The following is a 114,202-nucleotide window of genomic DNA, read 5'->3' as shown; positions in this document are numbered from 1 at the left end:
CCGCATGGCGATCGTGCTCGGCGATGGCCCGGCCACCAACCTGCTGCTGCGCCTTGCGCGCATCGGACTCGGCGGCCCTCAAATCGACGGTTGGTGGTTCGGCCACAACCGCTACCGCGGCATCGGGCCGACGCCCACGGGCAGCGGTCGCGCCGAAGGGCACAAGACCGGCGGACGCCAGAAGTTCAGCTGGATTCACCTCGACGATGTGGTCAGCGCGATCCGATTCCTGCGCGACACCGACACGATTGCCGGGCCCGTCAACCTCGCGAGCCCCCTCCCCTCCGACAACCGCACGCTCATGGGCATCCTGCGCTCAGCGGTCGGTGCACCGTTTGGCTTGCCCGCCTGGCGATGGATGCTCGAGCCCGCCATGGGGGTGCTCAGAACCGAACCCGAACTCATCCTCAAGAGCCGCTGGGTCGTGCCCGGAACTCTCACCGAGGCGGGCTTCACGTTCGAGCATCCGGATCTCGCTGACGCCATCGCCGACGTCTCCGGCCGCTAGCGCGCAGCCTTGCTGCTTCGCACGAGCACGGACGCTTAGTTGTTAAGCATCACAGCCGTCGAGTCTAGTAGTCGCTGAGCAGCTCAGTCGTTGAGCGGCACAACATCCCACTGGCCGAACAGGGTGAAGCCGGCAGCGAACGCCACCGCCGACGACCCATCATTGCCGAGTTGGCAGCGGTACTGCGGTTCGTAGCCGTCCGCGAGAGCACGTGCGCTGATGGCGCGGACGGTCCGGGTCGCGAATCCTTGACCTCGGTACTCGGGCAGGGTGATGATGCCGAGATCGGCCAGTTGCGAGCCGCGCCACGGGTACATGCTCGAGGCGGCGACGAGCCGATCATCCGCAAAGGTTCCATACACAAGCCAGTGATCGAGCTCGACGAACGCTTCGTCGAGTTCTTGCTCGGGGATCGCCGCCGTGAACTGTTCGAACGCTGCGGCATCCGCTTCGGTCAGTGGGCGCGTTGACTCCGGGGTGACTTCGGCGCGCAGCGTCTCTTGGGCGTGCCGCGGGAGGTAAAAGAGTCGGTCGGTGCCATTGAGGGCGACCCCGGCGGCGTCGAGTTCGGAGCGCAGCTGGTCGCTCGTAATCCGTTGCCCATCGGTGAAGTCGAGACGTTCCGCGAACGACGTCACGAGGCTGACGATGCTTGGCCCTTCGGCTACATCCAGCAGAGTTACGGCGGTGTTGGTGGGCAGCGAATCAGCGACCCGCACCACATACAGGGCGTCAAACGCGGGCTCGCGCTCGTAGGTCGGCAACCAGTAATCGAACACAATCGGTGAATACATTCGAACCCTCTCGGATGCCGTAGCCAGACTGCAGCACTGCCCCAGTGGCAGAGTCGCAGACTAGCAAATAGCACTCTGAACCGGCGCTACAGACGAATCGCGGCGGGGTTGAGTAATTCGACCCAACGAGCCTGGGGCCGCGCTGCATCGGTTGCAGGCTCGACGGGAGTGCGAGCATCCGCGCCGATGAGGGCGCCGAGATCGAGCCCAGTGACCTTGGCGATATCCGCGATGGGCACTTGGAAGGTGCGAAAGGGGCCGAGCGGCGGGGGAGCGTCGTTGGCGAGAGCCAGAGCGCGGGCCTCGTCGAGGTCAATGTCGGAGAGTTGCGGTCGTTGGTCGAGGAGGAACCCGGCGGCTCGAAGCTCAACACGGGCGTCACTCGCTTCGTCGGCTTCGTCAGTGTCATCAGCTTGGTCAGTGTCGCTCGCCGTTGCCCACGCCGCGATTTTCCAGAACAGTTGCGGGATGCCGACGCCCCGATAGAGCGGATCGTCGTCGCCCAGCACGGGTGCGGTGAAGACGCTGATGCGGTTCCGGTTCGCTCGCGCGTACTCCAGCACGTGATCTTCGAGCCCCAACCACAGTTCCTTCGATTGGTTGAATCCAGCGGCCTGCGGTGCGGCGTTTGTAAAGGCAAAGGTGTCGTAGTTGGCGCGAGCCGCCGTCGCCCCATCGCCCCACACCGGGTCGCGGCGGCGCACGAGGTGCCCGCGATCGAGGTCGTTGCGGGCGTACACCGCTTCGCCGGTTTGTTCGTGTTCCGGGATGCGCGGATCAAGGTGCCAGTCATTGCCGCGACCAACGTTCACCAGCTGGGCACCATCGATGTTCACACCGGTTGCGGTGGCGAGCCCGCGGGACGGATTCAAGCTCACCGAGAAGTGGGTGTACGCGAGTTCGCGATTCGGTACAGCAGCCGCAGCCGCAACCACAGCCGCCGGCGAAGGGAACGGAACAGCTACGCCGAGAAAGTCTGAGTCGTACCCGCCAGTGTCGTACCCGCCAGTGTCGTACCCGTCAGTGTCGAACGCTGCGTCATCCATGAGGGTAGTGAAGCAGTCGCGCCTGACAATTGAGGCGCTAGTCGTCGAGAACGACCGCGCGCACGGGGGCACCATCGGCATCGATCGCCAACGGGAAGAAGCCAATGCGCACTCGCTCAGGCAGCCCTTCAAGCCCAGTGATGTTCTCGACGATCAGGCCGTCGTTTCCCAAGACAATTTCGTGAACAGGAAAATCGGTGGAGCCTTCGCCGGTGGGGTCGGGGCTGAGAGTGTCGACGGCGAGCAATCGCATGCCACGACTCCAGAGCTCAGCCGCGGCATCCGGAGCTAGTGCAGGATGGTTCAAGGCTTCGTCGGAGCCGAAGTGCTGAGCCCAACCGGTGTTGATGATGACGATCGCGGGCACGGCGGCGGGAATCTCACCCAATGCTGCCGTGATCTCGGCGAGGCCATAGTTCGCGTGAGCGCTTTGCTCGGCGAGGTGCACGACAAGCGCATCGCCCACAAGTTCGTCGAGACTGATGGCTGCGGTCGTGCGGCCACCTGCGACGGTGTGCGAAGGGGCATCGAGGTGGGTGCCCGTGTGTGATCCCAGGTGGAGCAGGCTGACGTCGACGCCATCCTGCTCCACGCTGAGTGCGCTTTCGATTGAGACCGCAGGGTCACCGGGGTAAACCTGCATTCCACTGGTGATGGGGTGGCTCAATTCGCGCATGGGGTACCTGATTCCTGGTGAGGCTTAGTCCGAGTTAGGCGACGGTGCTGGCGGTGGCGTCCGCAGCATCGGCATCCGTAGTGTCGGCAAGGTGCTGGCTGCGAACGGCTTCGTGACGCTTTCGTTCAGGAAGCATGACTGCAAGATAAAGCACGAAGGTGAGAACGAACGCGGGGATCGTGGCACCGATCGGCAGCGGCCACACGTAGGCCCAGACGTACGACATGACGGCACCGATGACCCAGATGGCGACAGCAAACCAGTTGATGCCGGCCTTGTACCAGTAGCGACCGCCGCGGGCTTCGAGGATGTCCTTCGTGTAGGCGCCGCGCTTCACGATGTAGTAATCGACAATCATGATCGCGAACACCGGAACGAAGAACGCACCGATGACGACAAGGAAGTCGGTGAACTGGTTGAGCAACTGCAGCCACGTCGAGCCGATGATCGAGATGCCACCCAGGATGAGCGCGGTCGGCAAGAATTTCGCCTTGCTGTTGACCTTGGCGTTGACGACCGAAGTCACCATTCCGTAGACAACCATCGTGTTCGTGGCCATTACCGAGAGGAAGATGATGATGGCGAGCGGTGCACCGAAGGCACCGACAATCGTGGTGGGGTCGAACGCGGCCGCTTCGTCGCCCTTGAGAACCACGTAGACGAAAGCGGTGAGACCGAGCGTCATCGCGACAACGGTCGAGACGGTGTAGCCGATGCCCGAGCCGATCACGCCAGCCTTGGTGGTGCGAGCGAAGCGGTTGAAGTCGGCCGACAGCACCGTCCACGAGATGGCGGTGGCGATCACGATGTCGAGCACAATGATCGGCGTGAAGCCGAGGCTCTCGTCGGGAGCGACGGCCTGGAAGTCGTTGAGGTCGAATGCGGTGAACGCGGTAATGAAGACCCACGCGATGATGCCGAGGATGAGCACCGCGAACCACGGCTCAATCTTGGAAATGCCTTCGTGCCCCAGGATCGCGAGGATCACGACGATGCTTTGGCAGAGCACGGAGAACAGGATGGGGTTCGAGTACCCCGTCGCGTTCTCCACCAAGAAGTTGACGGTGACGCCGGCCAGCATCGCCTGCACCCAGCTCCAACCCATAAGCACGATCACGTTGGCGGTGACGGGCAGCAGGCTGCCGCGCGTTCCGAACGCGCCACGAGTAATGGCCATGGTCGGTAGCCCGGTGCGGGTTCCGATAGCGCCGATGGCGGTGAGCACGATGGCTCCGCCGAGGGTTCCCAGCACGATCATGAGGAACGCGGTCGCGAAGTCGACGCCAGGAACGAAGAGAGTTCCCGTGAGCAGCGTCGTGACGACGAGGTTGGCGGCGAGCCAGATCATTCCGATACGCAGCAGTGAGTAGGTGCCCTTGACGGGCTTGCCGCCATCGGACTGATCTTGGGTGTGTTTGCTTAGACGGGAATAGAGCGACATTGCTGCAGTCTCCTCAGTAGGGTGCGGTTTGGGGTGAGTGATCGGGTAGTCAGTGAACTATTCCGCGGCAGAGGCGGCGTCGTCGGGCACGGGCGACAAGTGCTCGTGCACGGCCACTAGCTGGTCGTTGTCGAGGCGGAACACGATGGTTTCGCGCTCGCGGTACGCATCTTCGCCATCGCCGGTGTCGACGCGAGTGAAAACGTTGTGGCTGAACACCGCGCCGCCGGGGAACGACTGCACTGCGGCATCCGATGATTCGCACTCGAGTACTTTCCAGCCGCCCTCAACCCAGCTGGCCCACAGGCGCTCGTATTCGGCGCGGTCGTTCAGGCGAGCGGGTTCGGTGTGAAAGATGAAGGTCGCGTCGGGCGCGAAGCCGCGAAAGTAGCGGTCGCCGTCGGTGGCTGCGAAGGCATCGACGATGGCGGATGCTGCGCTGAGCACGTCATCCTCGTGCGGTGTTGTCGTGCTCATGGTGTGCTCCTCTAGCTCTCGGGCTGTTCGGTCGAGTTCTTGGTATCGCGGGGAGCCATCGCGCTCAGCAGCTCGTAGGCGACGTGGCTCGCGGCCACAGCCGTGAGTTGCGCGTGGTCGTAGGCGGGGGCGACTTCGACAACGTCGGCGCCGACGATGTTCTTGTCGGCGAGGGCGCGAAGAATGCGCAGCAGTTCGCGGCTTGTGAGTCCGCCGGCTTCGGGGGTTCCGGTGCCGGGCGCGTGGGCTGGGTCGAGCACGTCGATGTCAATGGAGATGTAGAGCGGCTTGTCGCCGATGCGGTCGCGGATGCGTTCGATCGCGACGGCTACTCCGTCTTCTTCGATGTTCTCACTCGTGACGACCGCGAAGCCGAGGCGGCTGTCGTCGGTGAGGTCTTCGGCGCTGTAGAGCGGGCCGCGGGTGCCAACGTGCATGCTCGCGGTCAGGTCGATGAGACCCTCTTCGGATGCGCGGCGGAACGGTGTGCCGTGAGTGACCGGCGCCCCGAAGTAGGTGTCCCACGTGTCAAGGTGAGCGTCGAAGTGCAGCACCGCGACGGGGCCGTGCTTCTTGGTGACGGCACGCAAGAGGGGCAGTGCGATGGTGTGGTCGCCGCCGATCGTGAGGATGCGGTCAGCGCGGGTTGCGAGGTCGAGGGCGGCCGCTTCGATTTCGAGGATGGCGTCGTCGATGCTGAAGGGGTTCGCAGCAATGTCGCCCGCATCCGACACTTGCTGAGCGGCGAAGGGCGAGACGTCTTGCGCGGGGTTGTAAGGGCGCAGCAGGCGTGATGCTTCACGCACGTGGGCTGGGCCGAAGCGGGCGCCGGGGCGGTAGCTCACTCCGCTATCGAAAGGGATTCCGACGATTGCGATGTCGGTGTGCTCAACATCTTCGATGCGCGGCAGACGAGCGAATGTGGCGATACCGGCAAAGCGAGGGACAATACTTGCATCGACCGGGCCAACAATAGGTTTCGTCATAGTAAACTTTCGATAATCAGCAGTAAACGTGAACTCACAGTAAACCCCGAGGTGCGCGTCGACAACCCTGATTAGTGATGGAGTAGAGCCATGAGACCGTTGTCGCCCTCACCCAGTGCCGAAGCGCTCGCCATCGGAGCGCGCATCCGCAGTGCCCGCAAAGCGCAAGGCTTCACTCTCGAGCAGATCGCGACTTCTGCGGGGCTAACTAAGGGTTTTTTGAGCCGCCTCGAGCGCGACGAGACCTCGCCCAGCGTCGCCACTCTCGTGCAGCTCTGCCAAGTTCTGTCGCTCGAAATCGGGTCCCTGTTCGCTGAGCCCGAAGCGGTAAAAATTTCTTTAGCGGATGCCCCACACATCAATCTCGGCGGCCAAGGAGTGGATGAGCGGCTCATCTCGCCGCGCAACGAATCTCGTGTTCAAGTCATTCGCACCCACATGCAGCCCGGTGCCAACGGTGGCGACGCCTTCTACACAATCAGTTGCGAAGTCGAGGTGCTGCACGTGATCTCGGGTGCCGTCACCGCACGCTTCGTGGATCGAGAGATTCCCCTCGCCGCGGGTGACTCGCTCACGTTCCCCGGCCGCGAACCTCACAACTGGGAAGCGGATGCCGAACTCGGCGCCGAAGTGATCTGGACAATCGTGCCGGCAACCTGGCGCGGGGAGTAGCCGTACAGACTCTGCTGTTTAGCGGACCGCCGAGTCGCCGGAGTCGTCGGAATTACCGTAGGCATCGATGAGAGCGGGAGCGTCGCTGGTGCGCCACGCTCGAAGATGAATTCCCGCCACCGTGTCCGTCAACCGAGTCTGTACCTTGTCCGTTGGATCAGTCAACGATCTCAGTTTGAGTCGCGATGTAATCCCGCTCGTCGTCGCCGAGGCGTTGGGGTGCGTTTGCTGCATCGGTGTTCGTCAGCGTCGCGATCTCTTGGAGTACCGAGTCGTTGATCTCGCCGTGGAGATCTTCTTTCAGCGAATGCTTGGCTTCGATGCTCAGTTCTGGCCACCAGCGCTCAATGGGGGGAAGGGTATTGGTCGAATCCATGAGGTGCCTTTCCGCGATTGGTTGACCCATTGTGCACTACGCGACTGGATTTTTCACCGTGTTTGCGATGTTCCATCGAGGTGCTTCACCCGAGAAATGTCAGTGGCTGCGGGTAGTTTTAAAGAAAGTTGACCGACACGCCGAGACACTACATCTGGGGTAATGACATGGGTGTCATTACCCATATATAGTGAAATCTCCGACAAACCGTCGGCAAACTTCGAGAAGACTTTAAGGAGGATCGAATGGATAACGAAAACGACACTGTTGGCGGATACGCAATTCCCGTCGACCCAATGGATCTTCTGCAGTGCGACAGCTGCCAGTAAAAACTTACTGAGCTAACGCCTCACAAGATTCCTGAAGCCCCGGCAGACCTCACGGTCTCCCGGGGCTTCACTCTTTAACGTGCAGAACCCTCAACACTGCCTAAACTGGTAACCGTGCCAGTGAATCCAGAACTAGAAGGCCGGGTCTTCCCGCCCACCACCCCGTATCTCGTCGGGCGCGAAAAAGTACGCGAGTTCGCTCGCGCCGTCTTCGCCCAAAGCCCCCTCAACCACGACGCTGAAGCAGCGAAAGCAGCAGGCTACGCGGATGTCGTAGCACCGCCCACCTTCGCCGTCGTCATCCAAGAAGCAGGCCTCGCCCTACTCCTAGCCGCCCCCGACACCGGCATCGACTTCTCCCGCATCGTGCACGGAGAACAAAAGTTCCGCTACACGCGACCCATCGTCGCCGGCGACGAACTCACCGCCATCCTCACCGTCACGAGCATCAAGTCCCTCGGTGGCAACGACATGATCACCGCCGAAACCGCGATCAGCGATGCTGGCGGCAACCACGTCGTCACCGCAACCTCCGTACTCGTCATGAGAGGCACAGAATGAGCGACCTCACCGTCGGGCAAGAACTCATCACCGGCAAAGTCACCCTCACCCGCTTCTCCCTCGTGCGTTACGCCGGAGCATCCGGAGACTTCAACCCCATTCACTACCGTGACGACGTCGCCAAGTCAGTGGGCCTGCCCGGTGTACTCGCCCACGGCATGCTCACGATGGGACTCGCCGTTCAGCCCGTCATTGACTGGATGGATGGCCGCGGCGAAGTCGTCGAATACGGCGTGCGCTTCACGCGCCCCGTCGTCGTCGACGGCAACGGCGGAGTCACCGTCAACGTCACCGCCAAAGTCGGCGCGATCGAAGACGACGTTACGCGCATCGACCTCACGGTCAGCGCCGCGAACCAGACCGTGCTCGGCAAGTCACAAGTGAGGGTCAAACTCAACAAATGACCGACACCGCCCCCAGTGAAAGCACAGCGCCGCAACACAATGCGGAGCTCGCCGACCTCACCACCATTCGGGTAGGCGGGCCAGCACACACGCTGCTGCGCCCCGCCACCGAACAAGAACTGATCGCAACCATGCGAGACGTGTGGCAACGAGGCGACGAATGGCTGCTCATTGGGGGCGGCTCCAACATGGTCATCAGCGATGAAGGATTCGACGGAACTGTCATCCACATCGCGACCCGCGGCATCCAACTCGTCTCGCAAACCGACACCACCCTCAGCCTGCGGGTGCAAGCTGGCGAATCGTGGGATGGACTCGTCGCAAAGCTTGTCTCACGCGGCTGGGCCGGGCTCGAAGCGCTCAGCGGTATCCCCGGTTCAGTGGGCGCAGCCCCCATCCAGAACATCGGAGCGTACGGGCAAGAAGTCGCCAGCGTGCTCGACGGCATCGACTTTCTCGACTACGACAACAGCGAATTCGTGCACCTCACGACCGCCGAACTCGAACTGGGCTACCGCAACTCAGTGATCAAAGAGGGGCGCGCCGGCGTCGTTCTCGCCGTGTACCTCACGCTCACCGCCTCGCCCGAGAGCACCGTGAAGTACCAACAACTCGCGACCGCGCTAGGCGTGAACATCGGAGACGGCGTACCCGTGCAGCAGGTGCGCGACACCGTACTCGCGCTGCGGGCCTCCAAAGCAATGGTTCTCGACCCCAACGAACCCGACTCGGCCAGTTGCGGCTCGTTCTTCACCAACCCGATCGTGCCCGAACACATCGCCCGAGCTCTTCCCGCGGATGCCCCACGCTGGGTCGTCGACGATGAGCCGGTTGCCGATGTTGTGGTTCCACTCGGCGAAACTCCCGCACCGCCACCACCGCCCAAGCCTCGACTGGTGAAGCTCAGCGCCGCCTGGCTTATCGAGAATTCGGGAGTGAACAAGGGCTTCCGCCTTCCCGGATCGCGCGCTGCCGTCTCCACCAAGCACAGCCTGGCAATCGTCAACCGCACGGGAGCCGACGCCGCAGAGATCGCCGAACTTGCCCGCTACATCGGGGCGTGCGTGCTCAGCCGGTATGGCATCCACTTGCAGCCCGAGCCTGTAGCTGTCGGCGTCGAACTGGCCTAGCTGGTGCGGGGCAGCAGCCCCAGTTCCATCGCCTTCGTCACCGCACGAGTGCGATCCTTCACGTCGAGCTTCTCGAACACGTGGATGAGGTGCGTCTTCACCGTCGCCTCACTCACGAACAGGGCAGCGGCAATCTTTCGGTTGCTATTGCCCGCTGCGACGAGAGCCAGCACTTGAGTTTCGCGCGCGCTCAGTGTCACTTTCGCAGGTTCGCGCATGCGGTTCACGAGTAGTGCCGCAATTGACGGTGCCAGTGCGACCTCGCCGCGGGCCACCGAACGCAGCCCCGCCAGAATCTCCTCCTGGGGCGCGGCCTTCAGCAGGTAACCACTCGCACCTGCCTCAATCGCGGTCAGAATGTTTTCGTCGGACTCGTAGGTGGTGAGAATCAGCACGCGGACGTCGGGGCGCGCGGCCACGAGCTGCGCGGTTGCCTCGGCGCCTCCGAGGCCGGGCATGCGCAAATCCATGAGCACTACGTCGGGGGAGAGCTGCGTGGCCAGGGCGACCGCCTCGGTGCCGTCGCTGGCTTCGCCGATGACTTCGATGTCATCCGCCGAACTCAGCAGGCCAACGATTCCACTGCGGACGATGGGATGATCGTCGGCAACGACGACACGAATCATGCGAAAACTTCTTTCGGGATCGTGGCGCGCACGGTGGTGCCGGCGGCCGAACTATCAACATCGAGACGGCCGTTCACGAGGGCCAGCCGTTCGCTCATTCCTTCGAGCCCGAAGCCGGTGTGAGTGGTGGTCGGGTCGAAGCCGGTGCCATTGTCGGTCACAGCAATCGTTAGGCCGGCGTCGCCGACGGTTACCGTAATTGTGGCGCGAGTAGCGTTCGCGTGCTTGCGCACGTTGGCGAGAGCCTCTTGAGCGCAGCGCAGAACCGCCACCTCAGTTTCGCGGGCGATCGCGGGCAGGTGATCGGCGTTCACCGTCACCGTCAGTTGGGTTTCGCGGCTGTAGCGCTCGGCTAGTCGGGTCAGAGCGCTCCTGATGCCATCGCCCGTGAGACCTACCGGAGCGGATGCCGTAACCAGTGCGCGCGCCTCCGCGAGTGCTGCGCGGGCACTGTCTTCAATCAGCTCAAGCTGTTCGGCTGCGGCAGCAGCGTTGTTGTTATCCAGTTCGCGCTTCGCCCGTTGGGCAACGAGTACTAGCCCGGTGAGGTCTTGCGCGATGGTGTCGTGGATTTCGCGGGCGAGCCGCTCGCGTTCGCTGGAGACGCCGGCATACCGGCTGATGGCGGCGAGTTCGTCGCGCGTGGATTGTAGCTCGAGCACGAGGTCGTGGCGTTGGTCGCTAAGGCGAGAGATCTGGGTGATCCAGAGGCCGAGGGCGAGACTGAAGATCAGCGACAGGGCAACGATCGTGGTCGTGTAGAGCACGGCATCCGGGCTGAGGCCCATGTTGATGAGAAAGCCGACGCCAACGGAGAGGGCGAGCGCGACGTTGCTGATGATGGCGTTGCGTGTGCGTTCGGCGAGCACCCACACGAGCGGGTAGGCGAGCGATTGCAGGGTGGCCATCACGGGCATGAACGCGACGGCGGCGCCAACGGTGATCACGAGCACGCTCACGTAGGCGATGGCCATGACGGTGCTGTTGCGGGCGCGGATGCCGAGAGTGAACCAGGCGAGCGCGAAGGCCGCGAGTGCAATCCCGGCACCGATCTTGCTTCCGGAGCCGTAGCCGCCGGAGCCGACGATGAGCACTGCCATGACCGCCGTAGTGACGGTCACAGCAATGCTCATCCAGCGAACAAAACCCATTTAGCTATCCTTGCGGATCCAGCGGAAGGTGATGCGCGTCACGATGAGGCCGATAACCAACCAGAGGCCGGTGGCGATGGCCACTCCGGGCAGGTTCCAGCTTTCGGATTGCTCCATCACTTCGAAGCTGGCGGGCAGGAACACTTCGCGCATTCCCTGCGCCATCCACTTGAGCGGGAAGAAGCTGGCAAAGTTTTGCAACCACTCGGGCAGCATCGAGAAGCCGAGGTACACGCCGGAGATGAACTGCAATACGAGGGCGACAGGGATCACGACAGCAGTGGCGCTCTTTCCGCTGCGGGGGAGGCCACTCAGGGCAATTCCGAGCACGGCGGATGTCGTGACACCGAGCATGAAGACCCACGCGAAGGTCACCCATTTACTGGGTTCGCTCGGTAGCTCCACGTCGAAGGCGAGGCTCGCGACCAGAATCACGAGAGTGGCCTGCAGCACACCGGTCGTAAAGACTTGCCCGATCTTGCCGATGAAATAGCTCATCACCGGCAGGGGCGTTCCGGCCAGACGTTTGAGCGTTCCGTCGCTGCGTTCCATCGCAATGTCGATGGCCATATTCTGCAGACCGCTCAGCAGCAGACCCGCGGCAATCATTCCGGGCAGGTAGAAGGCGGCTGCGGTGAGCGGCTCTTCTTCGGTGCCGAAGTTCTGCTCGCTGAAGGCAACCGCAAAGATCGTGAGCATGACAACGGGGAACAAGAAGGTGAAGAAGACCGAGTCGCCCTGGCGGAAGTAACTGCGCACTTCGAGCTTGATGCGGCTGAAACCGAGTCGCAGACTGCGGCCGATTCCGAGGCCGAAGCTGGGGGCAGTTTCGATGGTGGTTGGTGCGGTGCTCATCGGGCGTTCTCCACTTCGCGTGCGTGTGCATGGTCGGAGACCAACTGCAGGTAAATGTCTTCGAGGCTGGGGCGAACGATCTCAAGTCCGGCCGGTTCTGCACCGGCAGCCATGAGGGATGCCACGACAGCGCCAGGAGTGTGGGTGCGCTCTTCGTGCTTGCCGGTGGCATCGCGCCACCGCACGAGCGGTATGCGCGCCTCTTCTCCACCGATCTCATCGATGGCACCGATGTCGATCATTTTTCCGCCCGCAATCACACCCGCTCGGTCGCCCAGTTGGGCTGCCTCATCGAGGTAGTGGGTGGTGAGGAGGATGCTCGTGCCGTCCGCCTTGAGCGAGCGAATCAGTTGCCAGAACTGCTGACGTGCCTCGGGGTCGAAGCCCGTGGTCGGTTCGTCGAGAAAGAGCAACTCGGGGTTGCCGATGATGCCGAGCGCGACATCCACTCGTCGACGTTGGCCTCCCGAAAGCTTGCGGATCAAGGTGCCCGCCTTTGCCTCGAGCCCTACGGATGCGATCACTTCGTCGACATTGCGCGGGTTGGGGTAGTAACCAGCAAAGTGGGTCAGTTGTTCGCGCACGGACACATTGCCGCTCTCGCCCGACGACTGCAACACGATACCGAGACGGGCCTTCCAGCTGAGGCCGCCTTTACCCGGGTCGACGCCCAACACCTTCACCGAGCCACCGGTTCGGTCACGGTACCCCTCGAGGATCTCGATCGTGGTCGACTTGCCGGCGCCATTCGGGCCGAGCAACGCGAAGGTTTCGCCGCGCTGAATCTCGAAACTGACCGAGTCGACAGCGGCAAAAGAGCCGTAGGTTTTGCGCAGATTCTCGACCTGCACGACGGGAGCAGTGGTGTTCATGCTTCTATCGTCGCTTGTCCGGGCCGGGCGCGACAGGTGCAGTCGGTTAGAGGTCTATCAACCGATCGGTTGATGCGGCGGCGTTGCGCGAGTATTCAGCCAGCGTCGCTACGGTCAGACCATGATCTCGCCGGCCCGCACTCGAACCACCGCTCTTGCCGCGCTCGCGCTCGCCGTTGCCTGTGCGGTTACCGGATGCTCGTCGCCGAGCACCTCGAACAATACTTCTGAACTCAGCACATCACCGCCAGCCAGCTCAAGCCCCGACGCGGCCACGTTCTTCCCCGATGTGGAGGAGGTGGGAGTCACCCCTTCTGGCACCAACCTCTTCGACTTCGCTGTCACCATTAGCTCTCCCTATGACACCCCCGAGCAGTATGCCGATGGCTGGCGGGTAGTCGCTCCCGATGGCACGGTATTGGGGGAGCACACGCTTTCGCACGATCATGCGAATGAGCAGCCGTTCACGCGCACGCAGGCGGGGGTCGAAATCCCGGAGGGCATCACGGAGGTCACCATCGAGGGCCGCGATCAGGCCAATGGCTACGGTGGAACGACGGTGTCTGTCGAGTTGCCAGGTCGCTAGGCCTACTCGCTGTCGTCGGACTCTCCGCTTTCGCCTGCTGCGGCATCCGCGAGCAGGAGGCGTAGCTCTGCATCGAAGAGCGCGGCTTCGTAGCCGTCGTCGGGGGATTCCCGCAGCAGCACCGTTGTCATAGCGTGCAGGCGTGCATCCGCGCTGCCGTTCTCAACAATCTCGTCGAGCAGCGTCGCGGCGTGATCGCCGAGCGTCACGAGTGACCGGCTGAGGCTCATCTTGGCGTCGCGCTTGCCGTGGCCGAGCTGGGACACGAGCAGTGCGGCCAATTCGGTTTCGCATCCCTCGGGAACGAGAACTGTTGCCACTCGCCAAGCGGTGCGCGCCACGGTCTCGTCAGAGTCGTTCAGAACCTCGGGTGTGATCGCTTCCCACCCGGCGGGGTCGCCAATCTTCGACAGTGTGTGCAGCGCTTGGCTTCGGGCCTGCGCGGTTCCCGAGCGCGTCTCGGCCACCAGCAGCGGTACCGTTACCGCCACCGGATGCCGCATCAACGCCCACGTGAGAGTCTCACGAACGTTGAGGTCAGGCTCGATCGCGCACCGCTCGAGTAGCACGTGCACGAATTCGTCGCGCGGGTGGGTGCCGGCCGACATCGCGGCTTGGAGCCGCTGTGACGGCAGGGCAGCGGTAAGTGCCGTGCTCAGTCGGTCAGCGGCATCCATAATTCCTCCACCGCACGGGTGGCGGTTGTTGTCTTAGCTAAAGAGCTTCTGTAGGCGCTGCACGCCTTCGAGAAGGGCGTCGTCGCCGAGGGCGTACGAGAGGCGCAGGTAGCCACTGGGGCCGAATGCTTCTCCGGGTACGACGGCAACTTCGGCCTGGTCGAGAATGAGGTCGGCGAGCTCGAGGCTCGTGGTCGGAGTGACTCCGCCCCATTCGCGGTTCAGCAAGCCCGTGACATCCGGGTACACGTAGAACGCACCCTGGGGAGTCGGACAGTTCAGTCCCTCGATCTTGTTGAGTTCCGAGACGATGAGTTTGCGGCGGCGGTCGAAGGCCAGGCGCATTTCTTCCACGGCATCCTGCGGGCCGGTGAGCGCTTCGATCGCGGCACGCTGGGAGATGTTGGAGACGTTGCTCGTGAGGTGCGACTGCAGGTTCGCAGCGCCCTTCATGGCGTCGACCGGGCCAACCATCCAGCCGAGGCGCCAGCCGGTCATCGAGTAGCTCTTGGCGACACCGTTCACGAGGATGGTGGTGTCGGCGAGCGCCGGAACAGCCTCCACGATCGAGACAGCACGCACTCCGTCGTAGACCAAGTTTTGGTAGATGTCATCACTGATCACCCAGATGCCGTGCTCGAGAGCCCACTCGCCGATGGCCTTGGTCTGCTCGGGCGAGTAGACGGCACCGGTGGGGTTGGAGGGCGACACGAAGAGCAGCACCTTGGTGTTCTCGGTGCGAGCGGCTTCAAGCTGCTCGACCGTGACGAGGTAACCCTGGTCGGCGCCAGCGAAGACCTCAACGGTGTTGCCGCCCGCAAGCTTGATGGCCTCGGGGTAGGTGGTCCAGTACGGGGTGGGAACGATGACGTCATCGCCCTCGTCAACGAGGGTCGCAAAGGCTTGGTAAACGGCTTGCTTGCCACCGTTGGTGACGACGACCTGATTGATGCCCACTTCGAGGCCGCTGTCGCGCAGCGTCTTGGCGGCGATCGCTTCGCGCAACTCAGGGAGACCGGCCGCGGGCGTGTAACGGTGGTTCTTAGGGTCGAGCACTGCCTTGGATGCCGCCTCCACGATGTTCGCGGGAGTCGCGAAGTCGGGCTCGCCCGCCGCATAGCTGATGATGGGCCGCCCGGCCGCAAGAAGCGACTTGGCTTTGGCATCCACCTTGAGGGTGGCTGACTCGGCGATGGCGGAAATTCTGGCTGAGAGGCGAGGTGAGGTCACCCCATAAGTCTATGGCTTCGGATGCGTGGATGCCCAGAGATTGCTGGCGGCGCACAGGCGCGCACCCAGAAGACTGGCCCTACCGCGAGAACGCGGTAGGGCCAGAGAGAAGCGGCCGGAGCTGTGATCCTGGGGGGACGATAAGCTCCGGCCGCTAGGGGTTACTTACGCAGTCCTAGAGCTCGGACTTGGGGTGTGTACGTAGGTAACCCTGACGCGCGAAGTAGGCACCCGCTGCCAACAACGCGACGATGAGGGCGATGAGAGTCGCAACACCGGCACCGGTGTACGCGAGCTGCCCATCGAGGGCATAGGTCGGAAGATCCAGGAGGCAGATTCCGACACAGGGGTCAGTGACTGGCCCACAGTTTTCGGTGCAGTTGGGATCTTCAGGGTCTGTCGGACCGCAGTTCTCCGTGCATCCGGGGTCAACCACGGTCTGAACGTTGGGGCCGACTACGGCGCGAGCCACGTTGAGGGTCGCGATGTCTCCACTGCCGACGGCTACCCGCACTGCAGTTTCGCTGAACATGTCGCCCTTGACGGCGCCCGTGGAGGTCCACTGTTCTTGCACGTTGACCTTGATCGAGACCAGATCGTGGAGCACCGTCGCGACGCCGGAGTCTCCGAGGAGGCCGGTTACTGCCGGGTTCACGAGGCCGGTGTTCAGGCTCTTGACGAGCGAGGTGACCACGCCGTCGTTGGAGAAGAGCGAGCTGTTGAGGCTCTTGCCGAGGCTGCCGATCAGGGTGTCGACGTTGAGGCCGGTCTTGACCGTTCCGCCAAGAAGCGAGATGTTCGCCTTCGCCGAGATCGCAGTTCCGTCGATCAGGTCATCCACGTTTCCTACGATGCTGACGTCAACGGTGCTGCGCAGGTCGGGGAGAACCGAACCAACCAGTTCACACACGGTGTCTGTCGTGTAGCCGATGATGCCTTGCGTTACGCCCTGAGTAACTCCTTCGGTGAGGCCGCCGGTCAGGCCGCCGAGCAGGCCACCAACGAGGCCACCGCTGGAGGAGCCACCGCCGAGAACCTCACCATCGAGAATGTCGCCGATGATCGGAACTTGGATGTCGCGGCACACCGTCTTCTGAGTGGACTTCTGAGCGGTTAGCAGGTTGAGCTTGGCGGAGACCTCGACGCGAGCATCCCGCAGCGCCAGCTCGACGCGTTCAACGATGTCGTCAGCGAGGTCGGCCACTGTTTCGGTGATGCCGTTGAGGATCTGGTTGACCACCGCATCCGTGAGCAGTTCGGTGTTCGGAGCCAGATTGTTGAGTTCGCCGCCTAAGAGAGCCTCGAGGTCAACCACTACGGCGCCCGTTTCGAGGTTGAAGCTCACGGCACCGTTTCCATACTTACCGTCGAGCAGGGTGCTCACTGCCTTCTGCAGGTCGGCGTCAACGATGACCTTCACATCAGCGGAGGAACCTACGACACCGAGAACGGGGTCGAGGACGCCATCGATCGAGTTGCCGAGAGCACCGTTGTCGCCGCCCAGGCTGATGAGCTGGCCGTCGACACCGTCGAGCGCCTTCGTGACCTTGCTCGTCAGCTTGCTGATGGCGGGGCTGGAGAAGCTCAGTGTTGCGTCAGCGAGCGTGTAATCGCCGGATGCCGATGTCATGTTTCCGTCTGCGCGAGCCGAGACTGCATCGAGGTCGAGTTTGAGGTCAGTGAGTACCGACGCGAACTCGTTGCTGAGGAGGCTGTCCAAGTCAACGGTGAGGTCGCCCGCCCGTCCAGACGAGGTGTTGCCTACGCCGATCGCGCCATCGTCCTGGATTGCTCCGGTGGAGGCGAACGAGACGCCGTTCTTGTCAGCTTCTGCGTACTGGCTGATTGCGCCGGCATCCACCACATCGAGGAGGGGAAGCTGCAAGCCGCCCGGTTGGTGGAGTACGGTCGCGCCAAGAACCTCAACGGTGAGCGGATCGCGGTGAACCTGTCGTGCCTGGTTGCCGTTGTTGCTGGCGACTACTTGGCCGAGGCCGGCGACATTGCCGAGGTCGGTTCCGAGCACATCCCCTGAAAGGAATTCTGCGTAGGCGTACGAGGCTCCGTTGGTCTCTTCTGCGTTAGCAGCAGCGGGTGCAATGAATGTGAAGCCCGATACGAGGGCCATGGTTCCGAGGGCCGCTCCGAAACGGACTCCTGCGGTGTGGTTGCTTTTCCCGACTGGCTTCCCAGTGCGCGGGATGTGTTGAGTGAACACGACTGGTACCTTCCTGATCCTGTGCGGATAAGGAAGCTGGTTCGACAATGACGCCAACTTGAGGGTTGTGTCACGAACTACTGCCTGATCTCAGCTTCGCTTGCCCATTTGGTGGTTGTGCTTTTTCAGTTGTGCAACGAGATGGTTAGCTCTCGTTTGGTTGGGCTGGTTGTGCCCGGGTGTTGCTGGTGGTGCCCGAAATAAGAAGGGTTGGTTTGCCCTGCTTGCATAGAGAGACTGCAACCCCCTTCGGTTATGACGCGGGTTTTCAAACTTTCTTGAAAACTTTTTTGAGGGGGTCGATGAACAGCCGTTTTCTGCGGGTTTTCTGTGTTGACCGCTCTAGAGGGGAGCGCGAACTGCGCGACGGCTCAGGATGACGTACACTTGTTCAGGTAGTTGATAACTGCCATACTTTCGCGCGCCTGCTCCTCACTTCTCAATGTGGATGTCGCGGTGTGTTTGTGCGAAGGTGTGAGTAAGAGATTTAGGTCTCTTGCAGAGGGTGGTGGCTCAATTGGTAGAGCAGCGGTCTCCAAAACCGCAGGTTGCAGGTTCGAGTCCTGTCCGCCCTGCAAGTCCCGGTCCGTCTAACGCGGAATGGGTCGAGCAAGCCGAAGTATCGGAAGGTATCTAAGAGTGGCCAAGAAAGTCGTAGACGAGCCCAGCGAGGACGTCGTCGCCAAAGCGAAGAAGGAAAGCGCGCAACGTCGTGGACCCTTCGGTCGCATGGCACTCTTCATCCGCCAAGTAATCAACGAACTCAAGAAGGTTGTGACCCCGACCCGCCGCGAGCTGGTCAGCTTCACTCTCGTCGTTCTTGTCTTCGTGATCATCATGATGGGTATCGTTTCCGGCCTCGACTTTGGGTTCAGCGCCTTGGTGAACTTCTTGTTCGGCGATCCCAACCTCGTGGTCTAGGCCCTTCACAAACCGCAGCGGCTACGGCCGCATTGCAGAGTAACGAAAAGAGATTTAGTGTCCGAGAACCACCGCGAAGACTCCGAGCTCGCTACGGCAGCAGAGCAGTCCTCCGAGGAGGATGAGGCGCAGACGGGTAACACCCTGGCTGAGGCAGAGCGTTCAGAAGACTCCGCCGAGCACCAGGCAATGCACGTCGAAGATGGTTCGACTGATGTTGACGCCGATCTTGCTGGGCTTCTTGAAGCTCTGGATGCTGCTGTCGACCCCGAAGCTGATGCTGAAGTGAACGACGCGCTCGACATTGATAACGCTGCGGAGGCTGACGCTTCTGTAGCTGCGACGGATGACGAAGCTGCCGACAAGGCTGAAAGCGCCGAAACAACTGACGCTGCCGCTGCATCCGAAGATGAGGCAGAGGTTGACCCCTACGCCGAGTTCCGCATGGACCTGCGTCTTCAGCCTGGCAAGTGGTACGTCATCCACTCCTACGCCGGCTTCGAAAAGCGCGTCAAGCACAACATCGAAAACCGCAAGGTTTCCATGGCGATGGAAGATTACGTCTTCCAGGTCGAGGTTCCGATGGAAGATGTTGTCGAGATCAAGAACGGCCAGCGCAAGCTCGTCAACCGTGTTCGTATCCCTGGTTACGTTTTGGTTCGCATGGACCTCAACGAAGACAGCTGGTCGGTCGTTCGTCACACTCCCGGTGTTACTGGCTTCGTGGGCAACGCCCACAACCCGGTACCCCTGCGGTTCGAAGAAGCATTCAACATGCTCAAGAGCCTCGTAGAAATCGTTGAAGCTCCTGTTGCTAAGGGTGCATCGCAGAAGAGCAAGACCGCTGCACGCGCCATTCCCGCAGAGGTCGACTTCGAAATCGGCGAGACGATCACCATCAAGGAAGGCTCGTTCGCGGGTCTGCCCGGTTCGATCAGCGAGATCAAGCCCGAGAGCGGCAAGCTCATCGTTCTGGTTTCGCTCTTCGAGCGCGAGACCCCGGTCGAGCTCAGCTTCGATCAGGTCACCAAGCTTTAAGGGCTCACGCCCCTAAAAAACCACCGCGCCCCGTTGGGGTGCGGGAGAGCTGGCCACACGGGTCAGTTCGTACCGAAAAGGAAACACAATGGCACCGAAAAAGAAGGTTACAGGTCTGATCAAGCTTCAGATCCAAGCCGGCGCCGCTAACCCCGCACCGCCCATCGGGCCTGCGCTGGGACAGCACGGCGTTAACATCATGGAGTTCTGCAAGGCGTACAACGCCGCAACCGAGGCACAGCGTGGAAACGTTATCCCGGTTGAGATCACCGTGTACGAGGACCGTTCGTTCACGTTCATCCTCAAGACCCCGCCTGCAGCAGAGCTCATCAAGAAGGCTGCTGGAGTTGCAAAGGGTTCGGGCACGCCGCACACCGTCAAGGTTGCGCAGCTCACTAAAGACCAGGTTCGTACGATCGCCGAGCAGAAGATGGCTGACCTCAACGCCAACGACATCGACGGCGCAATGAAGATCATCGTGGGCACTGCTCGCTCGATGGGAATCACGGTGGAGGCATAATGTCCAAGAATTCCAAGGCATACAAGGCCGCCGCTGAAAAGATCGAAGAGGGCAAGTTCTACACGCCCACCGAGGCTGTATCAGTTGCTCGCGAGACGGCTTCGAAGAAGTTCGACTCCACCGTTGAGGTTGCTCTTCGCTTGGGTGTAGACCCTCGCAAGGCTGACCAGATGGTTCGTGGCACCGTTATCCTGCCTCACGGTACGGGTAAGACTGCTCGCGTTATCGTTTTCGCAACCGGTCCCGCAGCAGATGCAGCTATCGCTGCTGGCGCTGACGAGGTCGGTGGCTCGGAGCTCATCGAGAAGGTAGCCGCTGGTTACACCAACTTCGACGCTGCAGTTTCGACCCCGGAGCTCATGGGCCAGGTTGGTCGCTTGGGTAAGGTTCTTGGTCCCCGTGGCCTCATGCCTAACCCGAAGACCGGAACGGTTACTCCTGACACCGCTAAGGCTGTTTCGGAGATCAAGGGCGGAAAGATTGAATTCCGCGTTGACAAGCACGCCAACGTTCACTTCATTGTGGGCAAGGCTGGCTTCACCGCTGAGCAGCTCGACGAGAACATCAAGGCAGCGCTCGAAGAGGTTCTTCGCGCCAAGCCCAGCTCCTCGAAGGGTCGCTACATCACGAAGGCTACGGTTTCGACCACCTTCGGTCCCGGCATTCCGGTCGACGTAAACTCGATCTAATACTGCTTCTCTCAACGGGGGTCGGCTTGTGCCGGCCCCCGTTTTGCATTCCCCGGCGGTTAAATAGTCGGGGTAGCGTGAGAGATGCACCGCTGTTGCATTCCGCTGAAGGAGATTCCGTGTCCACCACAGTTCGCCGCGCTGTTGAGTCGGATGCCGCGCTTCTTCACGATCTCGCTCGTCAGACTTTTCCGCTCGCGTGTCCGCCAGCGACAACTCAGGAGGCAATCGCCGCCTTCATCGGGGAACACCTGTCGGTCGAGTCCTTCGAGCGATACCTTGCCGATTCGACTCGCGAGATCCTCATTGCCGAAATCGAGGACGAGGCGGCTGGCTACGTGATGTTCTGCGCAGAAGAGCCCGCTGATCCGGATGTCGCTGCCGCGGTCATCGAGCACCCTACGGTCGAGCTCAGCAAGTGTTACGTTCTCGGCAGATTCCACGGAGCCGGCGTTGCGTCCACGCTCGTGAGCACGGGCATCCAGTGGGCTCGCACTCAGAATTTCGCCTCTGTGTGGCTCGGCGTGAACGAAGAAAACGCGCGCGCCAATCGCTTCCACGAGAAGATGGGTTTCGAGTTTCGGGGAACCAAGAAGTTCCTCGTGGGGCAGAAGTGGGAAGATGACTTCGTCCGCGAACTTTCGCTCAGTCGAGAGGCCGCATCGGCCTAGCTTCGGGGCGAGACTGGTGCTCTAAACTGTGGGGATGCCCGCACCATTGCCCTCGCCTTTCTCGACGATCGCGTGATGACGGCTATTGCGCCGCCGCGCGTATCGACACGAGCCGCAGAAGGCCTCGCCGCAGTAGGTGGCAGTGTGGCAGTGGGGATCGCGCTGATCCTGATCTGGGGATCGCGCTTGATGGTTCCGCGCGAGCTCTACGTGAGCGAGTTGGGTGCCGAGGGCGAACCGACAGCCGCGGCTTTCGAGATCGCTCTTCTGCTCATCGTTGCTGGTGGCTCAGCTGTCGCGTGGGCAGCCCGACGAGTGCGTGCTTGGCCTCGAGTGTTGTCGTGGGGGTCGCCCTCGATTTCGCTCTGGGTGGGCTGCGGATTCTTTTTGATCGCGTCGCAAGTGACCTGCACCTCCGGATGCCCTTTGCCGTACGGCCCGAGTTTCACGTGGCAAGACTTCACCCACACGCTTGCGGCAGTGCTCGCGTTTGCCGCTGCGTGCTGGGCAATGATCCAGACCTCCTTCGCTCGAGAGCACCGCGTACTCGCGCGCATGTCGATCGTGACCGCCATCGCTGTGGCAGTGATTGCGGGAACGGGCGGGCTCTTCTCGCTCTTCCGTTTTCAGGTCGTGCTGGGAAGCCAGCTTGAATTCGTGGCGACGACGATCGCCATTGCGTGGCTCATGATGCTCGGCACCGTGATCGCCGTGCGCGCACTGCGGCGGCCGCTGCCCGCGTAGCCGCGAACGGACGACGTTAGTTCGAGTGCTGGTTAGTTGGAGTGCTGTGTGTGGGGTGCACGCATGAGGTCGAGTAGCCGATCCGCTAATCCCACCAGTGCATGAATCTGATCTTCGTCGCGCTCGACCCATTGGCACTTCGGTGCCGAATGAGTGGGCACAAAATCGGTGTGCTGCTCCCAGACCACGAGGGTGCGGTCAGCACCCAGTACGTACTGCTGCCACCAGACCTGACGTAAGTAGGAACGTGGGATGCTCCGCCAGGCCTTCGCCGTGGTCTTGATCTCCGACAGCACGAGCGAGCCGTCGATCATCGATACTCCATCGGGCGTCGCCAAATGGAGTGGCTGGTCGTGCGCGTGATAGAGCGCCGAACTCGACTGGATGCCGTGCTCACCCAGTACCCAGCGTGCGATTTCCGGTTCCCGCGCGCGACCGTGGTCGGTGAACGCGTTACCCGAGAAGCCGGAGCCGAGAAGCTTGCTCTCCACGACGGCACGCAACGATTGCGCGGTGGCAAGTCGGGCGGCATCCGTAGCGGTGACTCCGCGGCTGCGGGCGCGCAACCAAGCGACGCGATCTTCAGAGTGAGCGACGATGCGGTCGCGATGATTGGGCGTGACCGGTTCCCAAAGATCGAGTTCGGGTTGCATGGTCACGCCTCTATTCTCCCTCTTTACCGCGAAGTGCGGGTGCCCTATGCGCTGCGTCGTCGATTCGCTGCCGCGAAGTGACTGTGCGTGACTCCGACGGCGGGAATTGCCGGTGCAAACTGGCAGACTAGGCTCATGCGAGCCCTGCCATCTTCATCAGCGTCTTCTCTCCGTTTCCGCCGCCGAGCGGCCGGAGTGGCTGCCGCGACGATTGTGGCGTTGATGACGCTCGTGCCCTCTGCAGCTGCGGTCGCGTCCACGGGCTCTGTTCCTCCCGACGTCAGCGCGTTCGCTGCCGACGATGACGGGCTGCTGTCGGAACTTGAAGAGTTCTTCGGGGTCGACCAGCGCGGCACCGGGCTCGATTTCAGAGACGGCATTGAACTCGGTGAAATCGACCGCGTATTCCTCTGGTCGAACGACTTCCACTCCGGAGTTCCGACAGACACTCCCGTGCAGTACGTGAACCGGTGGAAAGTGCCTGTTCTCATCGGCGAAGAGCCCGTCGGCGTAGCGCTCATCGGGTTTGACCCTGCAACCGTTGAACCTGAGATGATCGACTTTATTCGCAGCCCCGGCACGGCGCTGGCGCTTGACGATGTCGACAACGACGCGATTCTGGTGCACGAGCCTGAGACGGGTGCGTGGTTCGCCCTGATTGACGATGAACTCACCCCACTCGTCCGCGGCTCGAGTGAGGTTGCGGGGGATACAACGCTGGCGGCGTACCAGCCGATTGTGGCGACGCGATTGGTTGAAGTCGTTGAAGAGACCCCGCAACCCGATCAGGGCTCGGTGCAGTCGGTCGTGCTGATCGTCACCACGATCGGTGTCGTGTTGCTCGCACTGCTCATCCCCACAGTTCTGGGCAAGGTGCGTGAGCGTCGTGAACGTCGTGCAGAGGATTCGGTTGCTGCCGACAGCGATGTGGCCGACACCGATACCGACACCGATACTGACACCGACATCGAGCCGATCGATGGAGAGGCACACGCTGACACCGATGCTGCTGCGCTGGCATCGTCGACTGCGGACGCCGGTGCGGGTGCCGGTAGCAATGCCGAGGAGTCGCCCGCGGCTGTGCCGCCGGTGCCGACCGTTGCCAAACGCCCGTCGCGCACCAGCTCGTCTAGTGCGAAGACCTCGAAATCCGCGCCCGCGAAGACTGGCGCTTCTCGCAAGGCTCCAGCGGCTAAGGCGCCCGCCTCGAAGACTGCATCGGTGAAGGCTGCGCCCGCGAAAAAGTCAGCATCGAAGTCGACGGCGGCACAATCAACCGCCGCGAAGGCATCTGCACGTAAAGCTCCTGCTGGCACGGCAAGCGCGGTGGCAGCCAAGAAGTCTCCCGCCGCAGCGTCGGCCTCTCAGTCGCGCGCGTCAACGTCGACCGCAGCCAAAAAACCAGCGGCCAAGAAGCCAGCCGCCAAGACAGCAGCTCCTAAAGCGGCGACGGCAAAGAGTTCAGCCGCCGAGAAGCCCGCAGCCAAAACACCAGCGGCCAAGAAGCCCGCGACCGCGAAGCCCGCGGCCAAGGCACCTGCCGCCAAGAAACCGGCAGCGAAGAAACCTGCCGCCAAGAAACCCGCGACCAAGACGCCTTCATCGCCGGCAGCTGGCGCGACCGATGATTCGGCACCTCAGTAGGCCGTGGCACTCTTCCGTTCACCGCTCGATCGCGACATCCGCCGCCTCGCTGTTCCCGCACTCGGTGCGCTCGTCGCCGAGCCGATCTTTCTCCTCACCGACACCGCCCTCGTCGGGCACCTCGGGAGTGCACAACTGGGCGGGCTGAGCGTCGCGAGCGCCGTGCTGCAAACCGCAGTGGGGCTGCTCATCTTTTTGGCCTACTCCACCACGCCTGCCGTAGCGCGCTGGTTGGGCGTGGGCAATCGCGCGCGTGCTGTCGCTGCCGGCGTCGACGGAGTCTGGCTCGCCGTGGCGCTCGGCATCATCCTTGTCGCCGTGGGGATTCCGGCCACGCCCTGGTTGGTCAGTCTGTTCAACCCCGACGCCAGCATTGTCGGTTACGCCACCGAGTACCTAGCGATTTCGATGCTGGGCTTGCCGGCGATGCTCATTACCTTCGCCGCCTCGGGCCTACTGCGCGGGCTGCAAGACACAAGAACTCCGCTGATCGTCGCGGTCGCTGGGTTCATCTCCAACGCTCTCCTCAACACCCTGTTCATCTACGGCTTCGGTTGGGGTGTCGCGGGTTCCGCCATCGGCACGGTCGTCGCTAGCTGGGGGATGGCCGCCGCCTACCTCGTGATGCTCGTTACCCTCGCGCGCCGTGAAGGTGCACGCTTGCGACCACACGGCAGCGGGATGTTGCTCGCCGGGCATGCCGGCGCGTGGCTGCTGCTGCGTACGGCTTCGTTGCGGGCGGCGATGCTCGCGACGATCGCGGTCGCCACCAGCATTGGTGTTCCCGAGCTCGCGACCGTGCAGGTCACCTTGACCATCTTTGCGACGCTCGCTTTTGTCTTGGATGCGTTGGCAATCGCTGGCCAGGCCATGATCGGTAAAGAGCTGGGCGCGAGCGACCTCGTCAAGGCCCGCGCGATCACTCGCCGACTTGTCGAGCTCGGTATCGGCAGCGGTGTGGTGCTCGGCCTACTCATGCTCCTGGTGTCCCCGTGGGCCGGGATCGTGTTCAGCTCCGACCCCGTCGTTCGCAGCGGCTTGGCCGCACTGCTGCCGGTACTGGCCCTCGGTATCCCGATCGCAGGTTTCGTTTTCGTCCTTGACGGTGTGCTGATCGGCGCGGGGGACGCGCGCTACCTCGCTCTGACCGGGCTGATAAACCTTGCGGTGTATGCGCCGCTGCTGTGGTGGGTTTACTCCTCGAATCTCACCGGCACCGCCGCGATTGTTGCCCTCTGGTTTGCTTTCGGCCTCGGCTACATCGGGGCCCGTGCGGTCACTTTGGGCATTCGTGCCCGCGGTGACCAGTGGCTCATCCCGGGGGCGACGCGCTAAACCTTACGCGCCGCCCGCAGCGGGATGCCGTCGCGCTACTTCTTTTCGGTGACGGAACCGTGCTTCAAGTGCAACCGTCGCTCGGCACGCTTCGCGACCGCGGAGTCGTGGGTAACGATGATGAGCGTCAGCCCCTCATCCCGCCACAGTCCTTCGAGAAGGTCCATGATCTCGTCGCGAGTTTGCTCGTCAAGGTTTCCGGTCGGCTCGTCCGCCAACAGAACCTTGGGTTCCTTTACGAGGGCGCGAGCGATCGCGACACGTTGCTGTTGCCCGCCCGAAAGCTCGGCGGGGTAGTGAGTTAGGCGTTCGCCCAATCCCACCTTTTCTAGAGCCGCGCGAGCACGAAGGCGACGGTCGGAATTCGACAGTCCGAGAGGCGCGAGCGCAGTCTCCACATTTTCCTGCGCCGTGAGCGTCGGGATGAGGTTGAAGCCTTGGAAGACAAACCCAATAGTGCGGGCGCGAATTTCTGCCAGTCGTGAGTCTGGCATCGCGGAGAGCTCTTCGCCGCCAAGGGTGACGGTGCCGCTCGTGGGGCGCTCAAGAGCTCCGAGCATTTGCAGCAGGGTCGACTTGCCGCCTCCGGTTGGGCCCTGAATGGCGACCATTTGCCCGGTGGGGATGCTCAAGCTCACCTTGTTCAGGGCGCTAATCGGGCCGCGTTTTGTTTCGTATTTTTTGGTGAGTTCGCTGAGTTCATACATAGAAAATCTCCTTGAGGTCTGCGGGGTTCAGGGGTTAGGCGACGCTGCGGAGAGCTTCGGCGGGGCGAAGTCGTGCTGCACGCCAGCCGCCGAACGCACCGGCGATGAGCCCGCCGAGAATAGCGAGAGCGACGGCGATGCCGATGATGCCGAAAGTCACGGGAATCTGGAGCGCGATGTCGGTCGTCGCTGCAGCGGTAGTGGCAGCATCGCCAAAGCGGTTGCCTCCGCCTCCGCCGCCCGCGCCCTGGCCGGCGACTGCAGTTGCGGCGGCGCTCGCGCTGAGCACGGGAGCTGCAATATTGATGGCGAGGATGCCGAGCAGTCCGATCGCGACACCGACCACACCGCCGATGGCGCCTTGCACGAGCGATTCTCCAGCGACCTGACGTACGACAGCGCCGTTACTCCAGCCGATGGCCTTCAGGGTTCCGAACTCGCGGGTGCGGCGGGCAACACCAGAGGTGGTGAGCAGTACCGAGATGAGGAAGGCGGCAGCCAACACGATGATCGAGAGCCACGTACCGAGCTTTCCGACGAGGTCAGACGCGGTAGAAAGCGAACCCGAGACGCTCGAGGCGAGATCTTCCTGGGTCTTCACCGAAGCATCCGGCAGTTCCGTTTGCAGTGCCGTTTGAACGGCGGCGATGTCAGTGGAGCTTGCCGCCTGCACGTACACGGTCGAAATCTGGTTCTCCAAGTCGGCAACGCGCTGGGCGGTGTCGAGCGGAATGTAGGTGTTGGATGCCGTAGTCGCGTCAGCGGAGGTCGAAGTGACGGTTCCGATTACTTCGAACTCTTCGCCACCGATCTCCAGGCTGTCGCCGACGGTGAGTGAGCTCGTGGTGGCGTAGCTCGTGTCGAGGATCACGACGTTGGCGTCGCTGTCGCTCGACTCGAAGGCGCGGCCGTCTACGAGCTCGACGGAGGTGAGTGGGCCGACGCTTTCGCCCGCTACATCGATGCCGGTCACGGTGAAGGTGTCGACGTTGAAGGCGCTTCCGCCAGCTCCATCGGGACCGCCGCGGCCGCCCTGTTGGGCTCCGCCGCCGGGTGCGGTTTCGCCGGTGTCCGTTGTGGTGGGCGCAGCTACTTCACCGCTGAAACTCACGTTGGTGAGCGCGAGGGTGGCGGTGGCTGCGGCAACGGAGTCGAGGCCGAGGGCAGTGGTGAGAGCATCCGCGTCGAAAGTGGTGCTGGCGATGCCGCTCGTGAGACGTGATTGGCTGAGCGCTGTCGTGCCATCGGTGGTTTCGCCGTCTTCGGCTCCGAACTCAAAGCGTGGACGTTCTTGCTGCGCACCCTCTTCCCCCTCGGCGGGCTGAACGGGTTCCTGCGAAATGGTGATGTCGGTGCCGACACCGTATACCGAAGCGAGCACGGTCGCTTGGGCGTCGCGCACTCCGGCTGCGACGCCGTTAACGATCATGACGAGCGCAATCGCCAACGCCATTCCAGCGGCGATGATCGCTGTTTGTTTGCGTCGATTGCTGAGCTCTCGGTGCAGATACGTTCCGAACATGGTTCTCCTCGGGGATGCGCGGTGATGCAGGTGGTCGAGGTAAAGATAGGAACGGTGCCTATCAGCGCACTATGGCGATCCTGTGAGTCAGCTAGGAGTGCTCACTGTTCCTCTCCGACAGTGCCCCCAAGCATCCGCATTCAGAAATTTCATAGGAAACTCCGAATAACTAGACCCATGACCCAGTCACACCACCTCCCCGCGGTTCAGGCGCAACCGCGACTTAGCCGCGCCGATGGAACCGCTATTCGTGCGGTCGTGGTCGATGATGAGGATTCGCTCACCGACCTTCTCTCCATGGCGTTGCGCTACGAGGGGTGGGATGTCCGGCTCGCCTCCGACGGCCCCTCGGCTCTCTCGACGATCCGCGAATTCAAGCCAGACATCGTCGTGCTCGACATCATGTTGCCGGGGCTCGATGGGCTATCGGTGTTGTCGCGTTTGCGGGCAGACGGCATCCAAACCCCCATTCTTTTCTTGACCGCAAAAGACTCAGTAGACGACCGGATCGCGGGCCTCACTGTGGGCGGCGACGACTACGTCACGAAGCCTTTCAGCTTGGAAGAGCTCGTGGCTCGACTGCGAGCGCTCTTGCGTCGTTCAGCGCTCACCATCGCTGGGGAGTCGAATCCGATCATTGAGGTCGGCGACCTCATGCTCGACGAGAGCACCTACGAAGTGAGCCGTGCTGGCACTCCTGTTGAGCTCACCGCCACCGAGTTCGAACTCCTGCGCTACCTCATGCGTAACCCGCGCCGCGTTCTCAGTCGCGCCCAAATTCTTGACCGTGTGTGGAGCTACGACTTCGGCGGCAAGGCCAGTGTTGTAGAGATCTACATCTCCTACTTGCGTAAAAAGGTGGATGTTCTTGGCCCGCCCATGATCCAAACCGTGCGCGGTGTGGGTTACATGTTGCGAGCGCCCGAATGATTCGCCCGCGTGAAGTGAAGGCACCCGGCACCGGGCGGCCTCCCCTGAGCCTGCGCAAACGACTCGTTCTGGGCACTGCTGCGCTCATTGCGCTCGCCGCAATTCTTATTGGTGTCGTAAGCGTGCTCTCGTTGCAGGGCTTTCTCGTTGGTCGTCTCGATAACCAGTTGCTGTCGGCATCGAGTCGATCACAAGGCGCCCTCGAAGGCCGCCAATTCGACAGTGGCCAGCGGCCGCCCGCCCGCGATTTTCTGGCCCTTCCTGGCCAGAGCGCAGGAACTATTGCCGGGCTGGCGAGCAGTTCGGGGGAGATTGTCGCGGGAGTTCTGGGCGTCAAGGGTGGCGCATCGTCGCTCACCAGCGAACAGCTCGACACCCTTGCCGGCCTCGACCAGATCAACGAACCCATCACCGTCTCTTTAGGCGGTGACCTCGGCGACTACCGAATGATCGTCTCGAGCGATCCCGTGACGGGCGACTCTCTCATCGTGGGCCTCCCGCTCTCGGATGTTCAAGCGACTGTTCTCCAACTGACCATTCTCGTCGCGGGAATTGGCGTTCTCGCGATCGCTGTCGCGGCTATTGCCGGAGCGATCGCCGTCCGTTTCGCCCTGCGACCGCTTGAGCGCGTGGCGAGCACCGCAACACGGGTGTCTGAGCTCCAACTCGACCGGGGAGCCGTGGCGCTCGCCGAGCGAGTCTCGCTCGATGACGCCGACCCGCGCACGGAGGTCGGCCAGATGGGCTCGGCCCTCAACCGCTTGCTCGAGCACGTGGCATCCGCTCTCACCGCTCGTCAAGCAAGTGAAGACAAAGTGCGCTCCTTCGTTGCCGATGCCAGCCATGAACTTCGAACGCCCCTCGCCTCGATTCGTGGTTATGCCGAGCTGACAAGGCGCGGCGGGCATGAAATTCCCACCGACGTCGCGCACGCTATTGGGCGAATCGAGGCTGAATCCGTGCGGATGACGGGGTTGGTTGAAAGCCTTCTTCTTCTGGCGCGACTCGATGAGTCCGCTCCGTTCGAACACCGTGCCATAGATTTCTCCCAGCTGCTCATTGAGGCCGTGGGGGATGCTGCCGTCGCCGGCCCCGACCATGAGTGGGAGTTACAGCTTCCGGATGACGCGGTCGTCGTCACTGGCGATAGCGCCCGGCTCCACCAAGTGGTTGCTAACCTGCTCGCCAATGCGCGCATCCACACTCCTGCGGGCACGAGTGTGACCGCGAGCCTCTCCACGGAGGGCAGCCGCGCCATTATCGAGGTGCGAGACACGGGCCCCGGCATTGCGGCTGAGTTGCAAGCGAAAGTCTTCGAGCGCTTCGTGCGGGGAGACAGTTCTCGCTCGCGCGCCGCCGGTAGTACCGGGCTGGGGCTGGCCATTGTCGCGGCAGTTGTCGAGTCGCTGGGGGGAACGAGTTCTGTCTCGAGCGAGCCGGGTAACACCGTGTTCCGCGTCGAGCTTCCGACAGCAGCAACAGCTTAAGCGGATGCAGCGGGGCGGTCGCAGGAGCGCCCCGGCAGCCGAGTTGCAGCCTGGCCTTCGATCACGTACTCTTGCGGAAGCCAAAGACCGCAGGTCGTTTGCGTGCATGAAAGTGTATGCGATCGAAGTTCGTGAAAACGAAGGCCAGCGCAGGTGTATGAAGTAGTTTTCCGATCAGCTCTGGTCGCAACTCAGCTCCGTGCCTCTGCGTTAGTGCAGAAGGGCCGGAGCTTTTTCGTTTAAGAGCCCCGCGCTCCTCCGATATCTTTACGCGGTTCTGAGGCAGACACACATCAATCATTAGGGAGCACCATGGCGAACAAGGAAGCATCGGTCGCCGAGCTTACGGATCTTTTCCGCAACTCGACCGCCGTTCTGCTAACCGAGTATCGCGGACTCACTGTTGCCCAGCTCAAGACGCTGCGCAAGTCAATCAGTGAGCACGCAACATACGCCGTGGTGAAGAACACGCTGACAAAGATTGCAGCTAACGCCGCTGGCATTTCGTCGTTCGACGAAGAGCTCGTTGGTCCGTCTGCAATCGCATTCGTACACGGAGACCCTGTCACCGTTGCGAAGGCTATGCGTGACTTTGCCAAGGCAAACCCTCTTCTCGTAGTGAAGGGCGGTTACTTCGACGGTAACGCGCTCACTGCAGACGAGGTCAAGAAGCTGGCCGATCTGGAAAGCCGGGAGGTGCTCCTTGCGAAGTTTGCAGGAGCAGCCAAGGCTTCACTGTTCGGCGCCGCGTATCTGTTCAACGCACCGCTCGCTCAGGCCGTTCGCACGGTCGACGCGCTGCGCGAGAAGCAGGATTCCGCGCAGTAACGCGCGGGCTAGCTAGTTCAAGAAATATTAGGAGAAAATCATGGCGAAAATGTCAAGCGACGACCTCATCGAGGCGTTCAAGGAACTGACCCTTATCGAGCTCAGCGACTTCGTTAAGAAGTTCGAAGAGGTCTTCGAAGTTACCGCTGCTGCCCCGGTTGCTGTTGCAGCTGCTGGCGCGCCTGCTGGTGCCGCTGAGGAAGTTGAAGAGAAGGATTCCTTCGACGTCATCCTCGAAGCTGCTGGCGACAAGAAGATCCAGGTCATCAAGGAGGTGCGCGCACTCACGAGCCTCGGTCTCGGAGAGGCGAAGGCAGTCGTTGACGGCGCTCCCAAGGCTGTGCTCGAGGGCGCAAACAAGGAGACCGCGGAGAAGGCAAAGGCTGCTCTCGAAGAAGCCGGCGCAACCGTAACCCTTAAGTAGTCGATTCCTCTCACGAGGATCACGCCTCTCCGGAGGCATGCTTAGCCAGAAAGGCGTCACCCTTCGGGGTGGCGCCTTTCTGCGTTATCCGACATGCGCACCTGACGCGCGGCAGTGCATGGACTCTGCACCTCGCTAGCGCGCGGTGGTGTCTGTCGCGGGGAAATTGCTCTGGGGGCGCTTACGGGCGGTCTCAGGCGCGAGAGAAGCAGTTGCGAGCGGGGGTGCTCAAAAGCCCGCGCACAGAGCCCGCTGTGCAAACCGGGGGAAGTGTCTCGGGGGAGAGAGGGGGTGGGGCGCTTGGTAACCAGCCGAGCGCCCCACCAGCGTGCCGAATCCGTTGACACCAGGGATCAGGTTCCGGAGGCGGATATTTCGGCACGAGACCGCTAGGCGCGCAAGAATGCGGGGCTAACGGAAGTAGTCACACTAATGTACCGAGGCGACACCGGCGCAGCAACAGCCTCGAGGGTGAATGGAGGGTTAGTCGTGGGTGATATCCACTTGGAGCCCTAACTCGCGGGATTTATGGATGGCTTCTACACGCGAGGTCACCCCAAGTTTGCGATAAATGCTCTTGAGGTGAGACTTCACGGTGTTCACCGAAATGAACAATGTTTCCGCAATCTCGGCGGAATTACTTCCACGCACCAGTTCGCGAGCGATTGCACGCTCGCGATCACTGAGAGCTTGTGAGTCTCGCGTGGGAAGGAGAACGGTGAGGCCATCGAGCCGTTTAATGAGCGCTCCGACTTCAAGTGGCTGGCTGCGACCGGATGCGCGCGTGAGCATGTCTTGAACGACCTCGCTGGGTACCAACCGGAACGGGCTGTGCATTCGATTGCGGGCGGCGAAGCGCAGTGCGCGGTCGAAAGCGACGTCGGATTGTTCTTCGCTGCCCAGCGAGAGGTGGGCTGCGCCCTTGATGAGGAAGATGTCGGCCAGATTGCGGCTCGAGTGGGCGTCGCCCAATACTTCGCAGTCGCGGATGGCATCGAGGGCTCCGCGGGCGTCTCCCGTGACAAAACGCAGGTGGGCTACCAGTCGGCTGGGGCACACGGTGTGATGCTGCGTCGGTGTGAAGTCGGCGAGAATGTCCCAGGCAGCGCCGCTATCTCCCAGTTGAAGGAAAGCGGCGGCTCTCAAGCCGCGAATCTCGGCATCCACGAATCCGGCCGGCTGCCAGCCATCGAGGGCAAGCAGCGCGTGCCGCAAATGCTCGAGCCCCTCGTGAGGGCGGGCGTCGAAGAGCTCCACGAACGCGTGGGCGTAGAGGCCGAGGGGCTCCCAGTCGCTGTTCGCTGTTGCGTCCAGCATCCGTGTGACCAAAGGCCCACGCCCGTCACCGCCCCGCTGCATGATCGTGACGATGAGTTCGGTGATGAGCGCGGGGCTGTTGAATCGACTGTTGCGCAGCGCGGGGCTGGCTCCGGTTGATTCCGCGCGCGCTACATAACTCAGTGCGTGCTCGAAGTCACCCATAAGCAGTTGGATGAGCGCGAGACATCCGAAGACCTCAAGCTGGTTGGCAACGCTGAGGTTCGTTTCGGCCAGGGAGCCGGCAAGGCGGAAGTCAGCCTTGGCTCGATCGAAGTCTCCGCCGTGAAGTGCAATGGCGCCGCGGTGAAGCGCGATTTCTGCTGTGAGCGGGATGCGGCGCGCGAGCGGGATAACGTCGTGACTGTCGGCGATGGAACTCGCCACCGAAATCGCGGCGAGAGCATCGTTCAGTCGACCCAGTGAACGCAGTGCCGCGGCATATCGAACGTGGAGAGTGGCGCGCACGAAAGCGGGCGTTTCTGGCGTGATGAGCGCGAGAGCTGCTTCGAAGTAGGGGAGGGAAGCGGTGCGGCTCTCAGTATCCGCCGAGCGAAAACTTGAGGCGTAACACGTGATCAACCACGGGTCGTTGTGCCAGAGTTCAGCGGGGGTGGAATCGAGCATCGCGCGAAGAGGCGCGCCAAAAGTGCTGACGAGAAGGGGCCACCCTTCGCGAAGTTCGTCGACGGCGAGAGTGAAGTCTCCGGATGAGCGGGCAGCGTCGAAGGCGCGTTGCAGCGTACTCACGTCGGCTATCGCCATTGTTGGATTCCCCCCTTCGAAACGAATGTTTCGATGAGTTCGAAGTTCTCGCCTAGTCGGGTGGGTGACGCGAGAGTCATAGACTACTCCCTCCGCACGTCGGGCTTGCGTTCATTTGCCGAGACCCCCCATAATAGGCACGTCGCATTCTTGACCCCCGAACGTGTGACAACACCCGATAGAGCTACCCGGAATCCCCCGCCGGTCTAACGCGCCCCCCAGCGTTTTAGTTCGAATATTTCCAGGTTGCTCGCTACCCGAGAGCGAAACCCGAAGTGAATAACTTTTTGGTGCGTTTGCGCGCCGCAAATCGAAGCCCCCGATTCGATAAGTCCACTGGCCAGCAGAACAAGCGTTGGTCGCTAAAGAACCTGCGCGGCGTTTCCGCCCTGGTCGCACTTGCGCTGGTCGTCGGCTCCGGACTTGCCGTTGTTTCGGTGTCCTCCGCAGCTGAGGCACACACGCCGAGCATCGAAGTCTCGTGCGAAGGCGTTACGGTCACCGGCCGCTACTACGAGGCGAGTGGTTCGGGTGAAGGCCAGCAGAACCTCATCAAGTTCCAGCTTGAAGGCGGCGAAGAGCAGGTAATCCCGTTCAGCAAGAACGGTTCGCACTACTTCGCGTTCCCCAACTCCACCGAGGCTCACACGTTCACTGCGTCGGTAACTGCGTGGAACAACCCCACGCACTCAAGTTGGAACCGCACGTGGACGAAGACCTCGACCCCGTGTGCCACTCCTGTCATCACCGATGTCACTGCGACGAGTTGCGAAGTGCCTGGCGGATCGACAGATGTATCCGCGACTTTCAAGGGCCTTGTTGCGGACCGCAAGTACGAGTTGACACTCGAAGGTGGCGGAATGGCTCCTCAGACCGTGATCTACACCCCCAAGCAGAGCACGGGAAGCTACACGTGGAGCGACCTCGCCGCTGGTTCGACCTACAAAATGACAATTACCGACACGACGAATCGTGATCTGAGCGCGTGCAAAAGCGTCATCACGATTGCGTGCCCCGATGTCGTAGGAATTGCAATTCTTGCGAACGAGTGCACCGTTCCTGGCGAAGGCGCTTCGATCAAAGTGAAGGTGAGTGACCTCGCCGTAGGTCGCACTTACCGCATCGACATCGTCAACGCGAGCTCGAACGCAGTAGTTGATAGCCACACGTTCACGGCCAACTCGGCAACTGGCACGTACAACTCCCCGGCGACGCCGTCCGCTACCTACTACGCGACCGTCGTAGACACGAGCCAACCCAGCACAGAACCGCTGAAGAGCAGCACCCACACCTTCCTCCCGTGCCCTGGCGTCATTCCGGAGCCCGTATTGATGGCAACGCAGTGTGACGCAGTTTCATCAGACGCTGAAGGTGAAATTACCGTAGCTATCGAGGGCTTGGTTCCGGGCCGTACCTACAACATTGTCGTCATCGGCGCAGACAAGAAGCCTGTTCTTTCGGAGAACAACTACCTCGCCACCTCTGATCGCTTCGATGCGAACCTGACAGGCATGGCGCCGGGTAAGTACACCGCGACGGTTGCCGACGCGTCTCAGCCGGAGTACGCGAACAGCACCTCCGTAGTACTGATCCCGTGTGCCACGAGCGACACCACGGTGGAATTGACCGCTGAGCAGTGCACCGCTCCTGGCGAAGAGGGTTCGATCACTGCTGTGATCTCCAACTACGCTGTCGGTCGCGACTACAGCGTCGCTTTGATGCTCGACAACGTCGTTGTCGGTGAGGCTAAGAAGTTCAACTCGGCGCAGGGCGACGCTCAGAAGTTCACCTTCAAGGGCCTCGAGGTCGACAAGAACTACCGCGTAGTGGTTACCGATACCAAGTCCACGCCAACGGTGACAGCGGCAGCCGACATCTACCTCGCGCCGTGCCCTGAGCAGCCAATCTTGATGATCGCCCAAGCCGAGTGCAACGTGCTGGGAGCATCCGAAGTCGCTGTATCGGCTAAGGACCTCGCCGTAGGCCAGACCTACACGGTGAGCATCGTTGACAAGGCAACAGGTGCATCGCTCGACGCTGTTGCGCCGATCAGCTTCGAAGCTGAGCTGCCGACTCATGCTCTGACCTTCACTGAGGTGCCCAACGGGTCTACCTACACGGTTTCCATCGTGAACGCCGCGAAGACGCTGAGCGCGGAAGGAGATGTCACGCTCGAAGAGTGCGACCTCCCGACCTTCCCGCTTCCTCCCGAGGAGCCCCCCACAGAGGTTCCCCCGGTGACTGCTCCTCCCACAGTTGACCTGCCAACCCTCGGCTTGCCAACTCCTGGGCTGCCTACGTTGGCATACACAGGCTCGAGCACAATCGCTCCGACACTCGCTGGACTCGGGTTCCTGCAGCTCGGATTGGTGCTCGTAGGGTTCAGCGTTGCGCGACGACGTTCGGTAGTTCGCGGCAGCTGATCCTGACTGTTCGGTGGGTAACCCTAGTTGCCCACCGAACTCCCTTCTAAGGTTTCTCGCACAGCGCACTCGGGCGCTGTGCGATTGGCTGTTAAGGGCAGTTCGGCAAACTAGTCTCGAAGAATGAGCACAGCAGGTGGCGGCCCCCGACGCGGTGGCCGAGTGAGTGGCGGAGACTACTCCGCACAGAAGGCGGAGAACGCAGCCGCTCCCAAGATCCCCAACCTCCTTCGTCGTATCGCGACGCTCTTCGAACCGCATCGAGCGACGCTGATTCTCACCATCACGCTCGTACTTATCGGTGCCGCAATCAGCGTTCTTCCGCCCCTGCTAACTAAGCAAGCGTTCGACGAAGGTCTGTTCCCCGCATCCGGAACCCCCAACATCCCGGTGCTCACCCAACTCGTGCTCATCATGGTGGGCCTCTGGGTCGCCTCGGCGGCTCTCGGCGTCTGGCAGACCTACCTCACAGCGACAGTCGGCAATAAGGTCATGGGCGCGCTGCGCGTTCGACTCTTTGACCAATTGCAGCGCATGGAACTTGCCTTCTTCACGCGAACTAAAACGGGCGTCATCCAATCCCGCTTGCAGAACGACGTCGGTGGCGTGGCCGGTGTTCTCAACAACACGGTGTCGAGCGTCATCGGCAACACAGTGACCGTTATCGCCGCCTTCATCAGCATGCTCGTGTTGAGCTGGCAACTCACGATCGTGGCGATCATCGTGCTGCCGGGCATCGTGATCGCTCAGCGTCGCGTAGGCCAGATTCGCGCTCGCATCGCGACGAAGACGCAAGAGTCGCTGAGCAACATGACCGCGATCACCCAAGAATCACTGAGTGTGTCGGGCATCCTGCTGTCGAAGAGCTTCAACCAGCAAGAGGTCGAGACTCAGCGATACTCCGACGAGAACGAACAGCAGATCGATCTGCAGGTTCGCCAGCAGATGAGTGGCCAGTGGTTCTTCGCCACCGTCAACATCTTCCTTTCGGTCATCCCCGCGATCGTGTACATGGTCGCTGCGTACCTTATTACTGGGGGCGTCGATGTGACCGCCGGAACGATCGTGGCATTCACCACCGTTCAAGCGCGGCTGATGTTCCCGCTGCTCGGCCTGATGCGCGTGGCACTCGATCTTCAAACTTCATCGGCGCTCTTCGCGCGCATCTTCGAGTACCTCGACCTCACACCTGCGATCACCGATAAGCCCGACGCGCACACGGTACGGGAGGATGCGCTGGGGGCGGTGGAGTTCGACAACGTCACCTTCCGCTATCCGGATGCTGATGCATCCACCAGGGCGACGTTGGACTCCGTGAGCTTCAGCATCGAGCCAGGGCAGTACGCCGCATTCGTGGGGCCGTCGGGAGCCGGCAAGACTACGGTCTCCTACCTGATCCCGAGGTTGCACGAGACGAGCGGCGGCCGTGTGCTCTTCGCTGGCGACGACGTGCGGGACCTCACGCAGGACTCGCTGATTCGCAACATCGGCATTGTGAGCCAAGAGACCTACCTCTTTCACGCCACCATCGCCGAGAACCTGTCGTATGCGCGACCGGATGCCACGACAGAGCAAGTGGAAGCCGCGGCCCGTGCCGCCAACATCCACGACACCATCATGTCGTTCCCCGCGGGCTACGACACCGTCGTGGGGGAGCGCGGCTACCGGCTCTCAGGCGGCGAAAAGCAGCGCATCGCGATCGCGCGCGTGCTGCTCAAAGACCCCAGCGTTCTGATCCTTGACGAGGCGACGAGCGCGTTGGATTCCATTTCGGAACGCACCGTTCAAGGAGCGCTCGACACAGCATCCCGCGGCCGTACAACGATCGCGGTCGCGCATCGCTTGTCGACCGTGCGTTCGGCCGATGTGATTTTCGTGGTGGAGGGCGGCTCCATCGTGGAGCGGGGAACCCACAGCGAGCTCATTGCGAGCGGCGGCGTGTATTCGCGGCTGTATGCGGAGCAAAACCGCACCGACTAGCGCAGTGTCGGCGAGCGTTCGGCGGTCTCGTCGGCGCCCCGTCAGCGCGTCGAGACCACTCGCCGCCCGCGACACAGCGCAGGCCATGCAGGGGCTTAGGCTGGGGGAGTCCTCGGCGTTGCGGGCACTCTCTCTTTACCGCGCCCGCACAGGGCCTCTCTTATAGCTAGGAATCGCTTGACTACCGTTGTTCATCCGGGTGACTCTCTTTCTGCGCGCCAGCGTCTCGTCTACGTTCTGGTGCTCGGAGCGCTGACCGCGCTCGGGCCGTTCACCGTTGACCTCTATCTGCCGGCGTTCCCGCTGATCGAAGCTGATCTCGATACGACGGCGGCGATCGTTCAGCTCACGCTCACCGCGACCACACTGGGCTTCGCGCTGGGCCAGCTCATCGTCGGCCCGCTCAGCGACCGCCTCGGTCGTCGACTGCCGCTTATTGTCGCCACCTCGGTGCACCTCGTCGCAAGCCTCGGCGTAGCTGTCGCCGCCAACATTGAACTGCTCTTTGTCTTCCGCTTGATTCAGGGCATGGGCGCCGCGGCCGGTGCCGTCGTGGCAATGGCTGTCGTGCGCGACCTCTTTGGTGGTCTTCCTCTGGTGCGGATGCTCTCGAGGCTCGCCCTCGTGCAGGGGCTTGCCCCGATCCTCGCGCCGCTGATCGGTTCGCAGCTACTTCTTATTACGCCGTGGCGCGGAATGTTTGTCTTCCTCGCTATCTATGGCGGCCTAGTACTGCTCGCCGCCTGGTTCTTCATCGTGGAGACGCTGCCGCCCGCTCGCCGTCGTGATCTTGGTCATGCCACCGCGGGGCAGCGCTATAAGGCACTCTTCACCGACCGTGTCTTCGTGGGTACCGCGGTGATCGCCGGCATGACGTTCTCGGGCCTCTTCGCGTACCTCGCGTCATCCCCGTTCCTGCTGCAGAACGTCTACGGGCTCGACCCACAAGCATTTGGGCTTGTCTTCGCTGTCAACTCGATCGGTGTTGTGATCGGCGTGCAAACGAGTGCGTTCCTCATGCGCTTTATCGGGCCGCAGTGGATTCTTGCTGGCTCAGGCGTCATGTTGCTGCTCTCGGCATCCACCATTGTTTTCTTGGACATCGTGAACGGCGATCTAATCACCGTGCTTATTCCGCTCTTCGTCTTCGTGATGTCGTGTGGTTTCTCGTTCCCCTGCACCCAGGTGCTCGCGCTTGCCAACCACGGGGGAGAGGCTGCCACAGCTGCCTCTGTCTTGGGCGCCGTGAACTTCGGTCTTGCCGGCCTCACCTCGCCGATCGTCGGCGCGTTCGGAATCACCAACGCGATCCCCATGGGCATCGTGATGGGTTCGACGGCGATCGTCTCGATCATCGTCATGTGGACCGTGGTGCGCCCGCGCACCGTACCGGCGCTCTCACGCTAGGGGCGGCGAGCGGGCGCGCAGTGTCCGGGGAGTGGACAAGCAGTGCCCGAGAGCGGTCGGCTCTCCGCGTTCTCGGCAGTCGCTGAGGTCGAGCGACTAACGTGATGTTGTGAAAACTGAGATCTCGCAGGCGGAGGCGCGCCGCATCACCACCCGCTGGCCCCTCATTAGCGGGATCGGCGCAGTCGTCTTAGCAGTAACGCTCGGGCTAGTCATCGGTACGCGCAGCACGCCGTTCAGCCTCGACCAGCTCGTTCTCGACGACTTCCTCAGCATCCGTGCTGATGTGTTTACCGTGCCAGCGCTGGCCATGAATTTCTTGGGCGGTGGCTGGTTTGGGGTGTTCGTCGTTCCGCTGGGGGGAGCGCTCGCGTTCTTCCTGCTGAAGCAGCGCTGGGCTGCGTTGTACTTCCTACTGGCCTCTGCCGTGAGCGCGGGAGTCGTTCAGCTTCTGAAATCACTCTTTAGTCGAGCGCGCCCCGACGAGATTCTTGTCACCGCAGACTTCGGTTCATTCCCCTCGGGGCATGTAGCAAATGCCGCCACTCTCACGGTGGTGCTCATCCTGTTGCTGCAACGCCGGTGGATCATCATCGTCGGTGTCATATACACAATTCTCATGATCCTCAGCCGCACCTATCTTGGAGCGCACTGGCTCAGCGACACGATCGGTGGGGTACTGGTGGGCATCGGGGTTGCCGTCATCTTGTGGGCCCCGTTCGCGCGCAAGCTCGAGGCGGAGAAACCTCAGTAGTTCGCGCGCAGTTCGGTGAATCGATGGTCGTGACTGGCGCCACTCCGTAGGCTAGAAGCATGACGGATGCCGCAGCCCAAGTAGAAGCAGCCAAGAAGGCCCTAGCCGAGGCTCAGGCCGCACTCGCGGCTGCCGAACTCGCTTCGGCAGAAGCCGCGCTTGCCGCCGAGCAAGCAGCCGAGCAGGCAGCCGAGCAGGCAGCCGCTGCCGCAGACTCCGAGGGCGCAGCTGAGTCCGAGCCTGCAGCCGAGACCAGCGCGGACTCCGAGACCACCACGAGCAAGCCGAAAGCCGCTCCGGCATCCGCCCCCACGGGCGCACTAACCGAGACTGGCGACGGCCCGCTGTCCGCCGATGAAGTTGGCGCGGTTCGCGACGGCTACGCCTTTGAGGGCGAGGTGCTCGAGATGGGTGCCCTCGTGAACGGCGATGCGCTCGCCGGTGTGCCCGTACGCATCCCCGTTGCGATGCTCAACCGTCACGGTCTCGTGGCCGGCGCTACGGGTACCGGTAAGACAAAGACTTTGCAGGTGCTCGCCGAGCAGCTTTCCGCTGCGGGAGTTCCGGTGTTTGCGGCCGACATCAAGGGTGACCTTTCGGGCATCGCGACGGCAGGCACCTCGAGTGAGAAGCTGCTGGAGCGCACCGACTCGATCGGTCAAGATTGGCAGCCTGCGGCATCCCCCACCGAGTACTTCACGCTGGGCGGAATGGGCACGGGGGTTCCGATCAGGGCCACCGTATCGAGCTTTGGGCCACTGTTGTTGTCGAAGGTGTTGGGGCTCAACGACACTCAAGAATCAAGCCTGGGCCTGATCTTCCACTACGCCGATCAGGCCGGGCTTCCGCTGGTTGACCTGAGCGATCTGCGTGCCGTGGTGCAGTGGCTGCTCAGCGACGAGGGCAAGGCTGAGCTGAAGAACCTCGGAGGGCTTTCGTCGGCGACTGCTGGCGTGATCCTGCGTGAGCTGATCGGGTTCGCCAATGAGGGCGCCGATGATTTCTTCGGTGAGCCTGAGATCGACACCTCATTGTTCTTGCGCACGAACGCCGATGGAGCCGGAATCGTGAGCTTGCTCGAAATCCCGGGCGTCAGCGATAAGCCGGCGCTGTTCTCGACGTTCCTCATGTGGTTGCTGGCCGACCTCTTCAACGACCTGCCCGAAGTCGGCGACATCGATAAGCCCAAGCTCGTGTTCTTCTTCGACGAAGCTCACTTGCTGTTCAAGGATGCGTCAAAGGACTTCATTGCCTCGATTACGCAGACGGTGCGCTTGATCCGTTCGAAGGGTGTTGGTGTGGTCTTCGTCACGCAGACTCCCAAGGACGTTCCCAGTGATGTCCTGGCGCAGATCGGTTCACGATTCCAGCACCAGCTGCGAGCCCACACCCCGGATTCGGCTAAGGCTCTCAAGGCGACAGTCTCGACCTATCCCACCTCGGGTTACGACCTCGGCGAAGTGCTGACCACGCTCGCGACCGGTGAAGCGATCATCACGGTGATGAACGAGAAGGGTGCGCCAACGCCAGTGGCGTGGACTCGGCTTCGCGCGCCTCAAGGTTCGATGTCTCCGACCGATGCCGCGGTCATGGAAGCGGCTGTTGAGGCATCCCCGCTCATGGCGACGTACGGCACCGCTGTTGACCGCGAATCGGCCCGGGAGATTCTGGCCGTGAAGATGAATGCGGCGGCAGAAGCGGATGCCGCTGCCGAAGCGGCGGAGGCAGCGGAAGACGCTGCGAAGGAAGCCGAGAAGCTCGCCAAGGCCAAGGCCAAAGAGCAAGCGAAGGTGCAGGCTGAGTACGAACGCGCGCTGAAAGACATGAACAAAAAGTCGTCATCGTCGAGCTCTAGCCGCACCACCACGCGCACCTCGACGCGCAAGGATACGAACGTTTTGGGTGACGTCTTGGGTTCACGAACTGGACAAACTGTCGTTCGTGAAGTGCTGCGCGGAATTTTCTCCACGCTCAAACGGCGCTAACGGGGCGGGCACTCCAGGTGGCCTAGGCGCGAGAGAAACTGCGACGCAGGCCTCTACTTCCCAGTATTCATGGGCTTTTTACGTGCCTCACCTCGGGTAGGGGCGTCGGGGACAGCGCCGCCATCGCACCGCTGTTGCCAAATCGTAACCAACAAATTCTGAAGAATTCTGCTGCGTTCACTTGTCAAACCCAAGGGTGAGGCACTTTACTGATGTACGTCCGATTCACTTCTTGAACGGAACAGCACTCACTTTCCAATGGAGGAACACAGAATGCGTAAGCCACTTTCCATGATCGCAGGGGCGGTGGCCTTAGGCCTCGTTCTTGCAGGCTGCTCGAGCACCCCTAGCTCAGACCCCGACAACGCTGACCAGGTTGAGGTATTCACCTGGTGGGCTTCAGGTTCAGAGAAGGTCGGTCTCGACGCTCTCGTCGGCGTTTTCAACGAGCAGAACCCCGACATCGAGTTCATCAATGCGTCAGTAGCTGGCGGCGCCGGCTCCAACGCCAAGGCAGCTCTTGCGTCACGTCTCGAGTCGAATGACCCGCCGGACACGTTCCAGGCTCACGCCGGAGCAGAACTCACTGACTACATCAACGCCGGTCAGCTGCAGGACCTCAGCTCGTTCTACCAAGACAACGGCCTCACCGACGTCTTCCCCGAGAGCCTGATCGAGCGCATCACTGTTGATGGCGCCATCTACTCTGTGCCCAGCAACATCCACCGTGCCAACGTCGTCTGGGCCAACACCCAGGTGCTCGAGGATGCCGGAATCGACCCGATGGCCGCTCCTGCTGACATCGACGCTTGGCTCGTTGACCTGAAGAAGCTCAAGGACGCCGGAGTCGAGACTCCTCTCGCGCTCGGTACTGAGTGGACTCAGATGCAGCTCTTCGAAAACGTTCTCATCGCTGACCTTGGCGCTGAGGGCTACTCGGGCCTCTGGACCGGCGACACCTCGTGGGACGACGCTGGCGTAGAGACCGCAATCGGCCACTACGGCGAGCTGCTCGAATACACCAACAGCGACTTCGCTGGCCTCGACTGGGATGCTGCAACGCAGATCGTTCTCGATGGCAACGCTGCGTACAACGTCATGGGTGACTGGGCCGAGTCTGCATTCCAGCAGGCTGGTTGGACCTACGACAACGAGTACACCACCTGGGCAACCCCCGGCACCGACGGAGTCTTCGACTTCCTCGCTGACTCGTTCACTCTCTCGGTAGGCGCTCCTCACGAAGCAGCTGCCATTGACTGGCTGACGACCATCAGCTCGGCTGAAGGCCAGAAGGCATTCAACCTCGCCAAGGGTTCGATCCCGGCTCGCACCGACACGGTTGCCGCTGACTACCCCGCGTACCAGCAGACCGCCATCACCTCCTTCGGTGAAGACACCGTAGTGAGCTCGCTTGCTCACGGCGCAGCAGCCAGCATTGCCTGGTCGGGAGACATCTCCTCGGCTATCGGTAAGTTCGGCGCTGACCGCGATGCAGCCTCATTGCTCTCCGGCCTCGTTGCCGCAGCTGACAAGGCTCAGGGCTAACTAGCACCACGAGATAACGGTGGGTGGGGGCACGCGCCCCCACCCACTACCGTGCAAACCGAGGAGCTCGCGCGTGAAAAAAGGATACAAAAACTGGGGGCCGCCGCTCCTACTGATTGCCCCGACGATCGTCGTTCTCGGCATCTTTGTGTACGGCCTGATTGGCGCCAACATCTCGGTGTCGCTCAGCAACCGGAACAGCCTGGTTCCGGCAACCGAGTTCGTTGGACTCGATAACTACTTCGCGCTCTTCGCTGAAGAGCGCTTCATCCACTCGCTGCAGAACCTCGGTGTCTTCACCGTCTTCTTCATCGGTGGAACCATGATCTTCGGATTCTTGTGGGCATGGATGCTCGACAAAGGCGTCACCGCAGAGGGCGTCTTCCGCTCGGTGTTCCTGTTCCCCATGGCGATCTCGTTCGTGGCCTCCGGTGTCGTGTGGCGCTGGTTGCTCAACAGCGCTGAGGGTGATCGTGCATCCGGACTCAACCGAGTCTTCGAAAACCTGGGGCTGGACTTTCTCCAGAACTCCTGGTGGAACGAACCCGGTTGGGGCATGGCCGCCATCGCACTGCCCGCCATTTGGCAGCTCGCCGGTTACGTTATGGCACTGTTCCTCTCGGGCTTCCGTGGCATCCCTGAAGAGCTGCGTGAAGCAGCCCGCATGGATGGCGCTACCGAGTGGAAGCTCTACCGCTACGTGATCTTCCCGCAGCTGAGCCCCGTAGCCCTCTCGGCCCTCATCATCGTGGGTCATATGTCGCTCAAGGTCTTCGACCTCATCATGGCGATCACGAAGTCGATCTACCAGACCGAGGTTCCCGCAACCTACCTGTGGGTTGCCTTGACCTCGAACGACTACGCCAAATCAGCCACGATCGCGACCATTCTGTTGCTCTTCGTTGCCGTCGTGATTGTTCCCTACCTGATCTACACCGCTCGCGCAGAGAAGAGGCAAGGATGAGTGTCAGCACTGGACTCGACAAGAAGCCCGGCTCGTCCATCAATTCCCGCACATCGGGAATGCCGCAGCAGTCATCGATTCGCGTTCGCGCCGGGTTGAGCCGCACCGCAAAGTACGTCTTGCTCGTACTGTTCCTGATCATCGTGTTGATGCCCGTGTACGTGCTTATTGTCACGAGCCTCAAGCCGCCGCAGGATGTCAACCCCGCCACCTCGTGGGGGCTTCCGATTCGGTGGCCGTGGGAACCTGCCTTTGAGGGTGGACCCACGGGATTCGACAACTGGGCTCTCGCGTGGAACACGCTGTCAGCATCCATCGGTCGTACGTTCTTGCTGGCGATTCCCGCCGCCCTCATCGCGTCGTTCCTGGGCGCGATGAACGGTTTCGTTCTCGCCCGCTGGCGCTTCCCGTACGCCGATGTCGTGTTCACGTTCATCCTGTTCGGAATGTTCATTCCGTACCAGGCGATTATGACGCCGCTCGTGCAAATGAAGACGAGCCTCGGGTTGCCGAGCGATGTCTCCACCCTGCTGGTCGTCCACGTGATCTACGGTTTGCCGATCTGTACGTTGATTTTCCGCAACTACTACGCCGGCATCCCTCACGAGCTCATGGAAGCTGCTCGCATGGATGGTTCGGGGATGCTGCGCACGTTCCGCAGCATCGTCTTGCCGCTGTCGCTTCCCGGCTTTGTTGTCACGATCATCTGGCAGTTCACGTCGGCTTGGAACGACTTCCTGTTCGCGCTGTTCTTGTCAAACCAGAACGAGGGGCCGGTGTCGCTCGCGCTCAACAACCTCGCTCAGGGTGCTCAACTCGCGAACTACGGTGCCGCGATGGCGGGAGCGCTGCTTGCCTCGCTGCCGACCCTCGTCGTGTACATCGTGCTCGGCAAGTACTTCATCGGCGGACTGATGAGCGGCTCGGTAAAGAGCTAAGTACTCCGTACGGCAGTAAGCCGCGTCATCCTGTTCAGCTTCGGCGGGTGGATGGCGCGGCTTTTGTCGTTGGCGCAGGGGCTAAGCGCCGAGCGAGCGCAGATACGTCAGAGCCACCATCAAGATCGCCGCGGTGGCTGCGGTAGCGCCAATCGCGACTGCGATAAAGGCGGTCGGATGCCGTTCAAAGAAATACAGCGAGGCAGGGTAATCTTCGCGAACTTCGCCCGTCGACACGGTGCCCGGAATCCGCGTAGTGGGCACGGAGAACGCGGCGGCAACCTGATCGAAGTGTTCGGGAGACCAGTACTGGCCGCGCATCCGGAGCAGGCGGCGATCGTCGGCTCCCATGACGGCGAGCGTGGGCCGCGACTCTAGGCCGTCGCTCGTATAGACCTCGGCGAGAAGCATGTATTTGGCATCCGCTTTCGCGAAGTGCACGGTGCGGCCGAAGAAACCGCGTTCGCTGACGATGGGGGCGTCGGGGGAGAACCAGATGCCAATGCGAAAGTAGGCGATGATCGCGCCGACCGCCACAAGGATGGCCACGATCTGGGTGATTACGACCGCAAGCCAAGGCCCGTCGGGGAGAACGATGATGTAGAGCACGCCGAAAACGGGCCCGAGGAACGCGAGGCCCGCAATGACGCCACGATGAAACAGGCTACGCGGCGGGATAATTCGCTGACGAGGATCGCGCGCTGACAGATCGTAGGGGGTGCTGTTCCGTGACAACGGCAGTCCCTTTCGTCAGTTCGCGCCGTGCGACATCAGCCTTCAAGTGCGGAGAATGGGGGATTCGAACCCCCGAGGGCTTGCACCCAACACGCTTTCCAAGCGTGCGCCATAGGCCACTAGGCGAATTCTCCTGGCAAGTTGAACACGCGTCAGCGCGAACAACCTCAAGTGATCATAACGGGGTCGGGGGTTCAGCGGTAATCGGCGCGGCAATCGCTGTGAATTAGGGGAGTGACGAGGGCGCGCAACAGCGTTCTAATTTTGGGTAGACTGGAGGCGGCTCCTCGCGTGGCGCCATCCAGGCCAACTCCCCCAGGACGGAAACGTAGCAAGGGTAACCGGGCTCTGGCGGGTGCGCGGGGGGTCTTTTCTTTTGTGCTGATCAGCATGTTCGACGCGTAGGCTGAAGCTGTGACGCGGAACATTTACATCACTTCCATCGAGGGTCACGCTGGCAAGTCCACGATCGCCCTCGGTCTGCTCGACACGCTCAGCCGTGAAGCAAAACGGTTGGGGGTGTTCCGTCCGGTTGCTCGCACCAGTGATGAGCGCGACTACGTCTTAGAGATGTTGCTCGGTCACGAAGCCGTCAACCTCAGCTATGACGACGCCGTCGGTGTTGGCTACGACGATGTTCACGCTGATCCCGATCTCGCGCTCAGCCGCATCATCGAACGCTTCAAAGCCGTCGAGGCTCAGTGCGATGTTGTCGTCATCGTTGGCTCTGACTACACGGATGTCGGCAGCCCCACCGAGCTGTCGTACAACGCGCGCGTCGCCGCGAACCTCGGTGCGCCGGTGCTCCTAGTCTTGGGTGGTCAGTCAGAGGATGGCGAGAGCCGCAGCCCCGCCGACATGGCTCAGGTCTATTCGATCGCTCATCAAGAGTTGGATGCCGCCCACGCCCAATTGGTCGGCGTTGTAGTTAATAGGTCAGACCCCGATCATCTCGACGACATCATCGGGGGAGTGAGCGCTGCGGTCGGCGACGATACTCCGGTCTGGGCTATCCCCGAAGATCCCTTCCTTATTGCCCCGAGCCTTGGCTCGCTACTGGCCGCTGTCGATGGCGAATTGCTCCGCGGTGACGCTGACCTGCTGCAGCGTGAAGCGCTCGGCGTCGTTGTGGCCGGCATGACGATGGAGAACGTGCTGCTGCGTCTCATCGAGGGCTCGGTCGTGGTGGTTGCCGGCGACCGCTCGGATGTGCTGCTCGCGACACTGATGGCGCACGCCTCCGAGACGTTCCCGTCACTGGCGGGCATCATCCTGAACGGTGGTTTCGACCTGTTGCCGCAGATCGAGCGCCTCATGGACGGTCTGGATGTGGCGCTGCCGGTCATCCGCACCTCCTTCGGCACGTATGACACAGCCCGCATCATCACGAAAACCCGCGGTCGTTTGGCTGCGGAATCGCCGCGAAAGTTTGACACTGCGCTCGCGCTCTTCGAGCAGCACGTGGATGCCGCCGAGCTCATGCGCCGCCTCGACTTGCATCCGCCCACGGTCGTGACGCCGCTCATGTTTGAGTACGGCCTGCTTGATCGTGCCCGCCAACGCCCGCAGCACATTGTGTTGCCCGAGGGCAGCGACGACCGCATCCTTCGCGCTTCGAGCACGCTGCTGCGTCGAGGCGTCGCCAAGCTCACGATCCTGGGGAACGAGGGCGAAGTTCGGGGGCGTGCGGCTGAGCTCGGTCTCGATATCTCGGGCGCGAGCATCCTGAGCCCCTTTGATGAAGAGCTACGCGACCGTTTCGCTACCGAATACGTGAAGCTGCGAGCCCACAAGGGCATGACGATGGATGTCGCCCGCGAGACCGTGACCGATGTGTCGTATTTCGGCACGATGATGGTTCATTTGGGTCTCGCCGACGGCATGGTTTCGGGCGCTGCGCACACCACGGCGCATACGATTCGCCCCAGCTTCGAGATCATCAAGACGAAGCCCGATGTGTCGATCGTGTCGAGCGTGTTCCTTATGTGTCTCGAAGACCGTGTGCTGGTTTACGGCGACTGTGCGGTGAACCCCGACCCGGATGCCGCCCAGCTCGCCGACATCGCAATATCGTCCGCCGCCACCGCAGCCCAGTTCGGAATCGACCAGCGCATCGCGATGCTCTCGTACTCCACCGGAACCTCGGGCAGCGGCGCGGATGTCGACAAGGTGCGTGCTGCGACCGCTCTGGTGAGCGAACGTCGCCCCGACCTCGCAGTCGACGGCCCCATCCAATACGACGCCGCCGTGGATGCCGCGGTCGGCAAGTCAAAGATGCCCGATTCTGAAGTGGCTGGCCGTGCCACGGTCTTCGTGTTCCCCGATCTCAACACGGGAAACAACACGTACAAGGCTGTGCAGCGCAGTGCGGGCGCCGTCGCGATCGGGCCCGTGCTTCAGGGCCTGCGTAAGCCCATCAACGACCTCTCGCGAGGAGCGCTCGTGCAAGACATCGTGAACACGGTGGCGATCACCGCTATCCAGGCACAGGCCGTCGCGGCTGAGAAGCAGGAGCAAGCATGACCACCGTCTTCGTCGTGAACTCTGGTTCGTCATCCATCAAGTGGGAGCTGCTGGATGCCGAGTCTGGTTCCGTTTACAGCGGCGGCATGGTGGAACGCATCGGGGAACCCGGTGGCGGAGCCACGGACCACGACGACGGCATGCGTCAGATTCTGGCGGGGCTCGGCGACGAGCATCCGGCCGTTGTCGGCCACCGTGTAGTTCATGGGGGAGCGGAGTTCACCGCCGCAACTGTCATTACCGACGAAATCGAGGATCGCCTCGAGGAGATTTCGGTGCTAGCCCCGCTGCACAACCCGGCCAACCTCAAGGGCATTCGGGCGGCGCGCGCCACGTTCGCCACGGTTCCTCATGTCGCGATTTTCGATACCGCGTTCCACGGCACGTTGCCGGCCAAGGCGTACACCTACGCGATCGACACCGAGCTGGCTCGCACGCACGGCATCCGACGATACGGATTTCACGGCACCTCGTACCGCTACGTCGCGGAACGGGCCGCTGCCGTTCTGGGCAAGGATCTCGCTGATCTCAAGCTGATCGTGTTCCACCTCGGCAACGGTGCTTCGGTCTGCGCCATCGACGGCGGGCGCAGTGTCGAAACGTCAATGGGAATGACTCCGTTGGAAGGCCTCGTGATGGGCACGCGTTCGGGCGACATCGACCCCGGCGCACTCTTTCACTTGGGCCGCTCGGGCATGGATCTCCCCGGGCTCGACCACCTTCTCAATCGCGAAAGCGGCCTGCTCGGCATGACCGGCACGGGCGATATGCGTGACGTGCAATCGAAGGCGGATGCTGGCGACGAGCGTGCGCAGGCGGCGCTCGCGGTGTACTACCACCGGCTTCGTCACTACCTCGGGGCGTACCTCGTGGCGCTGGGTGGAGCAGACGCAATCGTCTTCACCGCCGGCGTTGGCGAGAACAATGCGAACACCCGCTTGGCCACTGCCGAGGGGCTTGAGTCGTTCGGCATCGTGATGGATGCCGCAGCCAACTCTGAAGCGCGACGCGACGAACGTGTGGTGTCGGCATCCGCTTCGCCCGTGAAGGTTCTCGTGATCCCCACCAACGAGGAGCTGCAAATAGCACGAGAATCAGTTGAGGCTGTAACCCGATAGACCAACTTTGTTGTCCCCCGTTGTGAACCCTTGAAATGCCTCGGTGTGAGCTTTTAATGTGGTTTCGAGACCGATTTCGGGCGGTCTCAACGTTGGGCAAACCACCCTGCGAGTAGCTCACCACTACTCGAGTTGAGACTGTGTGCACACTGCACAGCGGTCTCGCGATCAGGGGGTAATTGTGTTTTTCAGGGAACCAATTTTCGGAACGCGCGGGCAGACGAGGGGTCTTTCAGGCTTAGCTCGCGCAGGCGTTGCTATGTTCGCGGCGGCGGGGTTAGTAACTCTTTCGGTTTTCTCTGCCGGTGTGCCGGCACAGGCGGCGGCGGGTGACGACTCAATCGCCGAGTCCGCCTACCTTTCGGGGAGCTTGCTCTCCGGACTGCTCGCCGGAGAATTGGCTCTTCTCGGAGAATCGGATGCCAGCAACGACGGCACCCAGGCGCTTCAAACAGAGACGGTGGGCGTTGGTGTCCTCGCGGGGGTGACCGCAACAGTGGGCGGGGTCGGCGTACCGATCGTGCTCGCCGATGCGGGTGTGTTGAGTGCGTTCTCGCAAGCAGCCGACGACGGAAGCTCGATTGCCGCCACGGGACTTGTCGATGTCAACGGTGATGTCGGAGTGGACCTCTTTGGCGTGGGCGACCGCCCCTCGCCGCTCTCTCTTGATCTCGCCGAAGTTCTCGACGCGGGGTTGGCGAGCGAACTTACTGCTCTGTCGCTTGAGGTCGGAGCAACGAGTTCGCGCGCAGAAGCGGCTGCCCCTGCCGCTGCCACAGGCACCTACGAAATCGTTGGCGCTGAACTCAAACTTACGAGCGACACTGTTGCCGGAGTGAGCTCGACAGTTGACGGGCTGGCAGGAACTCTTTCCGGGGCCGTGGATGCAATTGCGGGCCCCGGCGGTTCTCTTGTGGGTACAGTATCTACTGTCGCTTTGAGCGCGCTCGGCGGACTTGGTCTCGTTTCGACGACGGGAACGTCGGCGAGCGTCACGCTGGATCTTCCCGGCGCGATCGCGCCCCTCTACACTCCGATGACCTCCGACGCTGTAACGATCGACTTCGGTACGGGAGAGATCACTGTCGATCTTGCCGAGCTGAAGGGGGGTTCGCTTTCGGGGCAGCCGGCAAACACGTCGGTATTGACCTCCGCAGAGCTCACCGCGATTACTGCATCCATAACGACTTTGGTCGGGCAATTCGCCGACAACGTCGAAGACGCCGTCACAGCGGCACTCGAGGCCGCTGAAGTAGACATCGAGGTGAACCTGGGCATCGATCCGGGGCTGGGCGTAGTTCCTCTCGCTCAAGTGACTGTATCCGGCACCCTCGCTGAACTCGCAAGTTCGTCAGCAACGATCAGCATTACGGCCCTCGGCATTTTTCCCGTAACTGCTCTAACGAACGCGATCGTCAGTGCGGCGCTTGCCCCTCTCGTTTCTGATCTTCTCGACCCCAGCACGTCGGCTCTGCAGATCTTTATTGCCGGTTTGCAGTCGGGCGTCGTTACGCCCGTGATCGCTGGGCTTTCGCCGGTTTTCACAGCGCTAGAGTCCGTGCTCGCGATCACTATCAACAACCAAGAGCTCATCGGCACGGCACCCGAACAGCAATTTGTCGAAACGGCATTGCGCGTGGGGCTGCTTGCTCAAGGTCCGGTAGCCAGCCTTCTTGAGCTGGATATCGCACGCTCCGCCGTCGGCCCGAACCACACGGGCGTGGCCCCCGTCATTTCTGACGTCGATCCCGCGAGTGGCCCGGCAACGGGTGACACCGCGGTCACCATCACCGGTACCGGTTTCACCGGTGCGACCGGAGTAACTTTCGATGGTGATGATGGAACGTCGTTCACCGTCGTGAGCGACACCGAAATCACCGTAACGACCCCGGCGCATGCTGCGGGGGCCGCAGAAATCGTGATCCAGCATCCGATTGCCGACACGGCTGCAGGGGACTTCACGTACGCCGCCACCGGCATCCCGATCGTGAACTCGATGTCGCCTCTGGTTGGGCCCGATACCGGGGGAACCCTTGTTACGTTGCGCGGTAGCGGATTCTTGGGCGCTACGGGTGCGCGATTCGGATCGCTCTGGGGAACAAACTTCACCGTGCTGAGCGACACGATGGCGACGGTTGTTACTCCAGCGCATGATGCGATGTGGGTGCCAGCAGTTTTGGCCTCGGGAGTAGTTTCCGTCAGCACCCCCGGCTTCACCTTCCAGCCCTCCGCCGTGGCGGGTACGGATGACGGGCTCGCCTTCACCGGTGCATCCGGCATTCAAGGCGCGTGGCTTGCGCTCGCGCTCATCGGTGCTGGCGGACTGCTCATGATTTCTCGACGCCCCACCGGGCGCTACCAGGCGTAAATAGGGGTGGCAGCGTACTGGAGCGCTGCCACCCAATCACTCGCTTCGAGAGCTAAGTGCGTGCAGGGTTTTCCCACCCCCCGGGTTGGCCCTGCACGTCTATTCGGGTAACGCTTGCCACGGATCAGGTGTGGCTGTGGTCGGTAACCAGCCGACCAGAGATGATTCGGAATCGGCCGCCGGGTAGTTTGGTCGATTTCGAGAAACTTTGAGATGAGTGTGGGCTGCGCCTGTTCGCTCACCGCGCGTTGGGATCGTCAGCGGGCACGACTACGCTAGGGGCGTGGTTGCTGCCTTATATCGCCGATACCGGCCCGAGACTTTTGCTGAACTCATCGGCCAATCTCAAGTGACCGATCCGCTGCGCACAGCGTTGCGCACCGATCGGGTCAATCATGCGTACCTGTTTAGTGGTCCGCGTGGCTGTGGCAAGACGACATCCGCCCGCATTTTGGCGCGCTGTCTTAACTGTGCCGAGGGTCCGACTGACACTCCGTGTGGTGTGTGTGCGTCGTGTGTTGAGCTGTCGCGTGATGGTGGCGGTTCGCTCGATGTTGTTGAGATTGACGCGGCAAGCCACAACGGTGTTGAGGATGCCCGTGACTTGCGTGAGCGCGCCGTGTTCGCGCCGGCCCGCGACCGTTTCAAGATCTTCATTCTCGACGAGGCGCACATGGTGACGCCTCAGGGATTCAACGCGATGCTCAAGATTGTTGAAGAGCCGCCGGAGCACGTGAAGTTCATCTTCGCGACCACCGAGCCCGACAAGGTGATTGGCACGATTCGTTCGCGCACCCATCACTACCCTTTCCGTTTGGTGCCGCCCGCCCAGATGCTCGACTACGTTCAGCAGCTGTGTGAGAGCGAAAGTGTGACGGTCGAGCCGGGAGTGCTGCCGCTCGTCGTGCGTGCCGGTGGCGGTTCTGTGCGCGATACGTTGTCGCTGCTCGACCAGCTCATCGCAGGCTCCGACACCGCAACTGTTGGCTACGAACGTGCTGTTGCGCTGCTCGGATACACACACGCTGAACTGCTCGACGAAGTTATTGATGCTCTCGGTTCCGGCGATGCCGGTGCCGCCTTCTCGTCGGTCGACCGCGTGATCCAGACCGGTCAAGACCCCCGTCGTTTCGTCGAAGACTTGCTTGAGCGGATGCGCGACCTCATCGTCGTGGCCGCCACCGCGGGCAGCGCTGCCGAAGTTCTTCGCGGCATCCCGCAAGACCAACTCGAACGTATGGGGCAGCAAGCGCACACTCTGGGCGCTGCAGAACTCTCACGAGCAGCCGACGTGATCAATGCGGCTCTCTCTGACATGACTGGTGCAACGTCGCCGCGACTGCATCTCGAACTCATGGTGGCGCGCATCATGGTGCCCGCCAGCGACGACACCCAGCGTGGTGCTCTTGCTCGTGTGGAGCGCCTTGAGCGCCGTATCGGTATCGAAGGCGACGGATCGGGTGCTGCGGCCTCGACGCCGCCTGCAGCGCCTCGTGCTGCCGCCCCGGCCGCGCGTACGGCGGCCCCCGCTCCTTCGGTTGCTCCTGCACCTGTTGCCTCGGCTCCTAGCGCTGCACCGGCCTCGGTGCCGGCGAGCGAGCGCGACGCTGGTGCGACGCCCGCTGCGGCGCCTGCGGCAGAGCCAGCCCCGGCATCCGCTCCGACTACTGCTCCTGCCGCCAGCTTGGGCCTTTCGGCTCCGGCTGCACCGCGCACGACTCCCGTGTCGATCCAGCAGGTGAAAGATGCTTGGCCGGAGATTCTCGAAGTCGTCGAGACTCTCAAGCGCACTGCCTGGATGGTTGTCTTCACTGCTAAGCCGCTTGAGCTGCGCGATGACAAGATTTTGGTGCTCTCGTTCCCGAGCGAACGGGATGTCGAAGCCCTCAAGCAGCGAAGCGCGCCCGGTGAAGGTGTCGGCGACTACCTCAAGAAGGCGTTTGTGCACGTGCTCGGTTTCGAGCCAGCATTCATCGCCAAGGTCGAGGGAGCGCCGTCTACGCCGCCCGCCGGCCCGCCCGCAGCCGCTGCTCCGGCAGCGCCGAGTCACGACTCGCGCCCCTCAGCGGCACCGACCGAGCCCTCGGCTCCCTCGCGTGCTCCGCAGCAGACGGCTCCCGCCGTCGACGAAGGCCCCGAGCCTGAGGAACCTGCGCCGGCCGAGGATCGTGAGCCCGGGGGATGGGCTGTAGCCGCTATCCCGGAATCCGAGCCGGAACCTGAGATCGACCCGTCAGCACCGCGCGGTGCCGCAACGGCTCAAGAGACAGTCAAGCAGCAAGCGCAGCGCGCTCAGCAGAACAGCGATGGCCCCGCCGTCGATCGCCTCGCAGCGGCAGCCGCCGCAGCACCGCCCGCGCCGCCCGAGTCGCGAGCACGGGTCGCGATGTCGGCGACAGCCGCTCGCATGGATCGCTCACGCTACGGCGAAGCGGTCGTGCGCGAATTGTTGAACGCCACTTTTATTGAAGAACAGCAAGTGGAGCCCCGCGTGGTTCCTCAGCCGAGAGACGAGTAACCCGTGTACGACGGAATTGTTCAAGAACTGATCGACGAACTCGGTCGGCTCCCCGGCATCGGGCCCAAATCGGCACAGCGTATCGCGTTCCACATTTTGCAGACCGAGAGCTTTGACGTTCGCCGCCTGGCAGAACTGCTCAACGACATCCGCGACAAGGTTCACTTCTGTGCAATCTGCGGCAATGTCACGGAGCAGGAGACATGCTCTATCTGTCGTGATGCGCGCCGTTCACCGGCCACGATTTGTGTCGTAGAAGAGGCGAAAGACGTCGTCGCCATCGAGCGCACCCGCGAATTCCACGGCCTGTATCATGTACTCGGTGGGGCCATCAGCCCTATCGACGGAATCGGCCCTGACCAGTTGCGTATCAAACAACTGCTGGGCCGGTTGGCTGACGGTGTCGTCACAGAAGTCATCATCGCGACCGACCCCAATCTCGAAGGTGAAGCAACCGCGACCTACCTCACGCGGCTTCTCGTTCAACCGAACCTTCGAATCTCGCGCCTCGCATCCGGTCTCCCGGTTGGTGGAGATCTGGAATATGCCGACGAGGTAACTCTGGGTCGCGCATTTGAGGGTCGTCGAACGATCGACAACTAGCACTCCCGTAACGAACTTCGACGGGTGTGCGTGCACCGTTAGACTCGCACTTCGGGCAGCAATCGCCCGCAAACGCAAGCTTCAGGAGAACAATGAGCCTCATCGTTCAGAAGTTCGGTGGCTCGTCCGTTGCCGACGCTGAGAGTATTAAGCGCGTCGCAAAGCGCATCGTCGAGACCCGCAAAGCGGGAAACGACGTCGTAGTAGTGGTCTCTGCCATGGGCGACACCACCGACGAGCTCTTCGACCTCGCCGAACAGGTAGTACCTGTGCCCACGGGCCGCGAGCTCGACATGCTGCTCACAGCCGGCGAGCGAATTTCGATGGCGCTCCTGGCGATGTCGATCAAGAGTTTGGGCGTTGACGCCCGCAGCTACACGGGTAGCCAGGCCGGTATGGTCACGGATGCCCAGCACGGCTCCGCTCGCATCGTGGAGGTTTCTCCGCGGCGCGTCAAAGAGGCTCTCGACGACGGCGCGATCGCCATCGTTGCGGGCTTCCAAGGCTTCAACCGCGTCACGGGGGACATCACGACCCTCGGCCGCGGCGGCTCAGACACCACCGCAGTGGCTTTGGCTGCTGCTCTCGGCGCTCAAACGTGTGAGATTTACACCGACGTCGACGGCATCTTCACGGCCGATCCCCGCATCGTAAAGTCAGCGGGCAAAGTCGATGTCGTCACGAGCGAAGAGATGCTTGAGCTTGCTGCCGCGGGCGCCAAGGTTCTTGATGTGCGTGCGGTCGAATATGCGCGCCGACACGGCGTCACAATTCACGTGCGGTCGTCATTCAACAACAACACGGGCACGTTAGTGGTCAATCCGAAGGATGGAGAGAGCGTGGAAGAAGCAATCATCACAGGTGTTGCCTCCGATCTGAGCGAAGCGAAGATTACGGTGGTGGGAGTTCCTGACGTTCCCGGTAAGGCTGCGCAGATCTTCACGATCGTGGCCTCCGCCAATGCCAACATTGACATGATCGTTCAGAACGTTTCTCTGGCATCCACGGGTCGCACCGACATCTCCTTCACCCTGAAGAAGTCGGATGCCGAAGACGTGCTGCGTGCACTGACCTTCCGCCAAGAAGAAGTTGGCTTCGAGTCGCTGCAACACGACGACCAGATCGGCAAGCTGTCCGTTGTCGGTGGCGGTATGCGCACCAACGCGGGAGTGTCCGCTCGACTGTTCACGGCGCTCTTCGAGGCCGGTATCAACATGGAAATGATCTCCACGAGTGAGATTCGTATTTCTGTAGTGACGCGTGCCGACACTGTTGCTGAAGCTGTTCGCGTTGTTCACACCGCGTTCGGGCTTGATGGTGACGAAGAAGCCGTCGTTCACGCGGGAACGGGCCGCTAGTTTCCCGTTGGCCTCACGGCCACCGCTTGTCGTAGATTGGGCCGTTCGGCGCTACTGTTGCCGAACGCAGACTGTAGGTAGAGGTTTTCATGGGTAATGCAGGCATCCGTATTGGTGTTGTGGGAGCGACCGGTCAGGTCGGTGCTGTTGTGCGCCGTCTGCTTGAGGAGCGCGATTTTCCGGTAGCGGAGATTCGCTACTTCGCGTCATCGCGCAGCGCTGGCACGACTCTGCCGTTCAAGGGTGAGCAGATCACCGTTGAAGATGCCGCTGTTGCCGACCCCACGGGCCTCGACGTTGCGATTTTCTCTGCGGGAGCGACCACCTCGAAGGCGCAGGCGCCACGCTTCGCTGCTGCCGGTGTCACCGTCATCGATAACTCTTCGGGGTGGCGCATGGATCCCGAAGTTCCCTTGGTCGTCAGCGAGGTCAACCCGCACGCGATCGACCAGGCTGTTAAGGGCATCATCGCGAACCCGAACTGCACCACGATGGCAGCGATGCCCGTGCTGAAGGTTCTGCATGCCGAAGCGGGCCTTGAGCGCCTGATCGTCAGCACTTACCAAGCCGTATCGGGCGCAGGCCTTGCTGGTGGCGAAGAGCTGCTCGAGCAGGCTGCGGCCGCAGTGTCGCAGAACGCGATGGGGCTCGTTGAAGATGGTGCCGCCGTCTCGATGCCCGCGCCCAATAAGTTCCCCAAGAACATTGCCTTCAACGTGGTTCCGCTCGCCGGCAGTATCGTCGACGACGGCCTCAACGAGACCGACGAAGAGAAGAAGCTGCGCAACGAAAGCCGCAAGATTCTCGAACTGCCCAACCTTCTGGTGAGCGGCACGTGCGTTCGCGTCCCCGTCTTCACCGGCCACTCGCTGTCGATCAACGTGGAGTTCAGCAAGCCCTTGAGCCCCGAGCGTGCGACGGAACTGCTGGCGGATGCTCCGGGTGTGAGCCTCAGCGACATCCCGACGCCTCTCGAAGCCGCCGGTGCCGACCCCAGCTTTGTGGGCCGCATCCGCACAGATGAGGGCGTGCCGAACGGTCGCGGTCTTGCGCTGTTTATCAGCAACGACAACTTGCGCAAGGGTGCCGCTCTCAACGCAGTGCAGATTGCAGAACTCGTCGCAGCGAAGATCATCGCGAAGGCAGCGGTGTAGCGGGAGCATTCTCCCGGCTCTCCGCCTGCACTGCGATGCGACTGATTCCGATAGCGCGCGCGCTCGTGGCAACTGTGATGGTTGCCGTGATGCTCGGGCTTTCGGCGTGCGTATCGACAGCCGTTGCCGTGGACGATCGTGACCCCGACGCTGTGCGGGTTGCGTTTTATGGTGATTCTTACACGCGCGGAACAGGGGCGAGTGTTCAAGAGCTCCGCTGGGCGACAGTGCTCAGCGAGCAGCGTGAGTGGAGCGAGTTCAACCCCAGCGTGAGCGGGCTGGGCTACGCGCGAAACCGTGCGATCGTCGGCGATGGTGATCTGCCCAGCCTCATCATCGCTGATCACCCCGATGTCGTCATCGTAACGATGGGGCTCAACGACAACTTTACGTTCGAGTCGCAGAGCGATGAGATTCGAGCGAATATCTCGACTGACCTCACTCGGCTAGCGACCGAGCTTCCGGATGCTCGCCTCGTCGTCGTCGAACCGTTCTGGTTTAAAGACGAACGCCCTGAATCAGTGGAAATCATCATTTCCTGGGTGCGGGCCGCAGCTGCAGAAGTCGATGCGGACTACATTGCACACGCATCGTATTGGCTTGAAGGGCACCCGGAGTGGATGTCAAGCGATGACCTTCACCCCAACGATGCGGGTCACGCCGCGATCGCCGGCCAGATGGATCGAGCGCTGCGCGCCCTGCAGTTGTAGTGCGCGAGTGAGTATTCCGGCGCAGGCAGCCTACCGATCGGGGCACCCGCACCGAACGCTAAACATGAAGTTCGATTCTGTGACCCGCACCATTGCTGCAACCGTCGTTGTGGCGGCATCCTTTGGCCTCGCGGCCTGCAGCACGCCCGAACCTGCGGATGACCGTGATCCGACTGATGTGCGCGTCGCCTTCTATGGCGATTCCTACACGCTGGGTACGGGAGCAGCGGATGCCGACAACCGCTGGTCGACGGTCGTGAGCGAGCAGCGTGACTGGAGCGAGTTCAATCCGAGCGTCAACGGCTTGGGGTTCATCAACAATCGCACGACATTCGGTGATGGCGATCTGCCCAGCCAAATAATCGCGGATGACCCCGACATCGTGTTTGTGACGATGGGCCTGAACGACAACTTCAGCTTCGGTGCGCGAGCGAGCGACATCCAAGCGCAGATCACGGACGACTTCGATCGTTTGACGACTGCGCTGCCGGATGCCCGCTTCATTGTTGTTGAGCCGTTTTGGTACACGGATGAGCGGCCCGACTCGGTAGAGACCATCATTTCGTGGGTCGAAGCTGCGGCCGCAGCTAGCGGTGCCGACTACATTCCGGGAGCCTCGCACTGGATCGAACGGCACCCCGAGTGGATGGCCAGTGACGGGCTGCACCCCAACGATGACGGTTACGCCGAGATGGCAATACAGATGGATCAGGCTCTTCGCACGTTAGGGCTCTAACAGACGGCTAAAGTGGTGGTGTGAAGAAAACCGTCGACGTCGCGCTTATCGGCGGCGGAATCATGAGTGCCACCCTCGGAACGCTGTTGAAGCAACTGCAGCCGGACTGGGAGATCCAGATTTTCGAACGCTTGGGCGACTTGGCTCAAGAGAGTTCGAACCCGTGGAACAACGCTGGCACCGGACATTCCGCGCTGTGCGAGCTGAACTACACCCCGCAAAAGAGCGATGGCTCGATCGAAATTTCGAGCGCGGTGAAGGTCAATGAGCAGTTCCAGGTATCGCGCCAGTTCTGGTCGTACCTGGTCGACGAAGGTGCCTTGCCCGAGCCACGCTCGTTCATTAACGCCACTCCGCACATGAGCTTCGTGTGGGGCGAGACCAACGTTGAGTACTTGCGCAAGCGATTCGACGCTCTCAAAGATCACCCGCTGTTCGCCGGTATGCAGTACAGCGAAGACCCCGCTGTTATTCACGGGTGGGCACCGCTGATGATGCCGGGCCGCCTTAAGTCGGAGCCTGTTGCTGCCACCCACATCCCGTCGGGCACCGACGTCGACTTTGGCGCACTCTCGAACTATCTGATTGACAATCTTGTTGAGTCGGGTTCTGAACTCAGCACCGGAATCGTGGTCAAGAACCTCAAGCGCCAGCGCGATGGCTCGTGGGATCTCAAACTTCGCCACGACATCGGTGGCACTCCGGTTGACACCATCAACGCTCGCTTCGTGTTCGTGGGCGCCGGCGGTTACGCCCTCAACCTGTTGCAGAAATCGGGCATCAAGGAGATCCGCGGCTTCGGCGGCTTCCCTGTCAGCGGTGAGTTCCTCCGCACCGACAACCCTGAGATCGTGGCCGCGCATAGCGCCAAGGTATACGGCAAGGCGGCCGTGGGTTCGCCTCCCATGTCTGTGCCTCACCTCGACCTTCGCGTCGTTGACGGCACGGGCAGTCTCATGTTCGGCCCGTATGCGGGGTTCAGCCCCAAGTTCTTGAAGACCGGTTCTGTTCTCGACCTCTTCGCCTCCATCCGCTGGCACAACCTGCTGCCGATGGTCGCGGCCGGTATCAGCAACCTTTCTCTCGTCAAGTACCTGGTGAGCCAACTGGTGGCGAGCCCCGAGACTAAGTTTGAAGAACTCAAGCAGTTCGTACCGAATGCGAAGCCAGAAGATTGGTACCGCATTACCGCCGGACAGCGTGTGCAAGTCATGAAGAAAGACCCGAAGAAGATTGGTGTCTTGCAGTTCGGCACCGAAGTTGTGACGTCAGCTGACGGCACCATCGCGGGTCTTCTCGGCGCATCACCCGGCGCATCCACGGCTGTGCCGATCATGCTCGGGCTCGTCGAAAAGTGCTTCCCCGAACGCATGAATGACTGGCGTCCGAAGATCGAGAAGATGGTTCCGAGCTTCGGTCAGCAGCTGTCTGATTCGCCCGAGCTTGCTCAGGCCACGCTCGAGCGCACGGCTAAGACGCTACACATTAACCCGTAAGGTCGGCAATAAGGGTCAATTTGTACCCTGATTAACCGGATATTCGAGCAAACGTATCCCGTCTGCGGGGTACACCGCGTACCCCGAATGCTGCCATACTGGAGCAGTTGCATCTGCGACACGGCGAAGGGGAGCACGCATGTCTATCGGCCTGCCTGCCCACCTGCGCAAAGAAAGCGTGAGTCGAGCGTTCGCCCGAACGATCAACACGGTGGCCTTCGTCTGTTTCAGTATCGCGTTGCTGGGCGTCATCAGCCTGCAAGCGAGAGATATCGGCCTTGTCATGTGGCCGGCAGCACTCACATTAGTGCCGATGCTCGTCACCGTCACTCTCGTCAATCGCTACCGCACGACCTATTTCACGGTGGCCCACCTCATCATTGGAGCCCCGGCGCTCTACTGGTACACCCTGACCGTGGTTTCTCAGCTCAGTCCGCTGGGACCGGTGGGGGGCTATCTCCTCAACTTGCCCGTTGTCGGCCTCATGCTGGTGGGCGGGGCAGCGCGCACTGTTCCCTGGAGCGTGCTCTGGGTCACGCTCGGGCTCGTTGCGGCGCAAGGTGCATCTGCGCTGGCTGCGTGGCAGCTCACCGGCGACCCTCACTGGCACCCCACTGGCTACATCGTCTTTGCCGCCGTAGTCGTGGTTCTCTTCATCCTTCGGTCGAGCCAACGCGGCGTGCGCCGAGTGCAGTCTCACTTGCACCGGGCGGCTCGCGATGATGAATTCGCAAGTCTGCGCTACGGAATTGAGGCGACCTCGGCTGCAGTCATGCACGACACCGTGCTCAGCCATCTCGCGGCCATCGCGAACGCACCCTTCGGCGCGATGAGCGAGCAACTCCAGCGCGAGATCAAGCGTGACCTTGAAGTGCTCATCGGTGAGGAATGGCTCTCCACCGCGGCGTCGGACGAGGTCGACGATCCGCGTTTTGACTGGCAGGGCAGCCCGCTGTACACCGCCATCAGTGATGCTCGCGCGCTTGAACTTGGAGTCGAGGTGACGGGCGACCTCGCCGCACTGTCGCGGTTGGATGCTCGAGGCGCGGCCGCGCTCGGCCCCGCGGTGAAGCAGTGTCTCGTCAACGTGATCAAGCACTCGGGCGTGATGCAAGCCGAGGTCGCCGTCTTCGGTTCTCCCGATGAAGTCAGCGTGCTTGTCGTCGACGGGGGCAAGGGCTTTCATGAGGCTGAAACCGGGGACGATCGTCTGGGCCTTCGGCAGTCGGTTCGTCGCCGGATTGAACTGGTCTCTGGCACTGTTCAGGTCTGGTCGACGCCGGGCCTTGGTACCTCGGTGATGATTCGAGTGCCCACGTCGGAGAATCAGCCAGCGCTGACTGGGGCGGTGAGCGAATGAGATCAATCGTCGATACGACCACCGTTCAACAGCTGGATCCTCTAGGAACCCTCGACGGGCGCCCGGCCGGGATCGTTGCCGTCGTCGGCACTCTGGTCTTCAGCGTCGTGGTGACGGTTAACCGGGCGGGACAGATTGAGGATCCATTCCTTGCGAACGCGGCCCTGTTCTTCATCGCCGTATCCGCCGTGCTCTACATCGTGACGACGAGCCCGATTCGTCCGCCGTTCAGTGGCGGCCTGCACGCCCTAGTCGTCGGATTGCTGATCATTGCCTTCGCACTGAGCTCGGCATCCATCGGTTCAGGTGGCGCACTGCTCACCGACTTCTGGGGCCCGCTAGTCATTGGGGTGATGTGTATGGCGCTCGCGCCCTATCGTCCCATTGCCGAACTGGTGACTCTCGGAATTGTGGCGTCGATCTTCACCGGGTTTATTGGTCTAGTGCAATCGTCGGTGGCCGACGTCGCAGCACCGCCGATGATCGTGGTGCTGTTCACGATGACTCCAGTGCTCACGATGTCGCTCGGCGGTGCAGCCTTCGCTCGTTCCTTGGCAAGCACTCACAAGCGCTGGGAAGCGCGTGCCCGGCGGGCAGCGCGTCGTCAATTAGACCGTGAACACGACAGCGTCGCCCGTTCTGTGCAGCAAGACCGCGTCACGATCCTCAACCGCGACGTCGTGCCGCTGTTCACCGAACTTGCTCAGCGCAGAATCGTCTCGCCCGAAGATCGCGCTCGCGCCGCTCAGTACTCGGAATCCATTCGCAGTCTGATGGTGAGCGAAGTGAACCGCAGCTGGCTCGAATCTGTGGTTGCCACTTCGTTCGGCGCTCTCGATGACGGGCGGCGAGTGCAAGACCCGCAGCGTCTTGCCGCGGCCATGACGCCTCACCAACGCACGGCGCTCCGCGCGGCCGTTCTCGCCGTTGCTTCGGGCACCGATTTGATCGCAGACACTGTGCGTTTGCGTATCGAGAAAACTCCCACGGGTGCCGCGATCACCGTAACGGGCAGCGTGGGTTCGAACGAATCCTCCTGGCGTTCGACGCTGGCGCCCTACATCGCCGTTTTGCGCGTAGTTTTTACTGGACTGCGCATTTCCTATCGATCGCCCTCCCTCACCGTTAGGTTCACGTATGACACCCCCTGAGACCAACCTCAGCGCTCGCCTCGGTGACCGTCCGCCGATTCGGCTCGCCATCCTTGACGATCACGAAGTGCTGCTCGATAGCCTCAACAGCTGGATCACCAACAACGCTCCCGACTTCGACGTCGTGCTCACCGCGAGCACCTGGCTCGAGCTCGTGCACAGCGACAAGTTCCCGACCGAACTGGTGTTCCTGGACTTCCAGCTCAAGGAGCCGGTATCGATCGAAGCGCGTGTGCGCACGTGCCGGGCAGCCGGAGCAAAAGTGATCGTGCTCTCCAGCCTCGATAGCCGCGAAGCGCGCGATCGGGCGCTCGCTGCCGGCGCAGCAACCTTCCTCTCCAAGTCGCTTCCCATGCATGAAGTGATGGATGCCGCCCGCCAGATCATGGGCGTCGAAGCGGAGGGTGCGCAACAGCACGACTGGCGCCCGCTGCCCTCGGGCTCGGCCGATCAATCCAAGCCGAAGCTGAGTGCCGGTGAGGCGGATGCTCTCACCCTGTACGCTTCTGGACTAAGCACACCGCAGGTCGCTGAGCGCATGAATGTTCAGTATGAGACCGCGAAAACGTACTTGCGGCGAGTGCGGGAAAAGTACGCAAAGGCCAACCGGCCGGCTAGCAAAAAGGCAGACCTGATTCGTCGGGCCGCTGAGGATGGATTTCTACGCTGATGAGCAAACTGTATTTTCGCTACGGAGCAATGAACAGTGGCAAGAGCACCGCATTGTTGCAAGCGGCTTACAACTATGAAGAGCGTGGCCAACAGGTTTTGCTCGCCAAGCCTCACATCGACACCAAGGGCGACAATGCGATCGTCTCACGACTGGGAGTCACCCGTCAGGTAGATTTCACGATCTCGCCCGTCGATGAGGTGTACGACGTTTTTGCGCGGGAGCGTGCGAAAGTCTTTGAGAACACCGGCTTGCCCGTGAGCTGTCTCCTCGTGGATGAGGCCCAGTTCTTTAGCGAGGCTCAGGTCGATGACTTGCTGCGTATTGCTATCGTGGAGAAGGTTCCGGTGCTGGCCTACGGCATCCGCACTGATTTTCAGACGGTTGCGTTTCCCGGCAGCCGTCGTTTGCTCGAGATCGCGCATTCGCTCGAAGAACTCAAGACCATTTGCCGTTGTGGCCGCAAGGCCGTCTTCAATGCGCGCACTGTCGGCGACGACTTCATCTTCGATGGCGACCAGGTTGCCATCGACGGTGTGGATGTCGGTTACCAGTCGCTCTGCGGAGCCTGCTATCTCGAAGAGAGCGGCGGCGTTCTCAACAGTGGTTGGCGCCCCAAGATCGAGTTCAGCCACGGAAGCGCGCCCGACGCCGACTTCTCGTAGGCACGGTTTGCCCGTGTCGGTGCCGGCGCGCGTTCCTGTCTCGCTGCCGCTGCCGCTGCCGCTGCCGCTGCCGCTGCTCGCGCTCTAGTGGCGAACGCGCGAGAGAAACTGCACGGTTTCAGGCTCTTGAGGTGAGTCGAAGATCTGGGCAGGGGTTCCCTGCTCAACGATGCGGCCACCCTGCATGAACACGATGCGGTCGGCAACTTCGCGCGCGAAGGACATCTCGTGGGTCGCCATGAGAATCGTCGAGCCGTCGGTCTTCAAGCGCCGTACGAGGTCGAGAACCTCGCCGACCAGTTGCGGGTCCAGCGCGCTCGTGATCTCGTCGAGAAGCAGCAATTCAGGGTCGGTCAGCACTGCACGGATGATGGCTACTCGCTGTTGCTGGCCGCCGGAGAGGCGATCGGGGTAGTCGCGCGCTTTGTCGCCGAGGCCGAGCGAGACGAGCAGTGTCATCGCTCGCTCCGTGGCATCCGCCTTCGACATTCCGTGCACCTCGCGCGCGGCCAAGGTGATGTTGTCGATCACGCGAAGATGCGGAAAGAGGTTGAAGTGCTGAAACACCACACCGATGCGGCTCCGGGCCGAGTCGGCATTCATGCCGGGGTCGGTGATGTCGTCGCCGTTGAGCAAGATCTGGCCGTCATCCACACGCTCGATGAGGTTGATTGTTCGCAGCAGCGTTGACTTGCCCGAGCCCGAGGCCCCGATGAGCACGACGACTTCGTGCTGGTTGACGGAGAGGTCAACGCCGCGCAGAACCTCGTGATCGTCGAACTGTTTGCGCACTCCGCGCACGTCGAGAACACTCATACGACGCCTCCGATCTGCTCGCGCTTAGCGAGTCGTGCGGTGAGCCAATCGGTGAGCCTGATCATCGGCCAACTCATGGCGACGAAGAGCAGGGCGGCAATCACGTAGGGCGTGAAGTTGTAGCTCTGGGCGACCTGAATCTGGGCAGCGCGCACGGCATCCACGGCACCCAAAATCGAGATGAGCCCCACGTCTTTTTGCATAGAGACAAAGTCGTTCATGAGAGCGGGAACGACCTTGCGAACGCCCTGCGGGATCACGACGATGCGCAGGGTCTTGGCATGGCTCAGACCCAGCGAGCGGGCCGCCATGCGCTGCGACGGATGCACGGCTTCCATGCCCGCGCGCAGTACTTCAGCCACGTAGGCCGAGTAGGTGAGGATGAGAGCGATCGTTCCCCAGAACATGGCGGGCATGCGCGGGAAGATATCGAGCGCCGGCAGTCCGAAGCCGACGAGGTAGAGAACGATCAGCAGCGGCATCCCGCGAAAGAGGTCGGTGTAGATCGTTGCCGCTGCGCGGAGCGGAAAGAAAACCGGTCCGCGCAGCGATCGCGTTACAGCGAGCAGGGTGCCAAAAATGGCAACGCCGATCGCTGAGATAAAGAGCACCTGGATGTTGAGCCACAGCCCCACGAGGATCGACGGAACGCTTGCCGTCCCCACCTCGAAGTTGAAGAACGATGCTTTGACGCTCTCCCAACCGGGGGTGTTGACGATGAGTAGTCCGACAATCGTGGCAAAAGCAATCGTGCTCACGATGCCGATGAGCACCGAACGACCGGTGGCGCGCCGGCGCACGTTCCGTCGTGACAGCTCAAGCTCGCTGGGGCGCCACGACGGCGTGCTCGTGGAGGTGCTCATCGGCGTGGTCTTACTTCAGAACAGGAACGTCGACGGCGGCGCTGAGCCACTCGTCCTGAATGGCCTGAAGAGTTCCGTCAGCAGCCAAAGCGTCGAGAGCCTCGCTCACAGCGGAGGTGAGCTCGGAGTTCTTCGGCAGCACGAAAGCGAACTCGTCGCCACCGGCGGAGGACTCGAACTGGCCGAGAATAACGCCGCCGTCGATTTCAACGTTGGCGAGGTAGAAAGCGCTGGGCAGGTCGATGACGAAAGCGTCGATCTGACCGCTGGTCAGCGCAAGAACGCCGTCTTCGTTGGAGTTGAAGACCGAGAGGTCGTCGCCCAGAGCTTCAGCGGCGATCGTGAAGCTGGTGCTGCCGCTGGCAACGCCGACAACGACGTCCTTGAGGTCGTCGAGCGTGGTGGCGTCGGCTGCTGCCGAGCTCTCCGTCGCAATGATCGCCTGGGTGGTCGTGTAGTACGGGCTGGAGAAGTCAACGGCTTGCTTGCGGTCTTCGGTGATCGAGAACTGCTGCAGGTTGAGGTCCCAGTCCTTGGGGCCCGGTGCGATGGCGCTGTCGAAGCTCGAGCGAACCCAGACAACGTCATCGGCGGTGAAGCCGAGTTCGTCGGCGAGAGCGTAGGCCACGGCAGCTTCGAAGCCTTCACCGTTCGTGGGGTCGTTGTCGACCATCCACGGGGCGTAGGCAGGCTCGCCGGTAGCGATGGTGAGCTTGCCCGCGGTGAGGGTGGGCAGCGAGCCGTCATCGACGGTCGAGCTCGTGTCAGCGGTGGTGTCTGCGGTGCAGGCGGTCAAAGCCAAAACAGCTGCTGCTGCGGTGGCGACGAGGGCCCGGCGGAAATGCCGTGTTGAGGTCATGGAAGTCTCCAGTTGCTGTGCGTGAGGTGGTTGAACAAACGTCGCCCGAGTGGTGCTGTCCTCGGGCGGAGAAAAGGATTACAGACTTGCTAGTTTACAAGTCGCCAGTCAGCGAAGTCGAAACCGGGCGACACAAAACAACTCACGAGCACCTCGCTGTCGGCGGTCAGTCGGCCCGCTTGCCAGACGCCAGCCGGAACAACGACTTGAGCGACGTGCCCGTTGGCGAGATCAGGGCCCAAAACGAAGCGTTGAACGTTCTCTTCGTCGGGCAGGTCACCGCTTCCGCCGAGCGAGAGCTCAAGCGTTCCGGGGCCGTGCCACATCCAAATTTCATCATTGGCTACGACGTGCCAGTCACTGTGCTCGCCAGGAACGAGCAGGTAGTGGATGCACGTGGCCGAGGGCCGTGCGCCGTTCGGAGTCTCGACGGGGCTAGTGCCTGCCCAGGTGCGACGGAACCAGCCGCCCTCGGGGTGCGCTTCGAGGTTGAGCAGCTGCGCGGTCGCCGGGCGGGTGTCATCGGCGGCATTAGCGGCGCCGGAGGCAGCAGTGGGATTAGTCATGGGCGGTTACTCCGGTCTGGTTCATGAAGGAGGTGCTGGCAAAACGTACGCGGCCGGAGACGAGCGTGGCAGCGGCGCGGCCGGTACCGGACTCGACGAGGGCAACGATGGTGTCTTCGATTCCGGTGACGGGGATGTCAAAGAACGCGAGGTCGGCGAGCGCGCCTACAGCGAGGTGACCGGTGCGTTCGGGGCCGACGTCGATGCCCATGGCGTGAGCGCCGCCGAGGGTCGCTGCCCGCAGTAGGCGTTCGGGAAGGTCGCGCATCGTGTGCCCTTGGGAGTGGGCGATGCGGGAAAGCTCCGCGACATCCGCCATCAGGTCAAGTGAAGGACTCGACGAGAGCGAGTCCGTGCCGATGGCCAGCGCGTTGCCCTCGGCCAAGTAGGCGGCCACGGGAGGCTCGTCGAGGCCGATAACAGCGTTGGAGCGGGGGCAGAGTGCCACGCTCGTACCGCGAGCCCGCAGAAGGGCACGGTCGCGTGCGGTCATGTAGATGCCGTGGGCGATGTGGCAGTCGGGCCCGAGCACGCCGAGCTGGTCAACGAACTCTGTGGCGCCGGTGCCGAAACCGGCGGCGCGCAGCTCTCGAAAGCTGCCCAGTTCGCGACCATGCCACGGGTCACCGTGCTCGTGGTGGAACTCACGCTCGAATGCCGCTTCGCCCAGATGCAGGTGAAGGCGGCTACCGCGCTCGCGAACGATGTCAGGGATTTCGAGCAGCGGCACGACCTCAAGCGAATACGGGGCGTGCGGCGAGAGCCCGGTTCCGGGAGGCGAGGGCAGAGCATCCAGAGCAGCCTCGACCTGCTGACGGCCGGTGCGAGCCCAGTCGTCATTGGTCCAGCTCATTACTTCCCAGTACGTGATGCCGTGCAACCCGGCGTCGTGCAGCGCAGCGGATGCCTCAACGTCGGTCACGATGTCGGCGACGGCGGTGGTGCCCGCTTCGATCATGAGCTGAGCGCCTGCCGCGGCATCCGCAGCCCAGTCGTGGGGCTGGTCGTACACGGGATTGAACGCGGTCGACCAGTCGTCGAAACCGTTGTACTGCCCGCGGCCGACTTCAGCCATACCGGTGTACTGCAGGTGCGAGTGCGCGTTGACGAGCCCGGGCAACAGGACGCCGGGCCAGTGGATCTCGCGCGCACTGATGCCGCGGTCGGCGAGGGAGCGGCGAACCCAGTCGCGCTCGCCGACGTGCAGTATGCGACCGTCGCGCACGGCAATGGCACCGTTCAGCAGCGGGGGAGCAGTGATGGGGATCACGAGGCCGGCGGTGTACACCACGACCTGGTGGTCGGCATCCGCAGTGGTGCTCGCGGGTGCCTCGGGATGGAGGTTACTCATCGGGTTTCCTGATTCGGTGAAGAGCTGAGGTAGCGGCGGGAGCGCCAGTCGTGGGCCGCAGCGAGTTGGGCGTCGGCGTGGGTGTCGATGTGTTCACCGCGGGCGGCTAAGGCGGCGCGGGCGACAGTGTCGTCGATGCTGGTGGGCAGCGCATGCACTCCGACGGCCGGCCGCGTGACGACGATTTCTTCGACGGCGGCGAGCTGAACGGCGAACGAGAGATCCATGATCTCGATCGGGTTGCCTTCGGCCGCGGTGATATTGATGCAGCCGCCACGGTCGAGCACGAGAGTGCCCGCCGGGTCAGCACGATCAACGTGGGCGGCGAGAGGCGTGAGTTGTTCGGCGGGATAGCCCAAGAGCAGCCCGTCGAGATCGAGCTCTCCGGGAACGCCGCCGGCCACGGCAACGGCCCGCGCTGTGCGGGCGAGGTCGGCGCTGATCGTGTGCGCAACGCCGGTGCTCGAAACGACGAGGGCGCCGGCGCCGAGCTCGGCAGCCTCACCGATGTCGTAACCATCGTGGGCAGCACGAAGCGCCAAGACGGGGTCGACCTCGGCCACGCGCACCTCGGCTCCGAGCGCCGAGAGATGAGCAGCGACGCCCTCACCCACCGGGCCATAGCCGATCACGAGAGCGGGCTGATCTCGCACGGTCACACCGACTCGGTCAAGAGCATCCGCAATCGCGAACACACACGACTGACCGGTGCCGTAACGGTTATCGAAACGCGTCTTCATCTGAGCGTCATTGACCGCAAACACAGCAGTGTCGAGGATGCCCAGAGCGCTCATCTGGCGAAGCGGCGTCAAGCCACTCGTCGTCTCCTCGTTCGCGCCAATCCACTGCTTCACGAGGTGCGGAGCATCTTCATGAGCAAGACGGATGAGGTGCGAACCATCGTCGAGAAGGATGTCGAAACCGCGTTCGAGGAACGCCAGCGCAGCAGCGCGCTCGGCTAGGCCGCTCAGCGTCTCGGAGCCGTCGACAGCAATACCGCGCGCCCGTAGTGCTTCCGCAACGGATGCATCGATTTCATCCGGGTGCGCGTACACCGCGACCTCAGCTCCTGCGGCGGCAAGCAGCAGCGCCAACTGGGCAGTTTTCGGTTCGAGCACCATGGCGATGCCGATGCGTAAGCCCTGTACAGAGCCGCGCTCGCCGAGGCCCTTAGCCACCAGTCGCGAAACAGGCATGTGTTCGCCCGCGAAGTCGATGCGTCCGTCGGCGTCTCCTCGCGACGGCAGGGAAGTGCCACCCAGAAGGAGCGTCGCGGTGATCTCTGAATCGGGGCCAGCGGCATCCAACTGGATGTCGAGAAGATGAGCGGATGCGGATGCGGATGCGGCTGCGGTGGCGTCGTGGCGGCTCGCGGTGACAACGTGCGCACCGAGCGCGCTAAACATTCGCGTCAGTTCGCGAGAAGTGGCGCTGAGGTCAGCAGTGTCGGGCTGAGCTGCGCTGATGCGCACGCTGCGGCCGGCGACTAAAAGGTTAGTGTCGCGGGCGAAGCGGCGAATGATTCGTTCGGCTATAAGTGTTACGTCGGCCACTTGTCAAGAGTAGGGCACCGCTCGGGGGTCAATCGAACGCCGCCAGAGCGCTGCGGCGCCAGCCGGCCGTGCGCCGTGACCAAACACTAATCGCCCTCCCGAAGGAGAGCGATTAGTGAACTGCCTGAGACTCGCAATTCTGCGACTCAGAGCCAGTGATTTGTCGGGGTAGCGGGATTTGAACCCACGACCTCTTCGTCCCGAACGAAGCGCGCTACCAAGCTGCGCCACACCCCGATCATCCGTCACTGACGCGACGAATAGATCAAGAATAGCCGATATCTCCGGCAGTGAGCGTCACTACGACAGCTTCAGGCTTGCAGGCGAAGCGAACAGGCGCATAAATCGATGTTCCGAGGCCCGCACTGACGTTCAAGAATGCCGCCCGACGCAAGTGATGCCAGATACTGAGACCGCTAGCCTGCTCGCGAGGAATGTCGCAATTCGTGACGAGCGCTGGCATGCCAGGAACCCGAACTTGGCCTCCGTGAGTGTGGCCCGCGAAGATTGCGTCGGCTCCGTTCGTGACGAGAGCATCGAGCACGCGACGGTATGGGGCGTGCGTCACGCCGAGGGCTACCGTTTCGGGGCCGTGCGGGTCATCCGCCCAACCCACATTCTCGCGCATCTCTTCGACGTTGGCAGGGAGACGGTCGAGCCGTTCCCAGCCGCGGTGAGCGTCAGCGGTGCCGAAGAGTTCTAGTCGCGAACCGCGAAGTTCGAGGGCACGCGCGTGATTGTTAAGCGACAGCCAGCCGAGTTCGTCTTCAAAAAACGCATTGAGGGCATCCGTATCGAGGTGTTCCACGGGGCGGTGCCCCGACGACGGGCCGGTGAAGTAAGTGAACGGGTTTTTGAACTGTGGACCGTAATAGTCGTTCGACCCATGCACAAAGACACCGGGAGTTCCCTCGAATGGCTCGAAGGCACGCTTGATTCCACGGGTGCCGTCGGTGTGACCGAGGTTGTCTCCAGTGTTGATAACGAGATCAGGTTCGTACAGGGCGAGCGCGCGAACCCAGTCTTGCTTACGTGTTTGCCACGGCGCCATGTGCAGATCCGAGATGTGCAGCACAGTGATGTCGCGGGCGCTGGGATCAAGAATCGGCAGAGTTTCGTGCCGCACGGTGAACGCATTGCGTTCCACGAGGGCGCCCCACGCGAACGCGGCGACCCCTGCCGCAGCTACCGCACCGAGTGCGGTAGCTGCGGGGGAGACGTGTTTGCTTAGGGGCACGGCGTTGACTGTGCCACGGTGAGCGTGATCGTCGAACTCGTCTTAGCGAAGCTGCCGGCCGAAGGGCTCGAAGCGGTCACCTTGCCCTCGCTCGGGTCACCCGGTGGAACTTCCTCACAGGACTGACTCACATTCGAGAAACCAGAACCGCCGAGGATTCCCTGTGCCGTCGCAAAGTCGTTCGATTCACCATCGCCCACCGCATCCGGAATCTTGACCTTGTTTCCCTTGCTGGTGTACACCGTAACGGTCGCGCCAGCTGCAGACTGTGTGCCTGCTGCGGGGTTTGTCTTCACTACCTGGCCTGCGGGCAGCTCCGAATCGACTCCACCACCATCCACGAAGTTGAAGCCGAGGCTGACCAGTACGGACTTCGCCTGCTCGAGCGTTTGAAGCGTCAGATCTGGTACTTCTGTTCCAGAACCGGTCAGTAATTTCGAGTCAGGTTCCGGCAGCGCACCACCGGGGTACTTGATGTTAAGAGCGGTGTCTGTCGCTCGCGTGATGTAATGACGGAGGCGATAGCCCTGAACATCGGCGTACCCCACGCGGCTGATGTCTTGGAAGCCCGAGATGTTTCCGACCCACGTTGCCGTGCCGTAGCGCGTCGTTCCGCTGGTCATCCACGTGTGAACGGCGCCGTCAGTCGTTCCCGTTTTGCCGAAGATCGGGATGCCGTCGTTGGGGTCGGAGTACGCAGCATTACCGCGGTTAAGCACCTCAGTGAGTACGTAGGCCGTGGTTGCAGCGACCTCAGGTGAGATTGCTTGGCGGCAGTTCTGCTCCTGGCCACCGAGGTCGTTGTTGCGAGCGTCGATTGCCTTGTCGATGATGATCGGCTCGCACCAGAGTCCGCCAGCGCCGATTGCGGCGTAGGCGGAAGCCATGCTGAGCGGTGTCACATCGTTGGTGCCGATGATCGATGACGGGAAGCTCTGAAGCTCGTCACCATCGGCGCGCTCGACACCCATGCTGGCGGCGACGTTGCGGATGTTGCAGAGGTCAAGCTGGGTCGCCATTGAGAAGAAAATACCGTTGATCGACTCGGCGGTTCCTTCTGCGACTGTATAAATACCGCGCTCGTTCGCGTTGTTGCCGAATTCCACTGTTCCGCCATATGGGCCGTTGCAACTGTCGAGGAACTGAGAACCGGGGATGTCTCGGGCGGTACCTTCGAGCCGCTCGTTAATTCCCTTCCCCTGATTCAGCCACTCGATCAGGGTGAAGACCTTGTAGGTTGATCCGGGTTGGAAGCCGCTCGATCCGCCATAGTCGAAACTCGTGTTGTAGTTGACTGCGGTGCTCTCGATACCACCGCCCTCCGCCGTGTCGTTGAACAGCTTGTTTTCGGCCATGACGAGCACTCGTCCGGTGCCAGCCTCGACAGTGGACGTGGCGCTACCCAGTTGGTAGGCAGTCTCAGTGTTGGGAGCGTAGGTCCACGTAGCCTGCTGGGAAGGGATTTGAGCGTCGAGGTCCAGAGTCGTGTAGAGCTTGTAACCACCCTGCTTCCAGTTCTCGTTCCGCTCGTCGACGGTGGTGCCGAGGAACTCGAAATCAGGAACACTCTTGACCACATAATCGCAGAACCACTTGGCGTAGGTGTTGGCAGCGATGCAACCGTTGTTGGGCGCAGACGGAACTACGGTCTCTTCATCTACCGGGATCGCAACGGCTTCGTCGTACTGTTCGCGGTCGATCGATCCGACATCGAGCATTGCGGTGAGAATGACGTCACGACGATCTTGGTTAGCTGCAAAATACTCGGGATCAGAGAGGTTGCGGATACTGGGTTCCTGCACGATGGCCACGAGGCTCGCCGCTTGCTCAAGAGTCAGGTCCTTCGCGTCAACGCTGTAATAGCGCTGGGCTGCGGCTTGAATTCCATAGGTAGCGTTGCCGAAGTTCGCGATGTTGAGGTACGCCGTCAGGATTTCCTTCTTCGTGTACCGCTTCTCAAGACCGATTGCGAGCTTCATCTCTTTGAGCTTGCGATCGAAGGAGGTGCGGACAGCGTCCTCGTAGGCGGCCTTGCGCTCGTCTTCGTTCGCTAGGGATTCCGCTTGAGAAATGTAGGTGTTTTTGACGAGCTGCATCGTGAGGGTGGATGCACCGCTCTCGATTCCCGAGGACACTACATTGCCGACGGCAGCACGAACGAGCGAGGTGAGGTCGACGCCGCCGTGCTCGAAGAAGCGGCGGTCTTCGCCGGCAACTACGGCATCAATCGCGTACTGCGAGATCTCGTCATAGCTGACCTCTTGACGGTTCTGATCGTAAATCGTTGCGATTTGGAAGTATCCGTCGACGCTGCCCCTGCCGGTGTATTTCGCGTAAATAGCGTTGCGCTCGGGCTGCTGGTCGATTTCGAGGTAATCGGGGAGTCCATCGAAGATGCCGATGGTACTGGAAGCGGTGATGCCGGTGACGGCGAGCGCGGGCGCAACCATGGCGGTAACGAGCACACCAGAGAGGGCGCTGAAGCCGATCAATCCGGCGATAGCCGAGAAGATGCCGCGACGCGGAGTTTTTAGGGCAGACATATGATCAACAGTAGGGGATTATTGATAACGCCATGCTGAACGGGAGCCGCAAATATGCCTAAATGGGAGTACCTCACCACACCACTGATGGTGCACAATTCCACCGCGATCCTCAATAACTGGGGTTCCGAAGGGTGGGAACTTGTGCAGGTCGGTACCGGCCCTGAAGGGGGCCCGGTCGCTTATTTCAAACGGATCAAGGAAGAGAACAACTAAATGTCGCAGCTCGATGAACGGCTCGCAGAACTCGGCCTGAGCGTCCCAGAAACCTCAAAGCCCCTCGCTGCCTACTTGCCAGCGATGGTTTCGGGAAATCTTGTCTACACGGCCGGCCAGCTGCCCATGGTCGACGGCGCTCTTCCTGCGACCGGCAAAGTCGGCGCTGAAGTGGATGCTGCTGATGCCCACGAATACGCCAAGACCTGTGTCTTGAACGGCCTCGCTGCGGCCAAGGGCGCTATCGGATCGCTCGACCGCATCACGCGCGTCGTCAAGGTTGTCGGTTTCGTTGCCTCCGACCCGAGTTTTACCGGCCAGCCCGGAGTCATCAACGGAGCATCTGAGCTTCTTGTTGAAATCTTCGGTGAGATGGGAAAGCACGCCCGCAGCGCTGTTGGCGTTGCTGTTCTGCCCCTCGACGCTCCGGTTGAAGTCGAGTTCGTATTCGAGTTCGCGTGATCGAAGTGTGGTCCTCCGGTCAAGCCGGAGAGAACGCGCCGCTGCGCCCGCTAGACCTCGGTCTGTGGGATGCGGCGCACAGCGGAGTAACGCTTCAGGCTCGTCGCCTCGTGCAAGACAGCCGAGAGGCGGGTGCGGATGACGTGTTCGTGGCCATCGGTACGAGTGCGTCGTCGGCTCTGCCGTACATTGACGCCGCTATCGCCCAGGGTGCCGTAGCGGTACTGGTGGACGCGAAGGCGGCCGAGGGCGTTGAGCTTGATGAGCGTGTGTATGCCATTGCGAACCTGCGCGACGTCGTCGGGGTTCAGGCGGATGCCTTTCTGGGGCATCCCTCTGCAGCCATGGCGATGGTCGGCATCACGGGAACCAACGGCAAGACCTCGACTGCGCACTTATTGACGCAGGCTTGGGCTCAGCTCGGTACGAGTTCGGCCACGATCGGCACGCTCGGTGCTGGAATCACGGGTGAGCGTCGCATCAACATGGGCATGACAACGCCGCAAGTGACGGCTGTTCACCAGTTCTTGGATGACTTCAACCGTGCCGGCGTGAAGAACGTCGCCATGGAGGTCAGCTCCCACGCGCTCGAACAGCGCCGGGTCGATGGGGTTGCCTTCGGCATCGTGGCGTTCACGAACTTCACGCGCGACCACCTCGACTATCACGGGTCGATGGAGGAGTACGCGGCACAAAAGGCCAAGATTTTCACGCTGCCGGGCATCCAGACGGCGCTGTTGAACCTTGACGACGCGGCTGCGCTCAATCACTTTCACCACACGGTTCCGGCCGGAGTGCGTGCGATCGGAATGAGCTCGCGGGGTCACTCCGAAGCAAGTGTTCGTGCGGACAATGTGCAGCTCACGACCGAGGGTCTCGAGTTCGATCTCGTGATCGAGGGCGAGAGTCACCACCTCGCGAGCGGCCTTATCGGGCGCTTCAACGTAGACAACCTGCTCACGTGCGCCACGGTGCTGTGGGCGCAAGGTGTCGAGCCGCGAAAGATCGCCGAGGTGTTGGCTCCGCTGCAGCCGGTGCTGGGTCGCATGACTCGCATCCGCGAAAACGACCAACTGCCGTTGGTGGTCGTGGATGCTGGGCACACCCCTGACGCCGTGCAACAGGCCGTGACGGCTCTACGCGAATCGGGCCACGCTCGCATCGTGACCGTTTTCGGAGCCACGGGCGACCGCGATCCGGGCAAGCGGCCCGAAATGGCACGCATCGTGGAAGAAGCCTCCGACGTGATCGTGGTCACGGACGACGACGTGCACAACGAAGACGGCGACCAGATCGTGGCGCACATTCGGGCTGGGTTCGAGCATCCGGAGCGAGTTGTGGAGATCCGCGATCGGGCAACGGCTATCGCCTACGCGATTGACGCAGCGAACCCGGATGACGTGGTGCTCTTGCAGGGCAAGGGTCACGAACCGTACCAAATTGTCGGAAATGAGCGCGTGCCATTCAGTGACATCGATACCGCCATTCGCTTGCTCAAGGAGCGCGCGCAGTAGCGGAACGCAGCACTACCGCGTACCAACGTCGAAGGCCGGGCCCCCGTGAGGGGCCCGGCCTTCAGCGTTTCTGCGAGAGCTAGTTGAGTTTGTCGGAGATGATCTGCATCACCGTGGTGTCAGCGAGCGTGGTGGTGTCACCGATCTCGCGACCTTCAGCGACATCCTGCAGCAGGCGGCGCATGATCTTGCCCGACCGCGTCTTGGGTAGCTCCGAGACGATGAAGATTTCACGGGGGCGTGCGATCGCGCCGATCTCCTTCGCGACATGCTGACGCAACAGCGCGCTCGCTTCGGCGGCAGTCTGCGCGTGCTCCTGGTTCGACTTGAGAATCACGAAGGCCACGACGGCTTGACCGGTCGCCTCATCCGCCGCTCCCACCACGGCGGCTTCAGCCACGATGGGGTTAGAGACGAGAGCGGACTCGATTTCTGTCGTCGAAAGGCGGTGGCCGGAGACGTTCATGACGTCATCCACCCGGCCGAGCAGCCAAATGTCGCCATCCTCGTCAACGTGAGCACCGTCGCCGGCGAAGTACTGTTCGCCATCGAGCTGTGGGAACTTCGACCAGTACGTCTCCTTGAAGCGTTCGGGGTCGCCCCAAATGCCGCGCAGCATGGCAGGCCACGGCTCGGAAACAACCAGCAGTCCACCGTTGGGCGGGTCAACGCGCGTGCCGTCTTCACCCAGGATGTCGATCTTGATTCCCGGGATGGGAACCTGTGCCGAACCCGGCTTCAACGTTGTGAGGCCGGGCAGCGCCGCAACCATGATGGCGCCGGTTTCGGTCTGCCACCACGTGTCAACGATGGGAGCTGAACCGCCACCGATCACATCGCGATACCAAATCCACGCTTCGGGGTTGATGGGCTCGCCCACCGAGCCCAGCACGCGAATCGAGCTGAGGTCATACTGCTCCGGAATCTGACGCCCGGCCTTCATGAACGAACGGATGGCGGTGGGCGCCGTGTAGAAAATGCTCACCCCGAACTTCTGGATGATCTCCCACCAGCGGCCCGGGTTCGGGGCGTCGGGGGTTCCCTCGTACAGCACCTGAGTGGCACCGTTCGCGAGGGGACCATAGGTCACGTAGGTGTGGCCGGTGATCCACCCGACATCTGCCGTGCACCAGTACACATCGGTTTCTGGCTTGAGGTCGAAGACGTTCTTGTGGGTGAATGCAGCCTGCGTGAGGTAGCCACCACTGGTGTGCAGGATGCCCTTCGGCTTGCCCGTCGTGCCCGAGGTGTAGAGCACAAAGAGAGGGTTCTCGGCGGGGAACGCTTGCGCCTCGTGCTCGGGCTCCGCTGCCTCGATCTGATCGTGCCACCACAGGTCGCGACCCTCGGTCCACTCCACATCGTTCTCGCCGCGCCCCACGACCAACACATTCGTGACGGTGGATTCCCCGTTGGCGAGTGCGGCATCCACTGCCGCTTTGAGCGGGAAGACCTTGCCCTTGCGCCAGCCACCATCGGCGGTGACAACAAGTTTGGCGCTCGCGTCGTCGATGCGGCTGCGCAGGCTCTCGGCGCTGAAGCCACCGAAAACTACGGAGTGAGCGGCACCGAGGCGAACCGTCGCCAGCATCGCGATGACGGCTTCGGGAACGAGGGGCATGTAGATGGCGACAACGTCACCCTGGCCCACTCCTAGGGCAGCCATGGCATTGGCTGCGCGCTTGACCTCGGCGGTCAGTTCGGCGTACGTAATGCTGCGGCTATCGCCGGGCTCACCCTCCCAATGGATGGCGACGCGGTCACCGTTGCCGGCGAGCACGTGGCGGTCGAGGCAGTTGTAGGCGACATTGAGTTCACCATCGGCAAACCACTTGGCGAAGGGCGGGGTAGACCAATCGAGTGTTTCTGTGAATGGCTTGTGCCAGTGCACATACTCGCGAGCTTTGTCAGCCCAAAACTCTAGACGGTCTTCTTTCGCGGCGCTGTAGAGATCGGCGCTCGCTTCGGAGCTGGAAGAAAAGGCCTCTGACGGGGCAAAACGTCGTGATTCATGCAAAAGACTGTCAATAGAATTACTGGTCATTTGATCCTCTTCGATCGTGTGATTGCGGTTCTCGATCACATGCTTTCTGAAAGTATTCCACCGATTCTAGAACCTCCGTTGCGCGCCCATACCGTTGCGTTACACTGAAAGTCGCTGGGCGCAAGTTCAGCAAGCGGCCAATACGATTCCCCCCAATCGTCGGCCGCTGTGGCGGCGCCCTTTCCCCCCACTGGGCGCCGCCCCTCTCTCGTTAACGGGTGCTTTTTCCCGGTGAAATTAGTGCGTTAACGAACGCAGGGGGCACCCGAAGGCGCCCCCTGCGTTCGTTCTCGTTATTAGACGATGGCTGCTTTCAGCTCTGCCGCTGCTGCAGCTGGGTCAGAGGCGCCGTAAATCGATCCGCCAGCCACAGCCACGGTCGCGCCTGCGCGCTGCACAGAGGCAATAGTGCTGGCGTTAATTCCGCCGGCGACAGAGAACGGCACTTTGGCAACTTCACCGTCGTTGAGAAGGGTCTGGAAGGTGAAGCCGGGCTCAGCCTGCTCGTCGAGGCCGGCGTGCATCTCGACAAATACTGCGCCGAGTGCCGTGACCTCTTTGGCGCGAGCCACCTTGTCGGCGACGCCGATCAGGTCGACCACGATTCCCTTGTTGTGTGCTTTCGCTGCCTTCACGGCGCCGGTGATGGTGCTGTCGCCAGCCGCACCGAGAACGGTGACATAGTCGGCGCCGGCAGCGAACGCCATGTCTGCTTCGAGCTCACCAGCATCCATGGTCTTGAGGTCGGCGAAGACTAGCTTGTCGGGGTGGGCATCCTTGATTGCTCGAATGGCGCTGAGGCCCTCGTGCTTGACGAGCGGGGTGCCCAATTCGAGGATGTCGACGTACGGGGCGACTTGAGCGGCCAGCGTGAGCGCGGCGTCGGTGGTGAGTACATCCATTGCAACTTGAAGCTTCATAATTTTCTCTTTCATTGGGGAGGGTGAGGAGTGGAGGTCGATAAGGGAGAGGTGTTACGGCTACTCGAGGTTGGCGTGGCGTGGCCACAACTCTTCGGCAGTGGCGCCGGAGTTCTTCCACATCACGTGGAACATCGCGTCGCCCAGCAGCAGTACCGCTTGCTCGAATAGACCACCGGAGTATTGGGCAGACACCGTGGCGCCATGGTCTTGCTTCTGCGCCGCCGGCACGGTGATCGTCACTGCAGCGATAGTCGCCAAGGCGGATGCCGGGGCCGTGGTGACCGCGATAATCTGCGCGCCTGCAGCGGCGGCTGTTGTCGCGGAGCGCACGACTCCCGCCGTGGTTCCCGAGCCGCTTGCGGCTAACAGCACGTCGCCGGCGGCGATTGCCGGGGTTGTTGCCTCGCCCACAACGTGCACGGTCAGGCCGAGGTGCATGAGGCGCATCGCGAGCATCCGTAGAGCAAGGCCCGAGCGACCGCCGCCGAGCACGAACACACGATCGGCAGACTCCAGAAGGGAGATTGTTTTGTTGACCGCAGGCGCGCTGTCCTCGACGATCTTCGTGCTCATCGCGATGTTTTCATCAATGATCTGGGGGAGTGCGGTCGAAATGGTGAAGGGGGAGTCGTCGCGAGCCATTACTCCACCGTGCCACCCTTTGGAGTGGTGACCAGCCCACCTTTCGGCCGGTTTTTGCTACCCGAACGGGTAGGTGGCGCCTAGAATGAGGGATGCCCTCCGCTGCTCCGGTGCCCTCCGTTCCGCTCATTGACGCCGTTTACTCCGTGGTCTCGAGCCCGTTGCTGCAGATTGCCAGTAGCTTCTCGGCGGTGCTTGCGCCGCTCGTGGCTCACACTTCGCTGTTGATTTTCACGGAAGACTGCACGGGCCGTCCGCAAAAGAAAGCGGGAGACCCGGCGATTACCGATCATGTGAGCATTGCCGAGCTGGATAGTGTGCGCGCTGAAGTCGCGGCAGTGGGGCATCCAGCGTGGGGGCTTTCGGTCAAGGTCGCGCGTCAGGAGCGGCCCGCAGCGGTGTGGATTGCGCCCACGGGTGCCTTGCTCGTGCTGACGGATCCCGTTCTTGCGAATAGTTCCACGGCACAGGACGAAGCGCTCGCGACCATCGGCTCGCTCTGGCGACTCGTTGCGGTGAGCATCCAGCAGCAGGTCGCGGTTGCAAGCCCCGACTATTTGCGGGACTCACGCATGGCATCGCAAGACCGCGCTCAGGTGATCGCGGATCTCACCGATGCTCACTCCACGACACTGGAACAGTTGCTCACGACGTTGCGTTCGCGTGATGCTGCGGATTCCACTGCCCGCCAGGAGGCGACCGAACTTGCGGTTGGCGCCTTGGTGCGTCTGCGCGCGGTGTCGGAGAGGGATCGCCGGTTAGCCGAGGAGCCGGTGGCAAAAGCGTTCGAGCGGCTCAGAGCAGACCTACGCCCGCTCGTGAGGTTTGGAGAGTGCGACGTTCAGTTCGTTGATCCTCCGGAAAACGGGCGTGCCTTACCCGGTGAGGTTGCGCACGCAGGGCGCGCTATAGTTCGCGGCGCGGTGCAGTCATTGGTCAATCAGCCGGGAGTCGCGCGTCTGCGCGTGCAGTGGGATTGCGATGGCGAGAATCTGCTGATTGGAATTCGGGATGACGGGCCCGGCACGGTGTCTCTTGACGATCCTGCGGTGCGGCAGCTCAGTGAACGCGCGATTGCCCTCAATGGGCGGCTGGCCGTCAGCGGCACGGAAGGGTGGGGATCGGAGATGGCTGTCGTGCTGCCGCTCAGTGCGGAGGGGTTCGACCGTTCCCCGCAAGCACAGTGGCAGGTGACCGACCGCGAGAATGACGTTCTCGAGCTGCTCGCATCCGGAGCTCGCAACAAAACTATCGCCCACTCGCTCTCGATCAGCGAGAACACCGTGAAATTTCACGTGGCAAATCTCTTGCGTAAAGCCGGGGTTTCAAATCGGGCGGAGTTGGTTTCGGCCTACCGTTGAGGCTGAGCGCGGCAGCGCGGCTGGGAATGCGCTGCGCACTCGTGGGATTACTTTGTGCACAAATTGTTGGTGTGCAAAGCTTGCACAATGGATGACGATCAGAGCACGGAAGAGCAAGGCCCCTCCGCGCTCGACAGCATGCTCTGCTTCGGGCTCTACGCAGCGGCTCGAGCCATGAATCGTCGGTACACAACGCTGCTAGCGCCGTGGGGGCTCACGTATCCGCAGTATCTGGTTCTCATTGTGTTGTGGGAGCAACCAACGGTCACTATTAGCGAGATCGCGGACAAGCTGATGCTCGACCTCGGCACCACATCGCCTCTCGTCAAACGACTTGACGAGCGCGGCTTTCTTTCCCGAGAGCGGTCCATTTCAGACGAGCGCCGTGTAGTCGTCCGCGCCACGGAACAAGGCCTCGCCATGCGCGAGCAATTGGCGCACATTCCCGCGTGCATCGCTGACGCCACGAACATCACTTTTCCCGAATTTACGTCGACGTTGTCGACACTGCACAACGTCACCTCACACCTCTCCACCGCATCCGCAGCTGGAGACGATGTCATTGAAAGGCAGAACTAATGGAAGCTCTCTACACCGCAGAAGCACTCTCGACCGGCGCGGGCCGTAACGGACATGTGAAGACAACATCCGGCATCGTCGACCTCGATCTAGCGATGCCCACGGCGATGGGGGGATCAGGTAACGGATCGAACCCTGAAGAGCTTTTCGCCGCCGGTTATGCCGCATGCTTCCACTCGGCACTTCAGCTCGTCGCCCGCAACCAGAAGGTGGCCATTGAGCACTCTTCCGTGGGCAGCGCAGTTCACTTGCTTCCCACCGATGACGGCGGCTTCAAGCTCGCCGTAACTCTCGAAGTAATCATCCCCGACCTTGCCGCCGACCAGGCACAAGCGCTCGCGGATGCCGCCCACCAGGTATGCCCATACTCCAACGCAACGCGCGGCAACATCGAGGTCACCATCACGGTCGCTCAGGACTAGCGTGCGGTGATCTCCGTGTGATCGCTCGGCGGTCGCGGAGGTCTCGCGTGACCCAAGCACTCCTCCTCCCCAACGGCGAGGGGGCGTGTTTTGTTACGCGCACCACAGCTTCCCTGCTCCCGGCGCGGAGGACTCTCTAGCGTGGCGGGGTGACTGACACTTCGCGCCTGCCTGCCCCTGCCCCTGCCCCTGTTCCTTTCGTCGCCCGTCGATTGCTTACCGCCGAACCCGACAGTGTTGAAAGCGCGCGACACCGCAGCGGCGTTGGGGTGGGGGCGGCGGTGCTGCGGTCTGTAGCGGCGTCGGGCGCAGCCGCCGCGTCTGTCAGTGCACTGCACGACTTCGGTCCACTAGCGCCCTACGTGGGGCGCCCCAACACCACCGACGTCTTCGTCAACGGCGCTCACAACGTCTGGATCGACCGCGGCGGTGGCCTTGAACCCGTCGGGGACGTCGGCATGACCGAGGCCGACCTGCGCGCGCTCGCCGTCCGTCTCATCAGCCTCGGTGGCCGACACATCGACGAAGCGACCCCGTGCGTGGATGTTCGGCTCACCGGTGGGGTGAGGGTGCACGCCGTGCTGCCTCCCATCTCCGCGAACGGCACCTTGCTCTCGATCCGAGTTCCCAGCCGCGAACCATTCGGGCTTACCGAGTTGGACTTCGCCGGGTTCTTCAACGACGTGCCTCGCGAACGCATTCAGTCGCTCATCGACCGGCGCGAGAACGTGCTTATCTCCGGTGCTTCGGGGGCAGGAAAAACAACCTTCCTTGGAGCCTTCCTCGCCGCGGCTTCCCCCACCGAACGCATCGTCGCCATCGAAGACGTCGCCGAGCTTCGGGTCGACCATCCTCACTTTGTCTCCCTCGAGGCGCGCCAAGCCAACCTCGAAGGGGCCGGCGGCTATGGGCTCCCCACCCTCGTGCGCGAAGCCCTCCGAATGCGGCCCGACCGCCTCGTCGTCGGTGAATGCCGGGGCGCCGAAATTCGCGAACTGCTGAGTGCCCTCAACACTGGTCACGACGGCGGCGCGGGAACACTGCACACCAACTCACTGCGTGATGTGCCGAGCCGCCTCGAAGCGCTCGGGGCGCTCGCCGGACTCGATGCAAGCGCCATCGCCCGCCAAGCCGTGAGCGCCATCGGCGCCGTACTGCACATCGACCGCGTTGACGGTCGTCGCAGACTCACCCATCTCGGCCGGCTCGAACTCGACGCCAACGACCGCCTCACGATCGCCGAAATCGAATGAAAGCCCCACCCTCGCAACTGCCCGACGTTGCCAGCACCACCCAGCGTCTGGCCGTACTGCTGCACGCAGGCTTGACTCCCACTTCGGCATGGCAGCACGTTGCGCGCGGCCGCGCCGAGAGCAACGTAGCCGTGGCGGTAGCGGTGGAGAGCGGCGAACCGGGAGGGGCGCCAGAGCGCATCTTTCGGGCATCCGCGGGGCTTGCGGTGCTTGATCGGCAAGCGTGGAACTCTCTCGCTGCAGCGTGGTTTGTGGCCGCGCAAGTGGGAGCGCCGTTGGCTGGTGCGCTGCGTACTCAGGCGAGGGCATTGCGGATGCTCGTGCACAGCCAGCGCGAAGTGGCCACCGCTCTGGCTGCTCCGGTTTCCACCGCACGCATGGTTCTGGCGTTGCCGGCTGTGGGGCTCGTGTTTGGAGCGCTGCTCGGGTTCGACACTCTGGGCGTGCTGTTCACGACCCCGATCGGCTGGGGCTGTCTCGTCGTGGGCGGCGGGCTGATTCTCGTGGCCGTGCGATGGAACCGCAGGCTTGTTCGTTCGGCGACACCCGAGCGCGCGGCTCCGGGGCTCGAGTGCGAGCTGATGGCCGTCGCGGTGTCGGGTGGGGGTTCACTCGTTCAGGCACGCGCGATCGTGACGGCAGTACTCGAGCGGTTCGCGTTACCCGGAGACGGCGATCGCCTCGACGAAGTGCTGCAGCTTTCCCACGAGGCAGGCGTGCCCGCGGCTGAACTCTTGCGCGCCGAGGCTGACGAACTGCGGCTGACCGCCGATGCGGATGCCCGCGCTGCCGCTGCTGCGCTCTCGGTGCAGCTCATGCTTCCGCTCGGGCTGTGCGTGCTTCCCGCGTTCATGGTGCTCGGGGTGCTGCCGCTCATGGTGGCGGTTATCTCCTCCACCGTGGAGGGGTTCTAGCCATGTTCCCCACATCGGAAGCAACCGCACTTCGAGATCGCCGGGCTTGGCAGGCTGGAATCACTCGGCCGCAGACTGCGCACAGCGCACGAAGGAGTACCTCATGAACGACCCGCACCTCATCAACTTTCCCGCCCTCGAACCAGGTCGCGCACAGCGCTCGCGGCTTAACGCCACCACTTCGCTCTCGCGTAGCTTGCGCGTTCGTCTTCGCTCTGAGCGCGGTGCGGCCACCGCCGAATATGCGATCACGACTCTTGCCGCGGTCGGGTTTGCTGGCCTTCTCGCCGTCGTACTGCGCTCAGGAGAAGTGCGTGGCATGCTCACCGACATTGTGCGCAGTGCTCTTTCCATCCCGGCCTGAGCGCGGGCATCGCCACGCGCGTCAGCGAGCGATTGCGCGAAAGCAGGCGTCGGCGCTCGCACTCAGCATCGAGCGAGGCAGCGTCACCGCAGAGTTTGCGCTGGCAATGCCCGCCGTCGCTCTCGTGCTCGCGTGCTGCCTCAGTGGGGTCCAACTCGCCGGGCTGCAAGTTCGACTTCAGGATGCGGCAGCCGCGTCGGCACGCAGCCTGGCACGAGACGAAAGCTCCGGCACGGTCGCGGCCACGGCATCCGCCCTGGTCGCGTCAGCACGGCTCAGCTCCCACCAGCGCGACAATCTCGTGTGCGCGACCGTCACGGCTCCCGCGCGCAACGCGCTGCTGGGGCTCTTGCCCATCACGCTCAGCGCCAGCAGCTGTGCGCTCGCGGGAGGTAAATAGTGGTTACCGTGCACCACCGGGTGACCGGCGCGCGACGAGCGCTCCGGCTCCGCCTGCGCAACGACGATGGTGCAGGAACCCTGCTGATGGTCGGTCTCGTCGCGACCGTCATCGCCATCACCGCACTTGTCGTTCCCCTCTATTGGGCGCTCAGCGTTCGTCACGCCCTCGCCGCGGCAACGGATGCTGCGGCGCTCGCCGCCGCCGATACCGCGAGCGGGCTCGTGGCCGGCTACCCCTGCGACAACGCTGAACTGCTCGCACGCGTAAATGACGCCGATATAAAGGAGTGCACTGTAGATGGGCGTATCGTGACAGTTACCGCCAGTCGCCGCATCCTCGGCATACTGGTCACAACGAGCGCCACAGCAGGCCCACCCCCAACCGGGGCGAATTAGGCAAGTGAGCGGTCGGTGTGTGTATTGTGTCGCTGACAGTGGCGCTGCCACCGGTCTAGTGCGTCATCATCCAAGGAGTCCCGTGTCTGGCACCAAAAAACTTGTCATCGTTGAGTCGCCCACCAAGGCCAAGACGATCTCAAAGTACCTCGGTGACGACTACGAAGTGCTCTCCTCGGTCGGTCACATCCGCGACCTCGTCGAGCCCCGCAATCTGCCGGCCGAGCTCAAAAAGGGTTCGCTCGGCAAATTCTCAGTTGACGTCGACAATGGCTTCGAGCCGTACTACGTCGTCTCTGACGCCAAGAAGAAAACCGTCAGCGAACTGAAGAAAGCGCTCAGCGGAGCGAACGAACTCTTCCTCGCAACTGATGAGGACCGCGAGGGTGAGGCCATCGCGTGGCACCTGCTTCAAGTGCTGAAGCCCAAGGTCCCCGTCAAGCGCATGGTGTTCCACGAAATCACCGAAGACGCCATCGAAGCGGCCATCAACAACACTCGCGACGTCGACACCGCGCTCGTTGACGCTCAAGAAACCCGCCGCATCCTCGACCGTCTCTACGGCTACGAAATCTCGCCAGTGCTCTGGCGCAAGGTCGGCCCCGGGCTCTCCGCTGGCCGCGTGCAGTCCGCCGCTACTCGCCTCGTCGTCGAACGCGAACGCGAACGTCTCGCCTTCATCACCGCCAACTACTGGGACCTCATCGCCCAGCTTTCGCCCGACAGCGAAACCAACGGCTTCGAATCCAAGCTCGTACGCCTCGACGGCAAGCGCGTTGCTGCCGGTCGCGACTTTGACGACCGTGGAAACCTCAAGGGTGAAGCAGTAGCTCTCGATGAGAAGGCTGCTCAAGCGCTCGCAGACGCCCTGCGGATGCCGAGCACCACCATCACCGTGAAAACGGTCGAGACCAAGCCCTACACGCGTCGCCCCGCAGCACCCTTCACGACCTCAACGCTGCAGCAGGAGGCCGGCCGCAAGCTGCGCTACTCCGCCCGCCAGACCATGAGCGTTGCCCAGTCGCTGTACGAAAACGGTTACATCACCTATATGCGAACCGACTCCTCGTCGCTCTCGCAGCAGGCCATCACCGCCGCTCGCACCCAAGCCGTTGCCCTCTACGGTGCTGACGCTGTGCCCGACAAGCCCCGCGTCTACGCCAGCAAGAGCAAGAACGCTCAAGAGGCCCACGAAGCTATTCGCCCCTCGGGAGACACCTTCCGCACGCCGAGCGAACTTCAGTCAACGCTGCGCGGAAACGACTTCAAGCTCTACGAACTCATCTGGAAGCGCACCGTCGCCTCGCAGATGGCTGATGCCAAGGGTTCAACGGCATCCATCACGATCGCTGCCGGCGAAGCTCCCGTTGCCGAATTCTCGGCCAGCGGAACCATCATCACCTTCCGCGGCTTCATGCAGGCCTACGAAGAAGGCCAAGACGAAGAGCGTAACGCCACCGCTGAGCCCAAGGAAGCGAAACTGCCTCCGCTCAAGGAAGGCCAAACCCTCACCCTTCTCGACATCGAAGCTAAGGGTCACGAGACCAGCCCGCCCCCGCGCTACACCGAAGCAAGCCTCGTCAAGAAGCTTGAAGAACTCGGCATTGGTCGCCCGTCGACGTACGCCTCGATCATCTCGACGATCATCGACCGCGGTTACATCACGCCGCGCGGCCAGGCACTCGTGCCCAACTGGATTGCGTTCTCCGTGATCCGTTTGCTCGAAGAATACTTCGGCGACCTCGTTCAGTACGACTTCACCGCGGGCATGGAAGATGACCTCGACCGCATCGCGGGAGGAACCCAGAACCGCGTTGAGTGGCTGCAATCGTTCTACTTCGGCGACGACAAATACCGGGGCCTGCGCACCGTCATCGACAACCTCGGCGAGATCGATGCCAAGGAAATCAACTCGATGAAGCTGTCGGATGACGTGACCCTGCGCATTGGAAAGTACGGCCCGTACCTGGAGACCCCCAGTGACGACCCGGAGAAGCCGCGCCGGGTCAACATTCCCGAAGCGCTTGCGCCTGACGAGCTCACCATCGCCAAGGCAGTCGAACTCATCGAAGCGCCCGTCATCGGCGACCGCGTCATTGGCGTCAACCCCGAAAACGGCAAAGAGATCGTCGCGAAGGATGGCCGTTTTGGCCCGTACGTGACCGAACTTGAGCCAGAATCCGAGCCCGTTCCGGAGCCCGTCGAAGAGATCGACCCCAAGACCGGCGAAGTGAAGAAGGCCAAGAAGCCGAAGAAGGTTGCTGCGGTCAAGCCGCGTACGGCATCCATTTTCAAAACGATGGACCTCGACACGGTTGACCTCGACACCGCGCTCAAGCTGCTCAGCTTGCCCCGCGTGGTGGGCGTAGACCCCGAGTCTGGCGCCGAGATTACGGCCCAAAACGGTCGCTACGGCCCCTACTTGAAGAAGGGCACCGACACCCGTTCGTTGCCAAGCGAAGACCTGATCTTCGACATCGATGTAGCCGGAGCCGTCGAGCTCTACGCCCAGCCCAAGTACGGCAACCGCGCAGCATCCAGTGCTCTGAAAGAGTTCGACGCTGACCCGGTGAGCGAGAAGCCGATCAAGATCAAGGACGGCCGGTTCGGTGCATACGTAACCGACGGCACCACCAACGCCACCATCCCGCGCGGCGAGACCGTGGAAGACGTGGACTTCGAACGCGCCGTTCAACTGCTCGCTGACAAGCGCGCCAAGGGGCCGGTCAAGCGCAAGACGGCAGCGAAGAAGCCGGCAGCGAAGAAGCCCGCGGCGAAGAAGCCGGCAGCTAAGAAGCCCGCGGCCAAGAAACCTGCTGCGAAGAAGCCAGCGGCCAAGACCACGGCAGCTAAGACCACGGCAGCTAAGGCGACGGCGGCGAAGTCTGCGGCAGCGAAGACCACCGCGGCTAAGACGACGGCGGCCAAAAAGCCCGCAGCCAAGAAGCCGGCAGCAGCTAAGCCTGCCGCTAAGGCTTCAGCGTCGGCCGCTCCCGAAGCGGAGTAGCGTGCCCGGGCTCTTCATCACTCTCGAGGGCGGCGACGGCGTGGGCAAGACCACTCAGTCGCAGCTTCTTGTCGATTGGCTTACCGAAGCGGGGCACACCGTTGTGGTGACCCGTGAACCGGGTGGCTCCGATCTCGGACTCGAACTGCGCGAGATCGTGCTGCATCGCCGGGGCGATATGGACCCGCGCGCGGAAGCCCTCATCTATGCGGCCGACCGCGCTCACCACATCGCCACCGTCGTGCGCCCGGCGCTCGAACGCGGCGAGATTGTCGTGCAGGATCGCTACATCGACTCCTCGGAGGCGTATCAGGGTGCCGGGCGTGTGCTCGGCTCCGACGAAGTGCGCGAGCTGTCTCTCTGGGCAACCGACGGCCTTCTGCCCGACGTAACGGTGTTGCTCGACCTTGACCCCACCGACTCCCGCAAGCGGCTCGACAGCGCTCGCACTCGCTACGATCGCCTCGAAGCGGAGAAGCAAGAATTCCACACTCGAGTGCGCGACGCGTTCCTCGAACGTGCCGCCAAAGAGCCCGAACGTATCCTGGTGGTGGATGCCGCCCGCGAGATCAGCGAGATCGCTACGGCGATCCGTGAGCGCATCCAGAATCACCTCCCGCAACCCGCCTAGACTGGGCGCATGTCGTTGTGGGAAGGCCTAACGGGCCAAGCTGAAGCGATCGCCGTTCTTGAGGCTGCGGCCTCATCCTCGGCGTTGGGCAGCACCGGGGAATCGTCCATGACACACTCGTGGTTGATCACGGGGCCTCCCGGTTCGGGCCGCTCCAACATTGCCTACGCCTTTGCGGCGGCGCTGCTCGGTACGCGCGGCGACGAGACCGAAGAATCGGTCTACAAGCAAGTAGTCGCTCGCACGCATCCCGATCTCAGCGTGCTCAGCACCGAACGCGTCATCATCTCGATCGACGAAGTGCGCAAGCTCGTGGCCTCGTCGCAATTCTCGCCCTCGGTCGGCCACTACCGCGTCATGATCATTGAGGATGCCGACCGCATGGTCGAGCGCACCTCCAACGTTCTCCTGAAGGCGCTCGAAGAGCCACCGCCGCGCACCGTGTGGATTCTCTGTGCGCCCAGCGAAGCAGATCTCATTCCGACGATCCGCTCGCGCGTGCGCAGCGTTCGACTGCGCACCCCCGCCATCGAAGACGTGGCTCAACTGCTGCAGGACCGCGATGGCGTTGCCCCCGATATTGCCTTGCGTGCCGCGCGAGAAGCGCAAAGCCACATCGGCATGGCTCACCGCCTTGCTACCAACGCGGAGGCTCGCGAACGACGCGAACGGGCGCTCACTACCGTGCTCAACATCCGCACTGTTTCTGACGCCGTGATCGCAGCGACGTCGCTGCTTGAACTGTCGAAGGCGGATGCCGCAGCCATCACCGAAGAGAAAGATGCGCAGGAACGCGAAAGCGCCCTTCGCTCGCTCGGTGTCGCCCCCGGCGGAACAGTTCCTCCCGCCCTGCGCGTGCAACTCAAGAATCTCGAAGAAGACCAGAAGCGTCGCGCGACGCGAAGCCTGCGTGATGGCATCGACCGGATCATGGTCGACTTGTTGTCGCTGTACCGTGACATCTTGTTGACCCAGATCGGTGCGCCGGGAGAGCTCATTAACCTCAGCATTGTCGACAATCTCACGGCGGTCGCGAACCGCACGACGGCTCCGGCAACGCTGGCCATCATGGACGGTATCGCCGAGGCTCGTCGCCGCATCGAGAGCAATGTCGCCCCGGCGCTCGCGCTCGAAGCCATGCTCGTGAAGGTGGCTGTGTCGGGGCGTGGAGCATGAGCCGGCGCCGCACCCGCACTCGCGCTACCGCAGTGGTTGCCACTGCGCTCGCAACCTCGCTGCTGCTGAGCGGCTGTGTGTCATGGTTCTTCCCGCCCGAGTCATCGACCACCTCGACACCAACGGAAGAGGCCGTTGCGCCGAACCTCGAGAAGTTCTATCAGCAGGTGTTGGAGTGGAACAGCTGCGGTGACAACCTGCAGTGCGCCACCGCGATTGCGCCCGTTGATTGGGATGCTCCCGAGGGCGACACGATCGACCTGGCCCTGGTGCGTCAGACCGCGCGGGGTAACGATCGCATCGGTTCATTGCTCGTGAACCCCGGCGGTCCCGGCGGCTCCGGTTTCGACTTCATCGCGGACAGCGTGGATTACGCCACGAGTGAGGCGCTGCAGTCGCAGTTCGACGTGGTCGGTTTCGACCCTCGTGGGGTCAACCGTTCAACGCCGGTGTCGTGTTACTCCGACCCTGCTGAACTTGATGAGTACATTTACGGCATCACGCCGGGGGAGAAGGGCAGCGACGAGTGGATCGCCGCCGCCACTGAAGCTTCGGCCCAGTTCGCTCAGCGCTGTAGCGAAGAGACGGGCCCGCTCCTAGGCTTCGTTGACACCCCGAGTGCTGCTCGTGACCTCGACATGCTGCGTGCCGCTCTCGGCGATACGACGCTTAACTTCTTGGGCTACTCCTACGGCACTTTGCTCGGTCAGGTGTACGCCGAATTGTTCCCCGAGAAGACGGGGCGACTCGTTCTCGACGGAGCGGTCGACCCCGCGGCATCCGAATTTGAAGCAACGAAGGCGCAGGCTCAAGGCTTTGAAGGTGCATTGGATGCGTTCCTTGAGGATTGTGCCAGCGCAAGCGATTGTCCCTTCACCGGGTCCGTTGACCAATCGCGCACCACGATCCGCACTCTGCTCGACCGCCTCGACAAGAGCCCGCTCACGAACGCTGACGGCCGCAAGCTCGGCAGCGGCACCATGTTCACGGCGATCATCCTGCCGCTGTATAGCCAATCCAACTGGGCGTACCTGCGCCAGCTCTTTACGACCGTGATGCAGGGCGATGCGTCGATCGCGTTCGACCTTGCCGACAACTACAACGGCCGTACTGCCGATGGCACCTATGCCGAGAATCAAACCGAAGCGTTCATAGCCATCAACTGTTTGGATGCCCGCGAGCCCGCCGACAACGAACGCATGCGTGAGCAGGCTGCCGAGCTGGCGCTCGCGGCTCCCATCTTTGGTCCGCAGATGTCGTATGGCGACCCCGGTTGCGCGAACTGGCCGGTGGAGGCGAAGCGTGACCGCACCGCGATCGCGGCTCCGGGTGCCGCAGACATGCTCGTGATCGGCACCACGAACGACCCCGCTACGCCCTACGAATGGGCGGTGACGGTGGCCGACAATCTCGATACTGGCCACCTCATCACCTACAACGGTGAGGGCCACACGGCGTACAACAAATCCAACGAGTGCGTGAATAGCGCGGTGGAAGACTTTCTCCTCAGGGGAGAGGTTCCGGCCAACGACCCGAACTGCTAACCGCTAGGCTCGGGCCGTGAACTACATCGCTGCTGCCCCCGCTTCTCGCGCTCGCAGGCTCGCCCTCGTGGTGCCAGCTCTCGCTCTCACCCTGCTGCTGAGCGGGTGCGTGAACCTGCTGAACAACTTTCCGGGCGAGCGTTCGCAGCCGACAGGGGAGACCGTTTCGGCTGAACTCGCTCCCTACTACGAGCAAATTCTGACGTGGGTTGACTGCGGCGATGGCGCTCAGTGCGCCACGGCGATTGCCCCGATGGATTGGGCGAACCCGTCGCCGGAGACCGACATCGAGATTGTTATGGCTCGACATGAGGCCACCGGAGAGAGCATGGGGTCGCTGTTCGTGAATCCAGGTGGGCCGGGTGCCTCTGGCTTCGATCTCATTCACGATGACGTCGATTTTGCGGTGAGTTCGAACCTTCGCGAAAACTATGACGTGATCGGCTGGGACCCTCGCGGTGTTGGTCGCTCGACTCCCGTGACGTGCCTCGACGATGATGGCCTCGATGAGTTCATCTTCGGCATTCCGGAGGCTGCTGTGGGCAGCGATGAGTGGCTCGCCACGAGCGAGCAGGCGGCGATTGACTTCGGCCAGGCTTGCCTCGAGAACACTGGACCGGTGTTGCAGTTCATCGATACGCAGAGCACTGTGCACGATCTCGACATGCTGCGTGCGATCGTCGGCGACGAGAAGCTGCAGTATCTGGGTTACTCCTATGGCAGCGACATCGGTTCGTATTACATCGAGAACTTTCCCCAGAATGTGGGCCGCATCGTGCTCGACGGCGCGACCGATTCTTCTATTTCCGTATTCGAGGTAGGGCTGGTTCAGTCGGCGGGGTTCCAGCGCGCTCTGGAGAACTATCTCGAGGCGTGCCCCGAGATGTTCGACGATTGCCCGTTCACTGGTGGGGTGGATGCCGCGTTGACGACGATCCGGGAACTTTACGATCGCTACGACGCCAACCCGATCCCGGGTGCCGACGGTCGCATGATGGATGCTGGCGTGCTCGACATCGCCATGAGCACGGCTCTTTACTCTCAGGATTCCTGGCCGTTCCTCAACGACCTTTATTCCGAAGCGGCACGCGGCGAGACCGACACCGCGTTCTTCCTTGCTGACTTCTATTACAGCCGGGATGTTGACGGAACCTACGCCGACAACTCGCTTGAAGCGTTCATCGCTATCTATTGCGTTGATTATCCCGTAGAAACTGATCCGGCAGTGCTTATCGAGCAGCAGAAGCTGATGCAGGCGGCTTCGCCGGCGACGTATCGTGACTTCCCGCCGACCGGTGACCTCACGTGCATCAACTGGCCGTACCAATACAGTGGGCCAGAGATCACTGAGCTCACGGGAGAGGGTGCCCCGCCCGTTCTCATCATCTCCACGACCGGTGACGCGGCAACGCCCTACGAGTGGGGCGTCGCGCTCAGCGAACAGCTGCAGAGCGCTCAGTTGATCACCTACAACGGTGAGGGCCACACTGCCTACAACGGTGGTGTGGGCTGCGTGGATGGCGCGGTTGACGCGTATTTCATCAACGGAGTGGTGCCCAATGACGACCCGAATTGCGGCGCATAAGCCTGAGTTCGTCGAGTGGGTCATGGAACCCCAAAACTTCGGCTAAGCTTTCATGCTGTGCCTCATGAAAATGTGGCCGGCCGCCTTAGCTCAGTCGGTAGAGCATCTCACTCGTAATGAGAAGGTCATCAGTTCGATTCTGATAGGCGGCTCCGTTCTCCGCATGCGTTTCGCCAACGCTTCCTTCCCTGGTCTCCGTTTGACGTGAGATATGCTCGGCGAATGGTCATCCGTCGCGGCAGTCGATTCGCGGTGCTTCTTGCGCTCGTTTCGATAATGGCAGCGTGTGTTCCGGCGTCCTCGGGTGGCCGCGTTGCCCAAGCCCAGTCGGTTGTGTCGGAAATCGTGCGCACGATCGGCGTCGAGCGCCATGACGACATCGATGGCTTCGCGCGTTCCGCCGTCGAGCTCATCGCTTCTCTGCCGGGCGACAACGTCACGTTGGTGGGCATCTTTGCGATGAAACAAGAGAATGCTGATGCCCCTTTCGGAGCGCTTATTTTTCACGTTCAGTACGACGCCGTACAGAGCGGAAAACACTACATCGATGCTTTCGACGGGTGTTACGAAGCCGAGTTCAATGGATTCGGAGCTACCGACTACTGGGTGTTCAACGGCGATGCCGATCCTGGCGGCGTACGGTGCCCGGATAATCCCGTTGCCGTGACGCCGCTCGTAGACAGCTCGACGGTTTTCGTCGTCGCACCCAATGCCGAAGAGATAGCGGTGCGGGTTCTGTCGGAGCTCACCGACGAATCTCGAGCAGACGCGGATGAGCTCGCACAACGCATCGAGGTGCTCCTTGATCAACCGTCGGGACCATTCGAGCAGCTAGCGCTGCCCACCGTGGCCGTCGACGACCGCGGTATTGGTGTTGCAATGGGGTCGACGCCTCACGACTGCGTGCTCGTAGCACGCGTTGATGGCGAAGTTTCACGAGTGCGACCTGCGCCGATCCAGCTCGAACGGGGAGAACTGGGGTGTCGGCCAGGCACCGCGATCACGGATCCGGAGCAGTTGCGCTCGCCGCACTAAGGCAAGTGGGTGCTACGTGCCGTCTTCAGCTACTCGCCAGGGTCAACGGTGCGTTTGTTGGCAACCATCGTGACGATCAGGCCGACAGAGAAGGAGCCGAGAGCGATGCCAACTACGAGCAGTAGGTCTGCGCCGATGACGTGGGCGACGGTGCCTGCGGCGATCGACAGCACGAAGATGGTGCTGTACTGATCGGTTGCAAGCTCCGGCACCACCACCCCCAAAGAGTTAGATTTCCTCAAGTATCGACCTCTTGATGGCGATATGCAAACGCCCTGCAGCTGGGATTATTCGAAGCCGCGAATGGGACCCTCTCGAACTCTCGAAAAACTCAATTTCGGGCCACAGGGGTGTCCCCCAAACAGAGGATAGACCCGTCACCCAGACCCCCCATTAACGGGTATTTCCGCATGTTTCCGGGGTTTTTCCCTTGTTTAACTGTGATTTCGCCCTTAGTTTTGGCAACAGGAAGCAGAGGGGTCTGCATCCTATTCATTCGTCTGGGGGGCGATTTTTTCATGGGGAGAGTTCCGTTTTTAACGGCCTTAGTAACCGTTGTAATAGTCGGAGTAGCACCGTTCGTCGGGGGAGGCGGACCAGGGCTCACGGAGAGCGCAACTGCTAACGCGACCGCACGTTCACCACTATTCGCATCGACGGCTACAGGCCCGGTCGAAGAAGAGCCCGACGTGGTGGCTGTAGCCAGCGTCGAACGCATCACAGAAGAGTCGCTTGCGGCCGAGTTGAAGGCTGAAGCTAAAGAGCTCGCAACTGACTCCGAGCACTTGGCTCAGAAGGCAGTGCCCAAGCCGAAGCCGATTGTTGTTGAATCGGTGACCGGTGGTTCCGCATCCGTCGAGCAGATTCGCGCTGCGTATGCGTCTGCCGGGCAAGCGTGCCCCAGCAACGTCGGTGGCGGAGTTCCCGGCGCACCGAGCCGCAGCTCTTCTCAGGGCGTTGCCGGAACCACCTCGGGTGACCTCTCATCGTTCGCCTACGCCTACAACTCGATTCGCGTCGCCAACTGCCTGCAGCCGATTCCCCTCTCGAACTTCCGCTACGACTCCTGCATGGAAGAGCGCTTGTTCTGGATGGCAGAGTCGCCCAGTTCGAACCCGCTCGACGGCTGGGGCCACAACGGCACCACTCGCTCTGACGGCGTCGCTGCTCGCGGTTGCGACGGAAACCTCGCAGGAGGTTCGGGAAACAGCGGCGCCACCGTCGCATCCAAATGGTGGGAATCCTATTCTCACCGCGCTTCGCTTTACCGCCCCGGTGCCAGCACCGGCGGCGTTTGCATCGCTTTGGCCATGACCCACGGCGGAATCGATGAGCCTTATAGCTTCACCCGCGCTGCAGCACGTTGGACGTACTGCTAGGCCACCTGTAGGCACCGAGTCCAGGCATCCGGGTACTATAACCGGGTGACTGATTCAGCCAACAGCGAGCCGAAAGCGCCGGGAGGAATACGCGCGTTTATTGCTAAGCACCCCACCGCATCCACGGTGACGGTCGCAGCGGTTCTATTCGCACTACTCGCAGGAGTAGCAGTGTTCGCCGGAATTTCGGTTGGCTCCGCTAGTTCGGCAGTTGATGTCACCCCAGACGAAGTCACTGTTGAACAGCGGAGCCAACCGGATGCTATACCCGGTTCAGTCTCTGTACGCACGTGTTCTGTAGACCCGTTAGCAACTGTCGCGACCTTCCCGTCGCTCGTCGGTGTCGTGACGGATGTCGCTAGCGTCGATGTTCTCTGGGACCGTTCGGCAGAGGACGCCTCAAGCCCCGCCCACATTGTGACCGCGTTCACGGCGGCCGCTGCACTGCAAACGTTGGGCGCCGATACTCGTATCAGCACGAAAGTCGTCGATGGCTCGCAGCCGGGAGTGATCGTCTTGGTTGGCGGGGGAGACCCGACGCTGGCGACCACAAATGCCTCGTACTACCGCGATGCACCGCAGATCTCTGAGCTCGCGTCGCAGGCCATGACGCGGTACGAAGAACTCCACCCCGGCGTTCCGATCACCGAGATCGTGCTCGACTCCACCCTGTGGACCACCGCTGACGCGTGGGATCCCAACTGGCCCGAGCGCGAACGCACTGGCGGCTACCACTCCTATGTCACCGCTCTGATGGTGAACGGCGACCGCGCTGATCCCACGATCGCCATCAGCCCTCGTGGCACCGATCCCGTGAAGTCGGCCGGACAAGCGTTCGCCCAGGCAGCCGGTTTGCCTGCGGTCACCTTCTCGAACGGTGCCGCCGTAGGCAACACCGTTCTCGGCGAGGTGAAGTCGCAGCCCGTCAGCGTGCTCGTGGAACAAATGCTTAACAGCGGTGATGACTCGATCGCCGAATCGTTGGCCCGCCTCGTCTCCAAGAAGCTGGGTTTCAGCGGTGCTGCCAGCACCCTCACTCAAGCAATGCAGGGTGCTTTGACGGATGCCGGTCTCGCCGACGCTGGATCGATCACGATCACCGATGGCTCGGGCCTCAGCCCCAAGAACCAAGTATCCCCGCTCTTCGCTGCCCAGTTCATGGCCCAGGGTGCCTCGGGTAGCGGTGCGGTAGGCGCCGTCTACGGGATGCTTCCGGTCGGGGGCAAAAGCGGCGACCTGTACAGCCGATTTGAGGGGGATGCCGCTGCGGCATCCGGGAACGTGGCAGCGAAGTCGGGCTGGACCAACCAAGAGCATTCGCTCGCTGGCGTAGTCAATGCCAAGGACGGCACCCAGCTCGCGTTCGCGTTCTACTCCATTGGGGAAGGCATCTCGACCGATGCCCGCACAGCGATCGACAACCTTGTCGCGGGCGTGTATTCCTGCGGGAGTAACCTCTCTAACTACTGACGTTGTGACGCAGGCGCTGTGGGCGGATGCTGCCGCGACTTAGACTGGCAGCGTGGTTGCTGCACTCTTCATCATCGATGTCCAGAATGATTTCACCGAAGGTGGCGCTTTAGGCGTCGACGGCGGTGCCGCTGTGGCGGCCGGAATCACCGACTATCTGCGGGCGAATCCTGACCGCTACGACGTCGTGATCGCGTCCCGCGACTGGCACGATGCTGACAACAGCAACGGTGGCCACTTTGCGGTGGATGCTGCCCCCAACTTCGTCGACACGTGGCCGGTTCACTGCGTAGCCGGCACGTCCGGCGCGGAGTACCACCCCGCTCTCGATACCTCGCTCGTGAAGGAGCACGTGCGCAAGGGACAGGGCGTTCCGGCCTATTCCATCTTTGAGGGCACGACCGACGACGATGAGACGCTCCCAGCTCTGCTGGCGCGACTCGGCGTTGACACGATTGATGTCGCTGGCATCGCCACTGACTACTGCGTGCTTGCCTCTGCACTGGATGCCGCCGGCAGCGGCCGCGAAGTGTCGGTACTGACAGAGCTGGTGGCTGGTGTCGCCCCGGAGTCGAGCACGGCCGCTCTCGCGACGATGGCGGAGTCGGGCATCAGGCTCGTCTCTCCCGAAGCGTGATCGCCGCATGACAGATTCTCCCGAAGAGCTTCACCTTCCCGGCTTCATAGCCGAGTCTGAAGTTCTCCCGCCCAGCAACGGTTTGGGCTGGCGGCTGCTGGCGCTGCTCGTCGGTCTCGGGCTCCTTATTGGGATCGTCGTGGCCGGTGGTGCCGCGCTGTTTACGGCTTTCTGGCCCACGACCGCAACCCTGTGCGATGCCTCCTCCGGCACCACCTCCGACGTGTCCGATTCCTCCGACGCAACCTGCAGCGATGTGTCTCTCGAACAGATCGCGGAGTTCTCGAAGATCGACCTTCCCGCAGAAACCGAAGTCGAGAGCGTGCAATACGCCACGGTTGACGGCTCTTACGGGTTGCTCTACGCCACTGTCGTGTTGCCGGAAGGCGCTGCCGACCCGCTGCGGTCCGGTGATTACCGGGTGGCGCCGACGCTGTCGTGGGCTGGTGAAGCGGATGCGCTCGGGCTCGATAACCTCCTGCTCTACCAGGGCGTCGAGTCGGTCACTGGCCCCGGATTCGAGGCTGCAAGCGGGCAGCGCACCGACGGCCGCACCGTGATCCTCATTCGCGTGAACCGGGAGCTGTAGCGTGCCGGTTATCCCCGTCACCGAGCTCAGCGATCCGCGGCTCGCTGACTACTCGCACCAGACCGATGTGGCGCTGCGTAAAGCGCAGGGCACCGAGCACGGCCTCTACCTGGCCGAATCGACGCTCGTACTGCAGCGCGCCCTGCGCTCCGGTCATCGCGTGCGTTCGGTGCTCGCGCTCGGAACCTCAGTGGACGAGATCGTCGCGCTTGTGGGCGACGACGTTCCCATCTTCACGGGTGACGGGTCACTGCTCGCCGAGCTCACCGGCTACGTGCTGCACCGCGGCGTGATCGCATCGATGCACCGCCCGCCGCTGCCGACGCCCGAAGCCCTATTGGCGGATGCCCGCCGCATCGTCATTCTTGAGAACGTCGTTGATCCCACCAACGTGGGCGCGATCTTCCGTTCCGTCGCCGGCATCGGGGCGGATGCCGTACTCGTCACTGAGCAGTGCTCCGACCCGTTCTACCGCCGCGCGATCCGGGTCTCGATGGGAACCGTGCTGCAGGTGCCGTGGACTCGCATCGGCGACTGGACAGACACTCGTGCGCTGCTCACGGCATCCGGCTTTCAGATCGCAGCGCTAGCCCTCGAGGATGGTGCGGTTTCGCTGCGCGATTTTGCGGCGGATGCTCCCGAGAAGGTCGCGCTCGTGCTCGGCACTGAGGGCCACGGTCTCACCCGCGAAGCCATCGATGCCGCCGATTCGATCGTGCAGATTCCGATGCGCCACGGTATCGACTCGCTCAACGTTGCTGCGACGGCTGCGGTCGCGATGTTCGCGCTCGCGGTCGAGTAGCGCCAGACGGGCTGTTAGTCGCCAAAGCTCGCCGGCACATTGTCTTTTTCTGGTCGGACGGTAATGGCGTCAAGCCGCGGATCCGCGTGGAGTTGGGTAAAACGATCCGAGTCACACGCGACTATCAATGAATCAGGGTAGAGGCGCGAGCCCCAAGCGAAGGTGGCAGCGTCGTCCCACACGAACTCGGGAACTCGTTTTCCCGGTGTCAGTTCCGTGCGACGAAGCCGAGCGAGCGAATACTCGTGTCCGTGGACGTACACCGGCGACGCCGAGGCAGGGTTCTCCCAGTAACCATCCCAGCGCAGCGAGTGCAGCTGTGTGTCGCCAACGGCGTCTTGCAGGGCCTCGGCCGTGGCAGCATCCAACTCGCCACCGCACGACGCGAGCGTGTGGACCTCGGGGAATTCCTGACCGGCTTGTTCCAGGAGTTCCCACCAAGAAAGGGATGCAGGCGTGAGGTCGAAATCCACAAATTTTGACCACCGGACAGGCGTCGATTCACGATCGAGGAGAGGCAAGAAGATTCGCATGAGACGCAGCCCGTGGTGTGAAGGCGGGACGAAATCGCGCGCGGACAACCCGTCTCCGTGTTCGGGGAGAGGTGCTGCTGCGGTCGCCATGGAATCGAGCGTACTCAAAAATCCGCCAGCGCCACAGATGCGGTCGCACCCGCGAACCTCTAGACGAGCAGCTGGTGCTTGGCGAGGTCCTTGTAGAGCGGGGTCGACTTCACGAGCTCGGAGTGGGTTCCGACGCCCACGACCTTGCCCTTGTCGAGCACGACGATCTGGTCGGAATCAACGACCGTCGAGAGGCGGTGGGCGATCACGATGAGGGTGCGGTTCTCGGCGACAGCGTCGATGGCTTCGCGGAGCATTTGCTCGTTGAGGCCGTCCAAGCTGGAGGTCGATTCGTCGAGCAGCAGAATCGGGGGAGCCGCGAGCAGCGTGCGGGCGATTGCGAGACGCTGACGCTCTCCACCGGAAAGCATCACGCCGTCTTCGCCGACAGCGGCATCCAGACCAGCAGGGTTGCGGTCGAGCACACCTGTGAGGTTTACCGACGCGAGTACCGCGATACATTCTTCGTCGGTCGCGTTGGGGGCGCCGATGAGAAGGTTTTGGCGCAGCGTGCCGGCGAGCACGGGAGCGTCTTGCTCGACGTAACCGATCTGGGCGCGGAGCTCTTCACGGTTGAGGGCGCGAAGGTCGTCCCCGCCCAAGCGCAGCACGCCCGCCGTCGGGTCGTAGAAGCGCTCGATGAGGGCGAGGATGGTGCTCTTGCCGGCACCGGAGGGCCCGACGATGGCGGTGCGCTCGCCGCGCTTCACGGTGAAGCTGACGCCGCGCAGCACGGTGAGGTCGATCTCGTCTGCGGCAGCTTCGGTGCCGCCGTGCTTGAGCTCGGCCAGTTCGGTTTCGACCTTCACGAGAACGGAGTCGTCAGGGTAGGAGAATTCGACGTTCTCGAACGTGATCGCGGCATCCGATTCGATGCTCGGAACGGCGACGACGTTGACGTCGGATTCGAGCTCGCTGGGCAGCTTGATGATTTCTTGGATGCGCCCGAGCGCGCCGAGTGCCTGGTTGACGGCGGTAACGGCGCCGAAGGCCTGCCCGAGCGGCATGATCATGAGGAACAGGAAGAGGATGAACGCGACGAGGTCGGCGATCTCGATGGCGCCACTGGCAACGCGGTAGCCGCCGACGCCGAGCACGACGAGGAACGATACCTGCAGGGCAATTCCGGCGATCGGAACGACGAGTGCCGAGATCTTGGCAACGCTGATACCCATCTTCCAGGCACCGAGAGCGTCTTCGTTCACGGCCTCGATTTCACGCTCGGTGGCGTTGGATGCTCGCAGCGTACGCACGGCGGAGATTGCGCGTTCCACGGCTGCGGCCAGGTCGCCGACCTTGCGCTGAGCGCGCTGGCTGGCCACCCGGATCCGCTTCGAGAGCGTCGTAACGGTGACCACAGCGATGGCGATCACGAGCACGGTAAGGCCGAGCAGCACGGGGTCGATGATGAGCATCGCGATGAGCGCACCGATGAAGGTGATCGAGCCACCGATCGCTTCGACGAGTCCCTGCGTCAGCACCGCGCGCAGCAGAGTCGTGTCGCTGCCCACGCGGGAGACGAGGTCACCGGTGCGGCGACGGTCGAATTCTGAGATGGGGAGGTTGAGCATCCGGCTCACCAAGCGGCGACGGCTCGAGAGCACAACACCTTCGCCTGTGCGCTGCAGGAGGTAGTGCTGGTAGCCGCTGATGAGGCCCGAGATAACGACGAGGCCGATGAGCAGCCACACGAGAGTGCCGAGGGATTCGCGAGCCTCAACGATCGTGATGACTTGGCTGACGAGCAGCGGCTGGGCGAGAGAAGCGCCAGCGCCGAGGATGCTGAGGATGATCACGAAGATCATCACCTTGCGGTGCTCGAAGAGGTAGGGGAGGAGCTCGCTGAACTTGGCGCGGGGGCCGTCGTCGGGGTTGTCGCGGGATCCAGAACGTCCGCGGCGAGGTGCAGAGGTGTGTGAAGTCGAGCTCATGAAGTTTCTCGTTGTCCCAAAAATGTAGGGCGGAGGTGCCGCGGGTGTTCAGCGACATCGGCATCAGCAATCAGCCTCTAAAACACTAGGCCTTCTGTCTGGGCGCTGCGTACAACATCCGGTGTATCTGTGCGGATGCTGCTACTCCGGTGGACGGTGAACAGAAGTTGCGGCCGGGAGGCACGGCTGCTCGCGCCGAGCGCCGACGTGGCTAAGGCTCTAGTGTCGCGACGATCCCGAGCGCGGCGAACACCGCGCCGACGACGGCGAGCACGAACACGGCTAGCGCCCAGAGAAAGAGCGGCGCAGCACTCGCGAGGCGAACACGATCGGTGGATGCCTGAACCAACGTCGTATGCACGGCGCGGTATCTACGGTGCCCGACCCAGAACAGCACGGCGGTCATGATGAGGCCGAGAGCGGCAACGGCGTAGCTGCCGATGCTGACGGTGTTGAGAAGGAGTCGCGCGGAGACGAGCGCGGCGATGGCAAACGACAGCACGGTGCGTTGCCACGCGAGAGCGGTGCGTTCCGCTTGCAGGCCGGCATCGAAGGGGCGGTCGAAGGCGCGCGTCACTGGAGGAGGATGCCGATCGCGAGCAGCAGCCCGGCCACAACAACGCCGCCGCCGATGGGGCCAGCGAGGTTGGGGGAGGGCAGCGGGCGTCCGAGACGCAACGACTGCTCGGCCTTCATCCAGCCAAACCACGCCTGCATCGGGGCAAGTACGCCCAACAAAATCAGCAGCACGGATGCCCCGAGCCGGAACCCGGGAGCGATCGGCAGCACGAATGCTTCCAGTGCCACACCCGCAGCGATCAGCGCGAGGGCGGTGCGGATCCACGCCAAGAACGTGCGCTCGTTCGCCAGGCTGAAGCGGGCATCCGGCTCAGTGCCAACGCCGTAGACGCGGCGCGGAAAGCGGCGAGGAGGCGGCTGTACTGGTTCGGTCACGAGCGATCCTTCATGCCCCGATCCTATCGGGAGCAGGAGAGTCGATTGACGAGGAGCTCAACGGAGGGCTACTCCGTTGGCCTGACGAACTTCTCGTCGAAGTCGTAATCGTCCCAGTTGCCGTTGACGAGGATGTCGCCGAATTCGCCCGCAGGGAGTGAATCGACGGCGACGCTCGGTGCGCCCTGTCTGATCTCGAGGATCACGATGCCGGTATCGGGGCCGCCGCCGAGGAGCTCGAGCCCGTCTCCGACTCGGAAATTTCCGGTTAGCGCTTGTCCGGCGAGAACCACGGTGCCCGGACCGTCCGCATACAGCGTGTATTTGTCGTGCATCTGAAAGGCAACTTCGCTGCCGGGAGCCGTGCTTTCGATCGGATCGCTCGTAGGATCCGCCGAACCTGATGCGCCCGCCTCATCCGGGATGAACGTCGGGGTCGCGGTGGAATCCGCGTCCGAGGGGCTTGCGGGGGTGCATCCGGAGATCGCAATCGCGAGGCCGAGAATCACCAAAATCCCGAGGGATCGAGCAGAGTGCGTCATTCGTTGTGAGTTTCGCATGCCGTCAGCCTAGGGCGGTGTTCCGCCGGATGGCTAGGGTTGCTGAAAAATTTTCACCCTAGCCATCCCTTCAGAAGTTACTCGCCGCGAAGCTGACGCAACAGCACCGCAGTCGCGATAGCCGCGTTGGCGGCTTCTTCGCCCTTGTCCTCTTTCGAGCCCTCGAGTCCGGCACGATCGAGGCCCTGCTGTTCGTCGTCGAGGGTGAGCACGCCAAAGCCCACCGGTTTGCCGGTCAGGATCGACACCTGCGTGAGGCCGCTGGTGGCGGCATCCGATACGTATTCAAAGTGGGGTGTTCCGCCACGGATGATGACGCCGAGAGCAACAACGGCATCCGCGCCAGCATCGAGGGCTGCCTTGCTCGCGACGGGCAACTCGAAGCTGCCGGGAACGCGCACCTCGGTCACCTCGGCATTGGCTGCGGCGAGGGCGCGGCGGGCACCAGCGAGTAGGCCGTTGGTGATGACTTCATGCCACTGCCCGGCGATGATCGTGACCTTGAGGCCGGTTGCGTCGGTAACGATTTCGGGGGATCCTGCGCCGCTCATTAGAGGCCTTTCGCGGTAAGTCGTGCTTCATCAAGCACGGCGGTGGAGGGGAGTTGGTGACCCATGCGGTCACGCTTGGTTTCGAGGTAACCCTCGTTGCTGGCGCCAACGCCCACAACGAGCGACACGAGCTCGCCGACGATTACGCCACGCTCTTCGAGCTGGCGCTTCTTTTCAGGGTTGTTGCTGAGCAACCGCACTGCCGAGATTCCGAGGTCTTTGAGGATGCCGACAGCAGCCCCATAGTCGCGGGAGTCAGCAGGCAGGCCGAGGGCCAGGTTCGCGTCCAAAGTGTCGAGACCGTCCTCTTGCAGGCGGTAGGCGCGCAGCTTGTTGATGAGCCCGATTCCGCGACCTTCGTGGCCACGCAGGTAGATCACAGCGCCACCATCACGCTGGATTGTCTCCAGTGCAGCGTCGAGCTGCGGGCCGCACTCGCACTTGAGCGAGCCGAACGCTTCACCCGTGAGGCACTCAGAATGCACGCGCACCAGAGTCGGTCCATCGCCGAGGTGCTCGAGCGTTCCGGGCGCGATGAAAGCGACGTGATCGGCACCCGTCGAGTTGTCGCGGTAGGCGCGAACGGTGAAGGAGCCATGCACGGTCGGGATCGTCGTCTCGACCTCGAACGTAACCCGGCTCATCTCGGGGATCGGCTCAATCGGTGCCGGGATGGTGTCGCAGCGGTTCTCTTCGAGCCAGTGCATGAGATCCAGAATCGTAATCACGAGAACGTCTTCGCGAGCACCAAATTCGATCAGTTCGGGCAGGCGCATCATCTCGCCGGAGTCGTGCACGATCTCCGAAATCGCGGCGACCGGGCGGAGACCGGCCAGCTTCATAAGGTCAACAGCAGCTTCGGTGTGACCATCGCGCTCGCGAACGCCACCATCGACAGCGCGCAGCGGCATGATGTGGCCGGGGCGGTGCAGGCTCGACGGCATCGAGAGCGGGTCGGCGAGCACTCGCAGAGTGTGGGCCCGGTCGGCGGCACTGATGCCGGTGCTGAGACGGTTCGCGGCATCCACCGACACGGTGTAGGCCGTGCCGCGGGGGTCTTCGTTCACGGCGACCATGGGCGGAAGCGCCAGTGCGTCGGCGATCTCGTTAGTCATCGGGGCGCAAATGAAGCCCGAGGAGTGGCGAACGAGCCACGCAATCCATTCTTGGCTGGCAAGTTCGGCGGAGATGATGACATCGCCTTCGTTCTCGCGGCCCTCATCGTCAGCAACGATGACGGGGCGACCTGCGCGGATCGCCTCAATGGCATCGGGGATGGTGGCGAGGCTCATGACTCGGTCCTTTCGTGACGCGAAGATGCGTCGGTGAACTCGGCCATCCGGGCCACATGGCGTGCCAGAATGTCGGTTTCGATATTGACGGAGTCGCCCACAGCGAGCGCTCCCAACGTTGTTGTGGTGAGGGTCTCGGGAATCAGCGAGACCTCAAACCAGTCGCGGCCCACAGCGCTCACCGTGAGCGAGACGCCGTGCACCGCGATCGACCCCTTGCGGGCGACGAGCGGGGCCAACTCTTCGGTGAGGCTGAAGCGCAGGATGCTCCAGCTGCCCTCATCGGTGACGCTCAGTACCGTGCTCGTGCCGTCGATGTGACCCTGCACGATGTGGCCGCCAAGACGATCGCCGACCTGCATGGCACGTTCGATGTTCACGCGGACGCCGGCAGCGAGCGAGCCAAGCGTACTCATGTCGAGGGTGACGCCCATGACGTCGGCGGTGAACCAGTCGGGGCCCTGATCGACGACGGTGAGACACACACCGCTGACGCTGATCGAGTCGCCGTGGCCGGCATCCGACACCGCCTGCGGAGCGCGCACGGTGAGGCGTGCGCCATCGTCGGTCGCGGCCAGTTCGACGACGTCGCCGAGCTCTTCAATGATTCCGGTAAACATGGTTACGCTCCCGTTTCTGTCGCTGGGCGGGCGACAATCAGTACGTCGTTGCCCAGTGGGCGAAGTTCAGTGATGTTGAGGTCTTTCGCCTCAGCCATGGTCGTTACCCCGAGCTCGCCGAGCGCGACCTTCGGGCCGCCCAACAGTTTCGGAGCCAAGTAGATGAGCAGTTCATCCGCGAGGCCAGCAGCGATGAAAGCGCTCGCGATAGTCGGGCCACCTTCCACGAAGACGCGACGGATGCCCGCCTCAAACAGTTCGCTCAGTGCGGCGTTGAGGTCGCTGCCGTCAATCTGACGCAGTTGCTCGGGGTGCTGGCGCAGTTGTGCATCCGCCGGAATCTCGCGCCGACCGAGCACCACCGGCTGCGGTTGCGACTCGAGCAGTTCGCCGGCGTCGCCCCGCGCGGTCAGGCTCGGGTTATCGGCGAGCACTGTGCCCGTGCCCACGACGATCGCATCGGCGCGCGCCCGCTGCTCGTGCACGTGCTGGCGGGCGGCGGTGCCGGTGATCCACTGGCTCGTGCCATCGGGGGCGGCAGCGCGACCGTCGAGGGTGGATGCCCACTTCACTGTCACGTGCGGACGCTGCAGTCGAGCGGCGGTCAGCCACGAGTGCAAAAACTCCTCGGCTTCGGCCTGAGCGATGCCGGCGATCACTTCGACGCCACCAGCGCGGAGGCGTTCGGCGCCGCCAGCGGAATGCGGCCCGGGATCAGGCACCGCATACACAACCCGGCTCACGCCAGCATCGAGCAGGGCTTGAGCGCAGGGGCCGGTGCGGCCGTGGTGGTTGCAAGGCTCCAGGGTGACGACGGCGGTGAGGCCGGCAGCGATGCCAGGCGCGCCCGTTCCCGTAGCGTTCCCGCCCTGTGCGCCGGTGCCTCGTTCGCGAGCACCAAGCTTGGCGAGAGCATCCACTTCGGCATGCGGGGTACCCGCGCCATGGTGCCAGCCTTCGGCCACAATCTCGCCGCTGGCATCCACGAGCACGCAACCCACTTGAGGATTGCCGCCGGTGATGGGCCCGTGGCTTGCCAACGAGAGCGCATGGCGCATCAGCTTCTCCAGCTGTGCCAGCTGTTCTGGTGTGGTCATCCGGGCTCTCGTCTCGTGGGACGCGCTCCGGGAAAGTGGGTTCGAAAAACCCGCCGGACCATTCTGAGCGCCCAGAATTCGGGCACAACAGATGGTTCGGCTCGTGCTTCCTCTTATCCGGACTGAGAAGTCTTGCGACTTCATTACCGTCGGTCCCGGAGTTTCACCAGGTCAACCGTTTCGAAGTTTTCACTTCGGCGCGGGTCGCGGACTATAACCGCCGGTTCGGATTCTCACCGAGCCCCGGAGCACGTTTTGCTTTGCTTAGTCTACTCAACGCGTTTGCCCGCAAACTATTCCCGCCCCAACCTCTCAGTTTGTTACGGAGCTATGAAACTGCTCTAGTCGAGCAGCGCCACCAATTCATCAAGCGAGTGGATGACGCTGACGCCGGCCGCCCGAGCTTCGTCAAGCTGGTCGGTGGTTGCGTGGCTCTCGCGGTCGAGCCACACTCCGGTGAGTCCGGCATTCGCGGCTCCCAGCGCATCCGTCGCCAGCCGGTCGCCGATGTAGACCGCGTGGGCGGGCGCGACGCCGAAGAGTTCGCAGGTGTGGTGAAAGATGCGCGGGTCGGGTTTGGTGTGCCCGAATTCGCCGCTCGCGACAAGGTGCTCAACCCGGTGGGTGAGCCCAACCGTTTCGACTTTGCGCGTTTGAAAGTCGAGTTCGCCGTTGGTGATGATGCCGAGTCGAGTGGCGGGGGAGCGGGCCTCGAGTGAGTCGAGACAAGCCAGGGCATCGTCATGCAGGTGCCAGGCGTCGCGGTACGCCTCGAAGTAGGTGTCGAACCAGAGGCTGGATTCGGCGTCGTTGAGCATCACGCCATAGGGCTCGACGAAACCGCGGGCGCGGGCTTGGCGTTGGCCTTCGAAGGTCAGTTCGCCGCCGAGGTAGCGGTGGTAGTGGTGTTCTTCGAGCTCTGTCCAGCGCAGGCTTTCACTGGCGTCGTCGGGCCAGACCGCACTGCCGTCGGCGCTCGGCCCGGCAGCGAATGCCGCACCTAACGAGCGTCGGTGGTTGCGAATGCCGAGATCCACGGATGCCCGGTGGGCAAACAGGGTGTCGTCAAGGTCAAAGAGGGCGACGATGATGGTCATGGGCAGCGTGTTCTGAGAGCTAGACCGGCCACGGCTGGCCGTACTCGACCGCATAGGTGGGGTTCTCATCCGGTGCGGTGAGTGTTGCCCACCACGATGGCGGATGCGTTCCGCCACGGTATTCGCTCGAGGCGGGCTCGATGCCGGTGTAGATGAAGCCGAGGCTCTTCGCGATGGCGGCCGAGGCTTTGTTACCGACGAGGGCTTCCCAGCGCACTTCGGGGCGGCCGGTGGAGAACACCCAGCGGCAGACCTCGGCGACAGCTTCTTTCATGAAGCCTTGGCCGCGGTGCGGTTCGCCCATCCAGTAGCCGATGGTGTCGTTGTAGAGGCGAAAGCTGATGACGCCGAGCAGTTCGGGCTTGCCGGTTTCGCGGATCGCCCAGGTGTACTCGTCGTCGTCTTCCCACCACTGCGCTACGAGGTTGTTGATGAAGAATTCGGCATCCGACTTTGCGTACGGCCACGGGATCGTGAGCGTGTGCTCGAAGATCGGGTCTTGGCAGTAGGCGGTCATGAGCTCGACATCGTCGCCGGTGAGGGCGTCGAGAGTGAGGCGCTCGCTCGCGAGATTAAAGACCTGCATTAGCGCACCCGCGGCAAGAAGCCGATGCGGTCATAAACGCGGTCGAGCGTCTTCTGAGCCATCTCGTTGGCGCGCTCGGCGTTCTTGCTGAGCATGCGGTCGAGCTCGGCCGGGTCGGCAAGCAGCTCAAGCGTGCGCTCACGCACGGGCGCGAACTCGGACACGACAACCTCGGCAACTTCCTTCTTGAGATCGCCGTAGCCTTTGCCCTCGAACTGCGCTTCGAGATCGGCAATGGATGTGCCGCTAAACGTGGAGTGCAGCGTGAGCAGGTTCGAGACGCCCGGCTTCTCGCCGCGATCGAAACGAATCTCGCGGTCAGCATCCGTCACCGCCGATTTGATCTTCTTGGCCGTCTTGTTCGGCTCGTCGAGCAACCACAGCACGCCAGCATCCGTCGTCGCTGACTTGCTCATCTTCGACTCGGGGTTCTGCAGGTCGTAAATCTTTGCGGTGGCCTTCTGAATCTGCGGCTCGGGCATCACAAAGGTGTCGCCGAACCGCGAATTGAAGCGGGTAGCAAGGTCACGCGTGAGCTCGATGTGCTGACGCTGATCTTCGCCCACCGGCACGATAGCGGTGTCGTAGAGCAGGATGTCGGCGGCCATCAGCACGGGGTACGTGAAGAGACCAACGGAGGCAGCATCCGATCCCTGCTTGGCTGACTTGTCTTTGAACTGGGTCATGCGCGAAGCCTCACCGAAGCCGGTGATGGTGTTCAGCACCCAGGCGAGTTCGGCGTGCGCCGGAACCTGAGACTGAACGAAGAGCACCGAGTGCTCAGGGTCGATACCGCCGGCAATGTACTGCGCGGCGGTGCGCCGGGTCTGAGCGCGCAGCAGCTCGGGCTCTTGCGGAACGGTGATGGCGTGCATGTCCACAACGCAGAAAACAGCGTCGTAGTTCTGCTGCATCTCGCGCCACTGCATGAGCGCGCCAATGTAGTTGCCCACGTGGAGCGAATCGGCAGACGGCTGCATGCCTGAAAACAGGCGAGGTGTGGTGCTCATGGGCTAATTCTTTCAGATCGAATAGTCAACAACGACGGGAGCGTGATCGCTCCAGCGCTCATCCCAGGCGCCGGCCTTGTCGATGCGGTAATCCGCAACGGTGGCTGCAAGCGCGGGGGTGGCGACGTGGTAGTCGATACGCCAACCAGTGTCGGTGTCGAAAGCTTGGCCGCGCTGCGACCACCAGGTGTAAGGCCCGTCGACTTCACCAGCGAACTGGCGGCCGACATCCACCCAACCCAGGCCGGGTGCGGTCGTGCCATCAACGCATTCGATGGTCTCGCCAGCGGCGCCGAAGAAGCGGTCGAAGTAGGCGCGCTCCTCAAGCAGGAAGCCGGCCTTTTTGCGGTTGCCGCGCCAGTTCTTGATGTCGAGTTCGCGGTGACCAACGTTGAGGTCGCCGACGATGAGGGCGTGGTCGCTGTGGGCGGCAAGCTCGGGCAGACGCACGAGCATGGCCTCTAAGAACTTGTACTTCTCGACTTGCTTCGGGGTGTCAACAACGCCCGAGTGAACGTAGGTGCTGACGACGGTGACGGTCGTGCCGTTGACGTCAAAGTCTGCTTCGAGCCAGCGACCGGCGCTATCGAAATCGTCGGCGCCGAGCGCTACGCGGTGAGCAAGAGGGGCGGATGCCGCAGACCCCTTGCGTGAGGCCAGCGCGACTCCTGCGCGGCCCTTTGCGGTCGCGGCATCGTGCAGGATGTTCCAGCCATCGCCGAGCAGCCCTTCGATATCGGCGTCGGCGGCGCGAACCTCTTGCAGCGCCAGAATGTCGATGTCCCGGGCATCCAGCCAGTCGCCCATGCCCTTGCGGTAAGCGGCGCGAACACCATTGACGTTGACGGATGCGATGCGAAGACGTGTTGCCATGCCTCAAGACTACCGACGCGCACCGACCGTGCGGCACCCGGAAGTGAATGCCGCGCGCGCTGCAACGGGTGCTACTTCTTCTTGTTGCGCTTCATCATTCGAGAGAAGGTGCGCTTGAACTTCTTTTCATTGGCTCGGTCGCGCTCGCGGGCGTCGTCATCCGTCACTGTTGCTGTCGTCGGCTGAGATGACCGGGCGGAATCGCGCTGCGGTCGCCCGTTGGCTTTTTGCGCCTTGTTCGCCTTCGCATCTTCGGTGGCTTTCGTCGGTGTGACCGCACGCAGAGCATCTTCATCACGCTGAGCACCGCTGATGTCGAGATCCGCATCATCGGCAGCCACGGCGATCCAAGCAGCGCCAATCAGGATGATCTGGCAGATGAAGTTGAACCAAATCAGCAGACCGATGATGACCGCGAAGGACGCGAGGAGAGGGTTGCGGGTTGCGCCTTCAAGCAAGAAGCCACCACCGAACTTGAGCGCACCCAGGGCGACGGCGGCGATGATGGTGCCCTGAGCGAGCATCCGGAAAGGAATCTTGATGCCAGAAACGACGCGGTAGAAGATTCCTAGCGTTGCGGTGTCGAGAATCAGCACGATGACGAGGGCAACACCGCGCGTGGCGATCACTCCGGCGGTTGAGTTTTCATTGATCGACACGAGGCCGAGAATCCAGTTGAGCGCGGCGGAGCTGAGCACCGAGACGCCCGCCGAAACGAGCACAGCAAGACCGAAACCGATCGCAAGCCCGGCATCTTTGAGCTTCAGAATGAGAAAGTTTGTTTCGGAGCTTTCCAGCCCAAACATCGAGCGCACAGCGTCGCGGCCCGACGCAATCCAGCCCAGCGCCGTGAAAGCCAAACCGAAGGCAGCGATAACACCGGTGATACCGAGAATGCTGGTGTCGGCGAGGGTCTCGCGGCTGATTGCCCCGTTGCCGCTGCCGTCACCGATGAGGCCGGGGATGTTCGTGGAGATGAAGTTGTAGACCGCATCGAGCAAAACGGGATCGCCCTGCACGATAAAGCCGGCGACAGCGAAACCAACCCAGATTGCGGCGAAGACGGCGAAGATCGCTTGGTAGGAAAGTCCCGATGAGAGGAGTGGTCCTAATTTGTCCGCGTAGTGCATGAAGACACGCACGGGGCGTAGCTGGAGTACCCACTCAATGGCCGGTTTCAGTCGTTGCGCAAGCTGCATCCGTTAAGAATAGCTAGGCTGTCTGTGCGTAGCTCAGAGGAGAGGTCAGATCACATGGAACTTCAGGGTGTTGGAGTCGGACGATCGGTTGCCATTGGAAAAGTCGTGCGAATGCCCGACCCCCTTCCGGAACCGAAGGATGCTCGCCATTCAGGCGATGCCGCAGCAGAAAAAGAAGCGGCAGCATCCGCACTCACTTTCGTGGCTGCTGACCTGCGTGCACGCGCCGAAAAAGCGGATGCCGAGGCCAACGAGGTTCTTACCGCTACAGCCCTGATGGCTGAAGACCCCTCGATTCTTGACAGCGTGAACGAGCTGATCGACGGCGGCAAGGCTGCCGAACGCGCAGTGTTTGAGGCTTTCGCCTCGTTCCGTGAGATGTTGATTTCGCTGGGCGGCATGATGGCCGAACGTGCCACCGACCTCAGCGACGTAAGCCAGCGCGTTGTTGCTCGCCTTCGTGGAGTTGAAGCGCCGGGCGTTCCGCAGCGCGATGAGCCGTTTGTGCTCGTGGCCGACGACCTCGCCCCAGCAGATACCGCTCTGCTCGAGCTCGACAAGGTTCTCGCTCTCGTCACCCGCCAGGGTGGGCCGACCAGCCACACCGCAATTCTTGCTCGCTCGAAGGCGATCCCCGCGATCATGGGTGTTGCCGAAGCGCTTGAGCTTGCCGACGAGACGCTCGTGATTGTGGATGCCGGTGCCGGCACCATCACGACGGAGCCCACCGCTGAGCAAGTCTCCGTAGCAGAAGCCCGCATCGCCGAGCTCGCCGCCGCAGCAAACGCTCCCATCACTGATGGAGCTCTCGCAGACGGAACCCTCGTTCCGCTCCTCGCCAACTTGGGCACCCCCTCGGAGGCTGCGCAGGCGGTTGAGCTGGGCGCTGAAGGTGTTGGCCTGTTCCGCACCGAGCTCATGTTCCTTGACGCCAAGACTGCGCCGACGGTCGAAGAGCAGACCAAGGAATACACCGAGATGCTGCAGCACTTCCCGGGTAAGAAGGTTGTCGTTCGTGCCCTCGATGCCGGCGCTGACAAGCCGCTGAGCTTCATGGACATGGGCGAAGAAGTAAACCCCGCCCTCGGCCAGCGCGGCCTCCGCTCGCTTCGCGTCAACGAGAACATCCTGCGCGACCAGCTCACCGCGCTCGTGAACGCTCAGAACGCGACCGACGCCGACCTCTGGGTCATGGCCCCGATGGTGTCGGATGCCGAAGAGACCGAATACTTCGTCGCCCTGGGCCGCGAACTCGGCCTCAACACCGTGGGTGTCATGGCCGAGGTTCCCTCGCTCGCCGTTCTCGCCGACCAGGTCGCCGAACGCAGCGACTTTGTCTCGATCGGCTCCAACGACCTCACCCAGTACACGCTGGCTGCCGACCGGATGCTCGGCACCCTCGCCAAGTTCCAAGACCCGTGGCACCCTGCCGTGCTTCGCATGGTGAAGATGCTCGGAGACGCTGGTGCCGCTGCGGGCAAGCCCGTCGGAGTCTGTGGTGAAGCTGCTGCAGATCCGCAGCTCGCCATTGTCCTTGTCGGCCTCGGAGTCACGAGCCTCTCGATGACGCCCGCGGCGCTCGCCGACGTGCGCGCCGAGCTGCTGACGGTTACGCTCGAGCAGGCTAAGGCTCGCGCTGCTGCTGCTATCAACGCAACGACCGGGCCGACGGCTCGCGACGCTGCTGCACAGGCTGCCTAAGA

The 114,202-nt window shown here is 62.3% G+C and carries 109 protein-coding genes, 4 tRNA genes, 1 other RNA gene and 1 riboswitch (1 of these 115 cut by a window edge); of the genes, 66 read left to right on the top strand and 48 right to left on the bottom strand.

Annotation, left to right across the window (positions count from 1 at the left end; genetic code table 11):
- On the top strand, positions 1–508 hold the end of the coding sequence (locus ACWTV1_RS12510; protein WP_498505578.1) for an epimerase. Its footprint begins 509 nt before the window's first position; 508 of the gene's 1,017 nt are visible here — the last part of the coding sequence; its start codon lies beyond the left edge, outside the window; the stop codon is at positions 506–508.
- An 83-nt stretch (positions 509–591) separates the two neighbouring features.
- Here ACWTV1_RS12510 and ACWTV1_RS12505 read toward each other — a convergent pair whose 3' ends face one another.
- The 6 genes from ACWTV1_RS12505 to speB form a co-directional block, all read right to left on the bottom strand.
- Entirely contained in the window at positions 592–1,302 is a 711-nt protein-coding gene (locus ACWTV1_RS12505) for a GNAT family N-acetyltransferase (protein ID WP_498505577.1), read from the bottom strand.
- 86 nt (positions 1,303–1,388) lie between these two features.
- Complete coding sequence (locus tag ACWTV1_RS12500) at positions 1,389–2,348, bottom strand: DNA/RNA non-specific endonuclease (protein ID WP_498505576.1); 960 nt, start codon at positions 2,346–2,348, stop codon at positions 1,389–1,391.
- Positions 2,349–2,385: 37 nt separating this feature from the next.
- Positions 2,386–3,024: a cyclase family protein gene (locus ACWTV1_RS12495; protein WP_498505575.1), complete on the bottom strand. Its 639-nt coding sequence runs from the start codon at positions 3,022–3,024 to the stop codon at positions 2,386–2,388.
- A 34-nt stretch (positions 3,025–3,058) separates the two neighbouring features.
- A complete protein-coding gene (locus ACWTV1_RS12490; RefSeq protein WP_498505574.1) occupies positions 3,059–4,465 on the bottom strand; it encodes a purine-cytosine permease family protein in 1,407 nt (468 codons plus the stop codon).
- A gap of 57 nt (positions 4,466–4,522) precedes the next feature.
- A complete protein-coding gene (locus tag ACWTV1_RS12485; RefSeq protein ID WP_498505573.1) occupies positions 4,523–4,942 on the bottom strand; it encodes a YybH family protein in 420 nt (139 codons plus the stop codon).
- A gap of 11 nt (positions 4,943–4,953) precedes the next feature.
- Positions 4,954–5,928: an agmatinase gene (gene speB / locus ACWTV1_RS12480; RefSeq protein ID WP_498505572.1), complete on the bottom strand. Its 975-nt coding sequence runs from the start codon at positions 5,926–5,928 to the stop codon at positions 4,954–4,956.
- A gap of 90 nt (positions 5,929–6,018) precedes the next feature.
- Between speB and ACWTV1_RS12475 the strand changes: the two genes are divergently transcribed.
- Positions 6,019–6,600: a helix-turn-helix domain-containing protein gene (locus ACWTV1_RS12475; protein ID WP_100389457.1), complete on the top strand. Its 582-nt coding sequence runs from the start codon at positions 6,019–6,021 to the stop codon at positions 6,598–6,600.
- Between the two features lie 18 nt (positions 6,601–6,618).
- On the opposite strand, the gene ACWTV1_RS12470 is transcribed toward ACWTV1_RS12475, so the two are convergent.
- Positions 6,619–6,765, bottom strand: a complete 147-nt coding sequence (locus ACWTV1_RS12470) for a hypothetical protein (protein ID WP_498505571.1) — start codon at positions 6,763–6,765, stop codon at positions 6,619–6,621.
- On the bottom strand, positions 6,758–6,976 hold the full coding sequence (locus tag ACWTV1_RS12465) for a hypothetical protein (protein ID WP_100389460.1): 219 nt from the start codon (positions 6,974–6,976) through the stop codon (positions 6,758–6,760). The genes ACWTV1_RS12470 and ACWTV1_RS12465 overlap by 8 nt, the downstream gene beginning before the upstream one ends.
- 443 nt (positions 6,977–7,419) lie before the next feature.
- On the opposite strand from ACWTV1_RS12465, the gene ACWTV1_RS12460 reads away from it, so the two are divergent.
- From ACWTV1_RS12460 to ACWTV1_RS12450, 3 genes are read left to right on the top strand one after another with little or no spacing between them, the layout of a single operon-like run.
- Positions 7,420–7,866, top strand: a complete 447-nt coding sequence (locus ACWTV1_RS12460; protein WP_341620594.1) for an FAS1-like dehydratase domain-containing protein — start codon at positions 7,420–7,422, stop codon at positions 7,864–7,866.
- The gene (locus ACWTV1_RS12455) at positions 7,863–8,270 is read left to right on the top strand and encodes a MaoC/PaaZ C-terminal domain-containing protein (RefSeq protein WP_341620593.1); all 408 of its coding nucleotides are present in this window, start codon (positions 7,863–7,865) and stop codon (positions 8,268–8,270) included. The genes ACWTV1_RS12460 and ACWTV1_RS12455 overlap by 4 nt, the downstream gene beginning before the upstream one ends.
- Complete coding sequence (locus ACWTV1_RS12450; RefSeq protein ID WP_498505570.1) at positions 8,267–9,400, top strand: UDP-N-acetylmuramate dehydrogenase; 1,134 nt, start codon at positions 8,267–8,269, stop codon at positions 9,398–9,400. The genes ACWTV1_RS12455 and ACWTV1_RS12450 overlap by 4 nt, the downstream gene beginning before the upstream one ends.
- Here ACWTV1_RS12450 and ACWTV1_RS12445 read toward each other — a convergent pair.
- The 4 genes from ACWTV1_RS12445 to ACWTV1_RS12430 are packed head-to-tail and all read right to left on the bottom strand — an operon-like array spanning position 9,397 to position 12,904.
- Positions 9,397–10,026 carry a response regulator gene (locus tag ACWTV1_RS12445; protein ID WP_498505569.1) on the bottom strand — a complete coding sequence of 210 codons (630 nt, stop codon included), beginning with the start codon at positions 10,024–10,026 and terminating at the stop codon, positions 9,397–9,399. The genes ACWTV1_RS12450 and ACWTV1_RS12445 overlap by 4 nt on opposite strands.
- Positions 10,023–11,177, bottom strand: coding sequence for a sensor histidine kinase (locus tag ACWTV1_RS12440; RefSeq protein WP_498505568.1), 1,155 nt, complete (start codon positions 11,175–11,177; stop codon positions 10,023–10,025). Before ACWTV1_RS12440 ends, ACWTV1_RS12445 begins: the two co-directional genes overlap by 4 nt.
- Complete coding sequence (locus ACWTV1_RS12435) at positions 11,178–12,032, bottom strand: ABC transporter permease (protein ID WP_498505567.1); 855 nt, start codon at positions 12,030–12,032, stop codon at positions 11,178–11,180.
- Positions 12,029–12,904: an ABC transporter ATP-binding protein gene (locus ACWTV1_RS12430; protein WP_498505566.1), complete on the bottom strand. Its 876-nt coding sequence runs from the start codon at positions 12,902–12,904 to the stop codon at positions 12,029–12,031. Before ACWTV1_RS12430 ends, ACWTV1_RS12435 begins: the two co-directional genes overlap by 4 nt.
- 121 nt (positions 12,905–13,025) lie before the next feature.
- Here ACWTV1_RS12430 and ACWTV1_RS12425 point away from each other — a divergent pair, with 121 nt between their 5' ends.
- Positions 13,026–13,490 (top strand): hypothetical protein, encoded by a 465-nt coding sequence (locus ACWTV1_RS12425; RefSeq protein ID WP_498505565.1) that lies wholly within the window; start codon positions 13,026–13,028, stop codon positions 13,488–13,490.
- A gap of 2 nt (positions 13,491–13,492) precedes the next feature.
- On the opposite strand, the gene ACWTV1_RS12420 is transcribed toward ACWTV1_RS12425, so the two are convergent.
- The 3 genes from ACWTV1_RS12420 to ACWTV1_RS12410 all read right to left on the bottom strand — a co-directional run bounded on the left by ACWTV1_RS12420 (position 13,493) and on the right by ACWTV1_RS12410 (position 17,525).
- The gene (locus ACWTV1_RS12420) at positions 13,493–14,167 is read right to left on the bottom strand and encodes a HEAT repeat domain-containing protein (RefSeq protein ID WP_498505564.1); all 675 of its coding nucleotides are present in this window, start codon (positions 14,165–14,167) and stop codon (positions 13,493–13,495) included.
- Positions 14,168–14,200: 33 nt separating this feature from the next.
- A complete protein-coding gene (locus ACWTV1_RS12415) occupies positions 14,201–15,397 on the bottom strand; it encodes a pyridoxal phosphate-dependent aminotransferase (RefSeq protein ID WP_100389469.1) in 1,197 nt (398 codons plus the stop codon).
- A 175-nt stretch (positions 15,398–15,572) separates the two neighbouring features.
- Positions 15,573–17,525, bottom strand: coding sequence for a choice-of-anchor G family protein (locus tag ACWTV1_RS12410; protein WP_498505563.1), 1,953 nt, complete (start codon positions 17,523–17,525; stop codon positions 15,573–15,575).
- Positions 17,526–18,117: 592 nt separating this feature from the next.
- Here ACWTV1_RS12410 and ACWTV1_RS12405 point away from each other — a divergent pair.
- From ACWTV1_RS12405 to ACWTV1_RS12375, 7 genes are all read left to right on the top strand, one after another.
- Positions 18,118–18,190 (top strand) — tRNA-Trp (locus ACWTV1_RS12405).
- 64 nt (positions 18,191–18,254) lie between these two features.
- The gene (gene secE, locus ACWTV1_RS12400; RefSeq protein ID WP_100389471.1) at positions 18,255–18,536 is read left to right on the top strand and encodes a preprotein translocase subunit SecE; all 282 of its coding nucleotides are present in this window, start codon (positions 18,255–18,257) and stop codon (positions 18,534–18,536) included.
- Between the two features lie 57 nt (positions 18,537–18,593).
- The gene (gene nusG, locus ACWTV1_RS12395) at positions 18,594–19,574 is read left to right on the top strand and encodes a transcription termination/antitermination protein NusG (RefSeq protein ID WP_498505562.1); all 981 of its coding nucleotides are present in this window, start codon (positions 18,594–18,596) and stop codon (positions 19,572–19,574) included.
- Positions 19,575–19,662: 88 nt separating this feature from the next.
- Positions 19,663–20,094 carry a 50S ribosomal protein L11 gene (rplK, locus tag ACWTV1_RS12390; protein ID WP_498505561.1) on the top strand — a complete coding sequence of 144 codons (432 nt, stop codon included), beginning with the start codon at positions 19,663–19,665 and terminating at the stop codon, positions 20,092–20,094.
- On the top strand, positions 20,094–20,783 hold the full coding sequence (gene rplA, locus ACWTV1_RS12385) for a 50S ribosomal protein L1 (protein WP_498505560.1): 690 nt from the start codon (positions 20,094–20,096) through the stop codon (positions 20,781–20,783). Before rplK ends, rplA begins: the two co-directional genes overlap by 1 nt.
- 119 nt (positions 20,784–20,902) lie before the next feature.
- Complete coding sequence (locus tag ACWTV1_RS12380; RefSeq protein ID WP_498505559.1) at positions 20,903–21,454, top strand: GNAT family N-acetyltransferase; 552 nt, start codon at positions 20,903–20,905, stop codon at positions 21,452–21,454.
- A gap of 75 nt (positions 21,455–21,529) precedes the next feature.
- Positions 21,530–22,198 carry a DUF998 domain-containing protein gene (locus ACWTV1_RS12375; protein ID WP_498505558.1) on the top strand — a complete coding sequence of 223 codons (669 nt, stop codon included), beginning with the start codon at positions 21,530–21,532 and terminating at the stop codon, positions 22,196–22,198.
- Between the two features lie 32 nt (positions 22,199–22,230).
- On the opposite strand, the gene ACWTV1_RS12370 is transcribed toward ACWTV1_RS12375, so the two are convergent.
- The gene (locus tag ACWTV1_RS12370; RefSeq protein WP_341620726.1) at positions 22,231–22,851 is read right to left on the bottom strand and encodes a YqaJ viral recombinase family protein; all 621 of its coding nucleotides are present in this window, start codon (positions 22,849–22,851) and stop codon (positions 22,231–22,233) included.
- A 135-nt stretch (positions 22,852–22,986) separates the two neighbouring features.
- Here ACWTV1_RS12370 and ACWTV1_RS12365 point away from each other — a divergent pair, with 135 nt between their 5' ends.
- Both ACWTV1_RS12365 and ACWTV1_RS12360 read left to right on the top strand, forming a co-directional pair.
- On the top strand, positions 22,987–24,495 hold the full coding sequence (locus ACWTV1_RS12365) for a hypothetical protein (RefSeq protein ID WP_498505557.1): 1,509 nt from the start codon (positions 22,987–22,989) through the stop codon (positions 24,493–24,495).
- 3 nt (positions 24,496–24,498) lie between these two features.
- Entirely contained in the window at positions 24,499–25,830 is a 1,332-nt protein-coding gene (locus ACWTV1_RS12360) for an MATE family efflux transporter (protein ID WP_100389480.1), read from the top strand.
- Positions 25,831–25,865: 35 nt separating this feature from the next.
- Here the strand turns inward: ACWTV1_RS12360 and ACWTV1_RS12355 are convergent, their stop codons facing one another.
- Both ACWTV1_RS12355 and ACWTV1_RS12350 read right to left on the bottom strand, forming a co-directional pair.
- Positions 25,866–26,537, bottom strand: a complete 672-nt coding sequence (locus ACWTV1_RS12355) for an ABC transporter ATP-binding protein (RefSeq protein ID WP_498505556.1) — start codon at positions 26,535–26,537, stop codon at positions 25,866–25,868.
- Between the two features lie 34 nt (positions 26,538–26,571).
- Complete coding sequence (locus tag ACWTV1_RS12350; protein WP_498505555.1) at positions 26,572–28,059, bottom strand: ABC transporter permease; 1,488 nt, start codon at positions 28,057–28,059, stop codon at positions 26,572–26,574.
- A gap of 177 nt (positions 28,060–28,236) precedes the next feature.
- On the opposite strand from ACWTV1_RS12350, the gene ACWTV1_RS12345 reads away from it, so the two are divergent.
- From ACWTV1_RS12345 to rplL, 4 genes are all read left to right on the top strand, one after another.
- Positions 28,237–28,989 (top strand): response regulator transcription factor, encoded by a 753-nt coding sequence (locus ACWTV1_RS12345; protein WP_100389483.1) that lies wholly within the window; start codon positions 28,237–28,239, stop codon positions 28,987–28,989.
- Positions 28,986–30,476 (top strand): sensor histidine kinase, encoded by a 1,491-nt coding sequence (locus ACWTV1_RS12340; protein ID WP_498505554.1) that lies wholly within the window; start codon positions 28,986–28,988, stop codon positions 30,474–30,476. Before ACWTV1_RS12345 ends, ACWTV1_RS12340 begins: the two co-directional genes overlap by 4 nt.
- Before the next feature lie 312 nt (positions 30,477–30,788).
- Positions 30,789–31,304: a 50S ribosomal protein L10 gene (gene rplJ, locus ACWTV1_RS12335; RefSeq protein ID WP_100389485.1), complete on the top strand. Its 516-nt coding sequence runs from the start codon at positions 30,789–30,791 to the stop codon at positions 31,302–31,304.
- A 40-nt stretch (positions 31,305–31,344) separates the two neighbouring features.
- A complete protein-coding gene (rplL, locus tag ACWTV1_RS12330; protein WP_100389486.1) occupies positions 31,345–31,728 on the top strand; it encodes a 50S ribosomal protein L7/L12 in 384 nt (127 codons plus the stop codon).
- Positions 31,729–32,211: 483 nt separating this feature from the next.
- Here rplL and ACWTV1_RS12325 read toward each other — a convergent pair whose 3' ends face one another.
- Positions 32,212–33,810: a helix-turn-helix transcriptional regulator gene (locus ACWTV1_RS12325; protein WP_498505553.1), complete on the bottom strand. Its 1,599-nt coding sequence runs from the start codon at positions 33,808–33,810 to the stop codon at positions 32,212–32,214.
- A gap of 275 nt (positions 33,811–34,085) precedes the next feature.
- On the opposite strand from ACWTV1_RS12325, the gene ACWTV1_RS12320 reads away from it, so the two are divergent.
- The 8 genes from ACWTV1_RS12320 (at position 34,086) to ACWTV1_RS12285 (ending at position 45,806) form a co-directional block, all read left to right on the top strand.
- Positions 34,086–36,233, top strand: coding sequence for an RTX toxin (locus tag ACWTV1_RS12320; RefSeq protein WP_498505552.1), 2,148 nt, complete (start codon positions 34,086–34,088; stop codon positions 36,231–36,233).
- Positions 36,234–36,356: 123 nt separating this feature from the next.
- On the top strand, positions 36,357–38,213 hold the full coding sequence (locus ACWTV1_RS12315; protein ID WP_498505551.1) for an ABC transporter ATP-binding protein: 1,857 nt from the start codon (positions 36,357–36,359) through the stop codon (positions 38,211–38,213).
- Positions 38,214–38,390: 177 nt separating this feature from the next.
- Positions 38,391–39,620 (top strand): multidrug effflux MFS transporter, encoded by a 1,230-nt coding sequence (locus ACWTV1_RS12310; protein ID WP_100389490.1) that lies wholly within the window; start codon positions 38,391–38,393, stop codon positions 39,618–39,620.
- Positions 39,621–39,729: 109 nt separating this feature from the next.
- A complete protein-coding gene (locus ACWTV1_RS12305; RefSeq protein WP_498505550.1) occupies positions 39,730–40,374 on the top strand; it encodes a phosphatase PAP2 family protein in 645 nt (214 codons plus the stop codon).
- Positions 40,375–40,433: 59 nt separating this feature from the next.
- Positions 40,434–42,359, top strand: a complete 1,926-nt coding sequence (locus tag ACWTV1_RS12300) for a helicase HerA-like domain-containing protein (RefSeq protein WP_498505549.1) — start codon at positions 40,434–40,436, stop codon at positions 42,357–42,359.
- Positions 42,360–42,632: 273 nt separating this feature from the next.
- The gene (locus tag ACWTV1_RS12295; RefSeq protein WP_341620569.1) at positions 42,633–43,904 is read left to right on the top strand and encodes an ABC transporter substrate-binding protein; all 1,272 of its coding nucleotides are present in this window, start codon (positions 42,633–42,635) and stop codon (positions 43,902–43,904) included.
- Positions 43,905–43,977: 73 nt separating this feature from the next.
- Positions 43,978–44,868, top strand: a complete 891-nt coding sequence (locus ACWTV1_RS12290; RefSeq protein WP_100389494.1) for a carbohydrate ABC transporter permease — start codon at positions 43,978–43,980, stop codon at positions 44,866–44,868.
- Positions 44,865–45,806: a carbohydrate ABC transporter permease gene (locus ACWTV1_RS12285; protein WP_498505548.1), complete on the top strand. Its 942-nt coding sequence runs from the start codon at positions 44,865–44,867 to the stop codon at positions 45,804–45,806. Before ACWTV1_RS12290 ends, ACWTV1_RS12285 begins: the two co-directional genes overlap by 4 nt.
- Before the next feature lie 81 nt (positions 45,807–45,887).
- On the opposite strand, the gene ACWTV1_RS12280 is transcribed toward ACWTV1_RS12285, so the two are convergent.
- Together ACWTV1_RS12280 and ACWTV1_RS12275 are read right to left on the bottom strand one after the other, a co-directional pair.
- The gene (locus ACWTV1_RS12280) at positions 45,888–46,541 is read right to left on the bottom strand and encodes a hypothetical protein (protein WP_498505547.1); all 654 of its coding nucleotides are present in this window, start codon (positions 46,539–46,541) and stop codon (positions 45,888–45,890) included.
- A 49-nt stretch (positions 46,542–46,590) separates the two neighbouring features.
- Positions 46,591–46,675, bottom strand: a tRNA-Ser gene (locus ACWTV1_RS12275).
- A 144-nt stretch (positions 46,676–46,819) separates the two neighbouring features.
- Between ACWTV1_RS12275 and ffs the strand changes: the two genes are divergently transcribed.
- From ffs to ACWTV1_RS12200, 15 genes are all read left to right on the top strand, one after another.
- Positions 46,820–46,916: signal recognition particle sRNA small type (ffs, locus tag ACWTV1_RS12270), an RNA gene on the top strand.
- A gap of 39 nt (positions 46,917–46,955) precedes the next feature.
- Positions 46,956–49,064, top strand: coding sequence for a phosphate acetyltransferase (pta, locus tag ACWTV1_RS12265; protein WP_498505546.1), 2,109 nt, complete (start codon positions 46,956–46,958; stop codon positions 49,062–49,064).
- A complete protein-coding gene (locus ACWTV1_RS12260) occupies positions 49,061–50,182 on the top strand; it encodes an acetate/propionate family kinase (RefSeq protein WP_498505545.1) in 1,122 nt (373 codons plus the stop codon). The genes pta and ACWTV1_RS12260 overlap by 4 nt, the downstream gene beginning before the upstream one ends.
- Before the next feature lie 259 nt (positions 50,183–50,441).
- Positions 50,442–52,550 (top strand): choice-of-anchor G family protein, encoded by a 2,109-nt coding sequence (locus tag ACWTV1_RS12255; RefSeq protein WP_498505544.1) that lies wholly within the window; start codon positions 50,442–50,444, stop codon positions 52,548–52,550.
- Between the two features lie 283 nt (positions 52,551–52,833).
- On the top strand, positions 52,834–55,068 hold the full coding sequence (locus tag ACWTV1_RS12250; protein ID WP_498505543.1) for a DNA polymerase III subunit gamma and tau: 2,235 nt from the start codon (positions 52,834–52,836) through the stop codon (positions 55,066–55,068).
- 3 nt (positions 55,069–55,071) lie between these two features.
- A complete protein-coding gene (gene recR, locus ACWTV1_RS12245; RefSeq protein WP_100389502.1) occupies positions 55,072–55,671 on the top strand; it encodes a recombination mediator RecR in 600 nt (199 codons plus the stop codon).
- Positions 55,672–55,763: 92 nt separating this feature from the next.
- Positions 55,764–57,029 (top strand): aspartate kinase, encoded by a 1,266-nt coding sequence (locus ACWTV1_RS12240; protein ID WP_498505542.1) that lies wholly within the window; start codon positions 55,764–55,766, stop codon positions 57,027–57,029.
- Between the two features lie 89 nt (positions 57,030–57,118).
- A complete protein-coding gene (locus ACWTV1_RS12235; RefSeq protein ID WP_498505541.1) occupies positions 57,119–58,183 on the top strand; it encodes an aspartate-semialdehyde dehydrogenase in 1,065 nt (354 codons plus the stop codon).
- A gap of 65 nt (positions 58,184–58,248) precedes the next feature.
- Positions 58,249–58,893: an SGNH/GDSL hydrolase family protein gene (locus tag ACWTV1_RS12230; protein ID WP_498505540.1), complete on the top strand. Its 645-nt coding sequence runs from the start codon at positions 58,249–58,251 to the stop codon at positions 58,891–58,893.
- 64 nt (positions 58,894–58,957) lie between these two features.
- A complete protein-coding gene (locus ACWTV1_RS12225) occupies positions 58,958–59,629 on the top strand; it encodes an SGNH/GDSL hydrolase family protein (protein ID WP_498505539.1) in 672 nt (223 codons plus the stop codon).
- A gap of 20 nt (positions 59,630–59,649) precedes the next feature.
- The gene (locus tag ACWTV1_RS12220; RefSeq protein ID WP_498505538.1) at positions 59,650–61,125 is read left to right on the top strand and encodes a malate:quinone oxidoreductase; all 1,476 of its coding nucleotides are present in this window, start codon (positions 59,650–59,652) and stop codon (positions 61,123–61,125) included.
- Between the two features lie 139 nt (positions 61,126–61,264).
- Entirely contained in the window at positions 61,265–62,485 is a 1,221-nt protein-coding gene (locus tag ACWTV1_RS12215; RefSeq protein ID WP_498505537.1) for a sensor histidine kinase, read from the top strand.
- Positions 62,482–63,636, top strand: a complete 1,155-nt coding sequence (locus tag ACWTV1_RS12210; protein ID WP_498505536.1) for a hypothetical protein — start codon at positions 62,482–62,484, stop codon at positions 63,634–63,636. Before ACWTV1_RS12215 ends, ACWTV1_RS12210 begins: the two co-directional genes overlap by 4 nt.
- On the top strand, positions 63,623–64,306 hold the full coding sequence (locus ACWTV1_RS12205; RefSeq protein ID WP_100389510.1) for a response regulator transcription factor: 684 nt from the start codon (positions 63,623–63,625) through the stop codon (positions 64,304–64,306). Before ACWTV1_RS12210 ends, ACWTV1_RS12205 begins: the two co-directional genes overlap by 14 nt.
- Positions 64,306–64,971, top strand: a complete 666-nt coding sequence (locus ACWTV1_RS12200) for a thymidine kinase (RefSeq protein ID WP_498505535.1) — start codon at positions 64,306–64,308, stop codon at positions 64,969–64,971. Before ACWTV1_RS12205 ends, ACWTV1_RS12200 begins: the two co-directional genes overlap by 1 nt.
- A gap of 84 nt (positions 64,972–65,055) precedes the next feature.
- Here the strand turns inward: ACWTV1_RS12200 and ACWTV1_RS12195 are convergent, their stop codons facing one another.
- The 9 genes from ACWTV1_RS12195 to ACWTV1_RS12155 all read right to left on the bottom strand — a co-directional run bounded on the left by ACWTV1_RS12195 (position 65,056) and on the right by ACWTV1_RS12155 (position 74,759).
- Positions 65,056–65,787: an amino acid ABC transporter ATP-binding protein gene (locus ACWTV1_RS12195; protein WP_339620985.1), complete on the bottom strand. Its 732-nt coding sequence runs from the start codon at positions 65,785–65,787 to the stop codon at positions 65,056–65,058.
- Positions 65,784–66,650, bottom strand: a complete 867-nt coding sequence (locus ACWTV1_RS12190; RefSeq protein ID WP_498505534.1) for an amino acid ABC transporter permease — start codon at positions 66,648–66,650, stop codon at positions 65,784–65,786. Before ACWTV1_RS12190 ends, ACWTV1_RS12195 begins: the two co-directional genes overlap by 4 nt.
- A 10-nt stretch (positions 66,651–66,660) precedes the next feature.
- Positions 66,661–67,509 (bottom strand): ABC transporter substrate-binding protein, encoded by an 849-nt coding sequence (locus ACWTV1_RS12185; protein WP_498505533.1) that lies wholly within the window; start codon positions 67,507–67,509, stop codon positions 66,661–66,663.
- An 89-nt stretch (positions 67,510–67,598) separates the two neighbouring features.
- Positions 67,599–68,075 carry a cupin domain-containing protein gene (locus ACWTV1_RS12180; RefSeq protein WP_339620989.1) on the bottom strand — a complete coding sequence of 159 codons (477 nt, stop codon included), beginning with the start codon at positions 68,073–68,075 and terminating at the stop codon, positions 67,599–67,601.
- Positions 68,068–69,426 (bottom strand): amidohydrolase family protein, encoded by a 1,359-nt coding sequence (locus tag ACWTV1_RS12175; protein WP_498505532.1) that lies wholly within the window; start codon positions 69,424–69,426, stop codon positions 68,068–68,070. The genes ACWTV1_RS12180 and ACWTV1_RS12175 overlap by 8 nt, the downstream gene beginning before the upstream one ends.
- Positions 69,423–70,979, bottom strand: coding sequence for an adenosylhomocysteinase (locus tag ACWTV1_RS12170; protein ID WP_498505531.1), 1,557 nt, complete (start codon positions 70,977–70,979; stop codon positions 69,423–69,425). The genes ACWTV1_RS12175 and ACWTV1_RS12170 overlap by 4 nt, the downstream gene beginning before the upstream one ends.
- A 163-nt stretch (positions 70,980–71,142) precedes the next feature.
- Positions 71,143–71,216: transfer RNA gene (locus ACWTV1_RS12165), tRNA-Pro, on the bottom strand.
- 28 nt (positions 71,217–71,244) lie between these two features.
- Complete coding sequence (locus ACWTV1_RS12160; RefSeq protein ID WP_498505530.1) at positions 71,245–72,216, bottom strand: metallophosphoesterase; 972 nt, start codon at positions 72,214–72,216, stop codon at positions 71,245–71,247.
- The gene (locus ACWTV1_RS12155) at positions 72,207–74,759 is read right to left on the bottom strand and encodes a transglycosylase domain-containing protein (RefSeq protein ID WP_498505529.1); all 2,553 of its coding nucleotides are present in this window, start codon (positions 74,757–74,759) and stop codon (positions 72,207–72,209) included. The genes ACWTV1_RS12160 and ACWTV1_RS12155 overlap by 10 nt, the downstream gene beginning before the upstream one ends.
- Positions 74,760–74,813: 54 nt before the next feature.
- Between ACWTV1_RS12155 and sp36 the strand changes: the two genes are divergently transcribed.
- Genes sp36 through ACWTV1_RS12140 form a run of 3 tightly spaced genes read left to right on the top strand, consistent with a single transcriptional unit; the run spans position 74,814 to position 76,951 of the window.
- A complete protein-coding gene (gene sp36, locus ACWTV1_RS12150) occupies positions 74,814–74,975 on the top strand; it encodes a Sp36 family protein (RefSeq protein ID WP_192893583.1) in 162 nt (53 codons plus the stop codon).
- Positions 74,976–75,437 carry a RidA family protein gene (locus tag ACWTV1_RS12145; protein ID WP_498505528.1) on the top strand — a complete coding sequence of 154 codons (462 nt, stop codon included), beginning with the start codon at positions 74,976–74,978 and terminating at the stop codon, positions 75,435–75,437. It begins immediately after the preceding gene.
- Entirely contained in the window at positions 75,434–76,951 is a 1,518-nt protein-coding gene (locus tag ACWTV1_RS12140; protein ID WP_498505527.1) for a UDP-N-acetylmuramoyl-L-alanyl-D-glutamate--2,6-diaminopimelate ligase, read from the top strand. The genes ACWTV1_RS12145 and ACWTV1_RS12140 overlap by 4 nt, the downstream gene beginning before the upstream one ends.
- Before the next feature lie 79 nt (positions 76,952–77,030).
- Here ACWTV1_RS12140 and acs read toward each other — a convergent pair whose 3' ends face one another.
- From acs to hxlB, 3 genes are all read right to left on the bottom strand, one after another.
- On the bottom strand, positions 77,031–78,995 hold the full coding sequence (gene acs / locus ACWTV1_RS12135) for an acetate--CoA ligase (protein ID WP_498505526.1): 1,965 nt from the start codon (positions 78,993–78,995) through the stop codon (positions 77,031–77,033).
- Between the two features lie 296 nt (positions 78,996–79,291).
- Positions 79,292–79,915 (bottom strand): 3-hexulose-6-phosphate synthase, encoded by a 624-nt coding sequence (gene hxlA / locus ACWTV1_RS12130; protein ID WP_498505525.1) that lies wholly within the window; start codon positions 79,913–79,915, stop codon positions 79,292–79,294.
- A gap of 60 nt (positions 79,916–79,975) precedes the next feature.
- The gene (hxlB, locus tag ACWTV1_RS12125; RefSeq protein ID WP_498505524.1) at positions 79,976–80,560 is read right to left on the bottom strand and encodes a 6-phospho-3-hexuloisomerase; all 585 of its coding nucleotides are present in this window, start codon (positions 80,558–80,560) and stop codon (positions 79,976–79,978) included.
- Between the two features lie 92 nt (positions 80,561–80,652).
- Here hxlB and ACWTV1_RS12120 point away from each other — a divergent pair, with 92 nt between their 5' ends.
- The 15 genes from ACWTV1_RS12120 to ACWTV1_RS12050 all read left to right on the top strand — a co-directional run bounded on the left by ACWTV1_RS12120 (position 80,653) and on the right by ACWTV1_RS12050 (position 95,229).
- The gene (locus ACWTV1_RS12120; RefSeq protein WP_498505523.1) at positions 80,653–81,921 is read left to right on the top strand and encodes a helix-turn-helix transcriptional regulator; all 1,269 of its coding nucleotides are present in this window, start codon (positions 80,653–80,655) and stop codon (positions 81,919–81,921) included.
- 87 nt (positions 81,922–82,008) lie between these two features.
- The gene (locus ACWTV1_RS12115) at positions 82,009–82,500 is read left to right on the top strand and encodes a MarR family winged helix-turn-helix transcriptional regulator (RefSeq protein ID WP_498505522.1); all 492 of its coding nucleotides are present in this window, start codon (positions 82,009–82,011) and stop codon (positions 82,498–82,500) included.
- Positions 82,500–82,922, top strand: a complete 423-nt coding sequence (locus ACWTV1_RS12110; RefSeq protein WP_341620541.1) for an organic hydroperoxide resistance protein — start codon at positions 82,500–82,502, stop codon at positions 82,920–82,922. The genes ACWTV1_RS12115 and ACWTV1_RS12110 overlap by 1 nt, the downstream gene beginning before the upstream one ends.
- Positions 82,923–83,071: 149 nt before the next feature.
- Positions 83,072–84,175, top strand: a complete 1,104-nt coding sequence (locus ACWTV1_RS12105; RefSeq protein ID WP_498505521.1) for a TadA family conjugal transfer-associated ATPase — start codon at positions 83,072–83,074, stop codon at positions 84,173–84,175.
- On the top strand, positions 84,172–85,089 hold the full coding sequence (locus tag ACWTV1_RS12100) for a type II secretion system F family protein (RefSeq protein ID WP_498505520.1): 918 nt from the start codon (positions 84,172–84,174) through the stop codon (positions 85,087–85,089). Before ACWTV1_RS12105 ends, ACWTV1_RS12100 begins: the two co-directional genes overlap by 4 nt.
- 103 nt (positions 85,090–85,192) lie before the next feature.
- Positions 85,193–85,453, top strand: coding sequence for a DUF4244 domain-containing protein (locus ACWTV1_RS12095; RefSeq protein WP_498505519.1), 261 nt, complete (start codon positions 85,193–85,195; stop codon positions 85,451–85,453).
- Complete coding sequence (locus tag ACWTV1_RS12090; protein WP_498505518.1) at positions 85,431–85,853, top strand: TadE family type IV pilus minor pilin; 423 nt, start codon at positions 85,431–85,433, stop codon at positions 85,851–85,853. Before ACWTV1_RS12095 ends, ACWTV1_RS12090 begins: the two co-directional genes overlap by 23 nt.
- Positions 85,853–86,251: an Rv3654c family TadE-like protein gene (locus ACWTV1_RS12085; RefSeq protein ID WP_498505517.1), complete on the top strand. Its 399-nt coding sequence runs from the start codon at positions 85,853–85,855 to the stop codon at positions 86,249–86,251. The genes ACWTV1_RS12090 and ACWTV1_RS12085 overlap by 1 nt, the downstream gene beginning before the upstream one ends.
- 82 nt (positions 86,252–86,333) lie before the next feature.
- A complete protein-coding gene (gene topA, locus ACWTV1_RS12080) occupies positions 86,334–89,258 on the top strand; it encodes a type I DNA topoisomerase (protein ID WP_498505516.1) in 2,925 nt (974 codons plus the stop codon).
- Position 89,259: 1 nt separating this feature from the next.
- Entirely contained in the window at positions 89,260–89,889 is a 630-nt protein-coding gene (tmk, locus tag ACWTV1_RS12075; RefSeq protein ID WP_498505515.1) for a dTMP kinase, read from the top strand.
- Positions 89,890–89,898: 9 nt separating this feature from the next.
- The gene (locus ACWTV1_RS12070) at positions 89,899–91,065 is read left to right on the top strand and encodes a DNA polymerase III subunit delta' (protein ID WP_100389529.1); all 1,167 of its coding nucleotides are present in this window, start codon (positions 89,899–89,901) and stop codon (positions 91,063–91,065) included.
- Positions 91,062–92,609, top strand: coding sequence for an alpha/beta hydrolase (locus ACWTV1_RS12065; RefSeq protein ID WP_498505514.1), 1,548 nt, complete (start codon positions 91,062–91,064; stop codon positions 92,607–92,609). Before ACWTV1_RS12070 ends, ACWTV1_RS12065 begins: the two co-directional genes overlap by 4 nt.
- Before the next feature lie 16 nt (positions 92,610–92,625).
- Entirely contained in the window at positions 92,626–94,194 is a 1,569-nt protein-coding gene (locus tag ACWTV1_RS12060; RefSeq protein ID WP_498505513.1) for an alpha/beta hydrolase, read from the top strand.
- Between the two features lie 79 nt (positions 94,195–94,273).
- A tRNA-Thr gene (locus tag ACWTV1_RS12055) sits at positions 94,274–94,346 on the top strand.
- Positions 94,347–94,416: 70 nt separating this feature from the next.
- Positions 94,417–95,229, top strand: coding sequence for a hypothetical protein (locus ACWTV1_RS12050; RefSeq protein ID WP_498505512.1), 813 nt, complete (start codon positions 94,417–94,419; stop codon positions 95,227–95,229).
- Between the two features lie 29 nt (positions 95,230–95,258).
- Here ACWTV1_RS12050 and ACWTV1_RS12045 read toward each other — a convergent pair whose 3' ends face one another.
- Positions 95,259–95,441 (bottom strand): hypothetical protein, encoded by a 183-nt coding sequence (locus tag ACWTV1_RS12045; RefSeq protein ID WP_498505511.1) that lies wholly within the window; start codon positions 95,439–95,441, stop codon positions 95,259–95,261.
- A gap of 480 nt (positions 95,442–95,921) precedes the next feature.
- Between ACWTV1_RS12045 and ACWTV1_RS12040 the strand changes: the two genes are divergently transcribed.
- From ACWTV1_RS12040 to ACWTV1_RS12020, 5 genes are read left to right on the top strand one after another with little or no spacing between them, the layout of a single operon-like run.
- The gene (locus ACWTV1_RS12040; RefSeq protein ID WP_498505510.1) at positions 95,922–96,608 is read left to right on the top strand and encodes a hypothetical protein; all 687 of its coding nucleotides are present in this window, start codon (positions 95,922–95,924) and stop codon (positions 96,606–96,608) included.
- Positions 96,609–96,653: 45 nt separating this feature from the next.
- On the top strand, positions 96,654–98,078 hold the full coding sequence (locus ACWTV1_RS12035) for a D-alanyl-D-alanine carboxypeptidase (protein ID WP_498505509.1): 1,425 nt from the start codon (positions 96,654–96,656) through the stop codon (positions 98,076–98,078).
- A gap of 52 nt (positions 98,079–98,130) precedes the next feature.
- Positions 98,131–98,715, top strand: coding sequence for an isochorismatase family protein (locus ACWTV1_RS12030; RefSeq protein ID WP_498505508.1), 585 nt, complete (start codon positions 98,131–98,133; stop codon positions 98,713–98,715).
- Between the two features lie 7 nt (positions 98,716–98,722).
- Positions 98,723–99,304: a hypothetical protein gene (locus ACWTV1_RS12025; RefSeq protein ID WP_498505507.1), complete on the top strand. Its 582-nt coding sequence runs from the start codon at positions 98,723–98,725 to the stop codon at positions 99,302–99,304.
- A 1-nt stretch (position 99,305) separates the two neighbouring features.
- Positions 99,306–100,106 (top strand): TrmH family RNA methyltransferase, encoded by an 801-nt coding sequence (locus ACWTV1_RS12020; protein ID WP_498505506.1) that lies wholly within the window; start codon positions 99,306–99,308, stop codon positions 100,104–100,106.
- A 14-nt stretch (positions 100,107–100,120) separates the two neighbouring features.
- Here ACWTV1_RS12020 and ACWTV1_RS12015 read toward each other — a convergent pair whose 3' ends face one another.
- The 14 genes from ACWTV1_RS12015 to ACWTV1_RS11950 form a co-directional block, all read right to left on the bottom strand.
- Positions 100,121–100,729: a hypothetical protein gene (locus ACWTV1_RS12015; RefSeq protein ID WP_498505505.1), complete on the bottom strand. Its 609-nt coding sequence runs from the start codon at positions 100,727–100,729 to the stop codon at positions 100,121–100,123.
- A 59-nt stretch (positions 100,730–100,788) separates the two neighbouring features.
- Positions 100,789–102,660, bottom strand: a complete 1,872-nt coding sequence (locus ACWTV1_RS12010; protein ID WP_498505504.1) for an ABC transporter ATP-binding protein — start codon at positions 102,658–102,660, stop codon at positions 100,789–100,791.
- A gap of 211 nt (positions 102,661–102,871) precedes the next feature.
- Positions 102,872–103,237: a DUF202 domain-containing protein gene (locus ACWTV1_RS12005; protein WP_197157434.1), complete on the bottom strand. Its 366-nt coding sequence runs from the start codon at positions 103,235–103,237 to the stop codon at positions 102,872–102,874.
- Entirely contained in the window at positions 103,234–103,614 is a 381-nt protein-coding gene (locus tag ACWTV1_RS12000; RefSeq protein ID WP_197107834.1) for a YidH family protein, read from the bottom strand. The genes ACWTV1_RS12005 and ACWTV1_RS12000 overlap by 4 nt, the downstream gene beginning before the upstream one ends.
- Before the next feature lie 68 nt (positions 103,615–103,682).
- Complete coding sequence (locus tag ACWTV1_RS11995; protein WP_498505503.1) at positions 103,683–104,174, bottom strand: hypothetical protein; 492 nt, start codon at positions 104,172–104,174, stop codon at positions 103,683–103,685.
- 77 nt (positions 104,175–104,251) lie between these two features.
- Complete coding sequence (gene ribH, locus ACWTV1_RS11990) at positions 104,252–104,725, bottom strand: 6,7-dimethyl-8-ribityllumazine synthase (RefSeq protein WP_498505502.1); 474 nt, start codon at positions 104,723–104,725, stop codon at positions 104,252–104,254.
- Positions 104,725–106,017 (bottom strand): 3,4-dihydroxy-2-butanone-4-phosphate synthase, encoded by a 1,293-nt coding sequence (ribB, locus tag ACWTV1_RS11985; protein ID WP_498505501.1) that lies wholly within the window; start codon positions 106,015–106,017, stop codon positions 104,725–104,727. Before ribB ends, ribH begins: the two co-directional genes overlap by 1 nt.
- The gene (locus tag ACWTV1_RS11980) at positions 106,014–106,637 is read right to left on the bottom strand and encodes a riboflavin synthase (RefSeq protein ID WP_498505500.1); all 624 of its coding nucleotides are present in this window, start codon (positions 106,635–106,637) and stop codon (positions 106,014–106,016) included. Before ACWTV1_RS11980 ends, ribB begins: the two co-directional genes overlap by 4 nt.
- 2 nt (positions 106,638–106,639) lie before the next feature.
- Positions 106,640–107,734 (bottom strand): bifunctional diaminohydroxyphosphoribosylaminopyrimidine deaminase/5-amino-6-(5-phosphoribosylamino)uracil reductase RibD, encoded by a 1,095-nt coding sequence (ribD, locus tag ACWTV1_RS11975; RefSeq protein WP_498505499.1) that lies wholly within the window; start codon positions 107,732–107,734, stop codon positions 106,640–106,642.
- Positions 107,735–107,834: 100 nt separating this feature from the next.
- Positions 107,835–107,989: riboswitch (FMN riboswitch) on the bottom strand.
- Positions 107,990–108,075: 86 nt separating this feature from the next.
- Entirely contained in the window at positions 108,076–108,831 is a 756-nt protein-coding gene (locus tag ACWTV1_RS11970) for an HAD family hydrolase (RefSeq protein WP_498505498.1), read from the bottom strand.
- 19 nt (positions 108,832–108,850) lie between these two features.
- Positions 108,851–109,417, bottom strand: a complete 567-nt coding sequence (locus tag ACWTV1_RS11965) for a GNAT family N-acetyltransferase (protein WP_498505497.1) — start codon at positions 109,415–109,417, stop codon at positions 108,851–108,853.
- Positions 109,417–110,427, bottom strand: coding sequence for a tryptophan--tRNA ligase (gene trpS / locus ACWTV1_RS11960; protein WP_498505495.1), 1,011 nt, complete (start codon positions 110,425–110,427; stop codon positions 109,417–109,419). Before trpS ends, ACWTV1_RS11965 begins: the two co-directional genes overlap by 1 nt.
- Positions 110,428–110,439: 12 nt before the next feature.
- Positions 110,440–111,300: an exodeoxyribonuclease III gene (locus tag ACWTV1_RS11955; protein WP_498505494.1), complete on the bottom strand. Its 861-nt coding sequence runs from the start codon at positions 111,298–111,300 to the stop codon at positions 110,440–110,442.
- A gap of 71 nt (positions 111,301–111,371) precedes the next feature.
- Entirely contained in the window at positions 111,372–112,499 is a 1,128-nt protein-coding gene (locus ACWTV1_RS11950; protein WP_498505493.1) for a YihY/virulence factor BrkB family protein, read from the bottom strand.
- 54 nt (positions 112,500–112,553) lie between these two features.
- On the opposite strand from ACWTV1_RS11950, the gene ptsP reads away from it, so the two are divergent.
- Positions 112,554–114,200 carry a phosphoenolpyruvate--protein phosphotransferase gene (ptsP, locus tag ACWTV1_RS11945; RefSeq protein WP_498505492.1) on the top strand — a complete coding sequence of 549 codons (1,647 nt, stop codon included), beginning with the start codon at positions 112,554–112,556 and terminating at the stop codon, positions 114,198–114,200.
- Positions 114,201–114,202: the final 2 nt, after the last annotated feature.

It is taken from the genome of Salinibacterium sp. VpJ6 (assembly GCF_059767345.1).
This window is presented reverse-complemented; position numbering and strand designations above follow the sequence as displayed.

Bases quoted from the DNA above. Each gene is read 5' to 3' on its own strand.
- ACWTV1_RS11955 (WP_498505494.1), bottom strand. From the start codon at position 111,300: ATGGCAACACGTCTTCGCATCGCATCCGTCAACGTCAATGGTGTTCGC.
- ACWTV1_RS12065 (WP_498505514.1), top strand. From the start codon at position 91,062: ATGAGCCGGCGCCGCACCCGCACTCGCGCTACCGCAGTGGTTGCCACT.
- ACWTV1_RS12500 (WP_498505576.1), bottom strand. From the start codon at position 2,348: ATGGATGACGCAGCGTTCGACACTGACGGGTACGACACTGGCGGGTAC.
- acs (WP_498505526.1), bottom strand. From the start codon at position 78,995: ATGACCAGTAATTCTATTGACAGTCTTTTGCATGAATCACGACGTTTT.
- ACWTV1_RS12215 (WP_498505537.1), top strand. From the start codon at position 61,265: ATGTCTATCGGCCTGCCTGCCCACCTGCGCAAAGAAAGCGTGAGTCGA.
- ACWTV1_RS12455 (WP_341620593.1), top strand. From the start codon at position 7,863: ATGAGCGACCTCACCGTCGGGCAAGAACTCATCACCGGCAAAGTCACC.
- ACWTV1_RS12450 (WP_498505570.1), top strand. From the start codon at position 8,267: ATGACCGACACCGCCCCCAGTGAAAGCACAGCGCCGCAACACAATGCG.
- ACWTV1_RS12300 (WP_498505549.1), top strand. From the start codon at position 40,434: ATGACGGATGCCGCAGCCCAAGTAGAAGCAGCCAAGAAGGCCCTAGCC.
- ACWTV1_RS12295 (WP_341620569.1), top strand. From the start codon at position 42,633: ATGCGTAAGCCACTTTCCATGATCGCAGGGGCGGTGGCCTTAGGCCTC.
- ACWTV1_RS12190 (WP_498505534.1), bottom strand. From the start codon at position 66,650: ATGAGCACCTCCACGAGCACGCCGTCGTGGCGCCCCAGCGAGCTTGAG.
- ACWTV1_RS12285 (WP_498505548.1), top strand. From the start codon at position 44,865: ATGAGTGTCAGCACTGGACTCGACAAGAAGCCCGGCTCGTCCATCAAT.
- ACWTV1_RS12240 (WP_498505542.1), top strand. From the start codon at position 55,764: ATGAGCCTCATCGTTCAGAAGTTCGGTGGCTCGTCCGTTGCCGACGCT.
- ACWTV1_RS11995 (WP_498505503.1), bottom strand. From the start codon at position 104,174: ATGCGAAACTCACAACGAATGACGCACTCTGCTCGATCCCTCGGGATT.
- ACWTV1_RS12365 (WP_498505557.1), top strand. From the start codon at position 22,987: ATGCGAGCCCTGCCATCTTCATCAGCGTCTTCTCTCCGTTTCCGCCGC.
- ACWTV1_RS11965 (WP_498505497.1), bottom strand. From the start codon at position 109,417: ATGCAGGTCTTTAATCTCGCGAGCGAGCGCCTCACTCTCGACGCCCTC.
- speB (WP_498505572.1), bottom strand. From the start codon at position 5,928: ATGACGAAACCTATTGTTGGCCCGGTCGATGCAAGTATTGTCCCTCGC.
- ACWTV1_RS12070 (WP_100389529.1), top strand. From the start codon at position 89,899: ATGTCGTTGTGGGAAGGCCTAACGGGCCAAGCTGAAGCGATCGCCGTT.
- ACWTV1_RS12210 (WP_498505536.1), top strand. From the start codon at position 62,482: ATGAGATCAATCGTCGATACGACCACCGTTCAACAGCTGGATCCTCTA.
- ACWTV1_RS12195 (WP_339620985.1), bottom strand. From the start codon at position 65,787: ATGAGTGTTCTCGACGTGCGCGGAGTGCGCAAACAGTTCGACGATCAC.
- ACWTV1_RS12495 (WP_498505575.1), bottom strand. From the start codon at position 3,024: ATGCGCGAATTGAGCCACCCCATCACCAGTGGAATGCAGGTTTACCCC.
- ACWTV1_RS12465 (WP_100389460.1), bottom strand. From the start codon at position 6,976: ATGGATTCGACCAATACCCTTCCCCCCATTGAGCGCTGGTGGCCAGAA.
- ACWTV1_RS12205 (WP_100389510.1), top strand. From the start codon at position 63,623: ATGACACCCCCTGAGACCAACCTCAGCGCTCGCCTCGGTGACCGTCCG.
- ribH (WP_498505502.1), bottom strand. From the start codon at position 104,725: ATGAGCGGCGCAGGATCCCCCGAAATCGTTACCGACGCAACCGGCCTC.
- ptsP (WP_498505492.1), top strand. From the start codon at position 112,554: ATGGAACTTCAGGGTGTTGGAGTCGGACGATCGGTTGCCATTGGAAAA.
- ACWTV1_RS12505 (WP_498505577.1), bottom strand. From the start codon at position 1,302: ATGTATTCACCGATTGTGTTCGATTACTGGTTGCCGACCTACGAGCGC.
- ACWTV1_RS12445 (WP_498505569.1), bottom strand. From the start codon at position 10,026: ATGATTCGTGTCGTCGTTGCCGACGATCATCCCATCGTCCGCAGTGGA.
- ACWTV1_RS12095 (WP_498505519.1), top strand. From the start codon at position 85,193: ATGAACGACCCGCACCTCATCAACTTTCCCGCCCTCGAACCAGGTCGC.
- ACWTV1_RS12175 (WP_498505532.1), bottom strand. From the start codon at position 69,426: ATGAGTAACCTCCATCCCGAGGCACCCGCGAGCACCACTGCGGATGCC.
- ACWTV1_RS12490 (WP_498505574.1), bottom strand. From the start codon at position 4,465: ATGTCGCTCTATTCCCGTCTAAGCAAACACACCCAAGATCAGTCCGAT.
- ACWTV1_RS12435 (WP_498505567.1), bottom strand. From the start codon at position 12,032: ATGAGCACCGCACCAACCACCATCGAAACTGCCCCCAGCTTCGGCCTC.
- ACWTV1_RS12180 (WP_339620989.1), bottom strand. From the start codon at position 68,075: ATGACTAATCCCACTGCTGCCTCCGGCGCCGCTAATGCCGCCGATGAC.
- ACWTV1_RS12100 (WP_498505520.1), top strand. From the start codon at position 84,172: ATGAAAGCCCCACCCTCGCAACTGCCCGACGTTGCCAGCACCACCCAG.
- ACWTV1_RS12350 (WP_498505555.1), bottom strand. From the start codon at position 28,059: ATGTTCGGAACGTATCTGCACCGAGAGCTCAGCAATCGACGCAAACAA.
- ACWTV1_RS12120 (WP_498505523.1), top strand. From the start codon at position 80,653: ATGCCCTCCGCTGCTCCGGTGCCCTCCGTTCCGCTCATTGACGCCGTT.
- ACWTV1_RS12050 (WP_498505512.1), top strand. From the start codon at position 94,417: ATGGTCATCCGTCGCGGCAGTCGATTCGCGGTGCTTCTTGCGCTCGTT.
- ACWTV1_RS12375 (WP_498505558.1), top strand. From the start codon at position 21,530: ATGACGGCTATTGCGCCGCCGCGCGTATCGACACGAGCCGCAGAAGGC.
- ACWTV1_RS12185 (WP_498505533.1), bottom strand. From the start codon at position 67,509: ATGACCTCAACACGGCATTTCCGCCGGGCCCTCGTCGCCACCGCAGCA.
- ACWTV1_RS11970 (WP_498505498.1), bottom strand. From the start codon at position 108,831: ATGACCATCATCGTCGCCCTCTTTGACCTTGACGACACCCTGTTTGCC.
- ACWTV1_RS12315 (WP_498505551.1), top strand. From the start codon at position 36,357: ATGAGCACAGCAGGTGGCGGCCCCCGACGCGGTGGCCGAGTGAGTGGC.
- ACWTV1_RS12475 (WP_100389457.1), top strand. From the start codon at position 6,019: ATGAGACCGTTGTCGCCCTCACCCAGTGCCGAAGCGCTCGCCATCGGA.
- ACWTV1_RS12485 (WP_498505573.1), bottom strand. From the start codon at position 4,942: ATGAGCACGACAACACCGCACGAGGATGACGTGCTCAGCGCAGCATCC.
- rplA (WP_498505560.1), top strand. From the start codon at position 20,094: ATGTCCAAGAATTCCAAGGCATACAAGGCCGCCGCTGAAAAGATCGAA.
- ACWTV1_RS12370 (WP_341620726.1), bottom strand. From the start codon at position 22,851: ATGCAACCCGAACTCGATCTTTGGGAACCGGTCACGCCCAATCATCGC.
- rplJ (WP_100389485.1), top strand. From the start codon at position 30,789: ATGGCGAACAAGGAAGCATCGGTCGCCGAGCTTACGGATCTTTTCCGC.
- ribD (WP_498505499.1), bottom strand. From the start codon at position 107,734: ATGACCACACCAGAACAGCTGGCACAGCTGGAGAAGCTGATGCGCCAT.
- ACWTV1_RS12155 (WP_498505529.1), bottom strand. From the start codon at position 74,759: ATGTCTGCCCTAAAAACTCCGCGTCGCGGCATCTTCTCGGCTATCGCC.
- ACWTV1_RS12145 (WP_498505528.1), top strand. From the start codon at position 74,976: ATGTCGCAGCTCGATGAACGGCTCGCAGAACTCGGCCTGAGCGTCCCA.
- ACWTV1_RS12025 (WP_498505507.1), top strand. From the start codon at position 98,723: ATGACAGATTCTCCCGAAGAGCTTCACCTTCCCGGCTTCATAGCCGAG.
- ACWTV1_RS12260 (WP_498505545.1), top strand. From the start codon at position 49,061: ATGACCACCGTCTTCGTCGTGAACTCTGGTTCGTCATCCATCAAGTGG.
- ACWTV1_RS12235 (WP_498505541.1), top strand. From the start codon at position 57,119: ATGGGTAATGCAGGCATCCGTATTGGTGTTGTGGGAGCGACCGGTCAG.
- ACWTV1_RS12425 (WP_498505565.1), top strand. From the start codon at position 13,026: ATGATCTCGCCGGCCCGCACTCGAACCACCGCTCTTGCCGCGCTCGCG.
- ACWTV1_RS12200 (WP_498505535.1), top strand. From the start codon at position 64,306: ATGAGCAAACTGTATTTTCGCTACGGAGCAATGAACAGTGGCAAGAGC.
- ACWTV1_RS12255 (WP_498505544.1), top strand. From the start codon at position 50,442: ATGTTCGCGGCGGCGGGGTTAGTAACTCTTTCGGTTTTCTCTGCCGGT.
- ribB (WP_498505501.1), bottom strand. From the start codon at position 106,017: ATGAGCCTCGCCACCATCCCCGATGCCATTGAGGCGATCCGCGCAGGT.
- sp36 (WP_192893583.1), top strand. From the start codon at position 74,814: ATGCCTAAATGGGAGTACCTCACCACACCACTGATGGTGCACAATTCC.
- ACWTV1_RS12115 (WP_498505522.1), top strand. From the start codon at position 82,009: ATGGATGACGATCAGAGCACGGAAGAGCAAGGCCCCTCCGCGCTCGAC.
- rplL (WP_100389486.1), top strand. From the start codon at position 31,345: ATGGCGAAAATGTCAAGCGACGACCTCATCGAGGCGTTCAAGGAACTG.
- ACWTV1_RS12010 (WP_498505504.1), bottom strand. From the start codon at position 102,660: ATGAGCTCGACTTCACACACCTCTGCACCTCGCCGCGGACGTTCTGGA.
- ACWTV1_RS12430 (WP_498505566.1), bottom strand. From the start codon at position 12,904: ATGAACACCACTGCTCCCGTCGTGCAGGTCGAGAATCTGCGCAAAACC.
- ACWTV1_RS12325 (WP_498505553.1), bottom strand. From the start codon at position 33,810: ATGGCGATAGCCGACGTGAGTACGCTGCAACGCGCCTTCGACGCTGCC.
- hxlA (WP_498505525.1), bottom strand. From the start codon at position 79,915: ATGAAGCTTCAAGTTGCAATGGATGTACTCACCACCGACGCCGCGCTC.
- ACWTV1_RS12110 (WP_341620541.1), top strand. From the start codon at position 82,500: ATGGAAGCTCTCTACACCGCAGAAGCACTCTCGACCGGCGCGGGCCGT.
- ACWTV1_RS12340 (WP_498505554.1), top strand. From the start codon at position 28,986: ATGATTCGCCCGCGTGAAGTGAAGGCACCCGGCACCGGGCGGCCTCCC.
- ACWTV1_RS11950 (WP_498505493.1), bottom strand. From the start codon at position 112,499: ATGCAGCTTGCGCAACGACTGAAACCGGCCATTGAGTGGGTACTCCAG.
- ACWTV1_RS12420 (WP_498505564.1), bottom strand. From the start codon at position 14,167: ATGGATGCCGCTGACCGACTGAGCACGGCACTTACCGCTGCCCTGCCG.
- ACWTV1_RS12345 (WP_100389483.1), top strand. From the start codon at position 28,237: ATGACCCAGTCACACCACCTCCCCGCGGTTCAGGCGCAACCGCGACTT.
- hxlB (WP_498505524.1), bottom strand. From the start codon at position 80,560: ATGGCTCGCGACGACTCCCCCTTCACCATTTCGACCGCACTCCCCCAG.
- trpS (WP_498505495.1), bottom strand. From the start codon at position 110,427: ATGAGCACCACACCTCGCCTGTTTTCAGGCATGCAGCCGTCTGCCGAT.
- ACWTV1_RS12355 (WP_498505556.1), bottom strand. From the start codon at position 26,537: ATGTATGAACTCAGCGAACTCACCAAAAAATACGAAACAAAACGCGGC.
- ACWTV1_RS12015 (WP_498505505.1), bottom strand. From the start codon at position 100,729: ATGGCGACCGCAGCAGCACCTCTCCCCGAACACGGAGACGGGTTGTCC.
- ACWTV1_RS11980 (WP_498505500.1), bottom strand. From the start codon at position 106,637: ATGTTTACCGGAATCATTGAAGAGCTCGGCGACGTCGTCGAACTGGCC.
- ACWTV1_RS12225 (WP_498505539.1), top strand. From the start codon at position 58,958: ATGAAGTTCGATTCTGTGACCCGCACCATTGCTGCAACCGTCGTTGTG.
- ACWTV1_RS12440 (WP_498505568.1), bottom strand. From the start codon at position 11,177: ATGGGTTTTGTTCGCTGGATGAGCATTGCTGTGACCGTCACTACGGCG.
- ACWTV1_RS12410 (WP_498505563.1), bottom strand. From the start codon at position 17,525: ATGGCCCTCGTATCGGGCTTCACATTCATTGCACCCGCTGCTGCTAAC.
- rplK (WP_498505561.1), top strand. From the start codon at position 19,663: ATGGCACCGAAAAAGAAGGTTACAGGTCTGATCAAGCTTCAGATCCAA.